77 protein-coding genes, 1 pseudogene and 1 riboswitch are annotated in these 81,703 nt (G+C 63.2%); of the genes and pseudogenes, 44 read left to right on the top strand and 34 right to left on the bottom strand.

Features of this window, described 5'->3' with window-relative positions; translation table 11 throughout:
• On the bottom strand, positions 1-267 hold a 267-nt coding region (locus BMX04_RS15050), incomplete at its 3' end, for a transposase (protein ID WP_139194579.1).
• Positions 268-819: 552 nt separating this feature from the next.
• On the opposite strand from BMX04_RS15050, the gene BMX04_RS15055 reads away from it, so the two are divergent.
• Both BMX04_RS15055 and BMX04_RS15060 read left to right on the top strand, forming a co-directional pair.
• Entirely contained in the window at positions 820-1,659 is an 840-nt protein-coding gene (locus BMX04_RS15055) for a methylated-DNA--[protein]-cysteine S-methyltransferase (RefSeq protein ID WP_074787732.1), read from the top strand.
• Between the two features lie 124 nt (positions 1,660-1,783).
• Complete coding sequence (locus BMX04_RS15060; RefSeq protein ID WP_050664166.1) at positions 1,784-2,443, top strand: YiaD family glycine zipper/OmpA-like lipoprotein; 660 nt, start codon at positions 1,784-1,786, stop codon at positions 2,441-2,443.
• 64 nt (positions 2,444-2,507) lie between these two features.
• Here BMX04_RS15060 and fdhF read toward each other — a convergent pair whose 3' ends face one another.
• Positions 2,508-5,282 carry a formate dehydrogenase subunit alpha gene (gene fdhF, locus BMX04_RS15065; RefSeq protein ID WP_074787733.1) on the bottom strand — a complete coding sequence of 925 codons (2,775 nt, stop codon included), beginning with the start codon at positions 5,280-5,282 and terminating at the stop codon, positions 2,508-2,510.
• Between the two features lie 220 nt (positions 5,283-5,502).
• On the opposite strand from fdhF, the gene BMX04_RS15070 reads away from it, so the two are divergent.
• From BMX04_RS15070 to BMX04_RS15085, 4 genes are read left to right on the top strand one after another with little or no spacing between them, the layout of a single operon-like run.
• Positions 5,503-6,153 carry a histidine phosphatase family protein gene (locus BMX04_RS15070; RefSeq protein WP_074787734.1) on the top strand — a complete coding sequence of 217 codons (651 nt, stop codon included), beginning with the start codon at positions 5,503-5,505 and terminating at the stop codon, positions 6,151-6,153.
• A 17-nt stretch (positions 6,154-6,170) separates the two neighbouring features.
• Positions 6,171-6,785, top strand: a complete 615-nt coding sequence (locus BMX04_RS15075; RefSeq protein ID WP_074787735.1) for a glutathione S-transferase family protein — start codon at positions 6,171-6,173, stop codon at positions 6,783-6,785.
• 10 nt (positions 6,786-6,795) lie between these two features.
• A complete protein-coding gene (locus BMX04_RS15080) occupies positions 6,796-7,851 on the top strand; it encodes a saccharopine dehydrogenase (RefSeq protein ID WP_074787736.1) in 1,056 nt (351 codons plus the stop codon).
• A 3-nt stretch (positions 7,852-7,854) separates the two neighbouring features.
• Positions 7,855-8,997: a saccharopine dehydrogenase family protein gene (locus tag BMX04_RS15085; protein WP_074787737.1), complete on the top strand. Its 1,143-nt coding sequence runs from the start codon at positions 7,855-7,857 to the stop codon at positions 8,995-8,997.
• Positions 8,998-9,036: 39 nt separating this feature from the next.
• On the opposite strand, the gene BMX04_RS15090 is transcribed toward BMX04_RS15085, so the two are convergent.
• Positions 9,037-10,245: an aminopeptidase P family protein gene (locus tag BMX04_RS15090; protein WP_074787738.1), complete on the bottom strand. Its 1,209-nt coding sequence runs from the start codon at positions 10,243-10,245 to the stop codon at positions 9,037-9,039.
• A 152-nt stretch (positions 10,246-10,397) separates the two neighbouring features.
• Between BMX04_RS15090 and BMX04_RS15095 the strand changes: the two genes are divergently transcribed.
• The 6 genes from BMX04_RS15095 (at position 10,398) to infB (ending at position 17,677) form a co-directional block, all read left to right on the top strand.
• Positions 10,398-11,411 (top strand): P1 family peptidase, encoded by a 1,014-nt coding sequence (locus BMX04_RS15095; protein WP_074787739.1) that lies wholly within the window; start codon positions 10,398-10,400, stop codon positions 11,409-11,411.
• A gap of 48 nt (positions 11,412-11,459) precedes the next feature.
• Positions 11,460-12,191 (top strand): glycosyltransferase family 25 protein, encoded by a 732-nt coding sequence (locus tag BMX04_RS15100; RefSeq protein ID WP_083398208.1) that lies wholly within the window; start codon positions 11,460-11,462, stop codon positions 12,189-12,191.
• A gap of 134 nt (positions 12,192-12,325) precedes the next feature.
• Positions 12,326-12,901: a ribosome maturation factor RimP gene (gene rimP / locus BMX04_RS15105; RefSeq protein ID WP_074787741.1), complete on the top strand. Its 576-nt coding sequence runs from the start codon at positions 12,326-12,328 to the stop codon at positions 12,899-12,901.
• 4 nt (positions 12,902-12,905) lie between these two features.
• Complete coding sequence (gene nusA, locus BMX04_RS15110; protein ID WP_074787742.1) at positions 12,906-14,519, top strand: transcription termination factor NusA; 1,614 nt, start codon at positions 12,906-12,908, stop codon at positions 14,517-14,519.
• A 23-nt stretch (positions 14,520-14,542) separates the two neighbouring features.
• Positions 14,543-15,166 carry an RNA-binding protein gene (locus BMX04_RS15115; RefSeq protein WP_050664155.1) on the top strand — a complete coding sequence of 208 codons (624 nt, stop codon included), beginning with the start codon at positions 14,543-14,545 and terminating at the stop codon, positions 15,164-15,166.
• A gap of 6 nt (positions 15,167-15,172) precedes the next feature.
• Positions 15,173-17,677, top strand: coding sequence for a translation initiation factor IF-2 (gene infB / locus BMX04_RS15120; RefSeq protein WP_074787743.1), 2,505 nt, complete (start codon positions 15,173-15,175; stop codon positions 17,675-17,677).
• Positions 17,678-17,765: 88 nt separating this feature from the next.
• Here the strand turns inward: infB and murJ are convergent, their stop codons facing one another.
• The gene (gene murJ / locus BMX04_RS15125; RefSeq protein ID WP_074787744.1) at positions 17,766-19,304 is read right to left on the bottom strand and encodes a murein biosynthesis integral membrane protein MurJ; all 1,539 of its coding nucleotides are present in this window, start codon (positions 19,302-19,304) and stop codon (positions 17,766-17,768) included.
• Positions 19,305-19,367: 63 nt separating this feature from the next.
• Positions 19,368-19,736, bottom strand: a complete 369-nt coding sequence (locus BMX04_RS15130) for a PaaI family thioesterase (RefSeq protein WP_244888567.1) — start codon at positions 19,734-19,736, stop codon at positions 19,368-19,370.
• 120 nt (positions 19,737-19,856) lie between these two features.
• On the opposite strand from BMX04_RS15130, the gene BMX04_RS15135 reads away from it, so the two are divergent.
• The gene (locus tag BMX04_RS15135) at positions 19,857-20,738 is read left to right on the top strand and encodes a LytTR family DNA-binding domain-containing protein (protein WP_244888568.1); all 882 of its coding nucleotides are present in this window, start codon (positions 19,857-19,859) and stop codon (positions 20,736-20,738) included.
• A gap of 105 nt (positions 20,739-20,843) precedes the next feature.
• Positions 20,844-21,045, top strand: a riboswitch (cobalamin riboswitch).
• Positions 21,046-21,139: 94 nt separating this feature from the next.
• The gene (locus BMX04_RS15140; protein ID WP_050664013.1) at positions 21,140-21,409 is read left to right on the top strand and encodes a hypothetical protein; all 270 of its coding nucleotides are present in this window, start codon (positions 21,140-21,142) and stop codon (positions 21,407-21,409) included.
• A gap of 6 nt (positions 21,410-21,415) precedes the next feature.
• On the opposite strand, the gene BMX04_RS15145 is transcribed toward BMX04_RS15140, so the two are convergent.
• The 12 genes from BMX04_RS15145 to BMX04_RS15200 all read right to left on the bottom strand — a co-directional run bounded on the left by BMX04_RS15145 (position 21,416) and on the right by BMX04_RS15200 (position 33,355).
• Positions 21,416-22,726: an ATPase gene (locus BMX04_RS15145; protein ID WP_074787747.1), complete on the bottom strand. Its 1,311-nt coding sequence runs from the start codon at positions 22,724-22,726 to the stop codon at positions 21,416-21,418.
• Between the two features lie 94 nt (positions 22,727-22,820).
• Complete coding sequence (locus BMX04_RS15150; RefSeq protein ID WP_074787748.1) at positions 22,821-23,321, bottom strand: prepilin peptidase; 501 nt, start codon at positions 23,319-23,321, stop codon at positions 22,821-22,823.
• A gap of 8 nt (positions 23,322-23,329) precedes the next feature.
• Entirely contained in the window at positions 23,330-24,184 is an 855-nt protein-coding gene (locus BMX04_RS15155; protein ID WP_050664010.1) for a tetratricopeptide repeat protein, read from the bottom strand.
• 29 nt (positions 24,185-24,213) lie between these two features.
• The gene (locus tag BMX04_RS15160) at positions 24,214-24,774 is read right to left on the bottom strand and encodes a tetratricopeptide repeat protein (protein WP_074787749.1); all 561 of its coding nucleotides are present in this window, start codon (positions 24,772-24,774) and stop codon (positions 24,214-24,216) included.
• A gap of 62 nt (positions 24,775-24,836) precedes the next feature.
• Complete coding sequence (locus tag BMX04_RS15165; RefSeq protein WP_074787750.1) at positions 24,837-25,820, bottom strand: type II secretion system F family protein; 984 nt, start codon at positions 25,818-25,820, stop codon at positions 24,837-24,839.
• Between the two features lie 10 nt (positions 25,821-25,830).
• Positions 25,831-26,799: a type II secretion system F family protein gene (locus tag BMX04_RS15170; protein ID WP_074787751.1), complete on the bottom strand. Its 969-nt coding sequence runs from the start codon at positions 26,797-26,799 to the stop codon at positions 25,831-25,833.
• Positions 26,800-26,804: 5 nt separating this feature from the next.
• Positions 26,805-28,244, bottom strand: coding sequence for a TadA family conjugal transfer-associated ATPase (locus tag BMX04_RS15175; protein ID WP_074787752.1), 1,440 nt, complete (start codon positions 28,242-28,244; stop codon positions 26,805-26,807).
• 15 nt (positions 28,245-28,259) lie between these two features.
• A complete protein-coding gene (locus BMX04_RS15180; RefSeq protein WP_074787753.1) occupies positions 28,260-29,498 on the bottom strand; it encodes a CpaE/TadZ family protein in 1,239 nt (412 codons plus the stop codon).
• A gap of 251 nt (positions 29,499-29,749) precedes the next feature.
• Positions 29,750-30,403, bottom strand: coding sequence for an OmpA family protein (locus BMX04_RS15185; protein ID WP_074787754.1), 654 nt, complete (start codon positions 30,401-30,403; stop codon positions 29,750-29,752).
• Positions 30,404-30,419: 16 nt separating this feature from the next.
• Complete coding sequence (locus BMX04_RS15190; protein WP_074787755.1) at positions 30,420-31,820, bottom strand: type II and III secretion system protein family protein; 1,401 nt, start codon at positions 31,818-31,820, stop codon at positions 30,420-30,422.
• A gap of 195 nt (positions 31,821-32,015) precedes the next feature.
• Positions 32,016-32,885, bottom strand: coding sequence for a Flp pilus assembly protein CpaB (gene cpaB / locus BMX04_RS15195; protein ID WP_074787756.1), 870 nt, complete (start codon positions 32,883-32,885; stop codon positions 32,016-32,018).
• Between the two features lie 245 nt (positions 32,886-33,130).
• Positions 33,131-33,355, bottom strand: coding sequence for a Flp family type IVb pilin (locus tag BMX04_RS15200; RefSeq protein ID WP_074787757.1), 225 nt, complete (start codon positions 33,353-33,355; stop codon positions 33,131-33,133).
• A 353-nt stretch (positions 33,356-33,708) separates the two neighbouring features.
• On the opposite strand from BMX04_RS15200, the gene BMX04_RS15205 reads away from it, so the two are divergent.
• The gene (locus tag BMX04_RS15205; protein WP_074787758.1) at positions 33,709-34,515 is read left to right on the top strand and encodes a lytic transglycosylase domain-containing protein; all 807 of its coding nucleotides are present in this window, start codon (positions 33,709-33,711) and stop codon (positions 34,513-34,515) included.
• A 32-nt stretch (positions 34,516-34,547) separates the two neighbouring features.
• On the opposite strand, the gene BMX04_RS15210 is transcribed toward BMX04_RS15205, so the two are convergent.
• The 6 genes and pseudogenes from BMX04_RS15210 to tldD all read right to left on the bottom strand — a co-directional run bounded on the left by BMX04_RS15210 (position 34,548) and on the right by tldD (position 44,856).
• Entirely contained in the window at positions 34,548-35,177 is a 630-nt protein-coding gene (locus BMX04_RS15210) for a 3-oxoacid CoA-transferase subunit B (RefSeq protein WP_074787799.1), read from the bottom strand.
• A gap of 2 nt (positions 35,178-35,179) precedes the next feature.
• Positions 35,180-35,875 carry a CoA transferase subunit A gene (locus tag BMX04_RS15215; RefSeq protein ID WP_074787759.1) on the bottom strand — a complete coding sequence of 232 codons (696 nt, stop codon included), beginning with the start codon at positions 35,873-35,875 and terminating at the stop codon, positions 35,180-35,182.
• Between the two features lie 178 nt (positions 35,876-36,053).
• On the bottom strand, positions 36,054-38,690 hold the full coding sequence (gene topA / locus BMX04_RS15220) for a type I DNA topoisomerase (protein WP_074787760.1): 2,637 nt from the start codon (positions 38,688-38,690) through the stop codon (positions 36,054-36,056).
• Positions 38,691-38,788: 98 nt separating this feature from the next.
• A pseudogene (gene dprA / locus BMX04_RS15225) lies at positions 38,789-39,929 on the bottom strand (DNA-processing protein DprA).
• Positions 39,930-40,365: 436 nt separating this feature from the next.
• The gene (locus BMX04_RS15230; RefSeq protein WP_083398209.1) at positions 40,366-42,507 is read right to left on the bottom strand and encodes a sterol desaturase family protein; all 2,142 of its coding nucleotides are present in this window, start codon (positions 42,505-42,507) and stop codon (positions 40,366-40,368) included.
• Positions 42,508-43,434: 927 nt separating this feature from the next.
• A complete protein-coding gene (gene tldD, locus BMX04_RS15235; RefSeq protein ID WP_074787762.1) occupies positions 43,435-44,856 on the bottom strand; it encodes a metalloprotease TldD in 1,422 nt (473 codons plus the stop codon).
• A gap of 204 nt (positions 44,857-45,060) precedes the next feature.
• Here tldD and coxB point away from each other — a divergent pair, with 204 nt between their 5' ends.
• From coxB to BMX04_RS15275, 9 genes are all read left to right on the top strand, one after another.
• Positions 45,061-45,945, top strand: coding sequence for a cytochrome c oxidase subunit II (gene coxB, locus BMX04_RS15240; protein WP_074787763.1), 885 nt, complete (start codon positions 45,061-45,063; stop codon positions 45,943-45,945).
• 85 nt (positions 45,946-46,030) lie between these two features.
• Positions 46,031-46,987, top strand: coding sequence for a heme o synthase (gene cyoE, locus BMX04_RS15245; protein WP_074787764.1), 957 nt, complete (start codon positions 46,031-46,033; stop codon positions 46,985-46,987).
• The gene (locus BMX04_RS19490; RefSeq protein WP_175477385.1) at positions 46,984-47,148 is read left to right on the top strand and encodes a hypothetical protein; all 165 of its coding nucleotides are present in this window, start codon (positions 46,984-46,986) and stop codon (positions 47,146-47,148) included. Before cyoE ends, BMX04_RS19490 begins: the two co-directional genes overlap by 4 nt.
• Positions 47,148-47,735 carry a cytochrome c oxidase assembly protein gene (locus BMX04_RS15250; RefSeq protein WP_050664213.1) on the top strand — a complete coding sequence of 196 codons (588 nt, stop codon included), beginning with the start codon at positions 47,148-47,150 and terminating at the stop codon, positions 47,733-47,735. The genes BMX04_RS19490 and BMX04_RS15250 overlap by 1 nt, the downstream gene beginning before the upstream one ends.
• A gap of 24 nt (positions 47,736-47,759) precedes the next feature.
• Entirely contained in the window at positions 47,760-48,560 is an 801-nt protein-coding gene (locus tag BMX04_RS15255) for a cytochrome c oxidase subunit 3 (protein WP_050664214.1), read from the top strand.
• A 91-nt stretch (positions 48,561-48,651) separates the two neighbouring features.
• Positions 48,652-49,335, top strand: coding sequence for an SURF1 family protein (locus tag BMX04_RS15260; protein ID WP_074787765.1), 684 nt, complete (start codon positions 48,652-48,654; stop codon positions 49,333-49,335).
• Positions 49,332-50,720, top strand: a complete 1,389-nt coding sequence (gene thrC, locus BMX04_RS15265; RefSeq protein ID WP_074787766.1) for a threonine synthase — start codon at positions 49,332-49,334, stop codon at positions 50,718-50,720. The genes BMX04_RS15260 and thrC overlap by 4 nt, the downstream gene beginning before the upstream one ends.
• Complete coding sequence (locus tag BMX04_RS15270; protein WP_074787767.1) at positions 50,717-51,979, top strand: M16 family metallopeptidase; 1,263 nt, start codon at positions 50,717-50,719, stop codon at positions 51,977-51,979. Before thrC ends, BMX04_RS15270 begins: the two co-directional genes overlap by 4 nt.
• Complete coding sequence (locus tag BMX04_RS15275; RefSeq protein ID WP_074787768.1) at positions 51,979-52,566, top strand: GNAT family N-acetyltransferase; 588 nt, start codon at positions 51,979-51,981, stop codon at positions 52,564-52,566. Before BMX04_RS15270 ends, BMX04_RS15275 begins: the two co-directional genes overlap by 1 nt.
• 20 nt (positions 52,567-52,586) lie before the next feature.
• Here BMX04_RS15275 and BMX04_RS15280 read toward each other — a convergent pair whose 3' ends face one another.
• The 3 genes from BMX04_RS15280 to BMX04_RS15290 all read right to left on the bottom strand — a co-directional run bounded on the left by BMX04_RS15280 (position 52,587) and on the right by BMX04_RS15290 (position 54,961).
• Positions 52,587-52,937: a DUF2794 domain-containing protein gene (locus tag BMX04_RS15280; RefSeq protein ID WP_074787769.1), complete on the bottom strand. Its 351-nt coding sequence runs from the start codon at positions 52,935-52,937 to the stop codon at positions 52,587-52,589.
• Between the two features lie 50 nt (positions 52,938-52,987).
• Positions 52,988-54,619 carry a Y-family DNA polymerase gene (locus BMX04_RS15285; protein ID WP_074787770.1) on the bottom strand — a complete coding sequence of 544 codons (1,632 nt, stop codon included), beginning with the start codon at positions 54,617-54,619 and terminating at the stop codon, positions 52,988-52,990.
• A gap of 69 nt (positions 54,620-54,688) precedes the next feature.
• A complete protein-coding gene (locus BMX04_RS15290) occupies positions 54,689-54,961 on the bottom strand; it encodes an I78 family peptidase inhibitor (RefSeq protein WP_074787771.1) in 273 nt (90 codons plus the stop codon).
• A 135-nt stretch (positions 54,962-55,096) separates the two neighbouring features.
• Between BMX04_RS15290 and BMX04_RS15295 the strand changes: the two genes are divergently transcribed.
• From BMX04_RS15295 to BMX04_RS15325, 7 genes are all read left to right on the top strand, one after another.
• Positions 55,097-56,209 (top strand): S-(hydroxymethyl)glutathione dehydrogenase/class III alcohol dehydrogenase, encoded by a 1,113-nt coding sequence (locus tag BMX04_RS15295; RefSeq protein WP_074787772.1) that lies wholly within the window; start codon positions 55,097-55,099, stop codon positions 56,207-56,209.
• A gap of 124 nt (positions 56,210-56,333) precedes the next feature.
• Positions 56,334-56,942: a glutathione S-transferase gene (locus BMX04_RS15300; RefSeq protein ID WP_074787773.1), complete on the top strand. Its 609-nt coding sequence runs from the start codon at positions 56,334-56,336 to the stop codon at positions 56,940-56,942.
• Between the two features lie 179 nt (positions 56,943-57,121).
• Positions 57,122-57,682, top strand: a complete 561-nt coding sequence (petA, locus tag BMX04_RS15305; protein ID WP_074787774.1) for a ubiquinol-cytochrome c reductase iron-sulfur subunit — start codon at positions 57,122-57,124, stop codon at positions 57,680-57,682.
• 12 nt (positions 57,683-57,694) lie between these two features.
• Positions 57,695-59,017: a cytochrome b gene (gene petB, locus BMX04_RS15310; RefSeq protein WP_074787775.1), complete on the top strand. Its 1,323-nt coding sequence runs from the start codon at positions 57,695-57,697 to the stop codon at positions 59,015-59,017.
• A 10-nt stretch (positions 59,018-59,027) separates the two neighbouring features.
• Positions 59,028-59,879: a cytochrome c1 gene (locus BMX04_RS15315; RefSeq protein WP_074787776.1), complete on the top strand. Its 852-nt coding sequence runs from the start codon at positions 59,028-59,030 to the stop codon at positions 59,877-59,879.
• A 188-nt stretch (positions 59,880-60,067) separates the two neighbouring features.
• Positions 60,068-61,108 carry a fatty acid desaturase gene (locus tag BMX04_RS15320; protein WP_074787777.1) on the top strand — a complete coding sequence of 347 codons (1,041 nt, stop codon included), beginning with the start codon at positions 60,068-60,070 and terminating at the stop codon, positions 61,106-61,108.
• A 42-nt stretch (positions 61,109-61,150) separates the two neighbouring features.
• Positions 61,151-61,819 (top strand): cupin domain-containing protein, encoded by a 669-nt coding sequence (locus BMX04_RS15325; RefSeq protein ID WP_074787778.1) that lies wholly within the window; start codon positions 61,151-61,153, stop codon positions 61,817-61,819.
• Positions 61,820-61,914: 95 nt separating this feature from the next.
• Here BMX04_RS15325 and BMX04_RS15330 read toward each other — a convergent pair whose 3' ends face one another.
• Both BMX04_RS15330 and mutY read right to left on the bottom strand, forming a co-directional pair.
• A complete protein-coding gene (locus BMX04_RS15330; protein WP_074787779.1) occupies positions 61,915-63,054 on the bottom strand; it encodes an alkane 1-monooxygenase in 1,140 nt (379 codons plus the stop codon).
• A gap of 33 nt (positions 63,055-63,087) precedes the next feature.
• Positions 63,088-64,149, bottom strand: a complete 1,062-nt coding sequence (gene mutY, locus BMX04_RS15335; RefSeq protein WP_074787780.1) for an A/G-specific adenine glycosylase — start codon at positions 64,147-64,149, stop codon at positions 63,088-63,090.
• Between the two features lie 81 nt (positions 64,150-64,230).
• Between mutY and BMX04_RS15340 the strand changes: the two genes are divergently transcribed.
• Positions 64,231-64,740, top strand: coding sequence for a DUF721 domain-containing protein (locus BMX04_RS15340; RefSeq protein WP_074787781.1), 510 nt, complete (start codon positions 64,231-64,233; stop codon positions 64,738-64,740).
• A gap of 27 nt (positions 64,741-64,767) precedes the next feature.
• Positions 64,768-65,370, top strand: coding sequence for a DsbA family protein (locus tag BMX04_RS15345; RefSeq protein ID WP_074787782.1), 603 nt, complete (start codon positions 64,768-64,770; stop codon positions 65,368-65,370).
• Positions 65,371-65,379: 9 nt separating this feature from the next.
• Here BMX04_RS15345 and lpxK read toward each other — a convergent pair whose 3' ends face one another.
• Both lpxK and BMX04_RS15355 read right to left on the bottom strand, forming a co-directional pair.
• Positions 65,380-66,390, bottom strand: a complete 1,011-nt coding sequence (lpxK, locus tag BMX04_RS15350) for a tetraacyldisaccharide 4'-kinase (protein ID WP_074787783.1) — start codon at positions 66,388-66,390, stop codon at positions 65,380-65,382.
• Positions 66,387-67,607, bottom strand: coding sequence for a 3-deoxy-D-manno-octulosonic acid transferase (locus BMX04_RS15355; RefSeq protein WP_074787784.1), 1,221 nt, complete (start codon positions 67,605-67,607; stop codon positions 66,387-66,389). Before BMX04_RS15355 ends, lpxK begins: the two co-directional genes overlap by 4 nt.
• Positions 67,608-67,758: 151 nt before the next feature.
• Here BMX04_RS15355 and BMX04_RS15360 point away from each other — a divergent pair, with 151 nt between their 5' ends.
• The gene (locus BMX04_RS15360; protein ID WP_074787785.1) at positions 67,759-68,496 is read left to right on the top strand and encodes a glutamine amidotransferase; all 738 of its coding nucleotides are present in this window, start codon (positions 67,759-67,761) and stop codon (positions 68,494-68,496) included.
• Here the strand turns inward: BMX04_RS15360 and BMX04_RS15365 are convergent.
• Positions 68,480-69,082, bottom strand: a complete 603-nt coding sequence (locus BMX04_RS15365; protein ID WP_074787786.1) for a methyltransferase domain-containing protein — start codon at positions 69,080-69,082, stop codon at positions 68,480-68,482. The genes BMX04_RS15360 and BMX04_RS15365 overlap by 17 nt on opposite strands.
• Complete coding sequence (locus BMX04_RS15370; protein WP_074787787.1) at positions 69,079-69,735, bottom strand: class I SAM-dependent methyltransferase; 657 nt, start codon at positions 69,733-69,735, stop codon at positions 69,079-69,081. The genes BMX04_RS15365 and BMX04_RS15370 overlap by 4 nt, the downstream gene beginning before the upstream one ends.
• 127 nt (positions 69,736-69,862) lie before the next feature.
• Between BMX04_RS15370 and BMX04_RS15375 the strand changes: the two genes are divergently transcribed.
• Positions 69,863-70,897 (top strand): succinylglutamate desuccinylase/aspartoacylase family protein, encoded by a 1,035-nt coding sequence (locus BMX04_RS15375; protein ID WP_074787788.1) that lies wholly within the window; start codon positions 69,863-69,865, stop codon positions 70,895-70,897.
• A gap of 13 nt (positions 70,898-70,910) precedes the next feature.
• On the opposite strand, the gene BMX04_RS15380 is transcribed toward BMX04_RS15375, so the two are convergent.
• Positions 70,911-71,726 carry an LOG family protein gene (locus tag BMX04_RS15380; protein ID WP_074787789.1) on the bottom strand — a complete coding sequence of 272 codons (816 nt, stop codon included), beginning with the start codon at positions 71,724-71,726 and terminating at the stop codon, positions 70,911-70,913.
• A 437-nt stretch (positions 71,727-72,163) separates the two neighbouring features.
• Here BMX04_RS15380 and BMX04_RS15385 point away from each other — a divergent pair, with 437 nt between their 5' ends.
• The 6 genes from BMX04_RS15385 (at position 72,164) to BMX04_RS15410 (ending at position 77,092) form a co-directional block, all read left to right on the top strand.
• Positions 72,164-73,078: a threonine/serine dehydratase gene (locus BMX04_RS15385; RefSeq protein WP_074787790.1), complete on the top strand. Its 915-nt coding sequence runs from the start codon at positions 72,164-72,166 to the stop codon at positions 73,076-73,078.
• Positions 73,079-73,126: 48 nt separating this feature from the next.
• Entirely contained in the window at positions 73,127-73,603 is a 477-nt protein-coding gene (smpB, locus tag BMX04_RS15390) for an SsrA-binding protein SmpB (RefSeq protein ID WP_050663977.1), read from the top strand.
• Between the two features lie 43 nt (positions 73,604-73,646).
• Positions 73,647-73,928, top strand: a complete 282-nt coding sequence (locus tag BMX04_RS15395) for a hypothetical protein (RefSeq protein WP_074787791.1) — start codon at positions 73,647-73,649, stop codon at positions 73,926-73,928.
• A gap of 91 nt (positions 73,929-74,019) precedes the next feature.
• On the top strand, positions 74,020-74,877 hold the full coding sequence (gene sseA, locus BMX04_RS15400; RefSeq protein ID WP_074787792.1) for a 3-mercaptopyruvate sulfurtransferase: 858 nt from the start codon (positions 74,020-74,022) through the stop codon (positions 74,875-74,877).
• Positions 74,877-76,061 carry an amino acid aminotransferase gene (locus tag BMX04_RS15405; RefSeq protein WP_074787793.1) on the top strand — a complete coding sequence of 395 codons (1,185 nt, stop codon included), beginning with the start codon at positions 74,877-74,879 and terminating at the stop codon, positions 76,059-76,061. The genes sseA and BMX04_RS15405 overlap by 1 nt, the downstream gene beginning before the upstream one ends.
• A gap of 23 nt (positions 76,062-76,084) precedes the next feature.
• Positions 76,085-77,092 (top strand): hypothetical protein, encoded by a 1,008-nt coding sequence (locus tag BMX04_RS15410; RefSeq protein ID WP_074787794.1) that lies wholly within the window; start codon positions 76,085-76,087, stop codon positions 77,090-77,092.
• A 13-nt stretch (positions 77,093-77,105) separates the two neighbouring features.
• Here the strand turns inward: BMX04_RS15410 and BMX04_RS15415 are convergent, their stop codons facing one another.
• A complete protein-coding gene (locus tag BMX04_RS15415) occupies positions 77,106-77,585 on the bottom strand; it encodes a fasciclin domain-containing protein (RefSeq protein ID WP_074787795.1) in 480 nt (159 codons plus the stop codon).
• A gap of 384 nt (positions 77,586-77,969) precedes the next feature.
• Between BMX04_RS15415 and BMX04_RS15420 the strand changes: the two genes are divergently transcribed.
• The 3 genes from BMX04_RS15420 (at position 77,970) to msrQ (ending at position 81,047) form a co-directional block, all read left to right on the top strand.
• Positions 77,970-79,463, top strand: a complete 1,494-nt coding sequence (locus BMX04_RS15420) for an FMN-binding glutamate synthase family protein (RefSeq protein ID WP_074787800.1) — start codon at positions 77,970-77,972, stop codon at positions 79,461-79,463.
• Positions 79,464-79,539: 76 nt separating this feature from the next.
• The gene (msrP, locus tag BMX04_RS15425; RefSeq protein WP_074787796.1) at positions 79,540-80,445 is read left to right on the top strand and encodes a protein-methionine-sulfoxide reductase catalytic subunit MsrP; all 906 of its coding nucleotides are present in this window, start codon (positions 79,540-79,542) and stop codon (positions 80,443-80,445) included.
• Entirely contained in the window at positions 80,445-81,047 is a 603-nt protein-coding gene (msrQ, locus tag BMX04_RS15430) for a protein-methionine-sulfoxide reductase heme-binding subunit MsrQ (RefSeq protein ID WP_074787797.1), read from the top strand. The genes msrP and msrQ overlap by 1 nt, the downstream gene beginning before the upstream one ends.
• The last annotated feature ends 656 nt before the right edge of the window (positions 81,048-81,703 follow it).

An 81,703-nucleotide genomic window follows, 5' to 3' on the forward strand; every position in this document is an offset into this window, starting at 1 on the left:
GGCGAGAAACCACGTCCGCAATGGCAGGTGGCTGCTGTGCATCACCGTGCCAGCCGTCACGGATGTCTGTCGCCCGCAGCCAGCACATTCCCAGGTCGCCCGATTTCGCTTGAGAGGCCAACCCTTGCAGGTGCCACAAGAGGGGCAGACGAAGCCGTCCGGCCAGCGTCGTTCTGCCAGATACTCCGAACACGCTTCCTCATCGAAAAAAAGCGCGTCGAACGCTTGGCGGGACATAGGTCTATCGTTTTTCCATCTGGCTGGCATGAGCGGAACAATAAGCGAACATCACAGATTTGCAAGCCCGGTGGCACAACATCCTGTGCCGCCGGAACGAAGGGGATAAGCCTTCTGCCTGCGATCAACCCTGATACTGCCACAGCGACGGCTGTGACATGTCTAAAGTTCATCATTCTAACACTCCTTGTTTGGCAGCCGCCGGACATGTCCGGCAACTGATTAAAGGGGTGATGCCAATGAAGGTGTCTGCCTATGTCCCGAGGGTATTTGCGCGTTCCCTAAGTCAGCCACGGTTCAGACCTCCCCAGAGAATGTCTACCACACATAGATATATTCGCATATGTTTTGAATCAACTTCCGCCACAAAAATGCCACTTTTCCAACTAGGCAGTGCATATTGGAGAACCTCTGCCGCCGGTGCCAAGAGAATTGAGCATCAAATCGAAACAATTGAGAAAATCCACCACGATTACCCACGCCTCAGAGGCCAACCAATACCGAGCGAATGCACATGATTCGGGTCGCATATTGAAATTGGACGACTTACTTTCGAAGACATCACATGCCGCAGAGGTCACAATGCAAGATCATGCATCCGACAATGCCTACCACTACAACGTCATGCGCCGTGCGATCGACCTGATCGATGCGCGCGACGAGACACTTTCGCTCGAGGATCTTGCGCGAGAGATGGGGATGAGCGCCGCGCATTTTCAGCGGCTTTTCTCGCAATGGGTGGGTGTATCTCCCAAGCGCTACCAGCAGTATCTGACGCTTGGTCATGCCAAGGCCCTGCTGGCGCAGCGCTATACCACTCTGGAGGCCGCCGATGCAGCGGGGCTGTCGGGCTCGGGGCGGCTGCATGATCTGTTTCTGAGATGGGAGGCGATGAGCCCCGGTGAGTTCGCGCGCAAGGGGGCGGGATTGATCATCTATTACGGCTGGTTCGACAGCCCCTTCGGTGAGGCGCTCGCCATGGGCACCGACCGTGGGTTGTGCGGTGTGGCCTTTGCCGCAGAGTTCGGACGTGATGTGACCATGGCCGATATCCGCGCCCGGTGGTCCGACGCGATGTATGTAGAGGCCCCGGAGAAGATCGCGCATTGGGTGGATGCGGGGTTTGAGGGACGGGGCGAAGCCGTGCTCCACATGATCGGCGCGCCGTTTCAGATCAAGGTGTGGGAGGCGCTGCTCGCGATTCCCTCGGGCCATGTCACCACCTATTCCGAAATCGCGGGAGCCATCGGCAACCCGCGCGCGGTGCGCGCGGTCGGCACCGCCGTGGGGCGCAATCCGGTCAGCTTTCTCATCCCCTGCCATCGGGCCCTGCGAAAATCGGGGGGCTTGGGTGGCTATCACTGGGGTCTTCCGATCAAGCGCGCGATCCTCGCCTGGGAAAGCGCGCGCGCCGAAGGATAGGCGGAATTCTGCGCGTGCTGTCTTGTATTTCCCCGTGGATTTGCCTTGGGCGAGGTGCTGTTATTGCATATCATTGCACTGAACCCGATCCATCGGGCTGTGAAATCAATGAAGGCGACATTCCATGATCCGAGCACGTAATCCCATTCTCATCCTCTCCGGCGCATCGCTTCTGCTGGTCGCGGCCTGCACCGATCCCGCCTATGTCGGTGGTGATGATCCGCGTCGGAAAACCAAGTCAGGCGCGGTTATCGGGGGGCTTGTCGGGGCCGCCACCGGCGCTGCCGTCAGTGACAGCAAGGGCAAGGGGGCCTTGCTCGGCGGTGCGATCGGTGCCTTGGGTGGCGCTGCCATCGGCAATGCGCTCGACCGGCAGGAGGCCGAACTGCGCCAGCAACTCGACAGCGACGTTCAGATCACCAATACCGGGGATCGCCTGATCCTGACCATGCCGCAGGACATCCTGTTCCCGGTCGACAGTTTCAACATCCGGCCTGATCTGCGGTCGGATTTGTTCAAGGTGGCGGACAGCCTCCAGAGATATCCCGACACCACGGTTCAGGTCGTCGGCCATACCGATAGCGACGGCGATGCCAGCTACAATCAGGGCCTTTCGGAGCGTCGTGCCAATGCGGTGGCCGATGTGCTGATGAATGGTGGCGTGACGTTCTCGCGGATCAACGCGTTCGGGCGGGGCGAGGATCAGCCAGTGGCCTCGAACCTCACTGCCGAGGGAAAGGCGCAGAATCGCCGGGTCGAAATCGTGATCCTGCCGAACCGCTGAGAGCGGGCGCGCGACCCGGATGTGAAAAGGCGAGGGGCGGTTCATCGGGCCGCCCCTTTGCTGTTCATTCCGCCGCGATCTCTGCCGCCTCGACGCGCACGGCCGAGTATTTGAACTCGGGGATCTTGCCGTAGGGGTCCACCGCCGGGTTGGTGAGGATATTGGCGGCGGCCTCGACATAGGCGAACGGCAGGAACACCATGTCCGGTGAAACCGCCCGGTCGGCACGCGCCATGATGCTGATCGAGCCGCGTTTTGTGCTCAGCCGCACCATGCCTCCGGGCTCCACGCCGAGTTTGCGCAAGGTAGACGGGTGCAGCGAACAGTTGGCCTCGGGCTCTACCGCGTCGAGAACCGATGCGCGGCGGGTCATCGAGCCGGTATGCCAATGCTCCAGCTGCCGCCCGGTGGTCAGCACCATCGGATAGTCGGCATCGGGCACGTCGTCAGGCGGGATGATCGAGGCGGGGGTGAAGCGCGCCCGGCCTTCGGGTCGCGGGAAACCGTCGCCGAAGACCACGGCCTCGCCCGGGCCATCGGGTGTCTTGCAGGGATAGGTCACGGCATTCTCGCGCTCCAGCCGCTCCCACGAGATATTGTCGAGCGAGCGCATGTTGACCTTCATTTCGGCAAACACGTCCGCAGGTGTGTCATACTTCCACCCAAGGCCCATCCGGTTGGCAAGTTGTGTGGTGATCTGCCAATCCTCGCGCGCCTCGCCCGGCGGGGTCACTGCGCGGCGGCCCATCTGCACCTGCCGATTGGTATTGGTGACGGTGCCGGATTTCTCGTAGAATGCGCTCGCGGGCAGGATCACATCGGCATAGTTCGCCGTCTCGGTGATGAAGATGTCCTGCACCACCAGATGCTCCAGCTTGGCGAGGGCATCGCGGGCGTGCTCCACGTCCGGGTCGGACATGGCCGGGTTCTCGCCGAGGATATACATGCCCTTGATCTTGTCCTCGTGGACCGCATCCATGATCTCGGTGACGGTGAGGCCCTTCTGGTTCGAGAAATCGCCGGATTTCCAGACTTCGGTGAAGGCGTTGCGCACGCCGTCATCCGTCACAGTCTGGTAATCCGGCAGGAACATCGGCACGAGACCTGCATCGGAGGCGCCTTGCACGTTGTTCTGCCCGCGCAGCGGGTGCAGCCCGGTGCCGGGGCGACCGACATGGCCGCACATCAGCGCCAGAGAGATCAGGCAGCGCGAATTGTCGGTGCCGTGGATATGCTGGGAAATCCCCATGCCCCAGAAGATCATGCCCGACTTGGCACCGGCGAATTCGCGGGCCACCTCGCGCAGCGTCTCGGCGGGGATGCCGCAGATCGCCTCCATCTTTTCGGGCGGGAATTGCGCCAGATGCGCCTTTTCGGCCTCCCAATTCTCGGTGAAGGCCTCGACATATTGCAGGTCGTAGAGCCCTTCCTCGACGATCACATGGCAGATCGCGTTTAGCATCGAGACATCCGCGCCGGGCTTGAACTGCAACATGTGGGTCGCAAAGCGGCGCATGCCCACCCCGCGCGGATCCATCACGATGAGCTTGCCACCGCGCTTGGTGAACTGCTTGAAATAGGTCGCCGCCACGGGGTGATTCTCGATCGGGTTGGCGCCGATGATGATCGCCACGTCGGCATTCTCGATCTCGTTGAAGGTGGCGGTCACGGCACCCGAGCCGACATTCTCGATCAATGCGGCCACGGATGAGGCATGGCAGAGCCGCGTGCAGTGGTCGACGTTGTTGTGGCCAAAGCCCTGACGGATGAATTTCTGAAAGAGATAGGCTTCTTCATTGGTGCATTTGGCGCTGCCAAAGCCTGCGACGGTCGCGCCGCCATGGGCGTCCTTGAGACGCTTCAACTCGCCCGCTGTCAGGTCGAGCGCCTCGTCCCACTCCGCCTCGCGGAAGAATTCGTGCCAGTTGCCGGGATCGACGTTGAGGCCCTTCTCGGGTGCATCCTCGCGGCGGATGAGCGGCTTGGTCAGGCGGTGCGGGTGGTGGATGTAGTCGTAGCCAAAGCGCCCCTTGACGCAGAGCCGGCCTTCGTTGGCGGGGCCGTTGATACCCTCGACATACTTGACCTTGCCCTCCTTGACCTTGAGCGAAACCTGACAGCCGACACCGCAGAACGGGCAGATGCTCTGCACCTCCTCGTCATAATCGGCGCTGTCGCCCTGCTGTGCGTCGTCCATCACCGAGGCGGGCATCAGTGCACCGGTGGGGCAGGCCTGCACGCATTCGCCGCAGGCGACGCAGGTGCTCTCGCCCATGGGATCGTCGAAATCGAAGACAGGATAGGCATCGTGGCCGCGCCCGGCCATGCCGATCACGTCATTGACCTGCACATCGCGGCAGGCGCGGACGCACAGGTTGCACTGGATGCAGGCATCAAGGTTGACGCGCATCGCGACGTGACTGTCATCCAGAAGCGGCACGCGCGGCTTTTCCAGTTTGGGAAAGCGGCTATGGGTCACGCCGTTGGCATCGGCCATGTCCCACAGGTGGCTGGAGGCATCGTGCGAGGTGTCGCGCTCGGGCTGGTCGGCGAGCAGCATCTCGACCACCATCTTGCGCGCGGTTTCGGCGCGGTTCGAATTTGTGGTGACGACCATGCCTTCGCGCGCCTCGCGGATGCAGGAGGCCACGAGTGTGCGCTCGCCCTCGACCTCGACCATGCAGGCGCGGCAGTTGCCATCGGGACGATAGCCAGGGGCAGGCTTGTGGCACAGATGCGGGATCTTCAGGCCGCGACCATTGGCGACCTCCCAGATCGTCAGACCGGCCTCGGTCTCGATCTCCTGGCCATCGAGTGTGATCTTGATCGTCTCAGACATGCGCGCGCCTCCTTGTCCGTGGCGATCTTAGACCATGCGCGGGCATTTCCGAGTCCACCAATCCCGACCCCTCACCGCATTTTTACGCCACGGTCGGGCGCTATGTTTCGTATAGGCGTCAGGCGCGGTGGATCGGGGCCGGTGAATAATTTCCCGTGGCGGACCTTTAACCCTCTGTCGTGCGGCGCTAACGTCGCGCGGCAAGCGGGGAGGCGGCGATTTGGCGGAACTCATTCTGGTGCGGCACGGGCAGGCGAACAGCCATGCCACGGATGAGGCGGGTTATGACCGGCTGTCGCCTCTCGGTGTGCAGCAGGCAGAATGGCTGGGCGTGCATCTGCGCGAGACCAATCCGCATTTCGACCATGTGATCACCGGCACGCTGCATCGTCAGACCGGCACCGCGCGGGCCATGGGCTATGACATCACCGAACAGGACGCGCGGCTGGATGAGCTGAGTTATTTCGCGCTCGCGCAGGCTATCGAGGCGCAGCACGGAATCCCCGCGCCCTCGGACGCCACTGAATTCGCCCGCTACCTTCCGCAGGTGATCGAACACTGGGCGCGCGGCGATCTTGCGGATGTGCCGGAGACCTTCGAGCATTTCACCACGCGCATCACCGGCCTGATCGACGATATCTGCCATCATCCGGGACGTGTCCTGATTGTTACCTCAGGGGGTGTTATCGGCATGGTGATGCGGCACACGCTCGGGCTTGATATTCCCGGAATGTCCAAGGTCATGCTGCAGGTGATGAACAGTTCGCTGCACCGGCTTGAACATGTCCACGATATGCTGATGCTGGGCACGTTCAACGCCACGCCCCATCTCGACACACCCGACCGGGCGCATGCCCGCACCTTCATCTGAACAACAGGAAACGCGCCATGAAACTCTATTACGCCAAGGGCACCATCGCCATTGCCACGGCCATCGCATTGCACGAGGCGGGGCTCGATTTCGAGCCGGTCCGCCTCGATTTTCGCGCCGGAGAGCAGACCGGACCGGAGTATCAGGCGATCAATCCAAAGGGTCGTGTGCCGGCGCTTGTCACCGATCAGGGTATTCTGACCGAAACGGGTGCTGTTCTCGATTACATCGCCGATATCGCGCCCGCCGCCGGGCTGCGCCCCTCGGACTCCTATGAGGCCGCCAAGATGCGCGAGGCGATGTGCTATCTCGCCTCGACCATGCATGTGAACCACGCCCACAAGATGCGCAGTCATCGCTGGGCCGATCAGCAAAGCTCGTTTGATGACATGAAGGCCAAGTCGGTACAGACCATGACCGAGAGCGCCGATCACGTGGAAAACCACATCCTCAAGGGGCCGTATGTTCTGGGTGAGACGTTTTCGCTGGCCGATCCCTACCTTTATGTCGCCTGCAACTGGCTTGAGGGGGATGGTGTGACCGTGGCGGATTACCCCAAGATCACCGCTTTCATCGAGGCGATGCGCGGCCGTGCCTCGGTGGCGCAGGTCATTGCCGACAACATGATCTGAGGGCTGCCGCATGACACATCTCTGGGTCCGGGCCGAACAGCGGCTTAACGAGGAACGCGTGGGGCTGACGCCCGAGGGGGCCGCGCAACTGATCGCCAAGGGCATCCGCGTGACGGTGGAGGACAGCCGCACCCGCGCCATCCCGATTGACGGCTACCGGGCGGCGGGCTGCGAGATCGCGGCGGAGAATTCCTGGCCCTCCGCCCCGTCTGATGCGATCATCTTCGGCCTCAAGGAGCTGCCCGAGGACGGCACCCCCCTGCCGCATCGCCACATCATGTTCGGTCATGCCTTCAAGGGGCAGCATGCGGGCAAGCGCCTGCTCGCGCGGTTCAGGGAGGGCGGCGGCACGCTCTACGATCTGGAGTATCTGGTGGACGCGGACGGGCGGCGCGTTGCCGCCTTCGGCTATTGGGCGGGCTACGCGGGGGCGGCGGTGTCACTGATGGCATGGGCGGCGCAACAGGGCGGCGGCACCTGCCCGCCGGTCAAGACCTATCCGGGGCGCGATGCGCTACTCGCGGCGCTTGGGGCGCAGCTTGATACTGCGGGCAAGGAGCGCCCCACGGCCATCGTCATCGGCGCGCTTGGCCGTGTCGGCACCGGGGCGGCGGACCTGTGCGAGGCCATGGGCCTGACCGTCACAAGGTGGGACATGGCCGAGACCGCGAACGGGGGCCCGTTCCCGGAAATCCTCGACCACGACATTTTCCTCAACTGCATCTTCGCACGGCCCGGTACGCCGGTTTTCGTGCCGAAATCCGCGCTTGATCAAGACCGCCGTCTGACCGTGATCGGCGACGTGGCCTGCGACCCCGACAGCGATTATAACCCGGTGCCGGTCTATGACGCAGCTACCACGTGGGCAGAGCCCGCGACGCGCGTCCATGACGCGCCGCCGCTCGACGTGATGGCGATCGACAACCTGCCCTCGCTCTTGCCGGTGGAATCCTCAACGGATTACGCAAGCCAACTCTTGCCATCGCTGCTGACGCTCGACGCGCTGGATCAAGGGGTCTGGGCGCGGGCCGAAGAGACTTACAAGACACATATGAAGGAGGTCTGAGACATGACAATCCATTGGTGCGGCACCGGCCTTTCGGCCATTCCGGGTTTGCGGCGGCTGATCGAGGCGGGCCATGACGTGGCCGTCTGGAACCGCTCGACCGACAAGGCTGAGGCAGCCGTGGGCGACCTGACCGACCGGATCAATGCCTTTGACAAGGACGCGCTCGCCGAGGCGCTCAGGCCCGGCGATGTGGTCGTTTCGATGCTGCCCGGCGACTGGCACGTGCCGCTTGCGGAGCTGTGCCTGTCCAAGGATGCGCATTTCGTTTCGTCCTCCTACATCGCGCCCGAAATGCGGGCGCTCGATCGGCCGGCGCGCGACAAGGGGCTGTGCTTTGTCAACGAAATCGGCCTTGATCCCGGCATCGACCACCTGATGGCGCATCACCTGGTGGCCGAGTATCGCGCCTCCGGGGCGTTCGATCCGGGCAATGACCTCAGCTTCACCTCCTATTGCGGCGGCGTGCCGAAAGTGCCCAACCCGTTCCGCTACAAATTCAGCTGGTCGCCCCTGGGCGTGCTCAAGGCGCTTCGTTCGCCCTCGCGTTCGATCCGGGACTTTTCTGAACTCAACGTCGCGCGGCCCTGGGATGCGCTCTCATCCTATGACGCGCCGCTTCCGACGCCTGAAACCTTCGAGGTTTATCCCAACCGCGATTCGATCCCGTTCATTGCGGATTACCGGTTCGATCCCGACTGGCGGATCAAGGATTTCGTGCGCGGCACGCTGCGGCTGAATGGCTGGTCGGAGGCTTGGAAGGATATCTTTACCGAGATCGAAACGCTGGAGGGTGCGGCTGGTGACGCGCGACTAAAGGAGATGTCGGATCAGTTCTGGCAAGAGCATGCGTATGACGAGGGCGAAGCGGATCGCGTCGTGCTCTGCGTCGATCTGAAGGCGGAAAAGGCCGGGCAACCGGTCTGGCACAAGACCTACGTGATGGACGCCTGGGGCGATGCGCGCGGCACGGCGATGGCGCGGCTGGTGTCGATACCGGTCTCGCTGGCCATCGAATCGGTGCTGAACCGTGAGATCCCGGCAGGCGTTACCCTGGCCCCGCATGATCCAAAGCTGCTCGCGCGCTATTTGGAGGAGGTCGGCCATCTCGCGCAGCATTTGCAGGTGGTGGATCATCTGGCCTGAGATGGAGTGCGGGGCGATGAGTGACCGCCCCGCAGACGCTCAGCCGACCACGTTGAACTCCGGGCCGTACGGATAGCCGGTGATGTTCTCGTTGCCGTCCTCGGTGACCACGAGGATGTCGTGCTCGCGGTAGCCACCTGCGCCGGGCTCACCGGAGCCAAGCGTCAGCATCGGCTCCATCGAGATGACCATGCCCGGCTCCAGCACCGTGTCGATATCCTCGCGCAGTTCCAGCCCCGCCTCGCGGCCATAATAATGGCTCAGGATGCCGAAGCTGTGTCCATAGCCGAAGGTGCGGTATTGCAGCAGGTCGCGGTCCTCAAAGAATTCGTTGATCCTATGCGTGACCTCGGCGCAGCTTACCCCGGGCTTGAGCAGCGACATGCCGTATTCATGGGCGGCGACATTGGCCTCCCAGATCGCACGGCTCGCCGCGTCCACCTCGCCCGCGAACATGGTCCGCTCCAGCGCCACGTAATAGCCCGAGACCATCGGGAAGGTGTTGAGCGACAAGATATCGCCGCGTTCGATGGCCTGCGCCGTCACCGGGTTATGCGCGCCGTCGGTGTTGATCCCCGACTGAAACCACACCCATGTGTCGCGGTATTCAGCGTCGGGGAAACGCTTGGCGATCTCCACTTCCATTGCGTCCCGGCCTGCCATGGCGACGTCGATCTCTCTCGCGCCCACCTTCACAGCGTCGCGGATTGCATAACCGCCCACATCCGCCACCTGCGCGCAGGAGCGGATGAGCGCGATCTCGGCCTCGGATTTGCGCATCCGCTGGCGCATCGTTGCCCGGGCCACGTCCACCATCGTCACCGGCTTGAGAAAATCCTCCAGCCGGTCGCGTTGCATCAGCGTCAGGTGATCGCCCTCGTAGCCGATGACACCGCCCTCGCCTGCCACCTCGCACACCGCACGCCAGAAATTGTCGCGCTGCCAGTCGGTATAGGTGATGTTATCGCAGAACGAGCGGCGCCACGGTTGCCCCGCGTCGATGCCCGCGCTGATTGTCACGCACTCGGTCTCGGTCACGACAAGGCCGTAGGGACGACCGAAGGAACAGTAGAGAAAGCCCGAGTAATAGGCGATGTTGTGCATCGAGGTGAGGACGATAGCGCTTGCGCCTGCCTCCTCCATGAGGCTGCGTAGGCCCGCGACCCGGGCCTCGTATTCGGAAATGGCAAAGGGCAGCGGGGCCTTTTCACCGTTGTGGAAGCGATAGAAATCTGGACGTGCAGTCATAGTGACCCTCCTTGCAAAAGAAGGTCCCGGCGTTCAGGACTGTTGGGAAAGGCCCTGATCGGGACGACGCCATCGCCCGGGCCTGATGCCTTTCCTTGCGTAAAGCGCGCGCTCTGGCAAGATGATTTGCGACCCAAAGGGAGATTTGCGGCATGAAAACGCATGTGGGCGCGCGAAATCTGATCACCGATGTTGCGGGACTGCGTGTGGGCAACGCGCAGGATATGCGCCTGCGTTCGGGCGTGACGGTGCTGGTGGCCGATGCGCCCTTTACTGCGGGCGTACATGTCATGGGCGGCGCGCCGGGCACGCGCGAGACGGATTTGCTCAGCCCCGACCGGGTGGTCGAGCAGGTCGATGCGCTGGTGCTCTCGGGTGGGTCAGCCTTTGGCCTCGATGCCGCCTCGGGCGTGGCGGACGGGTTGCGCGACATGGGGCGCGGCTTCGCCGTGGGGGATATGCGCGTGCCTATCGTGCCGGGGGCGATCCTCTTCGATCTGCTCAATGGCGGCGACAAGGACTGGACCGACAACCCCTACAAGGCGCTTGGCCGCGCGGCGCTTCAGGCGGCGTCGGATGCGTTCGAGATCGGCAGCACCGGGGCAGGCGCGGGGGCGACCACGGCGACCCTCAAGGGCGGGCTTGGCTCGGCGTCGGCCCTTCTGCCCGACGGCAGCACGGTGGGCGCTCTGGTCGCCGTGAACGCACTTGGCTCCGCGACGGTGGGTGAGGGGCCGGAATTCTGGGCTGCTCCGTTCGAGCTGGGGCAGGAATTCGGCGGATTGGGGATGGCACCCGCCAATGCCGATCCGATGCTGGCCCCCACCAAGCTGACACAGCACGCCAATACCACCATCGGGATCATCGCCACCGATGTGACGCTGACCCAAGCGCAATGCACGCGGCTGGCCACGGTCGCGCATGACGGGTTCGCCCGCGCGTTGGTGCCGTCGCACACGCTGATGGATGGCGACCTGATCTTTGCCGCGGCAACCGGCACGCGACCGGCCCCTGATCTGGTGGCGCAGGTGGTGCTGGGCCATGCGGCGGCGTGCGTCATGGCGCGGGCGATTGCGCGGGCGGTGTTCAGCGCGCGCAGCCTACCCGGCGACGCCCTGCCGTCGTGGCAGGACCGGTTCGGCGGCGCCGCTTGTGCGGGGGGCTGACGCGCCATATGGTCATGCCGACGCAGGCTGAGCAGGAAAGACCGTGACATGACGTCTCTGGGATCACGCATGGTGGAGTGCCTCGGCGCGATCCGCGTCGTCAATTTGCCCTCCCGTCCCGACCGCCGTCGCGAATTCGCGGTACAACTGGCGCGAATCGGGCTCGGCTTTGATCATCCGAAGGTGTCGATTTTTGATGCGATCCGGCCTGACAGCCTGGCCGGTTTTCCCACGCTTGGCGCGCGTGGCTGTTTCCTGAGCCACCTCGAAATCCTGCGTGCCGCCCGTGACGCGGACCTGCCAAGCATCGCGATTTGCGAGGACGATCTGGATTTCAGTGACGATTTCACAAGCCGCGCGCCTGCCCTGCTGGAGACGCTGGCCGCACGCGATTGGGATATTTTCTATGGCGGGTTCGATGCTGTGGCACATGGCATGGACGCCGTGCCCGGTCTGATCTCGCTCGACCCCAAGCAGAATGTTTTGTGCAGTCACTTCATGGCCTTGCGTCGTCCGGCCATCCATGCGCTGGTGCCTTACCTGACGGCCATCACCGAACGTGAGGTCGGCGATCCGGCGGGTGGGCCGATGCATGTCGATGGGGCCTACTCGCATTTCCGGGCAGATCATCCGCAGATGGTCACACTCTCGGTGTCGCAGACACTCGGGGTGCAGCGCCCGTCGCGCACCGATGTCCATGATTTGCGTTGGTTTGACCGCGTGCCGGTCGTGCGCGATACGGCGCAGCTTTATCGGCGTTGGCGCGGCGCGATGCGGTAGCCGCGAAAACCCCGCTTGCAAATCCGCGCCAAGCCGCCTATATCCCCGTCAACAGCGGCGCTTTCGGGTCCACTCCGAAGGCTCCACCGGAAAGTGTGACGGGCCGCGCGCCCGTTTTTTTGTGCTTGGAAACGATGACCAACGACCTGATTGCCAAAGCCGCGATTGATCGCAGACTGGCCGAGATCATCACCCCGGTGATCGAGGACATGGGCTATGAACTGGTGCGCGTTCGCCTGATGGGCGGCAAGACGCATACGCTTCAAATCATGGCCGACAAGCCAGACGGCGGGATCGAGGTGGATGATTGTGCCGAGATCAGCACAGCCGTCAGCGCCATTCTCGATGTCGAGGACCCGATCATCGACGCCTATACACTGGAGGTGTCGAGCCCCGGTATCGACCGGCCGCTGACCCGGCTCAAGGATTTCGAGATGTTCGAGGGCTATGAGGCCAAGCTTGAGACTTCGGAGATGATCGACGGGCGCAAGCGCTTCAAGGGCATGCTGGCGGGGGTCGAGGGTGACGAGGTGCTGATCAATGTCGAAGAGGGCACCATCGGGCTCGATTTCGACTGGCTGAGCGACGCCAAGCTGGTGCTGACCGACGAGTTGATCCGCGAGATGCTGCGACAGCGCAAGGCGGCAGGCGCCATCAACGAAGAAAATTTTGACGAGATCGAAACCGATAGCGGTTCTGAGGAGGACTGAGACCATGGCAATCACATCGGCCAACCAGCTTGAGCTGTTGCAGACCGCAGAGGCAGTGGCGCGCGAGAAGATGATCGATCCGGGCCTCGTGGTCGAGGCGATGGAAGAAAGCCTCGCCCGCGCCGCCAAGAGCCGCTACGGCAGCGAGATGGATATCCGTGTGGAGATCGACCGAAAGACCGGTCGCGCCAAGTTCACGCGTGTGCGCACCGTGGTCGAGGACGAAGAGCTTGAGAATTATCAGGCCGAGATGACCGTGGAGCAGGCCAAGCAGTATCTCGAGGAGCCCAAGGTCGGCGATACCTTCGTCGAGGAAGTGCCCCCCGTCGAGATGGGCCGCATCGCCGCGCAAAGCGCCAAGCAGGTGATCCTGCAAAAGGTGCGCGAGGCCGAGCGCGATCGCCAATACGAGGAATTCAAGGACCGCGCGGGCACCATCATCAACGGTGTCGTCAAGCGCGAGGAATACGGCAACGTCATCGTCGATGTGGGCGCGGGCGAGGGTATCCTGCGGCGCAACGAAAAGATCGGGCGCGAAGCGTATCGCCCCAATGACCGCATCCGCTGCTACGTCAAGGACGTGCGCCGCGAACAGCGCGGACCGCAGATCTTCCTCAGCCGGACAGAGCCGCAATTCATGGCCGAACTCTTCAAGATGGAAGTCCCGGAAATCTACGACGGCATCATCGAGATCAAGGCCGTGGCCCGCGATCCCGGCAGCCGCGCCAAGATCGCCGTGATTTCTTATGACAGTTCGATCGACCCTGTCGGTGCCTGCGTCGGCATGCGCGGCAGCCGCGTGCAGGCGGTGGTCAACGAGCTTCAGGGGGAAAAGATCGACATAATTCCTTGGAACGAGGATCAGGCGACGTTCCTCGTCAACGCCTTGCAGCCCGCAGAGGTCAGCAAGGTGGTGATCGACGAGGACGCGCAGCGTATCGAGGTGGTCGTGCCCGAAGAGCAGCTAAGCCTCGCCATCGGGCGGCGCGGTCAGAACGTACGTCTGGCCAGCCAGTTGACCGGACTCGACATCGACATCATGACCGAAGCCGAGGACAGCGAACGCCGTCAGAAGGAATTCGAAGAGCGGACCAAGCTCTTTATGGACACGCTCGATCTCGACGAGTTCTTCGCGCAGCTTCTGGTCGCCGAAGGCTTCACCACGCTGGAAGAAGTCGCCTATGTCGAACTGGACGAGCTTCTGGTGATCGACGGTGTCGACGAGGACACTGCCGGTGAGCTTCAGGCACGGGCGCGTGACGTGCTCGAGGCGCAGGCCGCCGCGGCGCTCGCCAAGGCGCGCGAGTTGGGGGTCGAGGACAGCCTCATTGAATTCGAGGGTTTGACACCCCAGATGGTGCAGGCGTTGGCCGAGGACGATGTCAAATCGCTCGAGGATTTCGCAACCTGTGCCGATTGGGAATTGGCAGGTGGCTGGACCACCGTGAACGGTGAGCGCGTCAAGGACGAAGGTATTCTGGAGAAGTTTGACGTCTCGCTCGAAGAAGCGCAAAATATGGTCATGACGGCACGCGTCATGCTTGGCTGGGTCGATCCTGCGGATCTGGAGCCCCAAGTCGATGAGACCGACGGCGACGACGTGGAGGCCGAGGCCTGATTTTCAGGCCTCGGAGGCACCTGATGGGGCGCAGCGGGCAACCCAAAGACCGGAGCGACGGTCCTGAGCGTAAATGCATCGCCACGGGCGAGGTGCAACCGAAGCATGGGCTGATCCGCTTCGTGATCGGCCCCGAGGGCCAGATTGCTCCCGACCTTGCTGAAAAGTTGCCGGGACGTGGCATCTGGGTGTCGGCGGACCCTGCGGCACTGGCAAAGGCCGCCAAGAAAGGGCTGTTTGCCCGCGCCGCGCGGCAGCCGGTGAACGTGCCCGAGGACCTGGTGGATCAGGTCGAGACGCTTCTGACGCAACGGGTGCTGAACCTGATCAGCCTCATGCGCAAGGGCGGTGCTGCGACCTCGGGCTATGAGCGGGTCAAGGACTGGCTGGCCAAGGACGAGGCCGAGGTTCTGATCCAGGCCAGCGACGGCTCGGAGCGCGGAAAATCGAAACTGAGCACGCCCTACGGCGGCTCGTTCATCGGCTGGCTGACGGCGGATGAACTGGGTCAGGCCTTTGGGCGTCAAAGCACAATCCATGCGGCACTGGGTGCTGGAGGTTTGTGCAAACGTGTTGTAGAGGAGGCGGCAAGACTGAAAGGTCTGCGCGTCTCGGACGGCGAGACTGCGCGCCGGAAAGGAAAGTAAGAGAATATGAGCGACAACGACGGAAAGAAACCTTTGGGTGTGCGTGGCGGCGGGTCCCGGCCGGGGAACGTGAAGCAGAGCTTCAGCCATGGCCGGACCAAGAACGTCGTGGTGGAAACCAAGCGCAAGCGTGTGGTTGTGCCGAAGGCGAGCCCGGGTGCATCCGCTGGCGCGGGTGGGTCGGGCAAATCGTCCGGTCCGGCAAGCTCTGCCAAGCGTCCTGCCGGGATTTCCGACGCCGAGATGGAGCGCCGGATGAAGGCGCTCTCCGCCGCCAAGGCACGCGAGACCGAAGATGCCGCCAAGCGCGAGGCCGAGGAAAAGGCCCGCGAGGAAGAGCGTCTGCGCCGTCGCGAAGAAGCCGAGGCAAAGGAGCGCGAGCAGCGCGAGGCCGAAGAGCGTGCCCGCGCCAAGGCAGAAGACGACGAGCGCAAGAAGCTTGAAGCCGAGCAGGCCGCTGTTCAGGCCGCGACACCGCCCCCCTCAGAGCCGGACGTCGCCCCCGGACCTGCGCGTCAGGCACCCTCCAAGGCGGCCCCGGCTGCGCGCAAGCGCGAGGACGACGACAAGAGCAGTCGCCGCGGCAAGGGGCGTGGCGGTGAGGATGCCCGCCGCTCCGGCAAGCTGACGCTCAACCAGGCGCTTTCGGGCGGCGAAGGCGGGCGGCAGAAATCCATGGCGGCGATGAAGCGCAAGCAAGAGCGCGCGCGTCAGAAGGCCATGGGCGGTGCGCAAGAGCGTGAAAAGGTCGTGCGCGACGTGCAGCTGCCCGAGGTGATCGTTGTCTCGGAACTGGCGAACCGCATGGCCGAGCGCGTCGGTGACGTGGTCAAGGCCCTCATGCAGAATGGCATGATGGTCACGCAGAACCAGTCGGTCGACGCGGATACCGCAGAATTGATCATCGAGGAATTCGGCCACCGCGTCGTGCGTGTCAGCGACTCGGATGTGGAGGACGTCATCGCGCAGGTCGAGGACAAGGCCGAGGATCTCGTGTCGCGGCCTCCGGTGATCACCATCATGGGTCACGTTGACCACGGTAAGACCTCGCTTCTGGACGCGATCCGAGATGCCAAGGTCGTCGCTGGCGAGGCTGGTGGTATCACCCAGCATATCGGGGCTTATCAGGTCACCACCGACAGCGGTGCCGTGCTCAGCTTCCTCGACACGCCGGGCCACGCGGCCTTTACCTCGATGCGCTCTCGCGGGGCGCAGGTGACGGATATTGTCGTGCTTGTCGTTGCAGCCGATGATGCCGTGATGCCGCAGACCGTCGAGGCCATCAACCATGCCAAGGCGGCCAAGGTGCCGATGATCGTGGCGATCAACAAGGTCGATCTGCCTGCTGCCGATCCCGACAAGGTGCGCGCCGATCTGCTCCGTCATGAGGTGATCGTCGAGGCGATGTCGGGCGATGTGCAGGATGTGGAAGTGTCGGCGGTTTCTGGCCAGGGTCTGGAAGAACTGCTCGAAGCGATCGCGCTGCAAGCCGAGATACTCGAACTCAAGGCCAATCCGAACCGCGCCGCCGAGGGTGCCGTGATCGAGGCGCAGCTTGACGTGGGCCGTGGCCCCGTTGCGACTGTTCTGGTCCAGAAAGGCACGCTGCAGCAGGGTGATATCTTTGTGGTGGGCGAGCAATACGGCAAGGTTCGCGCGCTGATCAACGACCGTGGCGAGCGCGTCAAGGAGGCCGGACCTTCGGTGCCGGTCGAGGTTCTGGGCCTGAACGGCACACCCGAGGCGGGTGACGTTCTCAACGTCGTCGAGACCGAGGGTCAGGCCCGCGAGATCGCCGAATACCGCGCCGATGCGGCCAAGGAAAAACGCGCCGCTGCCGGTGCGGGCACCTCGCTCGAGCAGCTTTTGGCGAAGGCCAAGGAAGACGAGAACCTCAAGGAACTGCCCATCGTGGTCAAGGCCGACGTGCAGGGCTCTGCCGAGGCGATCGTGCAGGCGATGGAGAAGATCGGCAACGAGGAGGTGCGCGTCCGCGTGCTGCATTCGGGCGTCGGTGCGATCACCGAATCCGATATCGGTCTGGCCGAAGCCTCGGGCGCGCCGGTTCTGGGCTTCAACGTCCGGGCCAATGCGCCCGCGCGCAACAGCGCCAATCAGAAGGGTGTGGAGATCCGCTATTACTCGGTGATCTATGACCTCGTGGACGACGTGAAAGCGGCAGCCAGCGGCCTTCTGGGTGCGGAAATTCGCGAGAAGTTCATCGGCTATGCGACCATCAAGGAGGTCTTCAAGGTCTCCGGGGTTGGTCGTGTCGCGGGTTGTCTGGTCACCGAAGGCGTGGCGCGTCGCTCTGCCGGTGTGCGTCTGCTGCGTGACGATGTGGTGATCCACGAAGGCACGCTCAAGACGCTCAAGCGCTTCAAGGACGAGGTTGCCGAGGTGATCTCGGGTCAGGAATGCGGCATGGCGTTCGAGGCCTACGAGGATGTCCGCGAAGGCGACGTGATCGAGATCTTCGAGCGGGAAGAAATCACCCGCACACTTGCCTGATTGGCAGGACTTAACAGGAAAGGGCGGCTGGTTTCAGCCGCCCTTTTTTATGCCGGGTGGGAAACCGCTGCTGACGGTGGATGATGCGTCAGCGGCGCAGACGTCCCCGGATTTCCTGTAGGCGGAATGCCCCCAGTGCCTGCCCGAACAGACCGTAGGACAGAATGCCGGCGGTGATCAGCAGCAAAAGCGCCAGCCAACGCCATCCGGCTGCAGCAAAAAGGGGCCCGAGCACGGCACCTGCGCCCCAGACTGCGACCCCCATCAAGGCCGAGGCCAATACGATCCGCCACAGCCGCCGCCGGAATTGCAGATCAAAGCGCGCAACCTCCCCAAAGCTCCGCCCGCCGATTGCCAGTTGCCAGACCATGACCCAGGCCGCGACTGTGGTTGCCAGAGCCGCGGCAATCCAGCCCATCACGACCGAGAGGCCGACAGCGAGCGCCGCGTTGACGACCATTGCCACGACCGCATAGCGAAACGGGCTTTTGGTGTCTTCGCGTGCGAAGAACACTGGTTGCAGGATCTTTTGCAGCACAAACGCAGGTAGCCCGAGGCCATAGATCGCCACTGCGATCGCCGTGGCCGCGCTGTCATCGGCGCCAAACGCCCCACGCTCGAACAGCACCGTTACAAGTGGCAGCGGGATGACGACAAGGGCGACAGCGCATGGCACAGTCAGCGCGAGCGCCACCTCGCCCGCCCGCGACAGCGCGTAGCGCGCGCCGGTATCGTCCCCGGCCTTGAGCCGCCGGGACAGGTCAGGCAGCAGGACGATGCCAACCGCTATCCCGACAACTCCGAGAGGCAGCTGGTAGAGGCGGTCAGCGGAATAGAGCCAGCTTACCGCCTTGTCATAGTTCGAGGCGACAAGCTGCCCGACGACCAGATTGATCTGCACCACCCCACCGGCGAGGGCTGCCGGCACCGCGATGCGCACCAGTTGCGCCATCTCGGGTGTCCAGCGCGGACGCACCGGGCGGATGCGCAGACCGGCGCGGTTGGCGGCATGCCAGACCAGAGCCAGTTGAGCGATACCTGCAAATGGAATCGTCCAGACCAGAGCATTGGCGACCCCGCCCCCGAAAAATGCGGTGGCCCCCATGGCGGCGATGAGCATCACGTTGAGTAGAACAGGCGCCGCTGCCGCCGCCGAAAAGCGCCCGGCGGCATTCAGCATCCCGGAAAAGAGCGCCGCCATTGAAATGAAAAGGATGTAGGGAAAAACGATGCGCCCGTATTCGATTGTGATCCCGAAACGCGCGTCTCCGGCAAAGCCCTCGGCGGTGGCCCAGACCAGCGCGGGCATGAACACCATTGCCAGGCCGGTCAGTGCCAAAAGGACAAGCCCCAGTCCGGACAGCGCGAGCGAGGCAAAGCCCAACGGGTTCTCGTCGGCTTCCAGCCGCTTGGAGAACATCGGCACGAAGGCGGCGTTGAACGCGCCCTCCGCAAAGAAGCGACGGAACATGTTGGGCAGGCGGAACGCGGCGACAAAGGCGTCCATCAAGACGCCCGGCCCCAGAAAACTGGCAATCATCACGTCGCGGACAAAGCCCAGAATGCGGCTTATCATGGTCCAGCCGCCGACGGTAAGGATGCCGGAAAGCAGACGGACGGGTTTCATGGGCGGTGCTCCGGACTGGGCAATGCGGCAGGCTTAACCGATTGGTGGTAAGGGGGAAAGAGGCTAGCCCGGCAACAGCGGAATCATCGTGCCCGTGAGAAGGGCCACGTGTGTCTCTTGCCCGTCTTCAACCGCATGCACATCCGCCTGCACGATCACCAGACGACGTCCCGGCTTGATCACGCGGCCCCGCGCGATCAGGCGCTCGCCCCGTGCTGGCGCAAGCAGGTTGATCTTCATTTCGGTGGTCAGAACCTCGGATCCTTCGGGCATGACGCCAAGCGCGGCATAACCCGCCGCACTGTCACCGATGGCAAAGGTCAGTCCTGCATGGGCATAGCCGTGCTGTTGCAGGCTGCCTGGCAGAATCGGGGCTTCGATTAGGGCATGACCCGGCAGCACGGCGATCAGTTTCGCGCCGAGCGTTGCCATCATCGCCTGTGCATCAAAGCTTCGATGAATGGCCGCTTCTATGTCAGGGGATAATTTCTGATCAATTCCCATTGCCCATCTTTCGTTTCAGATGTCACGATATTGTGGTCAAGCAATCGTGTGAATGCTTGGATTTGGATTTCGTCGCTGATAAATGCACGTTTAGCGATAAATGGTAAGGGTCTTGGTTTGAAGTGGTCTGAGTTCAGACAGCATATGTCAGAGACCTGGGCCGGGTTGGTCTCTCCGTTGACGCTGTCGATATTGACAACGGCCTGCGTCATTGCGGTGGTCGCCGGGCCGTTCGGCACCTACGACACGATGATGTGGCCGACGCGTCTTGCCTATTGGGGGCTCGTGATCGGGCTTGGAATTCTGATTGGCGGTTTCGTTCGGGCAATCAAGAAAACGGTTTGTCATTCGAGTCACCCGGCGATTTTCGACATCGGGGCCAGTGTGATGACCAGCGCGGCTCTCGCCCCCGTCATCTGGTTTCTTCGAGGCGCGTTCGACCCTGTCCTGTCGCACACGGATCTCAATATCGTCAGTATCGGTTTCAATACCCTGCTGATCGTTGCCGGTATTTTCGTGCTGCGTCGCCAGATCGGGGCGGAGCAACCGACCAGCTATTGGCGGCGGACCCGTTTGTCAGATGTGCCGGTGACCCGGTTGCATCGACGCATGTCCGACTGGCCCGATTCCGAAATCATGCGCCTGTCGGCCAATGATCATTTCGTTGATGTGGCGACGCCGCATGGCGTCGAGACACTCCGCCTCCGGCTAAGCGACGCGATTGCGGAGATGGAGCCGATCGAAGGGGTCTGCACACATCGCTCGCATTGGGTCGCGCTGCGGGCAATCGACCGGAGCGAGCGCGATGCAGGAAAGATCTATGTGGTGCTGCGCAATGGGGATCGTGTTCCTGTCAGCCGCAAGTACCGCGTGAGGCTGGAGGGTGTCGGTCTTCTGGAACGTCAGGACGGGGCAGGTCAAGGCGGATAACCGGCTTGCGGCTTCGGTGACTGCGATGCGCCTCAGTGGATCAGGCGCCGTGCCGGTTTTCAACCGGGGGTTTCGCATTTGGCCTTGCGAGGTCATGGCGTGCTGTTAATCTCGAGACATCATGGTGCCGCCCCTGAGGCGGAGAATTGGGAAGCCGGTGAAAGACCGGCGCTGCCCCCGCAACGGTAAGGGAGGGCATCACGGCAATACGCCACTGAGCCGCGCAATGGCTTGGGAAGGTGCCGTGCTGCATGGGTTGATCGCCCGCCACTCAAGCCCGGAAACCAGCCATGGTAAACGTCGAATCGCGGGGGGCGATGCGGGCGTGTGCGCCCTGCGCCGCGACCCTCAGCCTGCTCTTCGCCCCATCCGGCCCGGGGTGTGGCCGGGGAGAAGAAGCCATGACTGTGACACGTATCATCGACGCCCTCGAAGAAAGCCCTGCAGCAGGGGCACAGGCTTGCGCGGCCGGGCGACTGGGTTTTCTGGAATGGGTTTTCGACACGCCGGGGCCGGTGACCGCGCAGATGGCCCGTGAGGCGCTTGCCGAACCAGCGGCGCAGGCCCCCAAGAGCGCGGCTGCCCGGGCCTTTGTGGGGTTTCTCGAAGAGGCCTGCGCCTCTATCGGGGCGCGGCCCGCGCGCCGCAGGCGCGGACAGTTGGTCCACTGATCGCCGTCAGTGGATGATCTCTTCCTCACGCACGAACATGTTGTCCCAAGCCCGGTCGATGAGGTCGGGTGACATCTGGTAGGGGATGCCCTCGAATTCGCAGATGGCGATCATCTGGTCGATCAGGAAGATCGGCTGATAGTTGGCATAGACGTTGTCGATCGTCGGGTATTTTTCCTTGATCAGGTGGATGAGCGCCTCTTCGTCGAGGGGTATGCCCTTCTTGCGCGCCACCATGGCGAAGATCTTGAGGAAATCCGATTGGCAGGGGCCGTCGATCTTGATCTTGTAGAAAATCCGGCGCAGTGCGGCCTTGTCGAAGATCTTGTTGGGGTGGAAGTTGGTCGAGAAGATCACCAGCGTGTCGAACGGCACCTCGAATTTCTCGCCCGATTGAAGGGCAAGAATGTCCTTGGATTCTTCCAGTGGAACGATCCAGCGGTTGACCAGTGCCTGCGGCGGTTCCGCCTGACGGCCAAGGTCGTCAACGATGAAGATGCCGCCGGTCGATTTGAGCTGAAGCGGGGCCTGATAGGTGCGCGCGGTCGGGTTGTAGACCAGATCGAGCATCGACAGGCTGAGTTCGCCACCGGTGATCACCGTGGGCCGTTCGCAGCGCACATAGCGTGTATCAAAGGTGCGTTTGCGGCGCAGCGAGTTGGGGTCGTCCACCTCGACCTCGGCCTTGGAATGTACGATCGGGTCATAGACGGTGATGACCTGGCCGGAATATTCGATTGCCCTAGGTACGTAGATCTTGTCCCCCATGGCGTCACGGATACCGTTCGAGATCGAGGATTTACCGTTGCCCGGCGGACCATACATCAGCACCGAGCGCCCGGCGCTCACGGCCGGCCCGAGATGGTCGAGCAGGGATTCGGGCAGGATCAGATGCCCCATGGCATTGGTCAGCTGTTCGCGGGTGATCTGGATATTGCGGATCGACTGGCGCTTTACCTGCTCACGGTAGACAGCAAGCGGGACGGGCATTGCGCCGAAATATTCCGACTGGCTTAGAGCATCGAGCGCGCGGGATTTGCCCGCGTCGGTCAGCTGATAGCCCATCTCGCCGCCGGAAGTGGCGTTGAGTGTGCCGGTCGCCTCGAGCAGGCGCTGCGTGCGTGCCATGTCCACCAGTTCCTGCGTGACCGCGCGCGGTAGGCAGATCGCTTCGGCCAGCTCGCTGACCATGTCGAGGTTCTTGCGGAACATCGTCTTGAGAAGAATGTCGCGCATCATCACGACAGGAATTTGCATGTCCTCGATGCTGGTTGGTGGCGGTGGGGGCTGCACGCCCGCGGAGACTTGCATGTTCATGGTAATTGCCTGCCCTGCGTGGTCATCGACTCGCAAGAACCATGACCACCAATCGTGCAGAAATTAAGGAGAGCATCGGGCAGATCGGGGGCGCTCAGCTTCCGTATGCGGCACCGAGCCCGAGATAGAGCGCAAGTGTCGGGCCAAGCGCCAGTCCCATCGGGAACTTCTTGGTCATCTGCCAGCTTACCCAGTCCGGCGTGATCCGGCGTAAAGGGCTATACATCGCGATCCGGTGCGTCGCGAAAGCGGCGATCAGGACCGCCGCGAAGAGCAGGCAGAGGAATGCCGCATCACCCAGCACGACAAAGGGGCTTGCGGCCGCGATGAACTTGGCATCCCCCGCCCCCATCACACCGATCACATTGGCCAGCATCCCCACCACCAGCAGAACCGCGAGATGTGAAAAGCGCCAAGCATATTCCGGCAGGGGCAAGACCCAAAGACCAACCAGCACAAAGGTCGCCAGCAGCGCCAGAACCGCGATGTTGGGAATCTTCATGCTACGCATGTCGCTTAGGGCAACCCATGCGCAGATCGGCACGACAAATGGCAGGAACCAGAGCGCGGCGCGGGCGGTGATTTCGAGTGTCATGGCGTCTGTCAGCCGGCCTTGTTCTCAAGCGCCCGCAGGCTGCGCACCGCTTCCTCGAAATGCTGTGGATGGGTTTCGACCGCGTCCTTCAACAGGCCCTGTCCAATGGTGGTGTCACCTTGTTTCACTGCGGACAAACCGAGCGTATAGAGCAGCTGTGCGCGTTCCACCTGCGTGACGGGCAGGACGGGCAGGGCATAGTTGCGCTGCGCCCCGCGTGCCAGAACGAGATTGTTCTTTGCAGTGAACAGCGACGGATCCTGGCGTACGGCGTCGGTAAAGAGTCGCTCGGCCCCTTCGAAATCCCCGCGCGAGAGCTTGGAATATCCCCAGTTGTTCATCACATTGGCGGGCTGTGTCGTCAGCCCGACGGCCGTCTCATAGAAACTGTCGGCCTTTTTCCAATCCTTCTCGCTATCGGCGATCATCGCTTCGAGGCGGTAGCGTTTGAATGTCTCGTGGGTTGGCGGAACACCGTCGAGCACGTCGCCCGCGCGCTCCCATTCGTTGTTGCGGATCAGCGCATCGGCATGGTTCACGTGATCGGCATGGGTCGCGTCTTTGTGCTTGGTCACGTTGGCCCATGCGGCAACGGCTTCGGTGTTGCGTTTCGCCCGGACGAGCGAGCTGGCAAGACCGCGCTGCAGGTCAAGCCGGTCAGGCTTTTCGCCAACCGCGCGCTGGAAATAGGATACCGCCTCATTTGGGTCAGAGGCTGTCAGCATCACATCGTTGAGATTGGTTTCATCAATGACGTTGATGTCCTGAAAGGCGCGATCAACCTCGTTGCCAGCGGTTTGCTCACATGCAGACAGGGCGAATGCCCCTGCTGCACACAGGGAAATCAGGATAGGGTGGCGCATTTTTGCGTCCTTTTACTGCCTCGGCCTCGTCATGGTATCTTGCGGATCAGGTATTCGCTGCTGCCCCGCCGTACCACTTTATAGTCTTGTTCTCCGTCAGCACCATACTCGGAATTTTCCGATTTTGCGAGTGCCAAACGCAAATTGTCGCGAATTTCGTCGCTTTCGCCATCATCGAGCGCATAGGCCCGCCTCAGAATCTGTTCAGCCTCGGGATAATTACCCTGTTCGACAAGAACGACGCCCAGGTTATTCCAGGTCTCCGGTGTTGCATCGTCGCCCTCGATCGCGCGCCGCAAGAGGCGTTCTGCGCTGCCAAGCCGCCCGAGGGCAAGATTGGCGCTGCCTAGGCCGGCCAGGACATCCGCTGTCATGCCTTGGTCCAGAGCGGCGCGGCTATAGGCCTTTTGCGCCAATTCAAATTCGCCCGCATCCATCAATCGATGCCCAACGAGAAGGCCGTCGACGCCTGTTACGCCGGGTGCGGGGCCAGGGGCGAAGGGGCCATTATCCGGCTGCTGACCCAGACATCCGGCAAGGAAGAGACAGGTGAGCAGAACAAGCGCCGCTTTCGGGCTGGCCTGTCGCATTTTCGCGCGGAAAGCCCGTTGCTGCCCTCTCCGAAAATGCCCTGTCATGTCGCCCCGTTTTGTTATCTCTCGGCCATCGCGAACAGTTCCATGATCCCGAGCGCGGATGGACCGACCAGAATGATCAGCAATGGTGGCACTGTAAGCATCATTGTCGCCAATGTCATCTTGGTCGGCAGTTTGTTGGCCTTTTCCTCGGCGCGCATGACGCGTTTGTCACGCATCTCGGCTGCATAGACGCGCAGCGCCTCGCCGATCGATGTGCCGAAGGTCTGCGACTGGATCAGAACGGTGACAAAGCTCGAGATATCCTGCACGCCGCAGCGCTCGCCCATCTCGTTGAGGACCGATGCCTTGTCCCGGCCTGCCTTGATCTGCAAGGCCACGATCTCGTATTCCTCGGCCAAGGCGGGATAGGACGCCTGGATTTCCTTCGAGACGCGGATGATTGCCTGATCGAGAGACTGCCCAGCCTCGATGCACACAAGCATCATGTCGAGACTGTCGGGAAAGCCGTCCTGAATTTCTTCCTGGCGCTGTTGCTGGCGTTTGGTCACCCAATATTTCGGCAGCATGTATCCCACGCCGCCGGGCCCGAGCACGTAGAGCACCATCTCTTTCGGTCCGGTGTCGTCGCCTGACACAAACACGAGGAAATAGATCAGCCCGAGCACGAGCAGCCCGAGGGCGAGCGTCAGTTGCACGAAGTGGAAGTAACGTACCGCGTCGCTATGCCGATAGCCTGCCTGCATGAGCGTGAGACGCATCGCGCTGAGTTCCTTGGCGTCCTGCGGTTCGAGGAACCCGGCATATTTGTCGAGCTTCTTGTTCTTTGCCCCGGCGCGCAGGCTGGCCTTGCCCAAATCTTGTGTTGCGCCTGCGGCGTTGCTCTTCTTGAGCTTCTCGAGCGGGTCCTGCCGCTGGTTGATCATCAAGGGAATGACGAGAAGCACCAGCATCAGCCCGAGCGCGCCAACGGCGATCATCGGGCCGAAGTCGCCAAACGTATCGGTCAGCATAGTGTTGATTGTGGTCAGGAATTGCATTTTGGGCCCCTCAGACCTTGATGTTCACAAGTGCGCGCATGACGATCAGATTAAGCACAAGGAACGTGCCAACCACCAGAACGGCGGGGATGAAGAACGGGTGAAGCATCGCCTCGTCATAGTAATCAGGCTTGAGCAGCTGGATGCCGATCAGTGCAATGATGGGAAACCCCGAGAGGAAGTTCCCCGACCACTTCGCCTCGGCGGTAATTGCCTTGACCCGGCGGAAGAGACGGAACCGGGCACGGATCACCTTGGCCAGACCGGCCAGGATCTCGGCGAGGTTGCCGCCCGATTGCTGCTGAATGGTCACCGCGACCGCGAGAAAGCGCACGTCCTGCATGTCGAGACGTTCTGCCATATCCTTGAGCGCCTCGCCCATGTCCCGGCCATAGGTTGCCTCATCGGCGATGATGCCGAACTCGGTGGCGAGAGGATCGGACACCTCACTGGCCACGATGGCCACGGCAGACGAAAACGGATGCCCCACGCGCAGGCTTCGCACCATGAGTTCAATCGCATCGGGCAGCTGTTCTTCCAGGAGGGCCATACGCTTGCCGGCCTTCATGTTGATCCAGGTGAATATGCCGCCCACGCCCATGCCAATGGACACAAGAATACGCACCGGAAGTGCCGTGCCGGTCCCGATGGTCAGGCCAAGGAAGGCCAGAATGCTGACCCCAATCATCAGCAGGATCAGCTGTTTGGGGGTAAAGGCGATGGCCGCCTTCTGCGCCTTGTTCGACAGGATCGAGTATAGCGGAACCTTGCGCGCCTTGAGATGCTGTTGCATCTCCTTGCGCAATTTCTCCATGACCTCTTCGCGGTTACCGGTCTTGTCCAGCATTTCCAGACGCCGGTTGACCCGGTTGTTCAGGCTGATGGAGCGCCCGAAAACCGTGAGGTAGATACCTTCGACAAGGACGAGAACGCCGATGAAGATCAGGCCGTAAATGATTACTTCTGCATTGAGGGCCATCTGCGTTACTCCGCTGCAATCGGTTCATAGATGGCCGGGGGCAGGTCGTAGCCCCAAAGGCGGAAGCGCTCGGAATAGTTGGAGCGCACGCCCGTGCCGGTGAAATGGCCGATGATCTTGTTGTCCGGTGTCAGGCCGACACGCTGAAAGCGGAAGATTTCCTGCATCGAGATCACGTCGCCCTCCATCCCGGTAACCTCGGTGATCGAGGTCATCCGGCGCGAGCCGTCCTGAAGGCGGCTGGCCTGTACGATGAGGTTAACAGCGCTCGCGATCTGGCTGCGCACGGCCTTGAGTGGCATTTCGATACCCGCCATTGCGACCATGTTCTCCATCCGACTGATGCCATCGCGCGGGTTGTTGGCGTGGATCGTCGTCATCGAGCCGTCGTGGCCGGTGTTCATGGCCTGCAGCATGTCGATCACTTCCTCGCCGCGCGTCTCACCGACGATGATCCGGTCGGGGCGCATGCGCAGCGCGTTCTTGAGACAGTCACGCGGGCTCACCTCGCCCTTGCCCTCGACGTTCGGCGGGCGGCTTTCCATCCGGCCGACATGAATCTGTTGCAGTTGGAGTTCGGCGGTGTCCTCGATGGTGAGGATACGCTCCGCATTGTCGATGAAGGACGACAGTGCGTTGAGGGTCGTGGTCTTACCCGAGCCCGTACCGCCAGAGACGACAATGTTCAGCCGGGTCGCGACGGCGGCCTGAAGATAGGCGGCCATTTCCTCGGAGAAGGCCCCAAAGCTTACCAGATCGTCGATCCCCAACTTGTCTTTCTTGAACTTACGAATCGAGACGAGGCTGCCATCGACCGCGACCGGTGGCACCATCGCGTTGAATCGCGATCCGTCCGCGAGACGGGCATCGACATAGGGGTTCGATTCGTCCACGCGGCGGCCCACGGCGCTGACGATCTTGTCGATGATGCGCAGCAGGTGACGTTCATCCTTGAAGGTGACGTCGCTGAGTTCGAGCTTGCCCGCGCGCTCGATGAAGATCTGATGTGGCCCGTTCACGAGGATGTCGTTGACCGTGTCGTCCTTGAGCAGGGTTTCAAGCGGACCGAGCCCCTTGACCTCGTCGTAGAGTTCCTGCGTGAGAACGGCCCGGTCCTCGCGATTGAAGACGATGCCCTTTTCCTCGAGGATTTCGCCGGCGATGGAGCTGATCTCGGCGCGCAGATCGGTTTCCGTCGCGGTGTCGAGCGCGGCGAGGTTCAGGTGGTCCAGAAGCGCGCGGTGCAGTTCGATCTTGATCTCGCCCATCCGCTCCTTTCGCTTGCGCTCCTTGTCCATCGGCTCTGACACCGCGGCAGGCTTTTGCGGGGGTTTGCGAAACGACTGTGCCGCCGCTGCCTCAAGAGGCGCGGTCTTGGCAACTTCGGCGACCGGAGATGCGGTCGTGACCTTCGGCGGTGTCGATTTCTTGTAGCGCGAGAACATCGGCTCAGTCCTTTCTTACGCCGCTTCGGCGTCATCCTTGCCAAGCGCGTGCAGCGATGCGGCGAGCTTGGCGATTTCGCGACGCAAGGGATTCTTGGCGGCACTCGACGCAAGCGGCAGACCATGATCGCAACTTTGCGAGACCGCACGCCCGCCGTCGGGCAGTTGGATCTCTATTGCGATCTCGAGGGTTTCAGCCATGCGTTTCACGCGGCTCTTCCCGTTGAGATCGGTGAATTTCGGTGCGCGATTGAGACAGTAGCGCAGCTTTTCGATCGGCAGATCTTCGGATTGCAACGCGCGTTTCACCCGCACCGCATTCTGCGCCGAGCGCATGTCGAGCTCCATTGTGGCGAAGTAGACCTGACAGTTGTTGAGCACCGCCTCGGTCCATTGCACCAGGGTATTCGGCATATCGACGATCACGTAGTCGAAATGCCTGCGTGCCATGTTCAGAACCCGCGTCACATCCTCGGAGTTGATCATGTCGAGGGGCAGGATATCCGCAGGCGCGGTCAGCACACGCATCTTGTCCTCGAAGCTGACGAGGGCCTGCCGGAACACGTCGTCGTCCAGAATTTCGGTATCCGACCACATCTCGAACACGACATCACGGCGCGGCAGATCGAGGAAGGTCGAGACAGAGCCGAACTGAAGGCTGAGATCGAGGATTCCGACCTGCGGCGGCTTTGCCTTGTCCGCATTTGCCAGTTCCCATGCGAGATTGACGGCAAATGTGGAGGCACCGGTGCCCCCGGCAAGGCCCTGCACGGCGAGAATCACGCCATCACCTTCGGTCGGAGGGGCATGTTGGGCCTTGGTCGCGTGCGATACAACGGTCGTGGAGGGTTTCTTGAGGCGATCGATTGCCGCCTGCAATTCGCCCTCGGGCAGTGGGTATGGCACGAATTCATCCGCGCCGTTGCGCAACAACTGATGCAGGGCGGCCGGGCTCACATCCTCGGCGATCAGGATGGTCTTGATCCCGCTTTTGCTGGCAAGGGCGATGACTTCGCCCAGCAAGGAAAGATCTTCCTCGTCCGTCTGGTCGATTGCGATGGCGACGAATTCGAGGGATTCCGCCTCGGGCTGATTGAGAAAGGCGAGGGCCTCGGCAAATCCAAGGTCACCCCAGCTCTCGCCAAGGGCGGTCTCCATATCCTCGATCAACAGATCAAAGTTCTGCACATCCCGACTGATGGTGCAGGCAAGGATCGGTGCCGGATCGGTCTGCTTCATCACACTACTCGTCATTGAATCCGTCCTGTAATTGCCCCACTCAATGAGAGTTTCACGCGGATCGCCCAGCCTTTACGGCATGGCCCGAGCCGCGCGCATCATGTGGCGGGGACGCTCGATACCGATGAACATGACTGGAAATATTGGCGACATTTGGGCCAAAAGATCGTAATTGTTGGATCGATGGATACAAAAGAACCCGCCATTTCAGGGCGGGTTCGAGGAGGTCCGGACCAAACCGGACGGGGAGATTCGTGGTCTCGTGTCTATTCGCCGGAGGTTTCCGCACTAGAGGTTTGCACATTTGACTGGGCTGTGCCGCTGGCAACATACTCGCGGTAGACGACCGACGCGTATTTTCCGTCCATGATAATCGGGTGCGATTTAACGAAACCTGTCACCTCGGTCACGGTGCGGCGGTTGCGACGTTCGCGGCCTTCTGTGACGATCAGCGGCTGCGTTTCGCCGAATGAGGCAACTGCCTCGAGGCGCGCCCGGCTGATGCCCTGGGTGGTGAGATAGGCCACTACCGCCTGCGCACGACGCATGCCGAGCGACTTGTTGTAACTGTTGGAGCCGACCGCATCGGTGTGGCCGTAGACGCGGAACCGTACTTCGGGGAATTGCCTGATCCAATGGGCCTGTTCGCGCAGGGTATCGCGAGCGCCCTCGTCGAGGACGGCCGAATTGAAGGCGAAATTCACCGTGCTCAGCACCTCGTTGGAAAACCGGCGCGACAGGTCATGTACGTAGCTGCGGTCCCCGGTCATGACCATGTGGTTGCTCATGGACGCTTCGCCGAAGGCGCCGTTGTCCACCAGTGCGCCAGCCTCGCCAAAATAGGATCGATAGACCTCACCGCCGGGCGGTGCACAGGCCGTGACGGCGATCAGACCGGTGATTGCAAGATAGTTCTTCATCGCCCCAGCCCTCTCCCTAGTCCATCACATAGCCATAAGAGCCGGTAAAGTCTTGCTTGGCAACCTCTCCGACTGCGCCGCTCTGCTTCGCGCCACGTGCGACACGCCCGTGCAGGAAAAGGTCTGCTTCGGTCGGTAGCTTGACACGGTCCGTCGGCAGCGCAAATGCTTCACCCCGGGTGGGGGAAACGAGATGTGCCGAGACGATAATGACCAATTCCGTCTGCGAGCGATTGTAATCGGCGCTGCGGAACAAGGCACCAAGCACCGGAATATCCCCGAGCCAAGGCACCTGCGCGTTATTGTCACGGAAATCGTCCTGCAAAAGGCCTGCAATCGCAAAGCTCTCGCCGTCGCGCAGCGAGACCGTGGTCGAGGTGTCGCGACGGCGGAAGGCCGGCACGTTTATTCCGTTGGTCGTAAGCGAGTTTGCAGTGTCGATAGAGGACACGGCCGCCGCCATTTCAAGATTTATGACATCTTCGTCGAGAACACGCGGAATGAAATTCAGCTCGACACCGAAGGGCTTGAATTCGATCGAGGTTGTGTCGTTGTCCTGTGCAACCGGGATCGGAAACTCTCCGCCAGCAAGAAACGTGGCCTCCTGCCCGGAAAGGGCCGTCAGGTTCGGTTCCGCAAGGGTCCTGACGATGCCTTTTTGCTCGAAGGCCTCTATCAGGATGCCCAGTTCGGTAGACCCGATGTCCAGCCCCAGAAACAGACCGGCCTGCGAGGATGATTGCAACGTGATCGGCGGCGTGCTGTTGGCAATAAGGTTGCCTGACTCGAGTGCTCCAAAAACGCCGCTGTTGGTGAGATTGCTTACCGAAAGGGCGGCGCTCAGCGACTTGGCGACATTGCGCTGCATTTCCGCAAAGCGCACCTTGAGCATGACCTGCTGCTTGCCGGAGACCGACATCAGGTTCGACACCCGCTCGGGCGCGTAGCGTTCGGCGAGTTCAAGCGCGCGTTCCAACCGGCCCGCACTCGAAACCGTGCCGGACAGGACGATGCCGTCATTGGCGGTCCGCACCTCGATCTGCTCTCCGGGAAGGATTTGCCGCAAACGCTCCTTGAATTCGGAAATGTCGGTGCTGACATGCACCTCTATGTTCGTGATCAGCTGTCCTGTTCCATCGAACAGGCTGAGCGTGGTGCGCCCCGGTGCCTTGCCGAGAACATAGATGGTGCGATCCGACAGGGTGGAAAAATCGGCGATCGCCGGATTGGCGATGCTGAGTTCCGCGAAGGGGACTTCGCTTTCGACGACAACTGCGCGGCTCATTGAAACGCTGAGGTTGCTCGTCGCTCCGCCGCGCAGGACACGCACATCTTGCGCCTGCGATACGGTCGCAATCGGACTAGCGCCTACTGCCAGCCCAAATAGGGCGGCGACTGCGTAACTTCTCATTTTCATGTGACCTGCCTTTCCGATCACGCCTCATTTTCTCAGGTCTTAACGCCTGAACTTGTGTGCACTGTGAGGCAGTTTCTCAAATTTTGCAAGAATCAATACAATTTTCACGTTTTTTGTCACTTGTGTTGCGCATTGACGACGCAATGAGAAAGGGCGGCCGTCGGGCCACCCTTCTCAGAACATGCACCAATCCTATCAGTTCGTGCAGGGAATGGGTGTTTCGATGACCTCTGCGCCGCGGCGTGTGCGTACCGTGCAGCGGGCGGCCTCCGGTTTCGGCTCTTCCACGACCTGTGCCTGCAGCCCGAGCAGGCGCCGCTGATCGACTTCGATCACTTCGGAGAGGGATTCGTCCAGAGCCCCCACGAGAGATAGGGCGAGACCTCCGGTGGATTGCGCCTGCGCAAGGGCTGCAACCTCTTGCGGAGTGGCGGACACGGTCACTGTGCGGGCAACGCGGGCCTCTGCACTGTCCATATCGGCATTCTGGTCCACGGCGATGATCTTCATACGGGTTTCGATCAGTTTGGTGACCTCGCCCGAGGAATCCCCTTCCGTCCGCACGTTTCCCTTGCCGACCGAACCGGTCCAGTAGACGTCAACCAGATCCCCTGGCCGCAAGAAGCCCGACACGCCGCTCGTCGCATCGACCTTGATGGCAAAGGCGCGCATGCCCGCATCGAGGCGCGAGGTGATGCCCGCGTCCTCGCCGGGTTTGGTCACCTTCATCGAAAGGATCACCTCGCGCTCTATCATGCTGCGCAAGACTTCACGCTCCATCCCGGCACCGGCGACGAACAATTGCTCGGGCTTGGTGAATACGCCTTCTGGCAGGGCGGTCTTGGGATAGGCCACGAGGCGCACATCTTTTTCGTGCAAGGCTTCGCCAAAGGCGAGCGGGCGCGCGGCGACATAGACATCGACCGTTTCGATATTGGGCGCGCGCTGCTGCCGTTCGATGGCCAGCTGTCGCTGATACCCGTCGATATAGGTTTTCGCCATGTATGCGGCAAAGCCCGCGAGCCCGACGCCGAGAACCAGTACCAATCCAAATACCATACGCATGGTGTATCCCTCTCATCTAAAGGAAGCGCATGCCGAGACGACGTGCCCTCATCCAGTTTTGTTAACGTCCCAATGTGGCGAAATGAGGGAGGTGCATTGGCCTAATCGTGCCGAACAACTCGTCTTGCGAAAGCAAATGACCGCAGACGCCAACTGCATCTGCGGTCATTCGTAGTCTTGTCAGACCGTGGTCATCGGGCGCGCGTCACGCGGATTGGCGATCGCCCAGATGTACCAGTAGTCTTTTAGTCGGCGGCGGGAGCCGCGCCGGTGAAGCCGAGCGTGTCGGGAGCTTCAACGGTGATGCCGCCCACTTCGTCGCCGATCGAGGTGGCGAGCGTGCCGATGCCGTTGTTCACGGCGGTCACGCCGGCGATTCCCAGGCCCACGACTGCTGCGGTCAGTACGACCCAGTCAACCGTAACGGCGCCGTCTTCGTCTTTCAGGAAGTTCTGGATAAAGGTGTTCATTTTGGTCCCTCCAAAGGATCATTTGCTCAGTTTTCACATCACCCCGGTTTTGGACCCGTTCATTTTTAATGGTCCGCTGTCGGAGTGGTGTGAGTGCATATAGCCAAGCAAATCAGGCGGGATTTTGGCGGCATTAAAGCCATTTTAGTGAAGTCTAAGGTTTTCGATAAAATTTCAGCAACCATCTGAAAATAAACAAATAAAAAAATACCACAGCAGAGATAAACACGCATAGGGTGCAGAATGTGGCTTTAAATCGCCAGATCATTCCTCTCAATTAAAGACAATACTGGCGTTGCGCATCGATTTTTGCGATCCTTTCACCAATCAATTAGAGGCAGAGCAGAGCCCAGATGAAGAACCTGATCCTGACTGTGGTGGCGATATGCCTTCTGGCGGGCCATGACGCACCGGCCGAGGATGCGCCTGCTTTTTCGGACTTCACCTTCAAGCGCGAGAAAGCCCCGAAGCCGGGCGAGCGGCGCAAACCACTCGTGCAGATCACGCCTGACGATAACGCGGGTGCGGTCCGACCCGCACCCAAGGCGGATGCGCCACCTCAACAGGCGCGTCACGCCTGGTTCTGGGAGGCGGTGCCGTGGCAGATCGACAGCGACGCAACTACGCGCCTCGCGGCTGCCACGAAACACCTGTCTCGCCCGCCCGAGGGCAAAGGGGTCGCTGCCCCACGCCTACAGGCAATACAGCAGGTGGCGCGAGAGAATGGTGCGCATATCCTGCGCGCTACCATTGGTACCCGCGTCTCGCCTGCCCTCGTCCTTGCCGTGATCGCGGTCGAATCCTCGGGTACGCCCGAGGCCGTCAGCAGCGCAGGCGCGCAGGGTCTCATGCAGCTCATGCCCGCCACTGCGGCACGGTTTGGCGTTACCGATGTGTTCGAAGCCGGAGACAACATCAAGGGCGGGGTTGCCTATCTCGATTGGCTGATCGGGGAATTCGGGGGGGACGTGCTGCTCGCACTTGCAGGCTACAACGCGGGCGAGAACGCGGTGAAGTCGCATGCAGGCGTGCCGCCCTTCGCCGAAACGCGTGATTATATCCCCAAGGTGCTTGCCGCCTACGAGGTGGCACGTGGGTTGTGCAAGACGCGGCCGGAGTTGATCACCGACGCCTGCGCCCTGACCCTCGCGTCGAATTAGACGGCCCGACCCCGAAGGACCGGGCCAGCCTGTCAGTTGACGATGGTCGCCTCGGTGGCGGCGCGAATCTCGTCCTCGGTCACGCCCTCGGCGGTCTCAACGATCCTGAGCCCGCCCTTGACCACATCCAGAACGCCCAGGTTGGTGATGATCCGGTTGACCACCCCGGTGCCGGTCAGCGGCAGCGTGCATTCCTTCAGAAGCTTGCTGTCGCCATGCTTGTTGGTGTGGTCCATCACCACCACCACGCGGCGCACGCCTGCGACAAGATCCATCGCGCCACCCATGCCCTTCACGAGCTTGCCGGGGATCATCCAATTCGCCAGATCGCCGTTCTCGGCCACTTCCATCGCGCCGAGGATCGCCATCGCGATCTTGCCGCCCCGGATCATGCCAAAGGACATTGCGCTGTCGAAATAACTGGTATGGGGCAGTTCGGTGATGGTCTGCTTGCCCGCGTTAATCAGGTCGGGGTCCTCGGTGCCCGCGACCGGAAACGGCCCCATGCCGAGCATCCCGTTTTCCGATTGCAGCGTGACCTGCACGCCCTCGGGGATGTAATTGGGCACCAGCGTCGGGATGCCGATCCCGAGGTTCACATAGGTGCCGTCCTCAAGCTCCTTTGCCGCACGCGCGGCCATCTGATTGCGATCCCAGGGCATGATCAGGCCTCCCTCACAGTGCATTGTTCGATGCGCTTTTCATGCTCGCCCTGAATCAGGCGATGCACGTAGATGCCGGGCATATGGATATGATCGGGGTCCAACTCGCCGGGCTCGACGATCTCCTCGACCTCCATGATGCAGGTCTTGCCGCACATCGCGGCGGGCGGATTGAAGTTGCGCGCGGTCTTGCGGAAGATGCAGTTGCCGGTGGTGTCGGCCTTCCACGCCTTGACGATCGAGAGATCGGCGAAGATGCCGCGCTCCAGGATATAGGTCTCGCCGTCGAAGTCCTTGTGTTCCTTGCCCTCGGCGATCTGCGTGCCGACCCCGGTCTTGGTGTAGAAACCCGGTATGCCCGCACCGCCCGCGCGCATGCGCTCGGCCAGCGTGCCTTGCGGGTTGAATTCCAGTTCCAGCTCGCCGCTGAGATATTGCCTCATGAACTCGGCGTTTTCGCCGACATAGGACGACATCATTTTCTTGACCTGCTTGGTCTGCAAAAGGATGCCGATGCCGAAATCATCAACGCCTGCGTTATTGGAGGCGAATGTCAGGTCCTGCGTGCCCGCCTCCTTGATCGCCTGCAACAGTAACTCGGGAATGCCGCAGAGGCCAAAGCCGCCCGCCGCAATCGTCATCCCGTCGAACAGCAGCCCGTCCAGCGCCTCGGCGGCCGAACCGTAAACCTTTTTCATCGCGAAACTCCTCCTGAAGTTTGATCGTCCCCGGTATCAGGCGGATCATGGGGCGGTGTCAACGCGATGCCCTGTCCAAACGCCATGAAATAAGGATTACTACGTAACACCGGCCACGGCCGCGTTCTTGCAAGAAATGCGGAGAGAAGTCTTTTCAAGATTTCGGACTTGTTCGGTGTCAGCCGGTCTTCTTGCGAGCAGCGGGCTTCTTGGCAGCAGGCTTTTTCGCGGTCTTGCCGGGCTTGCCCTTCTTAGCCGATTTCTCGGCGATGAGTTCGACCGCCATGTCCGGCGTCACATCTGCGGGCTGCACGTCCTTCGGCAGCGTTGCATTGACTTTGCCCCATTTGACATAGGGGCCAAAGCGTCCGTCCATGATATGGATCGGGCCGCCTTCGCTGGGATGCTCGCCAAGATCGCGCAGCGGCTTGGCCGCCGCCCGCCCGCGCCCGCCGGGATTGGCGCGCTTTTCAGCCAGCAGTTCCACCGCGCGGTTCATCCCGATCTCGAACACATCCGCTGGATCCTTGAGATTGGCATAGACCGGTTTCGCGTCCTCGGGGCCCTGATGCATGATATAGGGGCCGAAGCGCCCGAAATTCGACTTGATTGTGCCGCCCTCGGGATGCTCGCCCACCTCACGCGGCAGGCTGAGCAGCGTCAGCGCCTTTTCCAGCGTCATTTCTTCGGCTTTCCAGCCCTTGGGCAGGCTGGCGCGGTCGGGTTTCTTGTTCTCTTCTGTCGCCTCGCCGCGTTGCACGTAAGGGCCGAACCGGCCAGAGCGCAGCGAAATCTCGTTGCCGTCCTCATCCTCGCCCAAAATCCGGTCGCCGTTTTCCGCCGCATCGCCGCCGATGGGGCGGGTGTAGCGGCATTCGGGGTAGTTGCCACAGCCGACGAACCCGCCCGAGCGCGAGGTCTTGAGGTGCAACTGCCCGGTGCCGCAGAGCGGGCATTGGCGCGGGTCGCCGCCATCTTCGCGGGGTGGGTAGAGCGTCGGGGCGAGCGCGTCGTCGAGCACGTCGAGCACCTCGGAGATCCTCAGTTCCGAGGTCTCGGCGATGGCCGCCGAGAAATCGCGCCAGAACCGGTTGAGGATGTCCTTGTAATCCGCCTCGCCTGCGCTCACGCGGTCGAGGTCTTCCTCGAGATTGGCGGTGAATTCGTAGCCCACATATTTGCGAAAGAAGTTGATCAGGAAGATCGTGACGATCCGTCCCTTGTCCTCGGGATAGAGGCGGTTCTGCTCCTTGCGGACATATTCGCGGTCCTGGATCGTGCCGAGCACGCTGGCATAGGTCGAGGGGCGACCGATGCCCAGCTCTTCCATCTTCTTGACCAGCGTCGCCTCGGTATAGCGGGGCGGGGGCTGGGTGAAATGTTGCAGGCTGAGAACGGATTCATTCTCTGACATCACGGCGGCGGTCGTCTCGGTCCCGTCCTGTGCCTTGGCGAATTCAGGACGCAGCGAGGACTTGGCGAAGACCGCCTGGTCGCCCTGCGTGATCTGCGGCAGGCGGCGGTCGTCATCGTCGCCCACGACGTCGTCGCGGCCCTCTTCATAGACCTTGAGAAAGCCGTCGAAGAGCATGACCTGCCCGGTGGCGCGCAAGCCCACCTGACCGTCGTCGCTGCCGATCTCGACTGTCGTGCGCTCCAGCCGGGCGGCGGCCATCTGGCAGGCGAGGGTGCGCTTCCAGATCAGATCATAGAGCTTGCGCTGATCGGCGTCGGTGCTCTTTATCTTGCCCGCGTCGCGCGTCATCTCGGTGGGGCGAATGCACTCATGTGCTTCCTGCGCGTTCTTGGCCTTGTTCTTGTACATGCGCGGGCTTTTGGGCATGTAGTCCTCGCCGTAGCGGTCCTTGATCGCGTCGCGCGCGGCCATCACCGCCTCGGGGGCCATGTCGATGCCATCGGTCCGCATATAGGTGATATAGCCCGCCTCATAGAGGCGCTGCGCCGCGCTCATGCATTGCTTGGCCCCCATGCCGAACTTGCGGCTGGCCTCCTGCTGAAGGGTCGATGTCATGAACGGGGCCGAGGGGTTGCGCGTGCCGGGCTTGGCCTCGACCGAGCTGACTGTCAGAGCGCGTGAGGCCACGGCCTGTACGGCCATTTCGGCCTGCGTCGCGTTCTCCAGATCGAATTTGTCGAGCTTCTTGCCCGCGAGTGTCACCAACCGCGCCTCGAACTCCTGACCGCGCGGGGTGGCGAGCAGCGCCTTCACGGACCAGTATTCACGCGCGTTGAACGCCTCGATTTCCATCTCGCGCTCGACGATGAGGCGCAGGCAGACCGACTGCACGCGCCCCGCCGAGCGCGCGCCGGGCAGCTTGCGCCAGAGCACCGGGGAGAGGTTGAAGCCGACGAGATAATCAAGCGCGCGGCGCGCCAGATAGGCCTCGACCAGCGGCGCATCGACCTGCCGTGGGTTCTTCATCGCCTCGGTGACGGCGGTCTTGGTGATCGCGTTGAACACCACGCGGCTGACCGGCGTGTCTTTCTTGATGACCTTGCGTTTGCGCAGGGTTTCCTCGAGATGCCAGCTGATCGCCTCGCCCTCGCGGTCGGGGTCAGTGGCGAGAATGAGCGCATTGTCATCCTTGAGCGCGTCGGCGATGGCCTTTACGTGTTTGCGGCTGTCAGCGCCCACTTCCCATGTCATGTCGAAGCCGTTCTCGGGATCGACCGAGCCATCCTTTGGGGGTAGGTCGCGGACATGGCCATAGCTTGCCAGAACCGTGTAGCCATCGCCTAGATACTTGTTGATCGTCTTGGCTTTGGCGGGCGATTCGACAACGACAACGGGCATGGGCACTCCTTCCGACTCAGGTCGAGGCTTATGGCGGCGCAACATGTGGGCTGGCAAGGGGAATTGTCAATGTGGCTGATGGGACCGTCGGCGCAGGATCAGCGGGCGAGGGAGAGTAGCCCGCCGGCCTGGCGGGTGATGCGACCGTCGAGTTCGAGATCGACCAGCACCGGGGCGACGGCGCGTGCGGGGGCACTGAGGTCGCGGATCAACTGATCCTCGGCGAGTGGCGAGGGGCCGAGGCGTTGCAGGATCTGCTGGTGCAGCGCGGCGGTGTCGCGCAGGCTGCGAGAGGCCGGTCCCGGCGTGGTTTCAAAAGGCATTTCCGCCTGTGTTTCCTGCGGCTTGTCGGTTGGCAGTGCCTCGATCACGTCGGCGGCGCTGCGCACCAGTGTGGCCCCGTCGCGGATCAGCATGTTGCAGCCTGAGGCGCGGGCGTCGATGGGGTGGCCGGGCACGGCGAGCACCTCACGGCCCTGATCGAGAGCGGTGCGTGCGGTGATCAGAGACCCGGATTTAGCGGCCGCCTCGACCACGACCACAGCATGTGCCAGTCCGCTGATCAGGCGGTTGCGGCTGGGGAAGTGGCGGGCCTGGGGGATGAGGCCGATGGGCTGTTCCCAGAGGCGCAGGCCGGTCGTGTGGATATCAGCGGCAAGGGGGGTGTTTTGGCAGGATAGATCACGTCGACGCCGTCGGCCATGACGGCCACGGTGCCGCCCTTGAGGCTGGCCAGAAGGGCGGCGGTATCGACGCCGCGGGCGAGATCGGAGACGACAGTATAGCCCTGCTCCGATAGCTCTGCCGCGAGAGACCGGGCCATGCGGGTGCCGAGCGATGAGGCGTTCCGCGCGCCCACGAGGGCGACCGTCGGGCGGTCGAGAACGGCCATATCGCCCATCACCCAGAGGACGGGCGGGGCGTCGTGCAGATCGCGTAGGGCTTGGGATACTTGGCATCCGCGTGCGTGAGCATCGTCGCGCCCGCCGCATGGCCCGCGCGCAATTCGGCCTCGGCCACGCGCGCAGGGCAGGGGGTGTAGTCGGTGACACCGGCGGCGCGGGCGACTTCGGGCAGCGCTGCGAGGGCGGCGTGTGCGCTGCCGTGTTCGCTGAGGAGCCGGTGAAAGGTCGCCGGGCCGACCCGGCGGGAGCGCAAGAGGCGAAGCCATGACACCCGATCATCTTCCGTGGTGGGTGGGAGTTGGGGGTGAGTGGAAGGATGTGTATCTTCGGGCATCCGTGACCTCGCCTACTTGCCGGATCATGGATAGCGCGGGCAAGGTCAATGCCCGGTAGACCGAAATCGGGTGAGTCGCGAGTTTTTCGGGAATTCCGCCTAAGCTTTTGAGATGGGGCGTTAATTATTTGTGTGTCCGGGAATTGGCCGCTGTCGGTATCGCGTTGGTAGCGGATGCGGGCGGTGCTGACGGGGGCCGGATGTGGCCGGGGCGTGCGGGGCTGGCACGGAATGGCAAGGTTTGCGCCGGGCGGGTCGGGTGGAATTGAGTATTTTTGGCAAGATGAAGGCGGGCGGGGTGGTCTGGCTTGGGTGGCCCGTTGGGTGGGGCTTACCTGTGGTTCTTCATGAGGTATGCGATGGGTGTTCTAAGCCGCCAAGCGAGAGGTAGCGTTCGTTCAACTGGAGCGAAAGTGTTAAGTGATTGCCATCTTGATCACGACGTCCATGATTTGGCTCTGCCAGCGCCCGGCATGGCCTCCGCCACGCGGCTTCCGAAGATCTTTGTGTACATACGAAACGGCTTCAGCGTCCGCTCGAAAAGTGCCGCAAAGGCAAAACACACAGTCAGCGTGAGCCCCAACAGCCACAGATCGTACCCCGGCAGGCTTTCGGGCAAAGTGGCGTCCAGAAGGTGCAGGGTCGGATAATGCATCACATAAATCGAGAAGCTGCCCCCTGCGACCCAGTGCACAGCGCGGGCAACCCTTCCTTCTGTCCGCTGCGGCGCGTGCATCGCGAGACGCCGCACTCCGACAAGATGGATGGCGATACAGATCGCAATGACCGAATTCCAAAGCACCTCGTTGGAATAGACCAGCACCGCATGATGGCTCATCGGCTGCAGCGCCTGCTGGGTCACATGTTCCAGCAGCTGCGGCAGGCCGGACGCTTTCAGCGTGACCAGACTCATGAGACTGCTGACCACCATAAGCCACGACCGGGCCCTCGACGGCGCGGACGTGTCGTTGGATGCGGCATTGCGCCAGACGATCACACCCAGCCACCACGCCGGAAACAGTGCCAGAACCGGAATGCCAACCAGCAAGACAAGCGTGGCCAGGACTACGATGCGCATCGCACCGCGCAGAAACATGATGCTGCCGAACATCAGGTAGAAGCCGACCTCGTAGCTCAGCGACCAGATCGGCCCGTTCGTGCCCAGCCGGACCCAATCCGACAACCCCGTCCACAGGTTCGTCGCGGTCAATCCACGCCACAAGAACTCGCCGACAGGCAACGCCTGATAATAGTGCTCGGGATAGGCCGTCATGTCGATGCGCGTACCGATGGCGTCAAAGATCAACGTTAGTAGCAGCGCCGGAACCAGGACCGATGCGATTCTAGTGACCCTGTTGAAGGCAAAGCGCCCAAGTGTCTGATCGCGGCCCGCTGCATAGGCGATTACCACGCCGGATAGCACAAAGAACACGACCACGGCGTCACTGGCGATATTCCACTCTCTGAGGAAATAGTAGTCACCGCGTGTGAACCGGAGATGTGCCATATGGCCGAACAGGACGGCCAGTGCAGCAGCGGCGCGCAACACGTCAAGCCACAGTGAGAATCCCTGCGTCATCGCCAGGTTGCCGGGCGCCACGGGCTGTGTGAGGCTGGGGCTGGGTTTCATCTGCTTGGCAAGGGCCCGCCAGCTTTCCCTGAACGGCAGGATAAGCGCGGCGACAAGGGTCGGATAGGGTTGCTCTGTCGGTTTGCCCGTCCCGTCCGACACACCGAAGGTCAGCTTTTCGCGCTCGGTCGGGATGTAGAGCGTGCCGAACATCCAGTCCCAGATCGCGAACACGGACCCGTAGTTCTTGTCATGGTGCTTGACCGCCACCGAGTGGTGCACCTGATGCTGCGCCGGCGAGATCAGGATCCGCTCGATGATCGGCCCGTAACTGATCCAGATGTGGCTGTGCCGGAAGTTTGCGCCCAGTGCGTTGAAGACGAAATAGAGCGCATTGGCCCCACCGATCGTCGCGATATTGATCTGCCCGATGAACGCATAGAGCACGAGACCCTGCGCGATGCCCACCAGAACGGTCATCAGCAGGTTGCGTATCATCGGCTCGATCGGATGCACCCGTTGCACCGTGAGCGGCGTTAGCACGTCGGCCGAATGGTGCACTGCATGGAAGGGCCAGAGAAACCCCCATTCATGATGCGCCCGATGCGCCCAGTATTTGCAGAAATCCGACGTGACAACGATGATCAGCGTGACGATCAGGCCGCGCTGCCAGGTGATCGGCGGCGGGGTGAAATCCGCGCTGGCTAGATTCAACAAAAGCGTATAGGCAACGGTCGTCGGAAAGAAGACCGCGCTGGTAAAACCCAGCGCGATGAACACGCGGCTTGCGAAGAAAAGCTTTATATCCAGTAGATTGGACCTGTGCCGATACACCTCTTTCGGGACCAGCCACTTGATGAAACTGCCGGACGTGCCTTGGTATTTCCAGACAAGAAAGGCGATAATAATCGAACAGCATAGATAAAAGAGGGAATAGCGCACGTTCAGGTCGAACGGCGCTGCAAGCAAGCTGTCGATAAGTACCTGTATTGTTTCCACGTTCGACACGGTCCTCGTTTTTCGGGCAGCTTAGAGAGCCAGTGTGGCATAAGTGCGGCCACTCCCTGTTCGTGTCGGGAAAACTGGGGCTTTGAAGATTCATTCGAATTCTTAGGGGCCTCGTGGTTTGCGCGCGTCGGAAACGGGACCAACCTCTGCGCCCTCTGCGCCCTCTGCGCCCTCTGCGTCTGTCGCGGCGCGGGCAAGGTTAATGCCCGGTATACTGAAATCGGGTGAGTCGCGGTTTTTTGGGTTTTTCGCCTAAGGTTTGGAAATGTTGAGTTAATTACTTTTGTGTTCGAGAAGTGGCCATTGTCTGTATCGCGTCGGTGGCGGATGCTGGCGGGGCTGACGGGGGCCGGGTGTGACCGGGGCGCGCGGTGCGGGCACGGGTACGGGATGGCAAGGGGTGCGCTGGGCGGCCTTGGGCGGGATTTGGATATTTTTGGTAAGATGAAGGCGGGCGGGGTGGCCCGGCTTTGGTGTGGGGATTTGAGTATTTTGGGAAAGGTGAAATGGGGGGCTTGGGTGCGGCGTTTGGTGGGGTGAACTGCTGCTGGGGCTACTGGATACAATGGCCGGTCCCAGCCGGGAGCAGCCAGTGCAAAACAACTCGAGCCATCACACTCGAGTGCATTACGCCCAAAAGCGTATTTCGGAGCAGCGAACAGTTGCTAACGGGCGCGCCGTAAAGCACTCTTCCCTCAATGGTATGTACTTGGGGAATGCCGGTTGATATACCATCCTGACCCAACTGATATCATTGCGAATTCAGGAGAATATGGCGCACTGGCCAAGACATTGGTTGCGTTGTCAAATCTTGAGTTCGCTCACGATGAGTTCGTATTCAGAATGCACGAAATAAACCTTGATTTATCCGCCAACCTCCGCATCGCGCTCATTTGAGCGACCTGTGGACCGTGTCACGCCCACCCCCTACGCCGCCGATCCCCCTACCGTAAGCCCGCCGATCAGCACCGTTGGCTGCCCGACGCCCACTGGCACCCATTGGCCCTGCTTGCCGCAATTGCCCATGCCGGGATCGAGGGCCATGTCGTTGCCCAAGCCCCGGATCTGTTGCAGGGCCGTTGCGCCGTCGCCGATCAGGGTGGCGCCTTTGACCGGCGCGCCGATCTGGCCGTCTTTGACGCGGTAGGCCTCGGTGCAGGAAAAGACGAACTTGCCGTTGGTGATGTCGACCTGCCCGCCGCCGAAGCCGACGGCGTAGATGCCGTCCTTCATTTCCGCCACCAGATCGCCGGGGGTGGCGTCGCCGCCGAGCATGTAGGTGTTGGTCATGCGTGGCATGGGGGCGTGGGCGTAGCTCTCGCGGCGGCCGTTGCCGGTGGCCTCTACCCCCATCAGGCGGGCGTTCTGGCGGTCCTGCATGTAGCCCACAAGGATGCCGTCCTCGATCAGGACATTCTTGGCCGAGGGCGTGCCCTCGTCGTCGATGGTGATGCTGCCGCGCCGGTCGGGGATTGTGCCGTCATCAAGCACGGTGACGCCGGGGGCGGCGATGCGTTGGCCCATGAGACCAGCGAAGGCGGATGAGCCCTTGCGGTTGAAGTCGCCCTCGAGCCCGTGGCCGATGGCCTCGTGCAGGAGGATGCCGGGCCAGCCGGGGCCGAGGACCACGTCCATCACGCCAGCGGGGGCGGCTTCGGCGGAGAGGTTCACCAGCGCGATGCGCAACGCTTCGCGGGTCTTGGCCTGCCAGTCGGCGGGCATCAGCAGGCCGTCGAGGCCGATGCGCCCGCCGCCCCCGGCGCTGCCGTTCTCGCGGCGGCCGTCCTGTTCGACGATCACCGAGACGTTGACGCGGGTCATCGGGCGGATATCGGCCACTTGCGTGCCGTCGGGGCGCAGGATCACCACCTCTTGCAGTGAGGCGGCGATGGAGGCGGTGACCTGCACGACGCGGGGGTCGAGATCACGGGCGAAGGCGTCGATCTCGCGCAATGTATCGAGTTTGACCGGGAAGGCGGCCCCGGCAATCGGGTCGTCATCGGTATAGAGGTGGCGGTTGGTGCGCGCGGGGGCCGCCGACAAAGTGCCGCCGCCTTCGCCCACGGCAAGGCGGGCGGTCTCGACCGCGCGTTTGAGGGCGTCGTCGTTCACCTCGGAGGAATGGGCGTAGCCGGTGACCTCGCCGCGCACGGCGCGCAGGCCGAAGCCTTCGGAGGCGTCATAGGAGGCGGTCTTGACCCGGCCGTCGTCGAAGGTGAGCGCCTCGGCGCGGCGGCGTTCGAGAAAGAGCTCTCCGTCATCGGCGCCGCGCGTGGCCTCTTGCAGGTGCGAGAGCGCCGCATCCCGGTCAAGCAGGCTGTCGAAGGGGCGAAAGGCGGTGTCAGTCATGGGGGCGCGTCCTATATGGTGTCGGGGTGCGGGGGCCGTGCGAATTTGATCCAGATCAAAAAAGCGTCCGTTTGCCGCAATGCTCTTTCTTGTCGTTTGCGGCAGAATATGGTTTTAGACAGCACCAAGACAACGGGATTCCGCCGCGTGCGGCGCAAGACCTGCCACAAAGACATGAACCGCTTCAACCGATCAGGGTGTAAAATGCGACTAACTTCCAGCCTTCTGGCCGTTCTGGCCGCCCTTTCCACCCTTCCTGCCGCGGCGCAGGAAGGTCTTGAGATCGTCGGCAAGCCCGAGCAGGGCAAGATGGGCTTTCAGCCGGCCGCGACCGAACTGGCGCGCGATCTGCAATGGCTGGACGGGATGATCAACGTGATCATCATCGCCATCGTGCTGTTCGTGACCGCGCTGCTGGCGCTTGCGGCGGTGCGGTATAACCGTCGCGCCAATGCGACCCCGGCGAAGTTCACCCACAATTCGCCGCTGGAGATCGCCTGGACGATCATCCCGATTGTCATCCTGGTGTTCATCGGGGCGTTCTCGCTGCCGATCCTGTTCAAGCAGCAGGAAATCCCCGAGGGGGATATCAATATCAAGGTCACGGGCTATCAGTGGTACTGGGGCTATGAGTATACCGATCACGACTTTGCGTTTGACAGCTATATGATCGGGTCGCCTGCCACCGGGGGCGACAATCGCCTGACGCCCGAGGTCGAGGAGCAGCTGGTCGAGGCGGGCTATAGCCGTGACGAGTTCCTGCTGGCGACCGATACCGCCGTTGTCGTGCCGGTGGGCAAGACCGTGGTGATGACCGTGACCGGAGCCGACGTGATCCATAGCTGGACGATCCCCGCGTTTGGCGTGAAGCAGGATGCGGTGCCGGGGCGTCTGGCGCAGCTGTGGTTCGAGGCCGAGAAGGAAGGTGTCTATTTCGGCCAGTGCTCGGAGCTTTGCGGGCAGGCGCATGCCTATATGCCGATCACCGTCAAGGTGGTGAGCGAAGAGGCCTATCAGCAGTGGCTCGACGGGGCGATTGAGGACTATGCCGGCACGCCGCGTGCGCGCCAGGTGGCCGCCGCCGAGTGACATGAGCTGGGCGCCGCCGTTGGGGCGCGTCCGAAATGACCCCGCCGGGCAGGCGCGCCGATGCGCCGCCTGACAGGAGACGAAAATGAGCGATGCCAGCGTGAACACAGCCAGCCAAGCCCCCGCCGCGCAGACCGGCGATGCGGGGTTCGGGGATTTCTTCGCGCTCTTGAAGCCGCGGGTGATGACGCTGGTGGTGTTCACCGCGCTGGTCGGGCTGCTGGCCGCCCCCGTGGCGGTGCATCCGGTGGTGGGGCTGGCCGCGATCCTCTTTATCGCGGTGGGTGGCGGTGCTGCTGGCGCGCTCAACATGTGGTGGGAGGCTGACATCGACGCGGTGATGAAGCGCACCGCGAAGCGCCCCATCCCGGCGGGCAAGTTGAGCCGCGACGAGGCGTTCGGGTTCGGCATGACGCTGGCGGTCTTTTCGGTGGTGATGCTGTGGCTGGCCACGAATGCGCTGGCGGCTGGGATCCTCGCCTTCACCATTTTCTTTTACGTGGTGATCTACACCATCGGGCTGAAGCGCTGGACGCCGCAGAATATCGTGATCGGCGGCGCTGCAGGGGCGTTTCCTCCGATGATCGGTTGGGCCGCCGCGACCGGCACGGTGAGCATCGAGTCGGTGCTGATGTTCGCGCTCATTTTCATGTGGACGCCGCCGCATTTCTGGGCGCTCGCGCTGTTCATGCGGGGCGATTACGACACGGCGGGCGTGCCGATGCTGACGGTCACGCATGGCCGCAAGTCGACGCGGTTGCATATCCTCGTCTACACGGTGCTGCTGGCGATCATGGCGACCGGGGCCGCGTTCACTGGAATCGGCGGGCCGGTGTACCTGGGCGTGGCGTTGGTGTTCAACGCGCTGTTCCTGCGCGACGCGGTGGCGATCTGGCGGCGCGACGAGGATCAGGCAGAGGCCGATAATTACCGCGTCGAGAAGCGCGCGTTCCGGCTGTCGCTGTGGTATCTCTTCGCGCATTTCACCGCCATTCTGGCCGAGGCAGCGCTGTCGGGCTTTGGCCTTGGGGGCTGGGCATGAGCTTTCGCGAAGAACATGAGCTGCACAAGCGCCGCTTTGGCCGCAATCTTGGCCTTGGTCTTGTGCTGGCGGGGTTTGTCGCGCTGATCTTTGGCCTGACCGTGGCCAAGGTGACCGATGACGATTTCATGGTGCCGACACAGCAGCAGGAGGGGAAGTGATGGCGCTTGATCCGAAGATCAAGACATTGACCCAGACCGTGGGTGTGGTGGTTTTGATGGGCGGCCTCGCCTGGGCGTCGGTGCCGTTTTATGACTGGTTCTGCCGCGTCACCGGCTTTGGTGGTGTGACCGGCGTGTCAGAGGTGGCGAGCGACGAAATCCTGGATCAGACCATCAAGGTCCGGTTCGATGCCAGCCGCGAGCGCGGCATGCCGTGGGAGTTCAAGCCGGTCGAGCGCGAGATGGAATTGCGCATCGGCGAGACCGGGCTGGCCTTTTACGAGGCCTATAACCCGACCGACCGGGTTGTCGCCGGATCGGCCAGCTACAATGTCGCGCCTTACGATGCGGGCGGCTTTTTCACCAAGATCGACTGTTTCTGCTTTGAAGAGCAGGTGCTGCAACCCGGCGAGCGGGTGCAGATGCCGGTGACGTTCTACGTGGACCCGGCGATTGTCGACGATCGCGAAGGGCAGTATATCCACACGATCACGCTGGGCTATACGTTCCACGAGATCGACCTGCCCGAGACAGACCAGCAGGCGGCGCTTGAGCCTGCCAAGAAAACCGATAAAACCCTGAACTGAGCCTTCGACGAGGGATAAACCAAGATGGCACACGCGAAAAACCACGATTACCACATTCTGCCCCCCTCCATCTGGCCGCTGCTTGGCTCTTTGGCGGGGTTTGTCATGCTCTTCGGGGCGGTTCTGTTTTTCCACGATCACGGGCCCTGGATGCTTTTGGCCGGTCTGGTCGGTGTGCTCTACGTGATGTTTGGCTGGTGGGCCGATGTCGTGCATGAGGGCGAGACCGGCGATCACACCCCGGTGGTGCGGATCGGTCTGCGCTATGGCTTCATCATGTTCATCATGTCCGAGGTGATGTTCTTTGCCGCGTGGTTCTGGAGCTTTTTCAAGCATGCCATGTACCCGATGGGCGAAAATTCCCCGATGGTCGATGCGATCTGGCCGCCGGCGGGGATCGAGACGTTTGATCCGTGGCACCTGCCGCTGATCAACACGCTGATCCTGCTGTGCTCGGGCTGTGCCGCGACCTGGGCGCACCATGCGCTGGTGCATGAGGACAACCGCAACGACATCAAGTGGGGCCTGATCATCGCGATTGCGCTGGGCGCGATCTTTACCGTGTTCCAGGCCTATGAATACAGCCATGCGGCGTTCGGCTTTTCGGGCAATATCTACGGGGCCAACTTCTTTATGGCGACCGGCTTTCACGGCGCGCATGTGGTGATCGGCACGATCTTCCTGTTTGTCTGCCTGATCCGGGTGATGAAGGGCCATTTCACGCCCGAGCAGCATGTCGGTTTCGAGGCGGCGGCGTGGTACTGGCACTTCGTCGACGTGGTCTGGCTGTTCCTGTTCGCCGCGGTCTACGTCTGGGGCGGCTGACGGGACTTCGCGCGTCGCGCGCGAGTATTTTTGGCAAGATGAAGATGCGGGGGGATTTGGCCCTCCCGCATTTTCCTTTTGAGAGGGACCCATGCGAAAGAGTGTTCTGGTGCCGCTGATCTTTGGCATTGCCGGTGTGGCGGTGCTGGTGTCGCTGGGCAAGTGGCAGGTCGAGCGGCTGGCCTGGAAAGAGGGTGTGCTGGCCGAGATCGAGGGCCGGATTTCCGCCGAGCCGGTGCCGCTGCCCGAGGTTGTGGAGCCGGAGGTCGACCGGTATCTGCCGGTTCGGGCGGCGGGTGAGATCGGCGCGCGGGCGCTGCGGGTGCTGGTCAGTCAGAAGCAGGTCGGCGCGGGATACCGGGTGATTTCCGCCTTCGAGACCGAGGGGCGGCGGGTGCTGCTGGATCGCGGCTTCGTCAAGGTGGCGGAAGAGATCCCCGAGACCGGGGGTGTGGTGCGTGTTGTCGGCAACCTGCACTGGCCCGATGACCGGCTGAGTTCGACGCCCGAGAACGATGTGCCGGGCAACATGTGGTTCGCCCGGGACATCGCGCGGATGGCAGAGGTGCTAGAGACCGAGCCGCTGATGATCATCGCGCGCGAGGTGTCGCCGCCGGAACAGGGCGTGACGCCGCTGCCGGTAGACACGAGCGGGATTCCGAACGATCACCTGAGTTACGCGATCACGTGGTTTTCGCTGGCCGCCATATGGGCCGCGATGACCGGGTTTTTCATCTGGCGGATGCGCCAGCCAAGGGAAGGGCAGCAGCGGTGAACTACATCTCGACGAGGGGCCGTGCGCCCAGCTTGTGCTTTGAAGAGGCGATGCTGACCGGGCTGGCGCGCGATGGCGGGCTTTACCTGCCCGAGAGCATCCCGCAGATGAGCGCCGAGGATATCCGCGCGCTGCACGGGGTGAGTTATGAGGAGGCCGCGTTCCGGGTGATGCGGCCGTTCATCGGGGATGCCTTCACCGACGCCGAATTTCGCGGGATCATCGCGCGGGCCTATGAGGGCTTTGGCCACGCGGCGCGGGCACCGTTGAAGCAGCTGGATAGCGGGCATTTCCTGTTGGAGCTGTTCCACGGCCCGACGCTGGCGTTCAAGGATTTCGCCATGCAGCTGATCGGGCAGATGTTCGAATTCTCGCTCAAACGCTCGGGCAATCGGGTGAGCATTGTGGGTGCGACCTCCGGCGATACCGGGTCGGCGGCGATTGAGGCGTTTCGGGGGCTTGATGCGGTGGATGTGTTCATACTCTATCCGCATGGCCGCGTCAGCGAGGTGCAGCGGCGGCAAATGACGACGCCGGGTGAGAGCAATGTACATGCGCTGGCCATCGACGGGCATTTCGACGATGCGCAGGCGCGCGTGAAGGACATGTTCAACGATTTCGAGTTCCGCGACGGGGTGCGGCTGGCCGGGGTGAACAGCATCAACTGGGCGCGGGTGCTGGCGCAGGTGGTGTATTATTTCACCTCTGCGGTGAGCCTTGGTGCGCCCGATCGCAAGGTGTCGTTCACCGTGCCGACGGGCAATTTCGGGGATATCTTTGCGGGCTATATCGCGCGGCGCATGGGGTTGCCCATCGACAAGCTGGTGGTGGCGACCAATCAGAACGATATCCTGCATCGCTGTCTGAGCAGTGGGGAGTATCGGCCCGACGGGGTGATCCCGTCGATCAGCCCGTCGATGGATATTCAGGTGAGTTCCAACTTCGAGCGCGCGCTCTATTATGCCTACGGGCAGGATGGCGGGGCGGTGGCGCAGGTGATGGACGAGTTGAAGGCCGGGGGATTTTCCGTCAGTCAGGGCGCGTTGCAGGCGTTGCGCGAGGCGTTTGAGAGCGGGCGCTGTGACGAGGACGCGACACGTGCCGCGATCCGGCAGACATGGGATCGCACCGGCGAGTTGCTCTGCCCGCATAGCGCGGTGGGCGTGCATGTGGCCGAGGAACATCGCAGCCCCGGCGTGCCGATGATCACGCTGGCCACGGCGCATCCGGCCAAGTTTCCGGCGGCTGTCGAAGAGGCGAGCGGCATTCACCCCCCCTTGCCCGAGCGTATGGCGGACCTGTATGAGCGGGATGAGCGCGTGACGCGCATTGCCAATGACCTTGGCGCTATCGAAACATTGATCAAGGAACGGATCACGCATTGAGTGTAGAACTGACCACGCTGCCGAACGGATTTCGCATCGCGAGCGAGTATATGCCCGGACTGGAATCGGCGGCTATCGGTGTCTGGGTCATGGCGGGCGCACGCCATGAGCGGGCCGAGCAGAACGGCATCGCGCATTTTTTGGAGCATATGGCCTTCAAGGGCACCAAGCGGCGCAGCGCGTTGCAGATCGCCGAGGCGATTGAGGATGTGGGCGGCTATATCAACGCCTATACCAGCCGCGAGGTGACCGCCTATTATGCCCGTGTGCTGAAGGACGATGTGCCGCTGGCGATGGATGTGGTCGCCGATATCCTGCGCAATCCGGTGTTCGATCCGCGCGAGATCGAGGTGGAGCGGGGTGTGATCCTCCAGGAGATCGGGCAGGCGGCGGATACGCCCGACGACATCATCTTTGACTGGTTGCAGGAGCAGGCATACCCTGACCATCCGCTGGGCCGCACCATTCTGGGCGCCGAGGCGCGGGTGCGCGGCTTTGGCAAGCCCGATCTGGAGGGGTTCGTCGATCAGTATTACCGGCCCGGGCAGATGGTGCTGGCGGCGGCGGGTGCTGTGGATCACGACGCGCTGGTGAAGATGGCCGAGGCGACCTATGGCGACATGATCCCGAGCGACACGATCGAGCCGCCTAGGGCGCGGTTCGCGGGCGGCGAGACGCGGCACGTGAAGGATCTGGAGCAGGCGCATTTCGCGCTGGCGTTCGAGAGCCCCGAATACGGGCATCCCGATATCTATACCGCGCAGATCTATGCCTCGGCGCTGGGCGGGTCGATGTCGTCGCGGCTCTTTCAGGAGATCCGCGAGCGGCGGGGTCTGTGCTATACGATCTTCGCGCAGGCCGGGGCCTATGCCGATACCGGCATGCTGACGATCTATGCGGGCACGTCCGAGGATCAGATGGGCGATCTGGCGGGGATCACTGTGGACGAGATGAAGCGTGCGGCCGAAGACATGTCGGATGCCGAGGTCGAGCGGGCGCGGGCGCAGATGAAGGCGGGGCTCTTGATGGGACTGGAGAGCCCGAGCAACCGGGCCGAACGGCTGGCGCGGATGCTGCAGATCTGGGGCCGGGTGCCCGATCTTCCGGAAGTGGTGGAGCGGATCGACGCGGTGACGCTGGCGGATGTGCGGCGTCTGGCCGAGCAGACCGTGACGCGCGCGCCCACGGCGCTGGCGCTCTATGGTCCGGTGTCGAAATCGCCGACCCTCGACAGCCTCAACGCGCGGCGCGCGGCCTGATGTTGCTCTTGCCGCGCCGGAAGCTCAGGATCGAGACCGAGCGTCTGACCCTGCGGCAACCGGCGATGAGCGATTTCCGTGACTGGAGCGGCCTGCGCGCGCAGAGCGCCGATTTCCTGATGCCGTGGGAGCCTGCCTGGGCCGCCGATCATCTGGCGCGCAAGGGGTTTTCCAACCGGGTGTTCTGGGCGCAGCGGTCGATCACCAGCGGCTCGGCGCTGCCGCTGTTTCTGATCCGGCGCGACGATCAGACCCTTCTGGGGGCGATCACGCTGGATCATATCCGGCGCGGCCCGGCGCAGGCGGGCACGCTGGGCTATTGGATCGGGCAGCCGCATGCGCGGCAGGGTTATATGGGCGAGGCGATTGCGGGGGTGGTGCATTACGCCTTTGACCGGCTGGACCTGAGCCGGATCGAGGCGGCCTGCCTGCCGGAGAACCACGCCTCGCGTGGGTTGCTGGAGAAATGCGGCTTCAAATATGAGGGCGTCGCGCAAAGCTATCTGCAGATCAACGGGCGCTGGCGGACCCATGTTCTTTATGCCGCGCTGCGCCCGGACCGGCGCGGGCGCACGGATGTGGGATAGGGGGTTGGCGAGGCGGGTGTTTAGTCGACCGCGCGGATAAGCTTGCGTTCGAGCACGCGCAGCACGGTGCGCAGGTCGTGGCCGCGTTTCAGGATCCGGCCATCCATGCCGATGACGCTGTATTGCCCCTGTTTGTCGCGCAGCTTGGGGCGTTTCTCGACCCGGTAGAGCGGCTGTTCGGCGGTGCGGCGGAAGATCGAGAAGACCGCCACCTCGCGCAGGCAGGAAATGCCGTAATCGCGCCATTCCCCCGCCGCCACCATGCGCCCGTAGAGCGACAGGATCACGCCTAACTCGTCGCGCTGGAATGCCACTTGGTCCTGTGGCTGGGGCTGTGTGCCGGGGAAGGGGCCGAGGGGATGCAGGCTCATACCCTCAGACTTGCGTCAAATTCTGCGCGAATCAAGCGATTTCATATCTCTCACGCAAACCGCCCCTGGCAGAACCATCCGCCTGAGACCTGTCCGCCATGCGCCTGAAAGAGCCAGAGCCGCTCGCCGCGGGTGGTGACGATCTGCCAGTAATCGCGCAGGCCGCTGCGCCAGTCGGGGTCGTCGAACCACCATTCGGGGGCGATGCGTTCGGGGCCGATGGCGGCGGTGACGCGATGTTCGCGCCCGCGCCAGTGGAAGGCGGCGCAGGGGCGGGCGGGCTCCAGCACGCGCAGGGGTTCGGGCCGCCAGATCAGCAGCGGGCGGGGATGTTCGGGCGCGGGCCAGGGGCCGGGGGCGGGCTCGGACCAGGCGGCGGCGAGTGTGGTCGCGGTTTTCTCGGGGATGCGGCTCTCGGCGGGGTGGCGGCGGGTGATCGCATCGAGGCCGATGCGCCCGCCCAGCCGGGTGATGAGGTCATCGAGTGCGGCCTGCGCGCTGTGCCCGGCCTCGGGGTCATGCTCGGGGCTGCGCAGCTGGCGGGGCGCTGTGGGTTCGGTGACCCGCGCCTCGAGCCGCATCACGTCGATGCCGAAGCCCGCGTCGAGCCGGTCAAGCTGGCCCTCCATCAGCGGCAGGATCGTCTCGGGCGCGTGACTGGGGCGGGCGAGGCGCAGTTCGAGCACCTGCAGGCTGCCATCGCTGCGGAACGCCTCGAATCGCAGGTGGCGCGCGCCCTGCCCCTGCTCGCGCAGCCGGACGCAGAGCCGGTCGGTCAGTCGCGCGAGCCCGGCGCGGATATCCTCGGTCAGGCCGATCGGGTCGGGCAGGCTCAGCCTGGTGGCGAAATGCGGTGGCGGGGCGGTGGGCGAGAGCGGTTCGGGCACCAGCCCGAGCGCCTGATCGAGCCGCTGCATGAGATGCGGGCCGAAGCGCCGCCCCAGCCCGGCGCGGGGCTGGCCGATCAAGTCGCCGATCCGGCGCAACCCGAGGCGGCCGAGATCGTGCAGCGTTGCCTCGGGCAGGCGCAGGGCCGCGATGGGCAGGGGGGCGAGGGCGGCGTGCATCTGTCCCGGCGGGGCGATCTGCGCGGTGCCGGTTGATTGGGGCCGGGCGCGGGCCCAATGCGGTCGCTTGGCGGCGCGGGAACGGGTGGCGCGGGCCTCCTGCTGGATGGCGTCGCCGGAGCGGCCCGGTGCGGTGCCCTGCCCGGCAAAGCGCGCCAGTGCCCAGGCCGCGCCGAGCGTGTCGGCGAGCCCGCAGCGGGTGGTCAGGCCGAGTGCCCTGGCCTCGTCTGTCAGGCTGTCGATCAATGCCGCCTCGCCGCTGAAGAGATGGGCGCAGCCGGTGATATCGAGGCGCAGCCCGTCGGTGCCGTCCACGCCCACGAGCGGCGAGAAGCGATCCGCCCAACGGGCGAGCGCGCGCAGGAAGGCGGCCTCGGCGGCGCGGTGCTGGGTTTGGGTCGCCAGCTCGGGGCAGAGCGCCATCGCCTCTCGCAGGGGCTGGCCTTGGGTGAGCCCGGCCGCCTCGGCCTCGGGGGAGAGGGAGGAGAGCACCTGCCGCTGGCCGTCATCGGCGACCACGGCAAAGGGTCGCGCACCCGCATCGCCCCGGCGGCGCAGGAGACGTTCGGCCCCGAGCCGGGGAAACCAGACAGAGAGAATGCGGCGGGCAGGCATGGCAGTACTTGTTCATGATTTGTTCTAAATTAGGGCTGTAGGTATGCAGAGTCGAGTCCTGCTCCGATGTCAGCCGCACCAGAGGCGCTGGATCGTGCCGGTGCCGTCGAGATCCACGTTCAGGCGGTCGGGGCGGTGGTCCATTGTCCTCATCGCGCCGGGCGGCAGGATACGGGTGGACGCGGTGATCGCCTCGGTGTCGAGCGCGGATCGCGGCTGGCCGACAAGGTGCTGGAGCGCCTCTGCGCCGCAGTTTTCGGCCCTGTCGGGCGGTGGGGACTCGGCGGGTCTACAGGCGGCGAGCGCGATCGTTGCGACCATAAAGACAACATCATGACGCATATCCAGCCCCTCCGATCTGGCCTCTGTCCGAGACAAAGGCATTCGTCGGCGGCGCGCAAGCAGGTGTCGCACATTGTGTTGAAACCTTGCGGCATTTCGCCCAAAATCAGGAAAAATCAAACGAGAGGACAGATCATGCGCACACGTGCTGCCGTGGCCGTTGAGGCCGGGAAACCGTTGGAGATCATGGAGGTTGAGCTGGACGGCCCGAAGGCGGGTGAGGTTCTGGTGGAGATCAAGGCGACGGGGCTGTGTCATACCGACGAGTTCACCCGCTCGGGCGACGACCCTGAGGGGATTTTCCCGGCCATTCTGGGCCATGAGGGGGCCGGTGTCGTCATTGAGGTCGGCGAGGGGGTGACGAGCCTCGAAGTGGGTGATCACGTGATCCCGCTCTATACGCCCGAATGCCGCGAATGCGACTATTGCCTGCATCCCAAGACCAACCTCTGCCAGGCGATCCGCTCGACGCAAGGGCAGGGCCTGTTGCCCGATGGCACGACGCGGTTCCGGATGCTGGATGGCACGCCGATCCATCATTACATGGGCTGCTCGACCTTCGCCAATCACACCGTGGTGCCGGAGATTGCGCTGGCGAAAGTGCGCAAGGACGCGCCCTTCGACAAGATCTGCTATATCGGCTGTGGTGTGACCACCGGCATCGGCGCGGTGATCAACACCGCCAAGGTGGAGCTGGGCTCGACCGCGATCGTATTCGGGCTGGGTGGCATCGGGCTCAACGTCATTCAGGGGCTACGGCTGGCGGGGGCGGATCAGATCGTGGGCGTCGATCTCAACCCCGGCAAGGTCGAGATGGCGACGCATTTCGGAATGACCGACTTCGTCAACCCCAAGGAGGTGGAGGGTGATCTGGTGGCGCATCTGGTCGAATTGACCGGCGGCGGCGCGGATTACACGTTTGATGCCACCGGCAATGTCGGCGTGATGCGCGCGGCCTTGGAATCTGCGCATAAGGGCTGGGGTGAGAGCATCATCATCGGCGTGGCACCGGCGGGGGCCGAGATTTCCACTCGGCCGTTCCAGCTGGTGACCGGGCGCAGCTGGCGCGGCACGGCGTTTGGCGGCGCGCGCGGGCGCACCGATGTGCCGAAGATTGTCGATTGGTACATGCAGGGCAAGATCGAGATCGACCCGATGATCACCCATAAATTGAGCCTCGACCAGATCAACGAGGGGTTCGAGCTGATGCACAAGGGCGAGTCGATCCGCGCCGTGGTGGAGTTTTGAGGTGACGCCGGAGGGGGCCGCGCGCGCGGCCCCCGGGATGCCTGTCGTGAGGCCGATCCCGCTTTACACTCGGGTTGCCGCCCCCTAGCGTCCGGCCTGTGCCCCCATTCACAGGACCCGAGCCATGCAACTCATCGCCTCTCCGCTTTCTCCGTTCGTGCGCAAGGTGCGCGTCCTGCTGCTTGAGACCGGGCTGGAGGATCAGGTCACGGTGGTGAATCTCGCCACCACGCCGCTGGAGACCGACCCGAACGCCGCCTCGGCCAATCCGCTGGGCAAAATCCCGGCGCTGGTGCGCGAGGGCGGGGCCACGCTCTATGACAGCCGGGTGATCACCCGCTATCTCGATGATCTGGCGGGGGGCGGGCTTTATCCGCAGGCGCGGCTGTGGGAGGTGCTGACACTGGAGGCCACCGCCGAGGGGATCATGGAGGCCGCGCTGGCCATGACCTACGAGGCGCGGTTTCGCCCCGAAGAGATGCAATATGGCCCTTGGGTCGAGGCGCAATGGGCCAAGGCCGCCCGGGCGCTCGACGCGGTCGAGGCGCGCTGGATGAGCCATCTGGCCGGGCCTTTGGACATGAGCCATATCGCGATGGGCTGCGCATTGGGTTATCTCGATTTTCGCCATGAGGCGCGGGGCTGGCGCGCGGGGCGACCGGCGCTGGAGACATGGTATGCCGGGTTTTCCGCCCGTGAGAGCATGGCGCTGACCGCGCCGGAGGCCGCGTGAGCGCAATCTGGCGGGAAAACAAGCGCGACAGATGCGCGCTCTGACCGCATCTTGGGGCAATGGAGGCTGGACGGGTGTGCAAACCCCCGCTAAATAGCCGGGCAGAGTGGTCGCGGGAATCCTGTGGCCCGAACACCGTATGAGGCCGCAAGCGGCTCTGATATAATGGAGTAAACCTCGTGTCCCACGCAGAAGATCACGAAGGCACCCGGAGGGATTTCCTCTACTACGCCACCGCAGGCGCAGGTGCCGTCACCGCAGGGGCGGCCGTCTGGCCGCTGGTCAATCAGATGAACCCGTCGGCGGATGTGCAGGCCCTGTCCTCGATCCGCGTCGATGTGGCCGGGGTCAATCCGGGCTCGCAGATCAGCGTCAAGTTCCTCGGCAAGCCGGTCTTCATCCGTCGCCGCACCGAAAAAGAGATCGAGGCTGCGCGCGCGGTCGAACTGTCGGCCCTGCCCGATCAGAATGCGCAGAATCGCAACAATATGTCGCTGGACGCTGCCGACCAGAACCGCACATTGGACGAGGCGGGCGAATGGCTGGTGATGATCGGCGTCTGCACCCACCTGGGCTGCGTGCCTATCGGGGACGGTGCCGGTGACTTCGGCGGCTGGTTCTGCCCTTGCCACGGCTCTCACTACGACACGGCGGGACGCATCCGCAAAGGCCCCGCGCCCGAGAACCTCTGGATTCCCGTGGCCGAATTCGTCGACGATACGACGATCCAACTGGGATAAGGAAACGCGCATATGTCCGGAATTCCACACGATCATTACGAGCCCAAGACCGGCGGCGAAAAGTGGCTTCACTCGCGCCTGCCCATCGTCGGGCTGCTCTATGACACCATCATGATCCCGACCCCCAAGAACCTCAACTGGATGTGGATCTGGGGGATCGTCCTGACCTTCTGCCTCGTGTTGCAGATCGTCACTGGCATCATCCTCGCGATGCATTACACGCCGCATGTCGACATGGCCTTCGCCTCGGTCGAGCATATCATGCGCAACGTGAATGGCGGGCATTTCATCCGCTACCTGCACATGAACGGTGCCTCATTGTTCTTTGTCGCCGTCTATCTGCATATCTTCCGCGGTCTCTATTACGGGTCGTATAAGGCCCCGCGCGAAGTCACGTGGATCATCGGCATGCTGATCTATCTCGCCATGATGGGCACGGCGTTCATGGGCTATGTTCTGCCCTGGGGGCAGATGTCGTTCTGGGGGGCCACGGTGATCACCGGCCTGTTCGGCGCGATCCCGTTCGTCGGTGATGCGATCCAGACATGGCTTCTGGGTGGACCGGCGGTGGACAATGCCACGCTCAACCGCTTCTTCTCGTTGCACTACCTGCTGCCCTTCGTCATCGCGGCGCTGGTGGCGCTGCATATCTGGGCCTTCCACACCACCGGCAACAACAACCCCACCGGGGTTGATGTGCGCCGCACGTCGAAGGCCGAGGCCGAGAAGGACACCGTGCCGTTCTGGCCCTATTTCGTGATCAAGGACCTGTTTGCGCTTGGCGTGATCATGGTCGTCTTCTTCGCGATCGTCGGCTTCATGCCCAACTACCTCGGGCACCCCGACAACTATATCGAGGCCGACGCACTGGTGACGCCCGCGCACATCGTGCCGGAATGGTACTTCCTGCCGTTCTACGCGATTCTGCGCGCGTTTACCTCGGACGTGTGGGTGGTGATGTTCGCAAGCTGGATTACCGGCGGGATCATCGACGCCAAGTTCTTCGGCGTGTTGGCGATGTTCGGCGCGATTGCGGTGATGGCGCTGGCGCCGTGGCTCGATACCTCTTCGGTGCGCTCGGGCCGCTATCGTCCGATGTTCAAGTGGTGGTTCTGGCTGCTCTGCATCGACTTCGTGGTCCTGATGTGGGTCGGCGCGATGCCGGCAGAACCGCCCTATTCGACGATATCGCTGATCGCGTCTGCCTATTGGTTCGCCTACTTCCTGGTGATCCTGCCGCTTCTGGGCGTGATCGAGAAACCCGAGGCCGCGCCTGCCACCATCGAAGAGGACTTCGATGCGCATTATGGCAAGGCCGAAACGCCTGCCGAATAAGAAAGGACGGATGACAATGTTCAAGAAAACAGGCATTGCGGCCCTCGTGGCGCTGTCCCTTTCAGCCGGTGGCGCGTTGGCCGCCGGGGGAGAAGCGCATATCGAGAATGTCGACTTTTCCTTCGAGGGGCCGTTCGGCAAGTTCGACCAGAACCAGCTTCAGCGGGGCCTCAAGGTCTATACGCAGGTCTGTTCGGCCTGCCATGGGCTGCAATACGTGCCGCTGCGCACGCTCTCGGATGAGGGCGGGCCGCACCTGCCCGACGATCAGATGCGCGCCTATGCCGGGCAGTTCGAGGTCTATGACGAGGAGATCGATGATTTCCGGGCGGCCAAGCCGGTGGATCATTTCCCGATGTCGCAGCTGGAAAACGCGCCTGACCTGTCGCTGATGGCGAAAAAGCGGGCCGGGTTCCACGGGCCCTACGGCACCGGTCTGGCGCAGCTCTTCAAGGGCATGGGCGGGGCGGAATACATCTACTCGCTGATGGTTGGCTATGAAGAGCCGCCGGAATGTGCGCCGGAGGATTTCGAGGGCAGCTATAATGCCGCCTTCACCGCCGGTGGCTATCCGGACGAGTGCAAGGACGAGCATGGTCATCCGACCGTGCCCGGCAGCTGGATTGCGATGGCGCAGCCGCTCTGGGGTGACGATGTCGAATATGACGACGGCACCGAGGCGACGCTGGAGCAACAGTCCGAGGATGTGGCGGCGTTCCTGATGTGGACGGCGGAGCCCAAGATGATGGCGCGCAAGCATGCGGGTCTGTCCGGGGTGATCTTCCTGACCGTTCTGTCGGTGCTGCTCTATCTCACCAACAAGCGGATCTGGGCGCCGATCAAGGGCAAGAAGACCAGCTGACCGGTCTGGCCCCCCAAGCAAGGCAAGATTCAAAGCCCCGCAGGTTTGGCCTGCGGGGCTTTTGCGTGGCGTGAGCGGCGAAAATGTCCCGGCGTGGTCAAATAGCGCAGGGCTGGGATCAACGCAGCGTTTGCAAACGCCCGCCAATCCTCTATTCAGTTCGCCATCGAGACAAAAAAAGCAGGCACATGCCCGATCATTCCAATCCCGTCCTGCCGCAGCCCGAAATTCGGGCTGGCAGGGAGTGGGCGCAGCTCCTCGCGAAATACCGTGAGCCGAGTTCGCCGCGCGCCGCCTTCGAGCTGGCCGTCACCCTTGGGCCGTTCCTGGCCTTGTGGGGGCTGGCCTGGTGGGCGCTGTCGGTCAGCTATGCGCTGACCCTTGTGCTGGCGATCTGCGCAGCGCCATTCCTGTTGCGTCTTTTCGCGATCCAGCATGATTGCGGGCATGGGGCATTCTTCAGGAGCCGGACGCTCAACGACTGGTTGGGGCGTGCGCTGGGTGTGGTGACGTTGACGCCCTATGACGTCTGGCGGCATTCGCATTCGATCCATCACAGTTCCTCGGGCAATCTGGGGCGGCGCGGGATCGGCGATATTCAGACCCTGACGGTGGCGGAATATGCAGCCCTCACGCCGTTCCAGCGGCTGAAATACCGGCTCTACCGCAACCCGGTGGTGCTGTTCGGGCTGGGGCCGGGCTACATCTTCCTGCTGGAGAACCGGCTGCCGCTCGGCTTCATGGGTCGCGCGCGCTATTGGGTCAGCGCGATGGCCACCAATGCCGTGCTTCTGGTGGTGCTGGCGCTGGTGGGCTGGTTCGGAGGGGTGATGCCGATCCTGCTGATCTTCCTGCCCTCGACGGTGCTGGCAGCGACGGCTGGGATGTGGCTGTTCTACGTGCAGCACCAGTTCGAGACCACCCATTGGGAGGCCGAGGAAAACTGGCAATTGCACGATGCGGCACTTGAGGGCAGTTCGCATTACGTGATGCCCGGCTGGATGCAATGGCTGAGTGCCAATATCGGCATTCACCATGTCCATCATGTCAACAGCCGGATCCCGTTCTACCGCCTGCCCGAGGTGCTGCGCGATCACGTCCACCTCGCGGAGATCAACCGGATGACCATCCGCGAGAGCCTTGCGAATGCGCGGCTGCATCTGTGGGATGAAAAGGCGCGGCGGCTGTTGTCGTTCGCCGAGGCACGGGCGGCGATGGACGCTGCTTGAATTCGCGGGGCTGGCGCTCATTTCCGGTTCAGGAGGACTAACATGCGCCTGAATGCCGATTTCTCACAGCGGGTCGTGATCCGGCCCGAAGATTACGACTGGGTCCAATCGCCGGCCGGCGGGGTGGAGCGGATGATGCTCGACCGGATTGGCGACGAGGTGGCGCGCGCCACGACCATCGTGCGGTTCGCGCCTGTTTCTTGGTTCGATGCGCACACCCATGGTGGGGGTGAGGAATATTTCGTGCTCGACGGGGTGTTCTCGGACGAATCGGGGGACTATCCGGCGGGCACCTATGTGCGCAATCCCATCGGCACCCGGCACAAGCCGCACACGCGCGAGGGCTGCACCATCCTGGTGAAGCTGCATCAGTTCGACCCGTCGGATACCGAACAGTTCCATATCGACACGAACGAGGCCGCGTTCCGGCCCGGGCAGGTCGAGGGGCTGAGCGTGCTGCCGCTGCATGCGGCGGTGAACGAGGCCGTGGCGCTGGTGCGTTGGGCCCCCGGCACGCGGTTCAACGCGCATCGCCATTGGGGTGGGGAAGAGATTTTCGTGCTGGAGGGGACGTTTCAGGATGAGCATGGCGATTATCCCGCGGGGACGTGGCTGCGCAGCCCGCATCTGTCCGAGCATACGCCGTTTTCCGATGAGGGCTGTCTGATTTACGTGAAGACCGGGCATTTGCTGGATCAGGTGGCGGCCTGACGGGGCTGGGCTGCGGCGGAATTTTGAAAAAATTCCGGTCAAGAAAGTTTTAAACTTTCTTGCCTTGGTCCTGACGCGTGACGGCGTCACGCTGCCTAGCGCGGCACCGGGTTCTGCGCCCGGTTATAGTGCCGCCAGTCGGTGATCTCGGGGTAATACATCTGCCGCCAGCGGCGCACGCGCGGGTTCATCACCCGCCGCCAGACGGGCGGCACCATCGCCGCCATGGTCATCAGCGGATAGCCATAGGGCAATTGCGGGGCGTCCGCCTCGGTATAGTTCTGCAAAAGAGGAAAGCGGCGGTCGGGCTTGTAGTGGTGGTCGGAATGGCGCTGCAGGTTGATCAGCAGCCAGTTCGATGCCTTGTGCGCGGCGTTCCAGCTATGGCGGGGTTGCACATGCTCGTACTTGCCATTGCCCAGATGTTTGCGGGTCAGGCCGTAATGCTCGATGTAGTTGACCAGTTCCAGCTGCCAGATGGCGACGAAGGCCTGCCAGACAAAGAGCGCAAGGCCGATCCAGCCGCCGACCAGAACCGCCAGCAAGGCCATGATCCCCTGCAGGACCCAATAGCGGAAGAACGGGTTTCTCGGATCGTGCCAGGGCTGTCCCTTGCGCGCGAGCATGTCGCGCTCGGCGCGGAAGGCGGAGAGGAAGCTGCCCCGGAGCACGCGCGGAAAGAAGCGGTGGAACCCCTCGTTATAGCGCGCCGTCACCGGATCGCGCGGGGTGCCGACATGGCGGTGATGCACCTGCAGATGTTCCGAGCGGAAATGCGAATAGAGCACCATGGCCAACAGGAGATCGCCCAGAAACCGCTCGCCCCGGTCCTTTTGGTGCATCAGTTCGTGGCTGTAGTTGATCCCGACGGTGCCGGTGATCACCCCGACGCCGAAAAACAGCACGATGGTTTCCAGCGCTGAGAGATGCGCGTCGCCGGGCCCGGTGACATACCAGATCATCCAGAAGAGCAGGCCGAACTGCAGCGGGGCCCAAATGAGCGTGATCGCCTTGTACCAGGTCAGCTGATCCTCGCGCGTCTCAAGATCGGCGTTCTCGGTGTAGAGGCCGAGGAACGCGTCGAGGATGGAAAAGAAGTACCACGTCATCACGGGCAGCAGGATCACCGTCCAGCCGCCGTGAAGCGCGCCGAGGATGGCGACAGGTATGAGCAGCAGCGACATCCAGAACGGCATGGCCCGGCTGAGCCTGGCGACCTGCGGGGCGGGGATCATCACACACTCCTCTATTCGGCTAGACCGATTGGTTCAGATTGTATCCGCAAGTGCGCCCTGCGCAAGATCGAATACCTTGCGCATCACGGTGGGCAGATGCGCGGAGCGGAAGCTGTGAGCCGCGTGGAATGCGCCGCGCTCCGGCGGGGTGTCGTGCGGGACCTCGGCCACGAGAATCCTCAGTCGCAGGTGAAAATGGGTGAAGGTGTGGCGCGCCGCGGCGTCGATCATGTGCCAATCGGCGCTCAGGGGCGGTGCGGGGTCCGGCGCGTCGTTCCAGTCGCTGCCGGGCCAGCCCAGCATGCCGCCCAAAAGGCCGCTGTCGGGGCGTTCCTCCAGCAGCCACGCGCCATCGCTGCGGCGCGCGACATAGGCGTAGCCCAGCCGGGTCGGTTTGGGCTTTTTCGGGGTCTTGCGGGGCAGGTCCGCCGCCGTGCCCGCGCGGCGCGCGGCGCAGGCCTCCATCCACGGGCAAATGCCGCAGGCGGGCGATTTCGGCGTGCAGATCGTGGCACCGAGATCCATCACCGCCTGCGCGTAATCTCCGGGCCGGGTCTCGGGTGTCAGATGCGCTGCCGCCTCGGTCAGGTCCGGTTTGGCCTTGGGTAGGGGGGTGTGGATGTCGTGCAGTCGGGCCATCACCCGCTCGACATTGCCATCGACCACCACCTCCACCCGGTCAAAGGCGATGGCGGCGATCGCTGCCGCCGTGTAGGGGCCGATGCCCGGCAGGGCCATCAGCCCGGCGCGCGTGTCGGGAAAGGTGCCGCCGTGGTCCTCTGCCACCACCCGCGCGCATTTCAGCAGGTTGCGGGCACGGGCGTAATATCCAAGCCCGGCCCATTCGCCCATCACCTGCGCATCCGGGGCCGCCGCCAGATCACCCACGGTGGGCCAGAGCGTGGTGAACCGCTCGAAATACGCCTTCACGGCGGCAACCGTGGTCTGTTGCAGCATGACCTCGCTCAGCCAGACGCGATAGGGATCGGGATGCACGCCTGCCGCCCGGTCGGCGGGCGAGACTCTCCATGGCAGGGCGCGGGCATGGGCGTCATACCAGCGCAGCAGGTCATGCGGATCGGCGGCATAACGCATAGTTTATTACCCATCTCTCAATCAGGTCTGGCATCCGGGCCCACATGGCATAGATTAGCGCCAATGAGGAGGGTGCCAAGCATGGCCAGCCGAAAGCAGACGACATACGGGTTCAAGCGCACCTCGGCGCTGCTCCAGCCCAGCATTCGCCGTGCCTCGGAAATGCGCGGGTTCGCGCAGTCGCGCCTGCTGACCCATTGGGCCGAGATCGCGGGCGAGGAGATCGCCGCCATCGCCCGGCCGGTCGAGGTCTCTTATGCCCGGCAGGGGATGGGCGCGACGCTGACCGTGCTGACCACCGGCGCGCAGGCGCCGATGCTGGAAATGCAGAAGGAACAGCTGCGCGAGCGGGTCAACGCCGTCTACGGCTATAACGCCATCTCGCGCATTCGCATCACCCAGACGGCCCCCACCGGCTTTGCCGACGGGCAGGTGGATTTCGATCACCGCCCCAAGGCCAAGACCCCGGTCGCGCCCGCCCCCGAAACCACCCGGGCTGCCACTGAACTGGCCGCGCCGGTGAGTGATGACGGTTTGCGGGCTGCGCTGGAATCGCTGGCGCGCAACGTATTAGCCAGATCGCAACGCTGAACTTTCCGAACAGACAAAGGTGAGACGATGAAACAACTGATCGCAACCGGGGCGTTGGCCCTTGCCATGCTTGCAGGCCCCGTTCAGGCGCAGGACGCCGATACCTCGCAGGTCACCGAAATGACGATGGGCCCGGCGGATGCCAAGGTGAAGATCATCGAATATGCGTCCTTTACCTGCCCGCATTGCGCCAGTTTCCACAATGGTCCGCTCAAGGAGCTGAAGGCTGACTATATCGAGACCGACAAGGTGCATTTCATCTATCGCGATGTGTATTTCGACCGGTTCGGTCTGTGGGCCTCGATAGTGGCGCGCTGCGGCGGGGAAGAGAAGTTCTTTGGCATCTCCGACATGCTCTATGAGCAGCAGCGCGAATGGACCAACGGCCAGCCCGCCGAGATCGCCGAGAACCTGCGCCGCATCGGCAAGGTCGCGGGGATCGAGCCGGATGCGCTCGACGCCTGCCTGAATGACGAGGCCAAGGCCAAGGCGCTGGTCGCGTGGTATCAGGAGAACGCCGAGGCGCATGAGGTGAACTCCACGCCAACGCTGATCATCAACGAGCAGAAATATTCCAACATGGCCTATGACGAGCTGAAGGGTATCATCGACGAGAAACTCGCCGAGTAAGGCTGCCTGTCACAGCCCGACGCGGCGGAGTGCCGCGTCGAGCGGGGCGCCGTCCATGATCCGCAATCGCACCGGAAGGCTCAGGACCTGACGTCGAAACTCGGGCGGCAGGCGCACCGCGTCCTTTTCGGTGGTGACCAGTTGTGCGCCGCGCAGCTGTGCCTCGCGCGTCAGGCGGGTCATCAGCGCGGTGGTCAGAGGCTGATGATCCTCAAGCGCCTCGCCGCGCACCAGATCGGCCCCGAGGCCTTGCAGCGTGGCGAAGAATTTCTCGGGATGGCCGATCCCGGCGAAGGCCAGCAGCCGTGCGCCGCGCCAGTCCATGCCGGTCTGCAATGGCTCCATACGTGCACGTATGTTTGGCGGTTGGATCAGGTCGCCCCATGCCGCGTCGAAGGTTTCCTGCGCGGCCTGCGGCCCGATGGACAGCAGAAGGTCGGCGCGCTTAAGGCCCGATGGAACAGGCTCTCGCAACGGCCCCGCAGGCATGCAGCGCCCGTTGCCGAAGCCTTTGACCGCATCCACCACGACCAGAGAGAGGTCCTTGGAAAGTTGCGGGTTCTGGTGACCGTCATCCATCACGATGCAGTCGATCTGTGCGCCGCTGGCCTGCGCCTGCTCCATGATCGCGCGCGCCCCCGTTGCGCGGTCGCGGGCGATCCATGTCGGGGCGAAGGCGGCGGCGAGCAGCGGCTCATCGCCAACATCCGCTGCCGTATGGTAGCCCGGGTCCACCGCCACCGGCCCGCGCAACCGCCCGCCATGACCGCGCGACAGGATCACCGGCGTGTGCCCGCGGTCCTGTAACAGCGTGACCAGCGCCTGCACGGTCGGGGTCTTGCCGGTGCCGCCTGCATTCAGGTTACCAACGCAGATCACCGGCACCGGCGCGCGCCAGTTGGGCGTGCGGCCCGCGCGGCGCGTGGCGATCCGGCCATAGGCCCAGCCCAGTGGGGCCAGCAGGCGCGCGCGCGGATCGGGGCGGTCGGGTGGGGTGAACCAGAAACCGGGTGCCCTCATCGTGCGGCGTCCTGACGGTCGAGGCGATCAAGAAGCATGTCCACGATCTGGTCGGTCACCGCAGCCCCCTTGGAGGCCACGTCCCATGCCGCATGCGCCATCGCGGCGGACTGGTCGGGTGGCATCAGCCGCTGCACGGCGCCCGACAGCGTGTCGGTGTCGCGCACGATGCGCGCGGCGCCCGCTTCGGCATAGCGCGAATAGCGGTGCAGGTAGCGGGCCACGTTGGGCCCGTAGAGGATGGCCGAGCCATGCGCCGCAGGCTCGTTCGGGTCGCGGCCGTATTCGCCAGAGACCAGCGAGGAGCCCATGAAGGTGATCGGCGCGAGCCTGTACCACAGCCCCATCTCGCCGCGCGTATCGGCGAGAACGATCTGGGTTGCCTCGCTCGGCATCTCGCCCTCGGACCAAGTGACATAGCGCCAGCCCTCGCTATCCAGACGCCCCCGTATGTTGAGGCTGTCGGCGGGGTCGTCGGGCACGATCACCAGGAGGCAGCGATGCGCCACGCGGCTTGCCTCGCGGTGGGCGGGCAGTATCGTGTCAAGCTCATCCACCTGCACCATCGCCGCCAGCCAGACCGGTCGGCCAAGCAGCAGCACGGCCATCTCCTCGCGGTCCGAGGGATTGAAGGGCAGGGTCAGCGCGCCCTCCTGGAATGGGCCGGTCACGCTCACGATCCGCTCGGGTGCGCCGAGGCGGCGCACCTGCCGCGCCGCCGCTTCGCTGCGGGCGAGGATCTCGGTGAAACTGCCCAGCACGGCGCGTGGCAGATCGGGAAACCAGCGCCAGACCGGACGCTCCAGCAGCGTCTCGTCGGCATCTACCAGATAGAGTGGAATGTCCTTGCGCGCGGCGCAGACCATCAGCGCGGGTTTCAGATCGCCCCCGGTCCAGAGGCAGATATCGGGCCGCCAGTGATCGAGAAACGCATCGGCGGCGGGGACGTTGTCCTCGGGCAGGGCCTGCCAGATCACCGTGCCGCCGGCGCGTCTGCGGCGCAGTTCGGGCACCGTGGCGGTCAGTACCATGTGCAGGCCGGGCCGGGTCTGGGTCAGCCGTTTGGCAAGGTGAATGAGCGTGTCGGCGCGGGCCGCATCGACGGCATGCGCCCAGATCACCGCACCGTCAGGCCGGGGCGTTTCGGGGGGCGTGGGGGATGGCCCGGCGCGCCGGGCATAGGCGAGGTAGGCCGCAAGGCTGAGCGAGCGGGTCATGCCGTGTGAGGCCGTGTGCGCGATGTCCCGGGCATGGTGTGGTCCTTTTCGAGATGTGCGCAGCCTATCCCGGGGGGCGTCGGCGTCAAGGTGGCGGCTTGACGGCGCGCGCGTTGCGGGGCAACCAGTTAAAAGCCCGAGGAGATGCCCCGTGACCAAGCCCTTTCTCATCCTTCAGCTGCGCCCCGAAACCGAGGCGGCGGATGACGAATATGCCGCGATCCTGCGCAAGGGCGGGCTGGAGGCGGTGCAGACCCACCGTATCCGGCTGGACCAGCAGGACCTGCCCTACGACCTGCGGCTGGCCGATTACGCCGGGGTGATCGTCGGTGGCGGCCCCGGCTGCGTCAGCGACGCGCCCGAGGACAAGACCCCGCAGGAGGCCCGGATCGAGGCGGCCGTGCTGTCGCTGATGCCGCGCATCACCGGTGAGGATATTCCTTTCCTGGGCTGTTGTTACGGGATCGGCATCCTTGGCAAGCATCTGGGCGGCGATGTCGCCAAGCGCGCCCATGGCGAGCCGGTGGGCACCGCCGATTGCACCGTCACGCCCGAGGCCGGTGACGATCCGCTGCTGGAAGGCATTCCCGGTCGCTTTGCCGCTTTCGTGGGTCACAAGGAGGCGTTGCAGGACCTGCCGGAGGGTTGCGTGCATCTTGTCGCCTCGCCGACCTGCCCCTATCAGATGGTGCGGTATGGCGCGAATGTCTACGCGACGCAGTTTCACCCCGAGGCCGATGCAGCCGGGTTCGAGACGCGCATCCGCATTTACCGGCACAAGGGCTATTTCCCGCCCGAGACCGCCGATGAGCTGATTGCCATGTGCCGCGCGGCGGATGTGCATGCGCCCGAGCGCATCCTGCGTAATTTCATCACCCGCTACGCGTAAAAAGCGCCATTTGGCTTGCGCCGCCGAGGGTAGGGTGGGTGGCGCCGATATCGCGGCGGGTGACCGCGTAGCCGTTGCGGGTGGCCACGCCGTCGGCCCATTGGCCGAAGCGGTCGCGGGTCCACTCGAACTGGTGGCCGGGATGGCGGAAGCGATGGGCGGGCACGCCGAGAACCGGGTTATATTCGGCATTGGGGGTGGTCACGATGACGTGGCGGGGGCGCATGTCGCCGAAGAGCGCCCGCTCCAGCCGGTTGAGATCCGCGAGCGGCAGATGCTCGATGGTTTCCACGAGGCAGGCGCACTCATAGCCGCGCAGGGCGGCATGCCGGGCGGTCATCGAGGCATGGGCGATCTGCACCTTGGCGCGTGCGGCCAAGGGCAGATCGTCCAGTCGCCCCTGCAATATGCGCAGGGCTGACAGGTCGAGGTCGAGCCCGGTGATCTGGGTGATCGCGGCCAGGGGGGCCAGTCGCAGGATCAGATCGCCTGAGCCGCAGCCCAGATCGAGCACCGTGCGCGCGCCTGTTTCCGTGACCGCCGCGACCACCGCCGCCAGCCGTGCGTCGTGCAGCGCGCTGGTCATGGTCCGGGCACCTGCATCAGCGCCACGTCCTTGCGCGGGATCTCGCATGACCAGCCGCGGGAGGCGGCGATATGGGCTAGTGTCGCGGCGCGGTAGAAGACCACATGGGTCGGGTCCATGCGGTAGTGCCAGGTGGCAAAGCGCGTGTCCTCGGTCTGGAAGGTGGTCATCAGCGCGAGCCAACCGCCGGGGTGCAGCATCGCGCCTAGACGGTCGAATTCCTCGGCGGGGGTGTGGAAATGCTCGGCGGTTTCGGTGCAGGTGATGAAATCATAGCGCGTTTTGAGCACGGCCACGTCGGGCGCATAGAACGTATCATAGATCGCCATGTCATGCCCGGCCTCGCGCAGCATATGCGCCAGTGCCGGGCCGGGGCCGCAGCCGTAATCGAGGCCGCGTGCGCCGGGTTTGAGACGTGCCCGGAGCGGGGCGGCGAGCCGGTCGAGAAACGCGCGATATCCGGGATCGTGTACGTCGTTCTGGTGTGTGTCGTATTCCGCGCGCTCGGTCGCGGCATCGGGGTAATGCGCCGGGTTCAGGCCGCGCGCCTGACATTCATCGCAACGCCAGTATGCCAAGCCGTCGAACAGGCCGAAGGGCGCGGGATCAGGCGCGCGACAGACGGGGCAGGCAGGGGGCAGGACATGTGACATGCGGCGCTTTCGCTCGGGTTTCGTCTGCCATAGCCGGGCGCAGGGCCGGGGATCAAGCGGGGCGTGGCATGGACAGCACGGCGCGGATTGCCTAAGCCTGCACCAGCGAGACGGACGAGAGGATGGCATGGCAAAGCGTAAACCCTTCGAGATCGGCAGTGCCACCGTGGCCCCCGGCACCCGCGCCCGCGTCGATATTCCGGTCAGCACGCTGTCCAATCACACGCCGGTGCACCTGTCGGTGGAGGTGGTGCATGGCAAGCGCGCGGGGCCGGTGATGTTCGTCTCGGCGGCGATTCACGGCGACGAGGTGATCGGCGTCGAGATCGTGCGGCGGTTGCTGCGTGCCGCGCCGCTCAATTCCATGGCGGGCACGCTGCTGGCGGTGCCGATCGTCAACACCTTCGGGTTTCTCAACCATTCGCGTTACCTGCCGGACCGGCGTGATCTGAACCGGGTGTTTCCGGGGCTGAGCGAGGGGTCTATGGCGTCGCAACTGGCGCATATCTTCATGCATGAGGTGGTGATGCGCGCCGATGTGGGCATCGACCTGCATTCGGCGGCCATTCATCGCACCAACCTGCCGCAGCTGCGCCTCACGCCCGGCAATGACCGGCTGGAGGAATTGGGGCGCGCGTTCGGCGCGCCGGTGATGATGGAGTCGAAGCTGCGCGACGGATCGCTGAGGATGGCGGCGGAAGAGGCGGGAGTCGATGTGCTGCTCTATGAGGGCGGCGAGGGGTTGCGGTTCGACGAATTTGCCGCGCGGGCGGGCGTGTCGGGCATCCTGCGGGTGATGCGGCATCTCAAGATGATCGGGGCCAAGGGCGTGCCGCGTGCCAAGGGGCAGCCGGTGGGCGCGCGCAGTTCAAGCTGGTATCGCGCGCCGCGCGGCGGGCTGTTTCGCGGCTATCTCGCCGTGGGTGACGCGGTGCAGCCGGGCACGGTGCTGGGGGCGGTCGCCAATGCCTTTGGCGATATCGAGAACGAGGTCGTGGCCGAGGAAAGCGGCATCATCATCGGGCGCACCAACATGCCGGTGGTCTATGAGGGGGATGCGCTGTTTCACGTCGCCGAAACCTCCCGCGCCGAGGCTGCCGCCGAAGGCATCAGCGCCCATATCGACGCCGTGCCGCTCTATGACGAGGACGAGATCATCTGAGGCGCGCGGCGCGTCACGTCTCGGGCCAGTTCTCGATGATCTCCATCGCCTCGTCGGCGGTTTCGACAAAGCGGAAGAGGTCGAGATCCTCGGCGCTGATCGTGCCCGCCTCTGAAAGGGCCTCCCAATTGATGATCGAGCGCCAGAATGCCTCGCCGAAGAGCAGGAAGGGGACCTTGGTCATGCGGTCGGTCTGGATGAGGGTCAGCGCCTCGAAGGTCTCGTCCAGCGTGCCGAACCCGCCGGGGAACACGCAGATGGCGCGGGCGCGCATCAGGAAATGCATCTTGCGGATGGCGAAATAGTGGAAGTTGAAGCACAGGCCGGGGGTAACATACTCATTGGGGGCCTGTTCATGCGGCAGCACGATGTTGAGGCCGATCGAGGCGCCGCCGGCATCCGCCGCGCCGCGATTGCCCGCCTCCATCACGCCCGGCCCGCCGCCGGTGGCGATCACGTAGTCGCGGCCATAGGTGCTCATGGATTTTTCGGTCATCAGGCGCGAGAATTTGCGCGCCTCGTCGTAATAGCGCGAGAGGTCGGCGAGCGTCTTGGTGCGGGCGGTGTCCTTGTGCGTCGGCTCGGGAATGCGTGCGCCGCCGAAGAGGACGACGGTGCTTTGAATGCCGCGCTCGTTCAGGATCATCTCGGGTTTCAGAAGTTCGAGTTGCAGACGCACGGGGCGCAGCTCGTCCCGGCACAGGAAATCGTCATCGGCGAAGGCGAGACGATAGGCGGGGGCGCGGGTCTGGGCGGTGTCGGGCACCTGCTCGGCGGTGGACCGGTCCGAATGGGCATCGCGGAACTGGCTCAGGCGGTCGTCTTTCATCGCATGCGATCCTTGCTTGGGTCTTTTTTATCAGGCGTATAGGCTTTGATCGGGCAAGAAAAGGCGGCTTTCCGCATTTCGCCACCGAGACCTGTGTTGGGGGGCTTGGTGGGGGGCACGGAGATTTACGCAGTTGAGGTGATTGTCCGCTGAGATGAGCCGCGCATCGTCGTGCCGCGGTGTGGCGATCCTACGCTAGTTTGGCAGTGCTTTATGCTAGCCAAGCTCGAAAAACATCCGGGCGCAGAGCAGGTTGCAGCCAAATCGCCGCGCAGGGGGGCGGCACGGCGATGCGCGGCGGCCCGTTGGGCCGCGTTTCGCGCGGGTCTGTCAACTCGAGGTCTGCTATAGGCCGGGGGCCGTTATTCGCTTGAAGTCGCTTTCGACATGTTCGCAGACTCCCGTGGTAAAACAGAGATGGCAAAGAGGTGCGCGCGATGGCATGGCAGGCGTTGATTTCTCAGGCGGGGGTGCGGATTGCGGGGCATGTGCGGCGCACGCCGGTCACGGGGCTTGATCTGGGCGGGCGTGCGGTCGCGCTCAAGCTGGAGCAGATGCAGCATACCGGGAGTTTCAAGGCGCGCGGGGCGTTCAACACGCTGTTGCAGGCCGAGGTGCCGGAGGCGGGGATTGTCGCCGCCTCCGGCGGCAATCACGGCGCGGCGGTGGCCTATGCGGCGGCGGCGCTGGGGCACCGGGCGCGTATCTATGTGCCCGAGATCGCGGGCCCGGCGAAGATCGCGCTTATCCGCGCGCAGGGGGCGGATCTGACGGTGGTGCCCGGCGCCTATGCCGAGGCCGCCGAGCGCGCCGCCGAATGGCAGGCCGCGACGGGGGCGATGCAGGTGCATCCCTATGATGCCGAGGCGACGGTGGCCGGGCAGGGCACGGTGATGGCGGAATGGGAGGAGCAGGGGCTATCGGCCGATACGGTGCTGATTGCGGTGGGTGGTGGCGGGCTGATCGCCGGGGCGCTGGGCTGGCTGGAGGGGCGGCGCAAGGTTGTCGCGGTGGAGCCGGAAACCTCTTGCGCGCTGCACGCCGCGTTGGCGGCCCGTGGGCCGGTCGATGTGGAGGTCTCGGGGGTGGCGGCCAATGCGCTGGGCGCGCGGCGGATCGGGGAGATCTGCCATGGTCTGGCGCAGGCGCAGGGGATCGAGAGTGTCCTGGTGCCCGATGCCGCGATCACCGATGCGCAGGCGCAGTTGTGGCGCGACATGCGGCAATTGGTGGAGCCAGCGGGGGCCACCGCCCTTGCCGCGCTCTTGTGCGGTGCCTATGTCCCCGAGCCGGGCGAGCGGGTCGCGGTGCTGGTCTGCGGTGGCAACATCGCCCCTGATCCGCTGGCCTGACCGATGGGTCCGCTGGACAGTGGATGCGCGCGGCGATAGGAGGACCGGATGGCCAAGGCAAAGGAAAATCCGAACTACAAGGTGATCGCCGAGAACCGGCGGGCACGTTATGATTATGCGATCGAGGACGATCTGGAATGCGGGATCATTCTGGAGGGGTCCGAGGTGAAATCGCTGCGCGTCAACAGTGCCAATATCGCCGAGAGCTATGCGATGGTGGAGAATGGCGAGCTGTGGCTGGTGAATTCCTATATCGCGCCCTACGAGCAGGCCAAGACATTCGGCCATGACGAAAAGAGGCGGCGCAAGTTGCTGGCCTCGAAGAAGGAGTTGTCCAAGCTCTGGAGCGAGACGCAGCGCAAGGGCATGACACTGGTGCCGCTGGTGCTGTATTTCAATCATCGCGGCATTGCCAAGCTGAAGATCGGCATCGCCAAGGGCAAGAAGAACCACGACAAGCGCGCGACCGATGCCAAGCGCGACTGGAACCGGCAGAAGCAGAGATTGCTGAAAGAGGGGCTGTGAGCGGGGCCGCGCCCCGGTCGTCGGGTCATGGAGGGAGCATGGCATGGAATTGATCCTGAGCCTCATTGCGGGGGCCGTGGGCGGCAATCTGGCGGGCGGTCTGCTCAGGCCCATGAGCCTTAGTGTGATCGGCAATTCGCTGGCCGGTGTTCTAGGCGGCGGGAGTGCCGCGCATCTCATGGCGATGGCGGGGGCGGGCGATCTGGCCGGTCTGGCCGGTGGCGGTGATGCGGGCGTTCTGACAGCCACGATTGTCGCGGGGGCCGTGGGTGGAGGCGCTGTGACGCTAGCCCTCGGGATGGTCCGCAGAATGCTGTTCAGGTAAGTGCTGCGCCGGTCCGGGTGCGACGGTGCCCGGTCTTGCCCTCTGCGCCGTCAGACTGTAGTCAGACAGGGTCTGAACCCGGGGGGCGCATATGGCCACTGATGATCCGAAAACCCTTGTTTCCACCGATTGGCTGGCGGCCCATATGAAGGACCCCGACCTGCGCATTCTTGACGGCACCATGTTCATGGCCGCCGAGGGGCGTGACGGGCGCGCCGAATACGAGGCCGGGCATATCCCCGGCGCACGGTTCTTCGATATCGACGATATCAGCGATGCGCGCTCGGAGCTGCCGCATATGGCCCCGCCGGTCGAGAAATTTATGTCGAAGCTGCGCGCCATGGGTGTGGGCGACGGGCATCAGGTGGTGGTCTATGACGCCAAGGGGCTGTTTTCCGCCGCGCGTGTCTGGTGGCTGTTCCGGCTGATGGGGCAGGAGAATATCGCCGTTCTGGATGGCGGGTTTCCGAAATGGCAGGCCGAGGGGCGCGCCATCGAGGATATGCCGCCGGTGATCCGCGACCGGCACATGACGGTGCGGCGTCAGAACCACATGGTGAAGGACGTCACGCAGGTCTCGGCCGCCGCTAAGCTGGGCGATTATGAAATCCTCGATGCCCGCGCTGCCGCGCGTTATCGCGGCGAGGCGCTGGAACCGCGCGAGGGGCTGCGCAGCGGGCATATTCCGGGATCGAAGAACGTACCCTATACCTCGCTTCTGAACGAGGACATGACGATGAAGGACCCCGATGAGCTGCGCGCAACCCTCGCCGCGGTTGGGGTCGATATGGCCAAGCCGGTCATCACCTCCTGCGGCTCTGGCGTGACCGCGGCGGTGATCAATCTGGCGCTGGAGCGGGTCGGCAAGACCGATCATGCGCTCTATGACGGGTCATGGACCGAATGGGGCGCGTTTCCGACGCTGCCCGTCGCCACTGGAGAGGCATGATGTTCGAGCAACTCAAGGAAAAACCCGCTGACAAGATTTTGGCGCTGGGCCAAGCCTATCGCGAGGACCCGCGCGAGACCAAGATCGATCTTGGCGTCGGTGTCTACAAGACGCCCGAAGGCGTGACCCCGATCATGCGCGCGGTGAAGACCGCCGAAAAGCAGCTGTGGGAGATCGAGAGCACGAAAGCCTACACCGCGCTGGCCGGGGACCCGGCGTTCACGGATGCGATGGTGGGGCTGGTTCTGGGCGATGCGGTGGCGCGTGATCAGGTTTCGACCATCGCCACGCCCGGCGGCACCGGGGCGGTGCGGCAAGCGTTCGAACTGGTCCGGATGGTGACCCCGCAGGCACGGGTGTTCGTGTCGGACCCGACTTGGCCCAATCACCTGAGCATTCTTGCGCATCTGGGGATGGAGGTGGTGAATTATCGGTATTTCGACAGCGCCACCTGCGCCGTCGATTTCGCCGGGATGCTGACCGATCTGGAAGGTGTGCGCGCGGGCGATGTGGTGCTGCTGCATGGCTGCTGTCACAACCCGACCGGCGCCAACCTCAACATGACCGAATGGGCGGCGGTGGTGGAACTCTTGAACGCCAAGGGCGCGCTGCCGATGATCGACATCGCCTATCAGGGCTTTGGCGACGGGCTGGAGGACGACGCGGCGGCGGTGCGGTTCGTGGCGGCGAACTGCCCGGAGATGCTGATCGCGGCAAGCTGTTCCAAGAATTTCGGCATCTACCGCGAGCGCACCGGTATCCTGATGGCGGTGGCGCAGGATGCGACGCTTGGCAAGATCACGCAGGGCAATCTCGCCTATCTCAACCGGCAGAACTATTCCTTTCCGCCCGATCACGGTGCGCGCCTTGTCAGCATGGTTCTGACCGATGCCGATCTGCGCGCCGACTGGCAGGCGGAACTGGAGGATGTGCGGCTTGGCATGCTGAAATTGCGCGAGCAATTGGCGGGCGAGTTGCAGCGGCTGTCGTGCTCTGACCGCTTCGGGTTCATCGCGCAGCATCGCGGCATGTTCTCGCGGCTGGGGGCGACGCCCGAGCAGGTGGAGCGGCTGCGCGAGGATCATGCGATTTACATGATCGGTGATAGTCGGATCAACATCGCCGGTCTGAATTCCGAGACCGTGCCGATTCTCGCCCGGGCGATGATCGACGCGGGCGTCTAGGGCAGAGCGGGGCGGGCAGGCATGTGACGCAAGAGGTCGTCTTCATCTGTCGCAGGCGGCTGTGGCGCGCCGGCTCCAAGATCATGCGCTGCGATCAGCTGGCGGATATCGGGCGGCGGTATCTGGGCGATCGGTACACATTTGCAGTGCGGGCGCTGCCCAATCTGGAGACCGAGGCCGGGGCGCATGCCTTTGCCGAGAGCCTGTCGGGACGGATCGTGATCCTGCTCAAGGGCACGGGGGCGATTCTCGGCGAGGCAGGGATGGAGATGCTGCGCGGCCGGACGCGGGGCGTCGGGATCGATTATGTGGATGCGCGCGCCCGAGATTGCTTTTCGCCCTTTGCCGATCTGCATATCGCGGCCTCGCGCAAGGGTGAGGCGATCTTGAACCGGGTTCTGGCGCGCCGGGGGGCGGGGGATGGGCGCGCGGGTGTCGCGCATCTGACGCATCATTATGATCCGCGCCTTGTCGGGCGGCAGATGGAGGACCCGGGTGGCCTGCGGGCCGTCTATCTGGGCCATCCGCATAACGTCTACATTCCCGATCTCATCACGGCGCATGTCACGCGGATCGACGCGGGCGGTGAGGGCGGGATCGAGGCTGGGTTCGACCGGCTGTGCGGGTTCAACCTGCATTACGCGATCCGCCCGCCGGACCATCTTCAGACGCTGGCGCGCGACCTTGCGAAACCGTTTACCAAGGGGTTCACCGCCGCCGCCTTCGGGGCGAATGTGATGGTCACGCGCGACACTGATGATGCGGAGTTTTACCTGGGCCGGGATTATCCGTTTCTGGTCGAGGATCATGCGCCCGCCACGATTGCCGAGGCGTTTGCGCGGGCGCAGGGCATTTACGATACTGCCGACTGGCATGTGGCGCGGGACCGGATGCGCCACCTGCGTGACCTGTCCGCGCCCGCGCAGGTGGCGCGCGAGTTGGATGTGATCCTGTCGCGGCTGATGGTGCGCGATGCGGTGGGATTGCCGAAAACAAAAGGGGCGGCCCCTGTGAGCCGCCCCCCGGTTTGAGTGCGCTGCGCGCTTAATTGGGCATGATCACCCCGTCGATGACGTGAATGACACCGTTGCTGGCCTCGATATCGGCCTGCACCACGTTGGCGCCGTCGACGGTGACACCGCCCTCGGTGCCGATGGTGACCTCGCCGCCCTCAACGGTGGCGGCGGTCATGCCGTCGCTGAGGTCGCCCGACATGACCTTGCCCGGCACCACGTGGTAGGTGAGGATCGAGGTCAGTTTGTCCTTGTTCTCGGGCTTGAGCAGGTCTTCGACCGTGCCTTCGGGCAGCGCCGCGAAGGCCTCGTTTGTTGGAGCGAAGACAGTGAACGGGCCTTCGCCCTTGAGCGTCTCGACAAGGTCTGCGGCCTGCACGGCGGCGACGAGGGTGGAGAAACTGTCATTGCCTGCGGCGATATCGACGATGTCCTTGGAATGGTCATCGGCGAAGGCGGGGCCTGCCATCAGGGTGGCTGCGGTCAAGGCAAGATAGGTTCTGCGAAACATGTGTGTCGTCTCCCTTTTGAGCATCAGTTTCATATGATGCCTGCGTGGCATCATGGCAGGACTTACGCGCCAAACGTGCGACTGGTTCACAGGGGATTTCCGCCGATGCGATTTGACGAATTCGGGTGGCTCGCTAAGCTTCGTCGCCTTGTAACATCCAATCACGTTTTTGTGATATTGCGGAAAATCGCCTGCGTTTCAGGGGCGTTTCAAACGGGCTGTCCTGTGATTGTGCCGCGCCCGGGCAAATGGCCCGGATGGCGTGATAACGCCCTGTCACAGGCCTGTGCCGGGTGATTTCACGGCTTGCCTGCCCCCTGTGAAAGGCGCAGTTTGCAAGGCGTGACCGCGCGCGCGGGAGATTGGATCATTGGAGATTTCAAAATGGGGTATGTGACGCAGATCCTTGAGGTTCTGGCGCTGTTGTTCGTGTTGCTTCTGGGGACGGTCGTTCTGGTCGCGGTGCTTTTCTACATCCTCGACAAGACGCAGCCCGGCGACGCGATCCGGCGCAATTATCCGGTGATCGGGCGGTTTCGCGGGCTGTTCACCAAGCTGGGCGAATTTTTCCGGCAGTATTTCTTTGCGATGGACCGCGAGGAGATGCCGTTCAACCGCGCGCAGCGGGATTGGGTGAGCCATGCCACCAAGGGCAAGGGCAACACGATCGCGTTCGGCTCGACCCGCAATCTCGGGGTGCCGGGCACGCCGATCTTTGTACCCGCCGCCTTTCCGCCGCTTGATGATCAGTTCGCGGTGACAGCGCCGATGGAGATCGGGCCGACGGCGGCGATTCCCTACAAGGCCAAGTCGATCTTCAACGTCTCGGGCATGAGCTATGGCGCGATTTCGCGCCCGGCGGTCGAGGCGCTGAGCCGGGGCGCGGCGAAGGCGGGCATCTGGCTCAATACCGGCGAGGGCGGGGTGAGCCCGTTCCACTTCAAAGGGGGCTGTGATCTGGTCTATCAGATCGGCACGGCGAAATACGGCGTGCGCGATGCGCTGGGCAAGCTAAGCGATGAGCGCCTGCGCGAGGTGTCGGACAATCCCTGTATCAAGATGTTCGAATTGAAGCTGGCGCAGGGGGCCAAGCCCGGCAAGGGCGGCATCCTGCCCGGTGAGAAGGTCAATTCCGAGATCGCCGATATCCGCGGCATCGAGATCGGCAAGGACAGCATTTCGCCCAACCGCCATGCCGAGATCAACGACTTCGGCGAGCTCTTGGACATGATCGTGCATATCCGCGAGGTGACGGGGCGGCCCGTCGGCTTCAAGACCGTGGTCGGATCGTCGGAGGCGTGGGAGGCGATGTTCGAGTTGATCGTCGCGCGCGGCACCGATTGCGCGCCTGATTTCATCACCATTGATGGCGGCGAGGGCGGCACCGGGGCCGCGCCCATGCCGCTGATGGATCTGGTCGGCATGCCCATTCGCGAGGCCTTGCCGCGCATGGTGGACCTGCGTGACCGTTACGGCCTCAAGGAGCGCATCCGGATGATCGCGAGCGGCAAGCTGATCAACCCGGGCGACGTGGCTTGGGCGCTCTGTGCCGGGGCGGATTTCGTGACCTCGGCGCGCGGCTTCATGTTCTCGCTGGGCTGTATTCAGGCGCTGAAGTGCAATCGCAATACCTGTCCCACCGGGATCACCACCCATGACAAGCATCTGCAGCGCGGGCTGGTTGTCGAGGATAAATACGTGAAGGTCGCCAGTTACGCGCAATCGGTGATCAAGGAGGTCGAGATGATCGCCCATTCCGTGGGCGTGGCCGAACCGCGCCAGATGCGGCGGCGGCATGTGCGTCTGGTGCAGGCCGATGGCACCTCGATTCCGTTCAACAAGATCCGGCCAAGTTACAACCCGGACGCGGCATTGTGATCGGGTGATCTGAAACCCTTGGCTGGCATGACGCGTGTCTCTCTCTATATGAGAGGTAACCGATCAGGAGGATGACATGGCCAACCGCTGGACAAATACGCTGCGCGAGCGTGACGTGACCCCCGAGGGCGTCTATCTCAATCGACGGCAGATGATTGCGGGGGCAGCGGGCCTTGGCCTCATTGGTGGGGCCGGGGGCGCGCAGGCGCAGGAGGATGCGCTGGAGGCGAATAGCTGGGAGGATATCACCAGCTACAACAATTACTACGAGTTCGGCACCGACAAGGGCGACCCGGCCCGCTATGCCGACGCGCTGACCATCGAGCAGTGGAGCGTGCGCATCGACGGGATGGTGGACAAGCCCGGCGATTATGCCTTTGACGAGATCATGGCGAAGATGACGGTCGAGGAACGGCTCTACCGGTTCCGCTGTGTCGAGGCGTGGTCGATGGTGGTGCCGTGGAACGGGTTTGAACTGGCGGATCTGCTTGAGTTGGCCGGGGTGCAATCAGGTGCCAAATACGTGGCTTTCGAGACCGTGCTGCGCCCCGATGAGATGCCCGGTGTGCGCTATCCCGTTCTGGACTGGCCCTATGTCGAGGGGCTGCGGCTGGATGAGGCGATGCACCCGCTGACGATCATGGCCACCGGCATCTATGGCCGCGACATCCCCAATCAGAACGGCGCGCCGCTGCGTCTGATCGTGCCGTGGAAATACGGGTTCAAGTCGATCAAGTCGGTGGTGCGGATCACCCTGACCGACGCGGAGCCGCCGACCAGCTGGAACAAGGCCAATCCGCGCGAATACGGGTTCTATTCCAACGTGAACCCCGAGGTCGATCACCCGCGCTGGTCGCAGGCCACCGAGCGGCGCATCGGCGGCGGGCTGTTCTCGCCGCGCATTCCGACGCTGATGTTCAACGGCTATGGCGACGAGGTGGCGGGGCTCTATGAGGGCATGGACCTGACCCAGAAATTCTGATGCTGGTGGACCGGATCAATGCCGTGGCACGGCGCGTGCCGGTCTGGTCGGTGTGGCTGATCCTGTTGGTGCCCGCGGTCTGGACGTTCTGGCTCGGCCTGACAGGGGGCCTTGGGGCGGAACCGATCAAGGCGCTGGAGCGGGAATTGGGCGAGGTCGCGCTGCAACTGGTGATTCTGGGCCTCTGCATCACGCCGCTGCGGCGGTTTCTCGGGGTCAACCTGATCCGGTTTCGCCGGGCGATCGGGTTGCTGACGTTCACCTATGTGGGGCTGCATCTGCTGGTCTGGCTGGTGCTCGACGTGCAAATCCTGGCGCAGATCTGGGCCGATATCGTCAAGCGGCCCTATGTGACGGTGGGGTTCACCGCCTTCCTGTTGATGATTCCCCTCGCTCTGACCTCGAATGACTGGTCTCTGCGCCGCCTCGGGCCGCGCTGGCGAAGGTTGCACAAGCTGACCTACGGGGTGGCGGTGCTGGGTGCTGTGCATTTCATCTGGCTGAGCAAGGGGTTTCAGATCGAGCCATTGATTTACCTGTCGGCGATTCTGGGGCTGCTGGCGCTGCGGTGGCGCGTAAGGCGGCGGGTGCAGCGCGCGTGAGTCGGCCCGTAGAGCCCGAAATCCTGCCGGGTCTTCGGGGCAAATCACGCTCTGTTGGGGGTAACTCTGTGGATAACCCCATATGTAGAAATAGCGCGAAATTGACATCGAAATAAAGTTGCGCGCGCCACTCTGAAATCGACGTTAATTTTCCTTAACCTCTTAAATTCACGACAAAATCCGCTTCTTTGAAAAAAACATGACAAAAGGAGAAAAAGGGGGTTGCGGGTTTGGTGAGCTAACCGTAAAAGCCCTTTCACCGGCGGCGCTGAGGTGTTGTTGGGACGCGGAACGGGACGGGGCTGATGCTCTGGATTGTGAGGCGGTAGAAAATATCTGAGGTATGATTGGCGGGTTGCGCTAGGTAGTTTGGCGCTTCCGGTTGGTTTTGCTTCGACGCTCTTTGAAAAATTGGTATCTGAAGAGATATGTGGGCGGTTTGGTTCAGTCGATGGATCAACGTCTGTATATCAACGCTACTAGGACTTCGGTCCGATGATGTAGTGTCAGCTTCACTGTCTTGTATGGACTTCGTTTCTTTGGAAACGATGTACATCAGACAGATGACTTTCAATGCGGTCGTTTCCTTAGCCGGGTCGACCATATTGCGGAGCGCTTGTGGGTGGATTTATTCGCACTCAAGTAGCGAAGCGGTA

This window comes from Roseovarius tolerans (assembly GCF_900109855.1).
Lineage (GTDB): Bacteria > Pseudomonadota > Alphaproteobacteria > Rhodobacterales > Rhodobacteraceae > Roseovarius > Roseovarius tolerans.

What these genes read in the sequence shown, in the direction of transcription:
- BMX04_RS15055 (WP_074787732.1), top strand. Translation starts at nt 820, where the DNA reads ATGCAAGATCATGCATCCGACAATGCCTACCACTACAACGTCATGCGC.
- BMX04_RS15060 (WP_050664166.1), top strand. Translation starts at nt 1,784, where the DNA reads ATGATCCGAGCACGTAATCCCATTCTCATCCTCTCCGGCGCATCGCTT.
- fdhF (WP_074787733.1), bottom strand. Translation starts at nt 5,282, where the DNA reads ATGTCTGAGACGATCAAGATCACACTCGATGGCCAGGAGATCGAGACC.
- BMX04_RS15075 (WP_074787735.1), top strand. Translation starts at nt 6,171, where the DNA reads ATGAAACTCTATTACGCCAAGGGCACCATCGCCATTGCCACGGCCATC.
- BMX04_RS15080 (WP_074787736.1), top strand. Translation starts at nt 6,796, where the DNA reads ATGACACATCTCTGGGTCCGGGCCGAACAGCGGCTTAACGAGGAACGC.
- BMX04_RS15085 (WP_074787737.1), top strand. Translation starts at nt 7,855, where the DNA reads ATGACAATCCATTGGTGCGGCACCGGCCTTTCGGCCATTCCGGGTTTG.
- BMX04_RS15090 (WP_074787738.1), bottom strand. Translation starts at nt 10,245, where the DNA reads ATGACTGCACGTCCAGATTTCTATCGCTTCCACAACGGTGAAAAGGCC.
- BMX04_RS15095 (WP_074787739.1), top strand. Translation starts at nt 10,398, where the DNA reads ATGAAAACGCATGTGGGCGCGCGAAATCTGATCACCGATGTTGCGGGA.
- BMX04_RS15100 (WP_083398208.1), top strand. Translation starts at nt 11,460, where the DNA reads ATGACGTCTCTGGGATCACGCATGGTGGAGTGCCTCGGCGCGATCCGC.
- rimP (WP_074787741.1), top strand. Translation starts at nt 12,326, where the DNA reads ATGACCAACGACCTGATTGCCAAAGCCGCGATTGATCGCAGACTGGCC.
- nusA (WP_074787742.1), top strand. Translation starts at nt 12,906, where the DNA reads ATGGCAATCACATCGGCCAACCAGCTTGAGCTGTTGCAGACCGCAGAG.
- BMX04_RS15115 (WP_050664155.1), top strand. Translation starts at nt 14,543, where the DNA reads ATGGGGCGCAGCGGGCAACCCAAAGACCGGAGCGACGGTCCTGAGCGT.
- infB (WP_074787743.1), top strand. Translation starts at nt 15,173, where the DNA reads ATGAGCGACAACGACGGAAAGAAACCTTTGGGTGTGCGTGGCGGCGGG.
- murJ (WP_074787744.1), bottom strand. Translation starts at nt 19,304, where the DNA reads ATGAAACCCGTCCGTCTGCTTTCCGGCATCCTTACCGTCGGCGGCTGG.
- BMX04_RS15130 (WP_244888567.1), bottom strand. Translation starts at nt 19,736, where the DNA reads ATGGCAACGCTCGGCGCGAAACTGATCGCCGTGCTGCCGGGTCATGCC.
- BMX04_RS15140 (WP_050664013.1), top strand. Translation starts at nt 21,140, where the DNA reads ATGACTGTGACACGTATCATCGACGCCCTCGAAGAAAGCCCTGCAGCA.
- BMX04_RS15145 (WP_074787747.1), bottom strand. Translation starts at nt 22,726, where the DNA reads ATGAACATGCAAGTCTCCGCGGGCGTGCAGCCCCCACCGCCACCAACC.
- BMX04_RS15150 (WP_074787748.1), bottom strand. Translation starts at nt 23,321, where the DNA reads ATGACACTCGAAATCACCGCCCGCGCCGCGCTCTGGTTCCTGCCATTT.
- BMX04_RS15155 (WP_050664010.1), bottom strand. Translation starts at nt 24,184, where the DNA reads ATGCGCCACCCTATCCTGATTTCCCTGTGTGCAGCAGGGGCATTCGCC.
- BMX04_RS15160 (WP_074787749.1), bottom strand. Translation starts at nt 24,774, where the DNA reads ATGCGACAGGCCAGCCCGAAAGCGGCGCTTGTTCTGCTCACCTGTCTC.
- BMX04_RS15165 (WP_074787750.1), bottom strand. Translation starts at nt 25,820, where the DNA reads ATGCAATTCCTGACCACAATCAACACTATGCTGACCGATACGTTTGGC.
- BMX04_RS15170 (WP_074787751.1), bottom strand. Translation starts at nt 26,799, where the DNA reads ATGGCCCTCAATGCAGAAGTAATCATTTACGGCCTGATCTTCATCGGC.
- BMX04_RS15175 (WP_074787752.1), bottom strand. Translation starts at nt 28,244, where the DNA reads ATGTTCTCGCGCTACAAGAAATCGACACCGCCGAAGGTCACGACCGCA.
- BMX04_RS15180 (WP_074787753.1), bottom strand. Translation starts at nt 29,498, where the DNA reads ATGACGAGTAGTGTGATGAAGCAGACCGATCCGGCACCGATCCTTGCC.
- BMX04_RS15185 (WP_074787754.1), bottom strand. Translation starts at nt 30,403, where the DNA reads ATGAAGAACTATCTTGCAATCACCGGTCTGATCGCCGTCACGGCCTGT.
- BMX04_RS15190 (WP_074787755.1), bottom strand. Translation starts at nt 31,820, where the DNA reads ATGAAAATGAGAAGTTACGCAGTCGCCGCCCTATTTGGGCTGGCAGTA.
- cpaB (WP_074787756.1), bottom strand. Translation starts at nt 32,885, where the DNA reads ATGCGTATGGTATTTGGATTGGTACTGGTTCTCGGCGTCGGGCTCGCG.
- BMX04_RS15200 (WP_074787757.1), bottom strand. Translation starts at nt 33,355, where the DNA reads ATGAACACCTTTATCCAGAACTTCCTGAAAGACGAAGACGGCGCCGTT.
- BMX04_RS15205 (WP_074787758.1), top strand. Translation starts at nt 33,709, where the DNA reads ATGAAGAACCTGATCCTGACTGTGGTGGCGATATGCCTTCTGGCGGGC.
- BMX04_RS15210 (WP_074787799.1), bottom strand. Translation starts at nt 35,177, where the DNA reads ATGCCCTGGGATCGCAATCAGATGGCCGCGCGTGCGGCAAAGGAGCTT.
- BMX04_RS15215 (WP_074787759.1), bottom strand. Translation starts at nt 35,875, where the DNA reads ATGAAAAAGGTTTACGGTTCGGCCGCCGAGGCGCTGGACGGGCTGCTG.
- topA (WP_074787760.1), bottom strand. Translation starts at nt 38,690, where the DNA reads ATGCCCGTTGTCGTTGTCGAATCGCCCGCCAAAGCCAAGACGATCAAC.
- tldD (WP_074787762.1), bottom strand. Translation starts at nt 44,856, where the DNA reads ATGACTGACACCGCCTTTCGCCCCTTCGACAGCCTGCTTGACCGGGAT.
- coxB (WP_074787763.1), top strand. Translation starts at nt 45,061, where the DNA reads ATGCGACTAACTTCCAGCCTTCTGGCCGTTCTGGCCGCCCTTTCCACC.
- cyoE (WP_074787764.1), top strand. Translation starts at nt 46,031, where the DNA reads ATGAGCGATGCCAGCGTGAACACAGCCAGCCAAGCCCCCGCCGCGCAG.
- BMX04_RS19490 (WP_175477385.1), top strand. Translation starts at nt 46,984, where the DNA reads ATGAGCTTTCGCGAAGAACATGAGCTGCACAAGCGCCGCTTTGGCCGC.
- BMX04_RS15250 (WP_050664213.1), top strand. Translation starts at nt 47,148, where the DNA reads ATGGCGCTTGATCCGAAGATCAAGACATTGACCCAGACCGTGGGTGTG.
- BMX04_RS15255 (WP_050664214.1), top strand. Translation starts at nt 47,760, where the DNA reads ATGGCACACGCGAAAAACCACGATTACCACATTCTGCCCCCCTCCATC.
- BMX04_RS15260 (WP_074787765.1), top strand. Translation starts at nt 48,652, where the DNA reads ATGCGAAAGAGTGTTCTGGTGCCGCTGATCTTTGGCATTGCCGGTGTG.
- BMX04_RS15275 (WP_074787768.1), top strand. Translation starts at nt 51,979, where the DNA reads ATGTTGCTCTTGCCGCGCCGGAAGCTCAGGATCGAGACCGAGCGTCTG.
- BMX04_RS15280 (WP_074787769.1), bottom strand. Translation starts at nt 52,937, where the DNA reads ATGAGCCTGCATCCCCTCGGCCCCTTCCCCGGCACACAGCCCCAGCCA.
- BMX04_RS15285 (WP_074787770.1), bottom strand. Translation starts at nt 54,619, where the DNA reads ATGCCTGCCCGCCGCATTCTCTCTGTCTGGTTTCCCCGGCTCGGGGCC.
- BMX04_RS15290 (WP_074787771.1), bottom strand. Translation starts at nt 54,961, where the DNA reads ATGCGTCATGATGTTGTCTTTATGGTCGCAACGATCGCGCTCGCCGCC.
- BMX04_RS15295 (WP_074787772.1), top strand. Translation starts at nt 55,097, where the DNA reads ATGCGCACACGTGCTGCCGTGGCCGTTGAGGCCGGGAAACCGTTGGAG.
- BMX04_RS15300 (WP_074787773.1), top strand. Translation starts at nt 56,334, where the DNA reads ATGCAACTCATCGCCTCTCCGCTTTCTCCGTTCGTGCGCAAGGTGCGC.
- petB (WP_074787775.1), top strand. Translation starts at nt 57,695, where the DNA reads ATGTCCGGAATTCCACACGATCATTACGAGCCCAAGACCGGCGGCGAA.
- BMX04_RS15315 (WP_074787776.1), top strand. Translation starts at nt 59,028, where the DNA reads ATGACAATGTTCAAGAAAACAGGCATTGCGGCCCTCGTGGCGCTGTCC.
- BMX04_RS15320 (WP_074787777.1), top strand. Translation starts at nt 60,068, where the DNA reads ATGCCCGATCATTCCAATCCCGTCCTGCCGCAGCCCGAAATTCGGGCT.
- BMX04_RS15325 (WP_074787778.1), top strand. Translation starts at nt 61,151, where the DNA reads ATGCGCCTGAATGCCGATTTCTCACAGCGGGTCGTGATCCGGCCCGAA.
- BMX04_RS15330 (WP_074787779.1), bottom strand. Translation starts at nt 63,054, where the DNA reads ATGATCCCCGCCCCGCAGGTCGCCAGGCTCAGCCGGGCCATGCCGTTC.
- mutY (WP_074787780.1), bottom strand. Translation starts at nt 64,149, where the DNA reads ATGCGTTATGCCGCCGATCCGCATGACCTGCTGCGCTGGTATGACGCC.
- BMX04_RS15340 (WP_074787781.1), top strand. Translation starts at nt 64,231, where the DNA reads ATGGCCAGCCGAAAGCAGACGACATACGGGTTCAAGCGCACCTCGGCG.
- BMX04_RS15345 (WP_074787782.1), top strand. Translation starts at nt 64,768, where the DNA reads ATGAAACAACTGATCGCAACCGGGGCGTTGGCCCTTGCCATGCTTGCA.
- lpxK (WP_074787783.1), bottom strand. Translation starts at nt 66,390, where the DNA reads ATGAGGGCACCCGGTTTCTGGTTCACCCCACCCGACCGCCCCGATCCG.
- BMX04_RS15355 (WP_074787784.1), bottom strand. Translation starts at nt 67,607, where the DNA reads ATGACCCGCTCGCTCAGCCTTGCGGCCTACCTCGCCTATGCCCGGCGC.
- BMX04_RS15365 (WP_074787786.1), bottom strand. Translation starts at nt 69,082, where the DNA reads ATGACCAGCGCGCTGCACGACGCACGGCTGGCGGCGGTGGTCGCGGCG.
- BMX04_RS15370 (WP_074787787.1), bottom strand. Translation starts at nt 69,735, where the DNA reads ATGTCACATGTCCTGCCCCCTGCCTGCCCCGTCTGTCGCGCGCCTGAT.
- BMX04_RS15375 (WP_074787788.1), top strand. Translation starts at nt 69,863, where the DNA reads ATGGCAAAGCGTAAACCCTTCGAGATCGGCAGTGCCACCGTGGCCCCC.
- BMX04_RS15380 (WP_074787789.1), bottom strand. Translation starts at nt 71,726, where the DNA reads ATGAAAGACGACCGCCTGAGCCAGTTCCGCGATGCCCATTCGGACCGG.
- BMX04_RS15385 (WP_074787790.1), top strand. Translation starts at nt 72,164, where the DNA reads ATGGCATGGCAGGCGTTGATTTCTCAGGCGGGGGTGCGGATTGCGGGG.
- smpB (WP_050663977.1), top strand. Translation starts at nt 73,127, where the DNA reads ATGGCCAAGGCAAAGGAAAATCCGAACTACAAGGTGATCGCCGAGAAC.
- BMX04_RS15395 (WP_074787791.1), top strand. Translation starts at nt 73,647, where the DNA reads ATGGAATTGATCCTGAGCCTCATTGCGGGGGCCGTGGGCGGCAATCTG.
- sseA (WP_074787792.1), top strand. Translation starts at nt 74,020, where the DNA reads ATGGCCACTGATGATCCGAAAACCCTTGTTTCCACCGATTGGCTGGCG.
- BMX04_RS15405 (WP_074787793.1), top strand. Translation starts at nt 74,877, where the DNA reads ATGTTCGAGCAACTCAAGGAAAAACCCGCTGACAAGATTTTGGCGCTG.
- BMX04_RS15415 (WP_074787795.1), bottom strand. Translation starts at nt 77,585, where the DNA reads ATGTTTCGCAGAACCTATCTTGCCTTGACCGCAGCCACCCTGATGGCA.
- BMX04_RS15420 (WP_074787800.1), top strand. Translation starts at nt 77,970, where the DNA reads ATGGGGTATGTGACGCAGATCCTTGAGGTTCTGGCGCTGTTGTTCGTG.
- msrP (WP_074787796.1), top strand. Translation starts at nt 79,540, where the DNA reads ATGGCCAACCGCTGGACAAATACGCTGCGCGAGCGTGACGTGACCCCC.
- msrQ (WP_074787797.1), top strand. Translation starts at nt 80,445, where the DNA reads ATGCTGGTGGACCGGATCAATGCCGTGGCACGGCGCGTGCCGGTCTGG.